Below are 115343 nucleotides of genomic sequence, written 5' to 3'. Positions count from 1 at the left end.
ACGTCGGGGTGGCCGAACAGCGTGAACACCCACAGCGCGTAGGCGGCCCACCAGTTGCTCTTGTCGCCGTAGATGACGACGGTGTCGTCACGCGCGATGCCCTTGCGGTCCATCAGCGCGGCGAATTGCTCGCCGGTGATGTAGTCGCGCACGTTCGGGTCGTTGAGGTCGGTGTGCCAGTCGATCTTGACCGCGCCGGGAATGTGGCCGGTGTCGTAGAGCAGCACGTCCTCGTCTGATTCGACGATGGCCAGCCCGGGCCGGCCGAGGTTGCCCGACAGCCAGTCGGCGGTGACCAGGCGTTCCGGGTGGGCGTAGGACTGCAGGGCGGGGCTGGGATCAGGCGGTAGCGGCACGTGATTCAGCCTACCGCTGCGGTGATGGCGTGCCCGCGTGTGTCGGCCCGCAGCAGACCGGCTGCGGGGCGGCTTTGTAGGCGTCGGGGCGGGCGGCGTAGGCGACCAGGCTGGCGGTGATGAGCAGCAGCGCGGCCACTCCGGCGACCTTGGTGGCGAACTCGACGTGGAACAGGCGGTGCTTGAAATCTCGGCGGGCCTGCCGGACGGCCGCGACGCTCGCATAGCGCACCGGGGTGTCGACGAAGTGGTGCAGCGCGATCGCGAGGCCGAACGCCAGCGCCAGCACGGCGGCGTCGTAGTAGACGCTCGCCGACATCACCGCCGCGAGGAGCACGATGACGGGCCAGTGCACCAAGTACAGCGAGTAGGAGATGTTGCCGACGTAGGTGAGGGCGCGGTTGCGCAACAGCGGCTGAAAGGCAGGCTCACGGCCGACGCCGGCGGCGATGACCAGCAGTGTGCCCGCGACGGGCAGCAGCGCCCACGGCGCCGGGAACGCGGTGGCGTCGCCGATCAGGGAAGCGCTTGCGGCCAGGGCCCCCACGCCGATCCACGAGAGCAGCGGCCGGAGCCAATCGGGCGTCCGGGATAGGACGCCGACGGGGGTGGCCAGCAGGGCGCCGGCGCCAAGCTCCCACAGACGGGTAAAGGTGCCGAAATACGCCCAAGTGGGGGAGACGCTGCTCAGGTGGAAAGCCCACACCAGCGAAGCCGCGGTAACACCGCCGATGACAATCGCCATAGCGACGGTGAAGCGTTCCTCGCGCCACTGCCAACGGACCGCGATCACGGTGATGGCCAGGATGATCAACGGCCAGAAAAACAGGAACTGTTCCTCGATCGACAACGGCCAGTAGTGCAGCAGCGGCGACAGGTCGGTCGCCGCCGAGGCGTTCGCCGCCTGGTCGGCGAAGTGCCAGTTGGCCAGGAACAGGAACGCGAAGGCCGCGTCGATTCCGACCTGGTCGGCTCGTGCGTCGGGGAACAGCAGCTCGGATGCAGCAAGCGTGCCGATCAGGACCAGCGACGCGGCGGGAATGATGCGCCGGGCCCGCTCAGCGTAGAACCGCAGGAGAAAGCCCGATCCGTCGGCAGCCGCGGTGGTCAGCAGCGTGCGCGTGGCGAAGAACCCGGCAACGACCAGGAAGATGTCGATGCCGATGAATCCGCCCCGCGGCCAGCCCTAGAGGTCATAGGCGAACACCGCCAGGACAGCAACACTCCGCAAACCAAGGATATCAAGACGATAGTTTGCTGTTTGTGCACGGCTCCGTCGTCGAATCGAACAATCCCGGTATCGACCCAGCGCAGTTATCACTGTGCAGCCCCCCGCTGATTACTTGGAAACTAAAAGCTCTTCGCCATTGTCGCGCATTTGGAACAAAGGGCAACCTGACACCGGGGGCGCTACATCCAGCCCGCCAACGGATTGGATGTGGCGGAGAAGTGTGCGCTTATGGTGGCGTTACCTTTGCGAACTGGTCACGCCGACGAGGGCCAATGGGCTATCGTAAAAGCGCATCGGCGGTTACTTAGGAGAGGTTGAGACGATTAGCAAGACGTTGCTGGCGTCCGTGGTGACGGCGGCTCTGCTAGCCGGCGGTTCGATCGGCTTCGCCGGTCCGACAAGCGCCCAGAATAGCCCGACTTGGCGCATGCCGGACGTGCGCGGAATGATCCTGCAAAGGGCGGTCAAGGACGTAGCCGAGGTCGCCGCACCAGCGGAACTCAACTTCGTCTTTCAGGACACCAAGGGCCCGCGCGAGGTCATCAACCTGACTAACTGGACGGTGTGTGCCACCTCGCCCAGTCGGAACGGTCGGATCAATCCGAAAACCAAGCAAGTGATCTTCGCGGTCAAGCGGGCAGCCGACGCGACCTGCCGTTGAGTTGTCCAACGGGGTTTGCACTTTAGATGAGAGAATTTCGGATGTTGGTCCGATTGGTTGCGGGCTGCTTCGATCCCGAGGACTGGTAATTCGTCGAGCTGAGACGACATTTCAGTGAACTCTTGTTGGCAACCGATCCCAAGATTCGGATTGGCATGCTGTGTTCCGATTGACATGTGACCAGTTAGCTGAGAGGCTTCTCAGCAGAAACTCAGGATGCTGAACCTTTTGGGGGGAACTAAATGAATGCCATCAAGACCAAACTCCAGGTGACCGCCGCCGCTGCGGCGATCGCAGCGGGCGCGGCCTTCGCTCCGGGCGCGGCCCACGCAGCGCCTGCGGTCCAAGCTCCTGCAGCGCCGGTGCAGCAGGTCGCCGGCGGTGTCTCGGAGGCGCCGGGCGATCTGCTCTTCTACTCGCGGGTGATTTCGCTGCAGATTGCCGCCGCTAACATTCGCTTTCGTTCCTTCATTCTGGAGAGCCGGGCCGAGCGTCTGCAGGCCTACGCAGACCGGTACCCCGGCACCGCCTTCGGCGAGTGGGCTGCCGCGGCCGCGCAGCGCACGCTCGAGCGTCGCGCAGCGTACGGCCAGCTGTCGTTCAGCGCCTGCCGAGGTGACAGCGGCATCCAGGTCGGGCCGTACGGAACGGTGACCCGTAGCTGCGTCACCAGCACCACCTAGTGGTCGTCTAACCCCCGGAAGCTTCATAAGTGAAGCCTGCTCGTCGTCAGTCGCGACGGGCAGGCTTCACTTATGCGTGAAGAAGATTTCAGGGCCAGAGGTCAGCTACGGACAGTTCGGCCGCGGCGAGCATGCTGCGCACGAGCGGCAGGCTGATACCGATGACGTTAGAGGGGTCACCGCTGATGCGATCGATGAACCAGCCGCCGAGCCCGTCCAGCGTGAACGCGCCGGCCACGTGGACCGGCTCCCCACTGACGACGTAGGCTGCGAGCTCATCGACAGTCGGCTTGGCGAAATGCATTGTCGTGCTGCCCGTTTCGCTGCCGGTATGGGTGATGACACCGGACGAGATGCGCAGTAGCGCATGTCCAGTGAGCAGATGTCCGGTAGAGCCCGCCATTGCGCGCCACTGGTGAAGTGCCGCGTCCGCGGTGCCGGGCTTCCCGCGTAGCTGGCCGTCGAGATAAAGCATGGTGTCGCAGCCCAAGACGACGCAGTCGGCGGTCACGTCAGCCGAAAGTTTCGCCGCGACGTCGACCGCCTTCGCGTTCGCGAGCTTGGCTACCACGGCTTCGGGCGGAGTGTCCGGGTCCATCGCGTCGATGATCGCCTCCTCGTCGACGTCGGAGACGACGACGAGAGGATCGATGCCGGCCTGTTGCAGGACCCGCAGCCGGCCGGCCGACGCCGACCCGAGAACAACTCGGGTCATCAGTGCCGCATGTGCATGCGTTCCCACAACGTGACGCGCTGCCAGCTGGTCGGGGAGTAGCGCAGCTTGTCGACGGGGTGGCCCCACATGTTGAGTTCCTGCGGACCGGGATCGTAAGGGGCGGCGCCGCCGGCGGATCCGAGCACGGCCACGAGCGCGGCGATCTCCTCGACCGACGGGTTGCCCTTGACCACCTGGAAGTGCGGTTCCGGCGGCGGCGGGTCGTCGATGGTCATGTCCCGCGGGTCGGAGACCTCGACGATGTCGGCGTCATGGTTCATCAGCGAAAGTCCTTGTCTGGCAGGCGGTGACGGCCGGATCTACAGCGGGATGTTGCCGTGCTTCTTCGGCGGGGTCTGGGTGACCTTGCGCTCGAGCAGCCGCAACGCGGTGCCGATGTAGCCGCGGGTATGCGAGGGCGGGATGACCGCGTCGACGTAGCCGCGCTCGGCGGCGATGTAGGGGTTGACCAGGGTGTCCTCGTACTGCTGCTGCAGCTGCAGACGCAGGGCGTCGACGTCCTCGCCGTTCTGCGCGGCTTCCTTGAGTTCCTTGCGGTAGACGAAACCCACCGCGCCGGAGGCGCCCATCACGGCGATCTGCGCGGTCGGCCACGCCACGTTGACGTCGCAGCCCATGTCCTTGGACCCCATCACGCAGTACGCGCCGCCGTAGGCCTTGCGGGTGATCACGGTGACCTTGGCGACCGTGGCCTCGCCGTAGGCGTAGAGCAGCTTGGCGCCGCGCCGGATGATGCCGTTGTATTCCTGGTCGGTGCCCGGCAGGAAGCCCGGCACGTCAACGAGCATCACGATGGGGACGTTGAAGCAGTCGCAGGTCCGCACGAAGCGGGCGGCTTTTTCCGACGCATCGATGTCCAGGCAGCCGGCGAACTGGGTGGGTTGGTTGGCCACGATGCCGACCGGGCGGCCGTCGATGCGGCCGAACCCGACGATGATGTTGCCCGCGTAGCCGGCCTGGATCTCCAGGAATTCGTCGTCGTCGAGGATGCGGGTGATGACCTCGTGCATGTCGTAGGGCTGGTTCGGCGAGTCCGGGATCAGCGTGTCGAGCTCGAGATCCTCGTCGGTGAGGTTCTCCTCGATCGGGCCGGGCTGCGGGGCCGGGTAGCGCGGCGGCTCGGCGTAGTTGTTGGGCGGCAGGTAGCTCAGCAGGTCGCGCACGTAGTCCAGGGCGTCCTGCTCACCGGAGGCGACGTAGTGCACGGTGCCCGATTTCGACATGTGGGTGTGGGCGCCGCCGAGTTCCTCCATGGTGACGTCCTCACCGGTGACGGTCTTGATCACGTCGGGGCCGGTGATGAACATCTGGGAGGTCTGGTCGACCATGATGACGAAGTCGGTCAGCGCGGGGGAGTACACGTGCCCGCCGGCGGCCGCACCCATGATCAGTGAGATCTGCGGGATCACCCCGGAGGCCTTGATGTTGTTGTGGAAGATCCGGCTGTACAAGCCGAGGGAGACCACGCCTTCCTGGATGCGGGCGCCGGCGCCGTCGTTGATGCCGATCAGCGGGCGGCCGGTCTTGATGGCCAGCTCTTGGACCTTGACGATCTTCTCGCCGTAGACCTCGCCGAGGCTGCCGCCGAACACGGTCGCGTCCTGGCTGAACACGCAGACATCGCGGCCGTCGATGGTGCCGTACCCGGTGACCACGCCGTCGCCGGTGGGCCGGTTCTTCTCCAGCCCGAAGTTCTTGCTGCGGTGCTTGGCCAGCGCGTCGAGCTCGACGAACGAGTCCTCGTCGAGCAGCGCGAGGATGCGCTCGCGGGCGGTGAGCTTGCCTTTGGCGTGCACCTTCTCCACGGCGGCCTCACCGACCGGGTGCTGGGCCTCCTCGGCGCGCTTGCGCAGGTCGGCCAGTTTCCCGGCGGTGGTGTGGATGTCGATGTCGTGCTCGGCGGCGGGCTCAGTCACGCTGGTCATGCGTCGATGCTAACGGCGGCGCCTCTGGCCGTCGCGACCGGCCCTTACTAGTCCCTTAAGAAGTGCTCGTGCTCCGACATGGGGGGCCAGTGCTGTGGCCTCTCGTGTTGGTAATCTGCGGTGACCGTGGTGACCGTCGGCGCGCTAGGGGAGGACAGGTTTATTACTCGCAGGCGCCGCGCGCGGCCCGGCCGGTTACGAACCGCACTTGCGGTGTTCACACTTGGCTACACCTTGCTCACCCTAGTACTGCGGACGCTGCCGTTGACCAACAACATCTCGCTGCTCATCGCGGTGAGCGCGCCGTATGCCGTGCTGGCTGCGCTGTCCGTGCTCGTGGTTGCCGTGCTGCGGCACAGGGTTGTGTTGTCGCTCGTCGCAGTGGTTGTGGTGGCCATCAGTGCTGGCGTTCAGCTGAATTGGTACTACGGGCGCCAGGGCTCGTCGTTAACTGAGGGTGTGAATATCCGGGTCCTGTCGGTGAATTTGCGCAAAGGTCGGGCCGATGTGCCGTCGGTTGTCGAATTGGCTCGCCACGGCGCCGATGTGCTCGCGTTGTCGGAACTGACTCCCAGTTGGGTCCGTCAGTTTTACGCCTCAGGTACGCGTGACGTTTTTCCCTATTCGCTACTCGTTCCCGCTCCCGACGCGGGCGGAATCGGAATCTGGAGCCGGTACCCACTCGACAGCATCACGCCGCTCAACGGTGGAAGCATGGTTGCCGCTCGTGCCGCCGTGCCAGGCCTGCCAGAGGGCGTGCTCGTGGCGGCCGTGCATGTGATGAACCCGCTGACCTTCTACGGGAAGGCGTTCGACGAGTGGCGGTCAGGCATCACCGCGGTCAACGAAAGGATGAGGAATCTCGCGGAAAAGGCCGGGGCCGCACCAGTCGTCCTGGCTGGCGATTTCAACAGCACCCCTGATATGCGTCAGTTCCGGGACCTCCTCGGCGACGGGTACCGTAATGCGACTTCCCAGACGGGCTCTGGGTGGTCGCCGACATTTCCATCGGCTCGCCGGATTCCGCCCCTCGTCACGATCGACCACATACTGGCTCGCAATGCGTATGCGAGGTCTATCCGCGCAGTAGAGATGCCGCGCACCGATCATCGCGCACTGCTAGCCACGATTGTGGTACCGCTCACGTAGGCTTCAGGCTGCGTAAACCGCAATTCCCTGCGCTAGAAGCAAACCCACAATCGCCGCGGACTTCTTTGAGTTCTGTGCGGATTGCCGCCCCCGCTGACGCGTTAAGTTGTTGACTCACCACTGCTATGGATCCGCAGGTGAAGGGCGCTTAGCGGGGTGCAAAATTCTGCGGGCGGGTTTGGCGATTCTGGTTGACAGCCTGCATGTGGTCTGGGAAGCTTCCAGCAACACAGAGGGATCGAACCTTTATGGGGGGACACAAATGAATGCCATTGCAACAAAATTTCAGGTGACCGCGGCTGCCGCAGCGATCGCTGCGACGACCGCTCTTGCACCGGTTGTCGCGAATGCCGCCCCGACTGTGCAGGTTCCTGCTGCACCGGTCAGCCAGGTGGTCGGTGAATTGCCGCAGGCGCCAGGAGATCTTCTATACTTCGGGCAGGTCGCCTCGCTGCAGTTCGTTGCTTCGCAGATTCGGTTCCGCTCGTTCGTCCTCGACAGCAGGGCACAGCGCCTCCGTGCATACGCCACCCTGCATCCTGATACCTTCTTCGGTCGGTGGGCCGCGGCGGCTGCTGTTCGTCTCGAGGAGCGTCGCAATGCATACGGTGACATTTCGTTCAGCGCGTGCCGGAATGGTACCGGGCTACAGGTTGGTCCATATGGAACGGTGACCGCCGGTCCCTGCTGAGAGTTGGTGGGGCGCTGGACGTAGTTTTATCCATTCATAGTGCCGAAGCCTGTATGTCGCTCCAAGTGACATACAGGCTTCAGCCATGCCTGAGGAAAAGCTGAGTGCGATTTCTTCCGCGACGCCATTCGGATCAAGATCCCGACGATCAAGGCGGCAGCACCGGGGTTGCTGATGAGGATCACCGATGGCTGTCCACTTATGTGCACCGACGTCAGTTCATCTGGGGCGCAACATTGTTGGTCGTTGTCCTCCTCGCATTGGCCGGCTGGGTAGCCGTAGGCGCCTTTCAGGCTAAGTCTGATCTCGACCAAGCGCGCAGCAAGGCCCAGGCCGCCAAAGACGCGCTGATAGAAGGCAATACGGAAGCAGCGTCGGCCTCAGCCGACGACGCACTTGCCCGCGCACAGTCGGCTCGCGACGCCACCCACTCCTTTGCATGGAACATCGCCGCTGGCATACCGTGGTTGGGCAGTCCGTTTGAGGCCGGGCAGCAGGTGACGGATGTGGTCCTCGGTCTCGCGTCAGATGTCCTACGCCCGGCGGCCGATGTGGGCCTTGCTATCTCGCCAAATCGTCTGTACAGCGACGGACGCGTAGACGTCGAACTACTTCGCAGCCAAGAATCTATGCTGTCCGAGCTTTCGGCCAATGCAAAGCGGCTCAACGGCGAGGCCGGCGCGATAACCAATCCGCGGTACGTGACGCTGTTGCGCAATGCGCGTTCGCAATTGCAGAATCAGATTTCCGCCGTCACATCGTTGATCGAAAACGCGGCGCTGGCCGCGCGTTTGGTACCTTCGATGATGGGCGCTGACGGCCCCCGCTCTTACTTCATGGCTTTCCAAACCAACGCTGAAGCACGCGGAACGGGCGGACTGCTCGGCGGTTACGGAATACTCCGCTTCGACGACGGGGTGCCTTCAGTCGACACCTTGGCTCCGAATACAGAGCTGCGCGATGCGGTGGGGCCAATCGACCTCGGGGTGGAATTTGACCAGCAGTATGCGTACGCACAACCCTTCACGGATTTTCGCAATAGCAACCTGAGTCCACACTTTCCGTATGCAGCGCAGATATGGAAAACCATGTGGGCCGAACAGACTGGCCAGGACGTGGACGGAGTGATCGCCATCGACCCGGTCGCGTTGAGCTACATTCTCGGTGCGGTCGGGCCGGTGACTATGTCAGATGGCGAGGTGATTTCACGCGAGAATGTCGTCGAGCTGACCGAATCGACCGCTTATCTCCGATTCCCGGAAGATCAAGTTGCGCGCAAACAGTACTTGCAGGACATTGCGAATGCGGTCGTAAAGAAGATGACGGGACCCGTGCGATCGCCCCGTCAACTGCTCGATGCTCTTGGGCAGGCTGTCAATGAACGGCGTATCGCTGTTTGGAGTTCTGTACCAGAAGAGCAGGAACTCCTGGAACAGACCCCGCTGGCCCACGCGCTTCCGGGCGACGAATCACCCTACGCTGCAGTTGTCATCAATAATCTCGGCGGGAACAAGCTGGACTATTACTTGAGAACACAGATCGAATATGCTGCGGATGAGTGTGAAGGCGAAACTCGAGCCTCCACGGTCACTGTGAAGCTAACTAACACGGTGCCAGATGAACCGCTGCCAGATTACGTAGCTGCTGCAGCTGGCCTTTCTCCTGAATTGCTCATTGAGGTGCCGAGGGGCACAAATATTGCATCCGTTCGTCTTTTTGCCACCAAAGGTGCCGAGTTGTCCAGTGCCATCCTCAATGGAGAACGTGTACCTGCGATCTTAAATACGGAGCGCGGCCACCCAGTTTTTGAAGTTCAGGTCATTATCCCGCCTGGGCAGTCCGCCGATGTCAGCTTTCAACTTTCGGAGCCGACTGCCACTGGTAAGCCAAGAGCACCTGCTCAACCGCTCGTTGAGACCGTAGTGCCAAAGGTATTGGTGCCTGAGTGCAGAGGATAATCGACCCGGTGTCGGCGCACGCCAGAGGTCGTTTGGGCGACCCACCACGGGCGCGGATTATTACGGCAGTAGAGGGGTGGCTTTGAACCTGCAGGACTTCGTAAAACTGCTCCGATCTCGGTGGCTCACAGTGTGTGTAACACTTGTTGCTGCAGTGCTTGGGGCCGTAACCATTAGTGTGCTCACGACGCCCCTTTACCAAGCCTCGACGAGGTTGTTCGTCTCCACTACCGCGGGTTCATCATTAGCTGACGCGTACCAAGGTAATCGGTTCTCGCAAGAGCGCGTTGTTTCGTACGCACAATTGCTGATGGGCCAGACGCTCGCTCAGCGCACTGTCGACAAGCTCGGTTTGAATATGAGCGCAGCGGAACTGCAAGAGAATGTTACGGCGAGCGCAAAGACCGACACCGTTCTTATTGATGTTCATGTTCTTGACGAGTCACCGGTCCGGGCGCGCGACATCGCGAACACGTTGTCAGATGAATTTGTTGCAATGGTGCGAGAGCTTGAAACGCCGGATAGCGGAGCGAGGCCCGACTCCCGTGTCGTAGTCGAGCAACGGGCCTCGATCCCGGGTGATCCCGTCGTCCCGAAAACTTTGCGCAACATAGCGGTTGGCCTGGCTCTAGGCATCGTTTTTGGCATTGGCCTGGCAGTGTTCCGGGACCTAATGGACAACACCGTCAAAGATAGCGGCACGCTTGAAGAAATAACAGGCACCGGAGTCGTCGGAAGTATTCCGCTCGACAAGGAGCGGCGAAGGCAACCCGCGATAGCCTTCGACGCAGACAACTCGGGAATAGCAGAGGCATTTCGAAAGCTTCGTACTAATCTCCAATTTCTCTCGGTAGACAACCCCCCACGCGTGATTGTCGTGACCAGTTCCATGCCCAGTGAAGGTAAATCAACTACTGCAATAAACATCGCTTTGGCATTGGCGGAAGCCGAACACAACGTAGTGCTCGTGGACGGAGATTTGCGTCGTCCGACGGCGCACAAGTATCTCGATCTAGTTGGCGCGGTTGGCTTCAGCACTGTCCTAAGCGGTGCAGCTACACTGGACGAGGCCCTGCAGAAGACGCGATTTGCAGGGTTGACCGTCCTTACGTCGGGAGCTGTCCCTCCGAATCCCAGCGAATTACTTGGCTCTCAATCTGCTAGGAAGCTGCTCCATGAATTGCGGGGTCGGTTTGACTATGTAATTGTGGACTCAGCACCGCTCCTCGCCGTGACGGACGCTGCAATCTTAGCGGCAGGTGCAGATGGGGTACTTTTAATGGCGCGCTTCGGTCATACAAGGCGGGAGCAACTTATACACGCCGTGGGAAGCCTGGAGAGTGTCGGTGCGCCATTACTGGGTGCCGTATTCACGTTGATGCCGACCCGGGGAAGTTTGTCTTACAGCTACGACTACAGCTATTACGGTCTTCCTGAGCCTAAGCGTTCCTCACGTGGAAAGACCCCTGTATCTGATCGATCTGACCCGGCCAAAATCAACGCGACTTCGGACGTGGACCGTTCGGGCGCCTCCTACGATAAGCGCAAATCTGCAGAGTAACGGTCTTATGAAACATGCTGCCTGCTGCGGAAGTAAGCGCCGATTCATTCGGCATAGCGGGTCGCCCACGCTGCACGCTTTTCGAAGGCTTCGAATCCTTGCGAGTTTAAGGCGGTCGGGCGTCCTTGTTGCAGTGCCGTAGAAACGGGTAGACCTCTTGAGTGTGACGCAAGGTGTCGATAAGCGGGCATTCTGGGGCCTATCGCTGGCTGCGGCATGCCATCGATCACCGGGCAATTTCGCGCTCGGCTTTGAATGATAATGTGACGTCGGCTATTAGGCCTCAGCGAGGCAGGGGGCAACGTGCGACTAAGTGTATTGGGTGCGGGCTATTTGGGCGCGATCCATGCGACATGCATGGCGCAAGTGGGGCACGAAGTAAGAGTTTTCGACATCGACGCTGCGAAACTCGCGATGTTGGCGAGGGGGATTCCGCCGTTCTACGAGCCTGGTTTTCAAGAGTTACTCCAGTCGACGCTCGCTAGCGGGAGACTCCTATTCACTGAGTCGCCGAAAGAAGCGATAGAAGGCGCGCAACTTCACTTTGTGTGCGTAGGTACGCCACAGCAGCAGGGCGCCGATGCAGCGGATTTAAGCTACGTAGAAGCTGCCTTCCAAGCAGTGGTCGAGCACGCCGATCGCCCAGGACTTGTGGTCGGCAAGTCAACAGTCCCCGTGGGAACCGCTGAGCGGTTATCTAATTCGCTTTCTCGGCCCGATAAGGTGTGCGAGCTCGAAGTCGCGTGGAATCCGGAGTTTCTAAGGGAAGGGTCCGCGATCGCGGATACTTTGAAGCCCGACCGATTGGTCTTCGGGGTAACGTCGGAGTCGGCAGAAGGGCTTCTCGTGGAGGTGTACAACGAGATACTCGAGGGCGGAATCCCGTACATCACAACGGATCTTGCTACGTCCGAGATGGTCAAAGTAGCTGCGAACTCCTTTCTTGCCACAAAGATTTCTTTCATCAACGCCATGGCGGAGATCTGCGAGGTTGCTGGCGCCGACGTTGTTACATTGAGCCGAGCACTAGGTTACGACGAAAGAATCGGTGCACGGTTCCTCCACGCCGGCCTAGGGTTCGGTGGTGGGTGCCTACCGAAGGATATTCGGGCTTTCAGCGCCCGTGCAGGCGAACTCGGTGCCGCCGATGCAGTGAGTTTTCTGCGCGAGATCGACAAGATTAATTTACGGCGGCGCGAGCGTCTAGTGTCGCTAGTTGGAAGCGCGTTCTCGGGGGACTTCCTCGGCAGGCATATTGCCGTGCTGGGCGCTGCGTTCAAACCGAACAGTGACGACGTGCGCGACTCTCCAGCGCTGAATGTCGCAGCGGCGATGCACCTCAAGGGAGCATCGGTGAGAGTTCATGACCCTCAGGCGATTTCGAACGCAAAGAAGATGTTTCCGACCCTGACGTATTGCGAGAGCATCGAAGATGCGTGCCGAGATGCGGACTTGGTAGTGCTGGCGACCGAGTGGAGCGACTACCGGGTCATTGACCCAAAGGAGTTCTCTGAGATCGTCCGTCGTCCGGTCCTCGTTGATGGCAGAAATGCGCTAGACCACAGCCTGTGGACACAAGCAGGTTGGAAGGTGTACGCGCTTGGGAGAGGCAAGCTGAACCGTTAGAGTTCATCATTTTTTGGTCCGGTAGGCGATATTGGGGTGCGGCCGCTCTGCGAGAGCTCGTAATACGTTTCGCAGTTCAGCTCTCTGTTGATCGGTTCTTTTAAGTCAGCCCGCCGCAGTAAGGGATTGGCGCGGTCGTGGCTGCAGCATCACCGGCGTCGGCCCGTTCGGGATGGGGAAGTGCGCCGGCTGATTGTGGCGGATATGATCGCCGAAATTCACCAGCGTTCCCGCGTCACCTACGGGCGCAAAAGGGTCCTGGTTGCGCTCACTGAATTCCCCACCCGTGAGTGTGGTTCCCGCCGAGCGCGGCGGGCCTCCCTCGAAGCTGCTGGTGTCCGACGACAGTTGCTTCACCGAAGGAGGCCCGCTTTCTCATGCGTCGGAAATCCTTTGCAGTCGCGTTTTGGACGCGGACACGGCTGCTTCGACAAGCTTTGTGAGCCGAACCGACTTCACACAGTCCGCTGACACAATCAGAGCTCCAGAGATTCCGGGGCGGGTCAACCTAAAGGCCCCTGAGAGCGTGCGCGTGCTTGCGGTACCAGACGATGGTGCGCTCGATGCCATCACGCAGAGTGATTCCCGAGGTCCAGCCAGCGGCGGCCAGCTTCGACACGTCGAGTAGTTTCTGCGGGGTTCCATCGGGCTTGGAGGTGTCCCAGTGAGTGTCGCCGGTGTAGCCGATGGCATCGGCGATGGTTTCGGCGACCTCACGGATAGTGACGTCCGTTCCCGTGCCTACGTTGACCTGCTCGGGCCCGTCGTAGTGTTCTAGCAGGTGAAGACATGCGTCGGCCATGTCATCGGCGTGGAGAAATTCGCGCCTCGGCGTGCCGGTGCCCCAATTAGTGACCGATGGCGCGCCAGATGCGGCGGCTTCGTCATAGCGGCGGATTAGGGCTGGCAGCACGTGCGCGACCGTCGGCGAGAAGTTATCGTTGGGTCCGTACAGGTTCGTCGGCATCGCCGAAATCCACGGGAGACCATACTGTCTCCGCACAGCCTGGACATGCAGTATTCCGGCGATCTTTGCGATTGCGTACGCATCGTTGGTCGGTTCAAGGTGACCAGTGAGAAGGGACTCCTCGTGGATCGGCTGGTCGGCGAATTTGGGATAGATGCACGAAGACCCGAGGAAGAGCAGCCGTTCGACCTCAGCCTCACGCGCTGCGTCCAAAACGTTGACCTGGATACGGATGTTGTCGCTGAGAAAGTCGACGGGATAGGTGTTGTTGGCGAGGATGCCTCCAACCCTTGCTGCCGCAAGGACCACGTACCGAGGCTGAAGCTCACGGATGTAATTGAAGACGGCGTCGCGGTCCCTCAAATCGAGTTCTGCCGACGTCCGGCCGACGACATTGCGGAAGCCCGCAGACTCGAGTTTGCGCTTGATCGCAGAACCGACTAAACCTCTGTGCCCGGCAACGTAGAAGGTCGAGTCGCGGTCCAATTCCACAGGAAGGTAACTGGCCTCCTCGTTCATCGCGCTATCCGTCCCCTGCCGCGAAGTCGTGCTCCCCACGACTCGAGCTCGACTTGGTCGATCCACGGTCGCCCTTCACATTCCAACGCCTCGATGTCGGCATCGACCATGAGCCGGGCTAGTGCGCGGCCATCTACCGTGGGCACCCAGTCGAGCTTCTTAGCAGCCTTCGATGGGTCACCGATTAGAGCGTCAACTTCAGTTGGGCGCAGGTATCGGTCGTCGAACAGAACGTGCTCTTCCCAGTCTAGGCCCGCGTGCTCGAAGGCGATCCGCAAGAAGTCGCGAACCGTAATGCCCACACCAGTTGCGAGAACGTAGTCGTCCGGCTCGTCTGACTGCAGCATCCGCCACATGCCCTCGACGTACTCAGGTGCATACCCCCAATCCCTGATCGCGTCCAGGTTGCCCATATAGAGGTTCTTTTGCTTGCCAGCTTTGATCGCAGCGACTGCGCGGGTGATCTTGCGTGTCACGAATGTCTCGCCACGACGGGGGGATTCATGGTTGAAAAGAATGCCGTTGGTCGCGAAGATCCCGTATGCCTCACGGTAATTCTTGGTAATCCAATAGCTGTACAACTTGGCCGCGGCGTAGGGCGAACGAGGATAGAACGGGGTGTCTTCGTTCTGCGGCGGCGGTGTAGCTCCGTATAGCTCGGATGAAGACGCTTGATAGAAGCGAGTTTTGATGCCGGAGAGCCGTACCGCCTCGAGCATGCGAATCGTTCCGGTGCCCGTAGTGTCCGCGGTGTGTTCCGGCTCATCGAATGACACACGCACGTGAGACTGCGCGGCGAGGTTGTACACCTCGTCTGGGTCAAGTCCTGCCAAAAGTGTTACTAGCCGAGCACCATCGCTTAAATCTGCATAGTGCAAGAAAAGCCGCGCATCGGGCGCGTGCGGGTCAACATAGAGGTGGTCGATACGCGATGTATTAAACGTCGACGCACGGCGGATCAACCCGTGAACCTCGTAGCCCTTGCTCAGCAGTAGCTCCGCCAGGTAGGAGCCATCCTGTCCCGTAATCCCGGTGATGAGTGCGCGCTTGGCCATAAAGAATCGTCCCCCATAGTAAATGCCCGACCGGTAAACCGCTCGGAGGTTGTCGATAAGACTACCCGGCCAATTACTGCAAGGGCGACGCTGCCGAGCAGGAGTCGCCAAGCCCTATGGATCGGGGTGTCCAGGTGACCATTTTCCTGGCTCGGTTATCGCCGCCTGAGCGCCGTTGCGGCCCGGATCGATGATGGTGCGGCGGTGAACCAGTCTGCTTCTTGAACGACCGCGCTAGCGTGCACGGTGTGACAGCGCCGTTGATTGTCATCTTCATCGCAGCGAGGCTTTGTCGCAGCTGGCCATCGCCCGCCAACGGCATCGCGCGTGACATCGTAGCCGGGGGGCTGGCCAGCGATGGTCCACCAAATGTACTAGCGGTCCACGAAGCCCTCGAAGCCCTCGGAGAGCAGCGAGGCGGCCCCGCGGGAGGGCGTTTCTCGGCTTGCCGGCCACGGCGCTTGCCGAGCGGGCCGGGTGTTTGGTTCCGAGAGCGGGTCCGAGCGATCCGCGCGAAGGGTCTCCCTGTTGATTCGGTCGACCGCCTTCGACCATCCCCGCGATGTTAGTAACTGCGTGCGATGTTACTAACTGCGTGCGATCTGTGGTTCCCGGCACCCAAGATCGCGCTCGTGTCCCGTGCTTTTCAGTTCATCCCTTCAGTGATGCTGCGCTCGCGCCAGACCATGGGCTTGGTGGCCGGGGTTGGCAACTGCTCTCGGGGAACGGTGCCGGACGAGTCGTGGTGGGCCAACGGAGCCGGGATCGGGCGCCGCGGCCGGTTGACCGATCCGGTAACCGCCCTGACGGGCGCGCTGGAGTGGCGGCTGGTGCAGCTCGGGCCACTATGACCCCGAATCCCAGAAGTCGTGTAGCGGGCCAATCGGTGTCTGGAAACGTCGTTCCTGCTCGGCCGGAGTTTTGACTCCCGGGCTTGTCAAGATATTTGTGCAAGTTGTTCCCGTGGACGTTTTGTGTGGGTTTGAAGGTGGGAGGTTGGTCGGGGGAGTTGGATGGCGACGGCGTTGAGCGTTTGGGTCCAGCGGCAGGGTCCCGTTCCTTCACCGACTGGCTCCCAGACGATAGACCGCCCGCCCGAGCGCGCTTTCCTAGCCAAGGCATTTAACGTTGTACTGCTCGGACTGTCCGCAACGACTTAATGTGTAGGTGCGGATACCGGCTGACGTGACGTCGGTCTCGGCGAGTTGAGTGTAATTCGGGAACCTTAATGAAAATCCCGTCGATTCCGCTCGCTGCATGCAGCGAGCGCCACCTGTGCGCATATCACCCGTGAATGCGGTGCCGCATGACGTATTGTCAGCTCTTGGCCGACGGCGCCGCCTCGGCTTCTCCGGCCGGTCCGTCGCAGGTCGCCAACCCAGCCTTGTATGATTCGACCCATTCCGCGAGACTACTTGCCCCCCCGGGCAAAAACAGCGCAAGAGATTTTATATTGGCTGGTCCAAAACCTATAGTTTTCTCTCAAAATCCTCATCTTGATGGGATCCCTAGCTCCGATGACGAGTTTAAGGTCCCGCCGGAGTAAACCGGGTCCGTGTCGAATCTTATCCTTATAATTGCCGCAATTTACGACCTGGCCCTTTCGCAATTCGAATCCTGGACCAAGTACGCGGGCGAGCTCCTCCAGATTGGGGCGAAACCCGTTGTCAATGGGATCCGGGTGAAACGGATACTCATGCGGCACCGAGACGAAAAGTAATCCATTCGGTGGGCAAATCTGGGCCAACGCAGCGCATACTCCGTCGATATCTGTGACATGTTCAAGCATATTGTTACACATGACTGAACGAACGCCAAGTTTTCGAATTTCCGCTTGCACCGCCGGGTCCAAAATGTCTCCGGCGATCTCTACGCCTTCTTGTTGTTTGAGGTCGGAATGAATAACTCTGATATTGCGCGCAGCTAGCGGCGCAAAAATTTCGCGGTGTATGTGAGGCTGGTCAATCGTCCTGAACTTGACGGTAGAACTACCAAGATTGAGAACCGGGGACAAGTCGGTTGCATCGACATCTCGCAGTGCATTCCCAATCCATGCGGCTTCAGTGGGCAACATGTGAAACTCCCATCCAAGGTGGCCCGTCGGACTGTATGATAAGCACAATGGAAGCTACCGCGTTGGGGGCGGGGCCTGCTGCACGAATAGTTGACAGATTGACCTGATCACCTTTCGGGTTCGATTCGTGGTGGCTAACTGGTCGCAGTGAGCGATTTCGTAGATGAAGCTTAATGTCGTATCTCAGCGGGGTGCGGGAGTCGTGCGCTAATGGCGGCGTTGGCCGTCAAGGAAGCATCCAATTTAGTCGAAGATCGCGTTGGCCCTCCACCCTGGTCCCTTATTCCTGGCAGTCGAGAAAATTCGACCTAGTGGAGCACCAGAAATTTGGATCGTGACACTTGTCCAATCCGTCATCGATCGTTCCGAAGGATGACGCCGCCCCCGGCGGAGGGGACTTTTCCCCAAAACCGTGGAGGTCAACCGCGGCTTTCGTGGTCGGCCCGCTCAATGCCGCTGCATGATGGGCTGCGGTTGCGGGTGGCAATGTTAAAAGCGCTAACCCCAACAAGGTGGCATCTGCCTTCGAATCCATCGACAGCCTACGATCCTTTGGCTGAATGCATCGAGCAGCAGTGTAACCATGCTGCGCGAGTGCCATGGGTCAAGTCCCGGGAAGTGGTGTAGTGCTGCGTGATCCGGTGGGCTAGCCCGATGAGTGGGGGCATGGCGTCGCCTCCTAGCGTTCGCGCGAGCTTGTCGATATTTCTGGTAGGTGGCCCGTTTTAGAGGTAAGGGTTGATTCGTTCGGCGCAGGTCAGGGCCAACGCGCCCAGCGCTTGCTTTCAGCCGTTGGTGCGTGCTCCCTCCTCCCGACCAGACTGCCTTTCTCATATCCCAGATACTCGGTCAGCTCAGCAGCCAACCCGCGCTTTTGGACCGCTCTGATCATCGCAGGCAGGAACCCGGCCTCGCCGGTCAACTGCAGCGGGCCTGCGTCGATCCTGGCCAACACTCGTCCAATACACCCGCAGACCTCAACGCCTCCATGGCGTCAGCACTCGACATCGGCTCGTCGGTGGTCATGTTATCGATACTGCTGCATTCGTAGGGCCCCAGTTACACAACCATCTGACACGCCCGTTCGCGATCGCCGTGCAGGCCGGCGTGAGCGTCGCTGGTGATTAGCCGCACGCCGGCGAGTCCGCGTGCAACCAGGTCGGCAAGAATCGTTCCACTCTGGGCCGGTTTCGCTCGTGACTACGCGGGCGCCCAACACTTCGCGGTGCACGTCGCCGTTGACGCCGGTGGCTAGCAGCACGACCCCGTTTGCCACTCGGCCGCCTTCACGGACCTTCATCGCGCCCTGTATGTTCTAATTGCCCAGGGGCACCTTAAGTGCGCCCTGGTCCGTCGATGAACCAGTAGCTGTGAACAGCGGCAATCAACCAGCGGTTCTCTGCGCAAGTAGTGGACACGACTGCGCTCAAAATCTGCAATCCCGGTGTACGCGTCGGCACCGCGGAATCTCTGGCCCTTTCGTTAAGATTAGCGCTAAGGTTTCCGGCAAACCCGGGAGGCCAAAACCTGGGGGATATCTGTAATATCGTGTCAGGCTGCGTGTGCCACACGAACATAAGGTCGACGGCGAATGTAGCTTCAGTCGCGGCCGTCGAGCGCTAGAAAGGCGGCTTGACCGATGAAGATAATGGTTGCAGCCCAAATATTCGCGCCGCAAGGTGAGGGCGGGGCCGAAATGTCCGCACGGATGGTGTCGCTTGAGTTGCAGGAACGTCACGAGGTCGTAGTGTTGTCGCTCGGACGTCCCGGCGACTCGATAGCTCCCGTAGGCGAGACTTTTTACGATGGCATTCGCATAATCCGCATCCCCTTCAATGCCGTGTATCTACCAGGTCCCGACCGTCCAAATTCAGGCCTGTTGACAAAAGCGCTATGGCATGCCCAAACGGCACTCGGCGCAGTGGACGAGCGCGAAGTGTCGCGAATATTGGAGAGAGAAAACCCAGACCTAATCTATGCACAAAATACCGCACGTATGCAGCCAGCACTCTGGCAGGCGGCTCACGCCATGGATGTCCCCGTCGTACAGCACCTTCGCGATTATGGTCTGCTATGCGCGAAGGGCACCATGTTCAGACGTGGCTCAAATTGCGTCCGGCGCTGCGCTGAATGTCGCTTGCTTACAAAAAGGATTGTACCGGCATCAAAAGATGTCGCTACAGTTATCGCAGTAAGTGACTTTGTTCGTCGCCGCTACGTCTCCTACGAAATGTTTGCTGCAGCAAAATGGCACACAATGCATAACACGAATACGCCTGCATCAAAATTCCATCCCGGGGCCGTTCATCGGATCTCCCACTTAGACGGCCGCGAAACTGACACGATCACGATAGGCTATCTGGGAACGCTCTCCAAAGCCAAGGGTGTGGAGGAGATTATCTCCTCGTTTGCGCGCCTACCAGGCAACAGAGCTCGCCTGGTCATCGGGGGTCGTGGGAGCGAAGACTACGTGCGCAAGCTCAAAGAGATGTCAGCACACTACCCAATCGAGTTTTTGGGACAGGTACCGGCTCATCATGTCTATGAGCGAGCAGATGTCATAGTTAGCGGGTCTCGATGGCACGAGCCACAGAGCCGTGTTCTCGTCGAAGCGGCTGTTTACGGCGTGCCAGTCATCGCTACTGACCGGGGTGGGTCACCGGAAATCGTGGTTGACAACCAAACTGGATGGGTTTATGACCCAGATTGTCCCGACGCCTTATACGAGGCCCTTAGGCGCATCGTCGACATGGGAAAGAGGGCTTGGTGTCAGGAGCGAAACCGACTCTTCCCGGGTCTGCGCGATTTTAAGGGCACTGCTGAGGATTCGAAGATTTACGAACGGCTCGAGTCAATATTCGCGGAAACCTTAGCCAGGCACACGCGAGGCTAGTGGTCCTCGTGCCATATACGAAATAATTTAGGAATGCTGCATGCAAAAGTCTTTGCGAATTCCAGTTCGCGAACTGCTCATTCTGCTGTCCGTAGCTGCAATTTGGTTCCCGTCGGTCCAGCTTCCGCTAGGGCCTGTTCGACTAAATTTCACTGAACTTTGCTTAGCGGCACTCGCTCCGATTGTCTTGGTCGCGAGAACCCACCGCCTGCAAGTCTCCAAGGGAACGCTCCTCTCGCTACTTGCATTCCTTTGGCTGGCGACGCTATCTATAATTCAACTTATGTACGTCGAGGACGTACGCGCTTCTTTGCGCATGGCTCTTTGGTTCGTTTTGTGCTTTGTGTTTATACTTACCGTCGTTGGAGCGCCCGACAGGCCAAGGCTGATAGCTAGATCTGTATATACGTTTATAATAGCTGGTTCAATTTCGATGTTAATCTCGAATCTCGACTATTTTGCCTCCATTTTAGGCGGAAGGACGATACTCGAGATCGGAAACCGGTCCGCGGGATTCTTCCAGCACCCTAACCAATATGCCATATGGATTGGGAGCTTTCTTCCTGTGGTACTACTGGTCGTAAAGAGACTGTCTGTCCTGGTGCTCCTGGCGTCCAACGCTTTAGTAGCGCTTCTTCTCACAGGTTCAAAGTTCAATATTTTCCTCGCAGCGCTCTTGCTATGTTTGTGTATCGCAGTCCGAATGCGCTCGGGTTTGCGGGCGTCAGTACTCAGCATCTTCGCCGTCGGAGTCTCCCTGGCTTTCTTTTCGTCCATTCTAGACTTCTTATTCCGGGCAATGGAAGCAGTCAACCCGAAGTATTCAGCGGCTTTTCGCGCGGTGATAGAAACTCCGACCGAGTCGCAAACATTTCTTGCCCGAATGAGTTTATGGCGCGAAGCGATGGACTATGGATTGGATAATCCTGTAACCGGGATCGGCGGTGGACAGGCGTATCTAGTACTGCAACGGGGGATTCCCCACGCACATAACCTGGAAATGCACTATTTTATGACATACGGCCTGCTCGGCTTGAGCGGTCTGCTCGTGATATTTCTCGTAACCTTCGTGTACGGTCTCAAGGGTAAGACGCATCAGAACTATGAGTACCGCTTAAAGTATGCGCTCCTAATTTCGATCGGGGCGATATTCATCTCAAACCAATCAAGCGACTCGCTGGCTGGACAGCAGATCCTCTTGCTGGGTATTTTGGTGGGCTTTGTGTTATCCGCGGCTGAGGTCAGACTTGACGCTTCGCGTGCGGATAAGCTCCCATCAACATCTGAACCAATGGTCGAGATGGACCACCCTTTGACCATGCGGTCGTGAGTCGTTCATCTGTGTGTACATAAAGTTGACGCCACGATGCTGGTCAAATGGCGCTCGATGGCTCACCTCCGGCTGGCCCCACCCGCACCTGGTTGTCCATCCTCCGCGTACTGCAGTTCTGGCCGTAGCCGGGTAGGGACGGCTGTTGGTGAAGATCCGGCGATAGGCCCATTCGGTCTGCAGGTTGCGGTTGAACCGCTCAGCCTTGCCGTTCTGCCACGCGCAATGGGGACGGATGAACACCTGGCGGGCTCCCAACGGGTCACTGCCGTGTGCATGTCTGCGCTGCGCCGGTAGGCCAACGTGTTGTCGGTCATGACGCGTTCGATGCGCTCGATGCCTGCCGCGGTGAAGGTAGGCCGCTGCGCGGGTGAGAAATCCGGCGCAGGTGCGGCCCTTCTCGTCGGGCAGGATCTCTCAGTAGGCCAGCCGGGAATGGTCGTGGATTGCTGAGTGCACGTAGTCATAGCCGACGCCGCGGCCGCGGACCTCTTCGCTGCGGCCGTGAGGAGCGGTCACGCGGTCCGGCCGGACCTTCGTCGAGGAACCGGCGCACCCACCGATAGGCGCATTGCCGCGACACCCCGAGTTCGGCGGCAACGTGAGCCGGCTTGCGACCGCCCTTGAGGATCCGATTAACCAACAGTTGCCGAATGTTGACGACGGTCGAAAAGTACGCCAGAAGCGACGGTGAAAAGTAGGCCACGTGGTCGGTGGCTATTGTGCCGTGTTGTCGGCTCTGGCGGAGGGCAGGGTGTCGATTCCGGTGTCCTTGAGCCGGTAGCTGGAGCCTTTGAGGGTCAGGACGTCGGCGTGGTGCACGATGCGGTCGATCATCGCCGCGGCCACCACTTGATCTCCGAATACGTCGCCCCAGCGGGCGAAGGGCAGGTTCGAGGTCAGGATCAGTGAGGCGTGTTCATAGCGGCTGGAGACCAGCTGGAAGAACAGATTGGCGGCGTCCTGCTCGAAGGGGATGTAGCCGACCTCGTCGACGACGAGCAGACTGATGCGGCGCAGCTTGGCCAGCTCGGCGGGCAGGCGCCCGGCGTTGTGAGCAGACTTGAGGCGGGCGACCCAGTCCACGGCGGTGGCGAACGCGATGCGGTGCCCGGTTTGGGCGGCCTTGATGGCCAATCCGATCGCGAGGTGAGTCTTGCCGGTGCCAGGCGGCCCGAGGAGAACCACGTTGGATGCCTTGGCCAAGAAGGCGCCGGTACCCAGGTGGGCGATCATGTCCCGGTTCAGCGCGGGTTGATGATCGAAGTTGAAGTCCTCCAACGACTTGCGGGTCGGGAACCCGGCCGAGCGGATTCGGGTAGCTGCACCGGAGGCTTCGCGGGCCGAGACCTCCCGTGACAGCACTGCCGCCAAGTACTCCTCATGGGTCCAGTTGGCGTCGCGGGCTTGCTCGGCCAGTCGGGCGGCGGAGTCACGGATGCGCGGCGCCTTGAGCGCTTGCGCGTAGTGCAGGACAGCCTTGAGGGGATCTTCAGCCATGCTCATGCCACCTCACCATCGGAAGGGACTGTGGCCGTGGTGAAGTCGACACCGAACGCGCGGTCGTAGTCGGCCAGGTCGCGGACCAGATGATCACCTGCCGCCGGTGGCGGACCGGTTTGAAACTGCTGACGCAACGCCGCGGCAGCCTGCACGTGGGCCGGATCAGTCAGGGATTGTCGCGCCGCCCAACAGCGGTCATGAGCCGCCAGCAGGCGTCCTGACCGGGTCACCCTCACCTGGGCCAGGGTGGTGCTCACCTCGACGAGTTGGCCGATCGCACCTGGGTCCACGGAGTAGTCGTTGCCAGCCACCCGCACGTAATAGTCGCGTCCCAGCCGCACCGAGCTCACCGACTCCACCATCGGCGGCACCGGCGGCAGCGCCAGCATTTGGGCCCGATCGGCCTCCAGGAAGTCGATCGGCCGACCGTCGAGGACCCGCACCCGACGACTGTTGGCCGTCGGCAGCCACTGCCTGAGTTGTTCATTGAAGTCGTGGGGGGAGGTAAAGCTGCGCCCAGGTAGGAACGAAGTTTCCAGATATCGGTTGGCTCGCTCCACCATCCCCTTGGATTCGGGGTCATAGGGCTTGAGCTGCACCAGCCGAGCGCCCAGCGTGCCCACCAGGGCGGTGACTGGCTCGGTCAGCCGGCCGCGACGTCCGATCCCGGCCTCGTTGTCCCACCACAGTTCGTGGGGCACCGCGGTGAAGTTCTGCGCCAGCAGCTGCCACATGCCGGCCACCAGATCCATGGTCTGGCGGGAGGGCAGCATCACTGCGGCGATGAACCGGGAGAACGCGGCGACCATCACCAGCACCGGCAGCATCATCTCCTGGCCGAAACCGACCGCAATCTTGGGCGCAGGGAACCACAGATCGCACTGGATCACCCGACCCGGCGGATGCTCGAGCCGATCGACCGGATCGGCGGGAAGGTACTCCGGGCGGACCGCCCGGACTCGCTCACGGAACCAGGAGATCGAGCCGCTCCAGCCGACCCGCTCGGCGATCACCGTCGCCGGCATCCGCGGGTACGCCGTCAACAACGCCCGGATCCGCGGCTCCACCTCGTTGATCGCCGACGGCATCGAGGCTCGCTGGTACTTCGGTGGACCGTCGCTGGCCAGCGCGCTGGCCACCGTATCCCGCGCAATGCCCAGCTGCCTCGCGATAGCCCGCTGCGACAAACCCTCGCTGCGGTGAAGATGCCGGATCAAGGCCCAGTCTTCCAAGGAGATCACCCATCCAATCTGATTGGGTGGCCTACTTTTCAGCCGTCGCGACTGGCCGGGTTCTCAACCGTCGTCAACACCGAACCACAAGTGGCATAGCGGCTTGACCACCAGACGGTCCCCATCACGATCTGCAGGCCTCCGCGATCTACCACCACCTGCACGATTCCATCGACGCCCGCCTGAGCACCGTGGTCGCCGAGATGGTCGTCAGCCACCACACCCAGACCGAAACCGACTAAGCATCAAGGAATTCGTGCGCAGCGCTCGCCGCTTCCGCACCGTGAACATCCAGGCAGGCGACCAGACGCTCACCGTCGCCGACCGCTACCCGACGACCTCCGCGCCGCTCTACTTCGAATCGCAGCGACAGTGCACACCAATTTGAGCCAAGTCGGGTCACAGGGGGGACTCGGGCCGGCCAGCGGTTTCCTGGAACGTTGCGATGCAAAATCAGGTCAAAAGGATGACCGGTGCCTCACCTATACGCTCCTTACGAGAGCGTCAGTCCCTCAAGTACGAGATCACGGATACATTCCGGCGCCACAATATGGCAGCCACGCACGCAATAACACCAAGCAGCTGAAGAGCTTGACTAGCGAAGAAAGCTATTCCCGCGCTTAAAGCCCCCATGGTAGGGGCGAGTGTAACCACTATTGCAAGTTGCGCACCAACCGAAGCCATTGAAATGGCGGCAGCAAAGTGATCGAAGCGCCTGGCCTGAAGCGCCGTAAGCATGGGCTGTACGAGAACATTTAGGATCATCGCCCCAGCCAACCACTTCAGCACCGACACCGAGCCCGCATAGGCGTCTCCGAGGAGCAGGGAGACCAGCCAGTCTGCTTCGAATATGAGCCAGACGCAGAGGATGAGCGGTATGGCAAGCATTGGGGTTGCGCGGAGCAGAGGCCGGCGTAAATTCCGAATATGTAATTCTTTGGCGAAGTAGGGGGCCGCTGCCGAAGAAAAAGCGCTAGTGGCCAGCATCAGAGGCTGTGTCCACCGATTTACACCACCGTAGATCCCGGCCGCCGAGGGCCCAGCCAGGAACCCAACAATCGGCAGGTCTAATTGTCTTGAATTTGACGCCAAAAAGATCATCAAATACCAGCGAGCGCCCCTCCACGGGTTACTCAGCAGTCGAGTACGCAAACGAACCTGCATGCTCGCGGGCGTTGCGATATATGTGAAAACCACTCGCAGCAAGTCTCCAAATGCTAAGGAGGACCACAAAGACACACTAGGGGCGATTTCTACGCTGAGTAGCCCAAAAAATGCAACTACCGACGCGCCTCGGCCTAGGAGCGTAAGCCAGCCCACATAATCGGCCTTGCATGCTGCCCTGAGAGGGACTAGGACAGTTATAGAAAGGCTTGTGGTGAATAGCATAACCCCGGTGGCGACGAATTGAGGCGCTAGCCAACCTGCGACTGCGATCTCAGCTGCAGCTATTATAGAAACAATATAAAGACGGGTCGATGCTCTTGAGTTCAGTTCCCCCTGCGTGAGTCGATCACTTGCCGACTCCCTAATCCAATACTGGGTCGCGCCAAGATCCATCAAGCCCGCTCCTACAATCCCAAGAGTGATTGCCGAAGCGACTGGACCAAATGCATCGGGACCTATCATCCGCGCAGTCACGATAAAGAGAACGGCAACAAGCAGCTGAGCAAATCCCAGGCCTATTGCGAGCGTAATTGCTTGTATCCCCAGCGACTGCTGGCGCCTCATCTTGCCTCCCCGTCACGGCTCATCGCCGAGGCATACGAACATACTTGTGTAGCCACAGTTGCGGCAAAAACACAGGTAACCCTCACTCTAAGTAGTAGTCGCGGTACCATCTAACGAAGCGTAAGACGCCCTCGGCTATTGGCGTCGAGGGCACTTGACCGATCATCTCGCGTAGTAAGGTGGGGTCAGCGTGAGTCTCCACAACATCGCCTGGTTGCATACCGCGCAGAACTTTTTTAGCGGTCCGGCCCATCGCGCTCTCAACCGCCGTTATAAACTCCATTAGCTCCACAGGGGTCCCGCCCGCGATATTTACCGTACGGAAAGGTGCGACCGGACTCAAAGAATCACTACTAGCAGCCCGCTTATCGCCGGGCGTTAGCCCACTTAGCGCAACGATGGCATCGATGAGATCATCGATATAAGTGAAGTCTCTCGCCATCTGTCCATGGCCGTAAACTTCAATCGGTTCGTCGCGGTTGATAGCTCTAACAAACTTGAACAGCGCCATGTCCGGACGCCCCCATGGGCCATACACAGTAAAGAACCGAAAAACAGTCGTCGGTATTCTGAATATGTGTGCATACGTGTGGCACATCGCTTCACCGGACTTTTTTGTTGCGGCGTATAGCGATACGGGAAAGTCGGTGCGGTCGATCTCGCTGAATGGCATCTTTTCGTTCCCGCCGTATACAGAACTCGTCGACGCAAACAATAGATGCTCGGGCATCCCTTGGCGGACAACTTCCAGCAGGTTGAAGGTTCCAATCATATTCGAACCTACGTAGGCGTCAGGGGCCTCCAGCGCATAGCGGACTCCCGCTTGCGCCGCCAAATGTATAACTATGTGTGGTTCGAACTCGGTGTACGCTAGCGCCAATGCGGATCGGTCTTCCAGCATGGCAGCCGTAAACTCGAAATTCTCAAATTCCTGAAGCTTCGCTAACCGCGCCTTCTTTAGTTTGACATCATAGTATGAGGTCATTCCGTCATAGCCTGCAACGGAATGGCCATCATTAAGCAGTCGTGCCGCTAGGTGAAAACCAATGAAGCCCGCCGCCCCGGTAATGAAGAATTTCACGCTTTGCGCCTCCCTCGACATACGATTAGTAAGAGTTTTCGTTTGGGTGGCGGACCCTCGCACCATAGTAGCGACATGCCTACACCGTGGGTCCGCCATCCGAAACTGTATGCTGCCTTCGGTTTACCTGCCTTGTCGGTCTATCGACTTTGGTTGCGGGCCGTGGGGATGACCCAAGCGACAGACGCTTGTGCTACCGCGGGAGGGCGGTGGCGCCGGCGGGCCCACCGGCGAACAACCCAATCAACCTGTGACGGGCCGTGCGGGCTGGGCCGCTGTAGGGCCTTGGATTCAAGCGATGGCTGCGGTGAGTGGGGAGTGACTGCGAAAGGGTCTCATGCATTGGCGGGTGTGCTGTCGGCCTCCCCGGGTGGATTCTAAACAATCCCGCAACGCTGACGGACCATACATGGTTACCAGCGCGGCTAATAAGTCCGCAGGTAAACGGTCTTGGAAGACCATCCAGGGCAGTTGTTGAGTGGTGACTTGTTCGCGCTATCCCGGGCAAAGGGGTTGCAGCGAGCGTCGTCTCGGCGGAGGGAGACCGATCAACGATGCCTGCTGCTATTCCGGAATTGTTGTGGCTCCTTAGACAGAGGTCAGAACGGATTCTAGCCATGAGACTAGACTGGCTCGCGGAAATTAATCTAAACAACTGCTGCGTGCCTCCTAGATCGCCCACGCTACCGAGGCGCCTGCCTAGATCATCTACCGATACGCGTCAATTTTCACAATCGGTGTTTGGGTGATGTATGCACCTGCTTCTGGGGAGATCTGAGCGCAATCGCGCCACGGCTAACACCTCGGATTTGAGCCCGCCACACGAGAGGGACAGAGCGCAGCGGGTCCATAAAGGACGCGCAACCCATCGCACCCGACACTGAACAACGTGATAGCTTTCTAGCATGAGGAGTGCTCCTGAGCTCGTGCGCGCCACGCGCCGAGTGATGATATTAAGGAAGACGGGCTGGCCTGTATACAAATTTTACCGCGCCATGACCGCCTCAGGGGTCTGTCGGCCCATACTGATAAATAGCATCCCAAAGGCTGGTACACATTTAGTTTCAAGTGTGCTAAATAGGGTTCCCGGAGTAAAGTTTTCAGGGCAGTTTATTGTCCATGACCATTTCGCGTCGACCCAAAGGCTTGAAGGGCAAATGCCCCTATATAATCAGCGCGATCTATCGCGTGCTATCCGAAAAGTTCCTCCGGGAACATTTGCAAATTGTCATTTATTCTTCGATGAATTCACTGAAAATATTGTTTCTTCTGCGGATGTGTCGCCGGTATTCATTGTGCGCGATCCGCGCGATATCGTCGTTTCGCAGTTGCACTATATCGAGGCATTCAAAGGTCACCATTCCCACCGTCACTTGACGTCTACGTATAGCACCCGGTCCGAACGTCTAGATTCTCTAATTTTTGGTTGGAAAACAAGCGACTCAGTTAGAGGGCTAGCGGATATCGGTACGCGTCTCCGATCGTTTAAGGGTTGGCCCAACGCCATTCCAACATTTAAGTTCGAAGAGTTTGCGCAAGCGTCAAGTCGAGAGAACCTGGAAGCTGCGCTGTTTCGCCTCCTGCAGGCCGTGGGATTGGAAGAGCGCTGCGACATCGAAACTGCGATGCGGGGCATCGGCGACAAGTGGAGTCCTACCCTCAACACGGCTGCCGCAGGCCGCTGGAGAGAGGTGCTAACGCCTAGGCAATCAGCTGCAATAGCGGACCTGGCTTCGGACTATCTTGCTGAGTACGGCTATGAGTCCAGCTAGTAACTCGCTGCATCATCTAGCGGTGAGGGCGCACAGGACGAAGCGTTCAACGCGCGGGGTGTTTGCGCAAGGGATTGCGGATCAGCGTGAGGGCGTCATTGGCGAACGGAACGGCGTAGCGGCCGGCCACCTTGGTGTGGTGATTGAGGTAGTCGGTTAAGCGCCGAAAGCTGTGCACGCGATGAAGCGCGACGGCCACAACGCCGTGGGGGATCAGGTGGACCGACTAATGGGCATGGCCCGCTCTGGGTCGAGCGCAGCAAGCGGTGCAACGTCACCACTAGTGCTGACCCGTCGCGGCCCGTCACCCCGATCGGATCGAGCTTCAGTGGAGCCTGCCGGCTGTCAATGGCCAGGTGTAAGTATCCGCTGGGCCGTATCGAAGTATCCGCTCCGTGCGGTAGTTCCTAGGCCGGCTTGGGACTCTCCTTCCTGTGTTGGGCGTCTTTCATGCGGTAGGGGTCGCCGTCGGTGATGACAATGGTGGCGTGGTGCGGCAGGCGGTCGAGGATGCAGACGGCGGTGGTCCGGTCGGGTTGAAAATCACCCCACTGTTCGAACAAGTGGACCAGCAACTGGGTGCCGGTGTCATCGAGCGCAGCAAACCCGAATTCGTCGAGCTATCCTGACTCGGGATAAGTCGACCTATGCCTATCCGGTGACTTGCCGAGTCGTACCGGGTGGAGGTGGTGAACACATCGTGGGGGTGTCGATCTCGGGGCTGGGGCTGCTGTTGTAGTCGGGATAGTTAAAGGCCTTCGAGGAAGGTGAGCAGCTTGTCACGCGGCGTTAGCAGCCGGGGTTGGTCGGCGGCGAGGTCATCGCATCGAGTGCCCCCTGCTTGATGGTGACATCGGTGGTCGGTGGGTAGGTGGATGCCGGTTGAACGGATGTCGGCGTGACCGAGCCACAAAGCCATGACCGCACTGTCGATTCCGGCTTGCAGCAACGACATTGTGCAGGTGTGCCGCAGCAAATTCGGGTGCAGTTCAGCCGCTCGGATCGTGGGACATGTTCGCGCAGCCGCAACCGCTTGAAGTCCAACGAGCCGTTCGACTGCGTCGGCGCTGAGCCGGCGCCCGGTCCGGATAGGAAGCAACGGCTGATCAGGCACGTCGCCACGCTCGGGGCGTCAGGTGCGGGGCACTGCTTGGGTTGTCGTCGTCAGGGGAACCGCGCCGGCTTCGGCCTTTCCCAGACAGCGAGCGCTCGATCCGTCGCCGAAGGTGATGTCGTCACTGTGGAGACTGGTCGGTTCTGAGACCCGCAGCACGGTCTGGATCGCCAGAAGCACTAGCGCGGTCTCTGTTGGCCTTCCCATCGATCGGTCTCGGGAGCGTCGATGTCGGCGTCGGGTGAACACTGACCCCTAATCGTCGGCCGAATTTGGACCCCTCGGTTGATTCTGAGGATGTGATGTCAGTGGAGGATTGGGCTGAGATCCGCCGGTTGCACCGGTCGGAGGGGATGCCGATCAAGGTGATCGCCCGGGTGCTGGGTGTGGGCCGCAATACCGTGCGGCGGGCGCTGGCGGCAGAGGGGCCGCCGAAGTATCAACGGGCGAGGACGGGCTCGAAGGTCGACGCGGTCGAGCCACAGATCCGGGAGCTGTTGCAGGCGTATCCGCGGATGCCGGCAACGGTGATCGCCGAGCGGATCGGCTGGGCGTACGGGATCACGATTCTCAAGGACCGGATCCGGGAGCTGCGTCCGCTGTATCTGCCACCGGATCCGTCGGGACGCACGCAGTATCTGGCCGGGGAGCTGGCCCAGTGTGATCTGTGGTTCCCACCGGTAGACGTGCCCTTGGGGCATGGCCAGACCGGTCGGCCTCCGGTGTTGGTGATGGTCACGGGGTACTCGCGGATGATCACCGCGATGATGCTGCCGAGCCGCCAGTCCCCGGATCTGTTGTGCGGCCATTGGGAACTGCTGCGTGGATGGGGTGTGGTTCCTCGGGCTTTGGTGTGGGACAACGAATCTGCAATCGGTAAGTGGCGGGCCGGTAAGCCGGAGCTGACCACGGCGATGAACGGCTTCCGCGGGATGCTGGGCATCAAGGTGGTGCTGTGCCGGCCTGCGGATCCCGAGGCCAAGGGTCTGGTCGAGCGGGCCAACGGGTACCTGGAGACCTCGTTTCTGCCGGGTCGGTCGTTCAGCTCACCCGCCGACTTCAACGAACAACTAGCCACGTGGTTAGTTGTCGCCAACGCGCGGACCCATCGCAGTCTGGGATGCCGGCCAACCGATCGCTGGGCCGCCGACTCGGCAGCGATGGTGGCGCTGCCACCTGCACCGCCGGCGGTCGGCTGGACGACCACGGTGCGGCTGGGCAGGGACCACTACGTGCGGTTGGACGCCAACGACTACTCGGTGCATCCCTCGGTGATCGGCCGCAAGGTTACCGTCACCGCCGACCTGCACACGGTGCTCATCCATTGCGACGCGGTCCTCGTCGGCGAGCACCAGCGTTGTTGGGCATCGCACCAAACGATCAGCGATCCCACCCACGTCACCGCCGCGGCACGGTTGCGCACTCAGCGCTGGCTGGCCACCGCAACACCGCCCGATGACAGCGGAGTGGATTATCGGGACCTGGCCGATTACGACCGCCTCCTCGGTCTCGACGGCGAGGTCGCGTCGTGACGACCAAGCGCACGGCGGCAATGAGCCGCGATGTCGGCGCGGAGTTGGCGTTCTTGACCCGTGCCCTCAAGGCGCCCTCGCTGGCTGATGCGATTCCCAGATTGGCCGAGCGGGCCCGCGCTGAGACCTGGACACACGAGGAGTTCTTGGCCGCGTGCCTGCAGCGCGAGGTCGCCGCCCGCGAGGCTCACGGCGGTGAGGGCCGCATCCGGGCAGCACGATTCCCGGCACGAAAGGCATTGGAAGAGTTCGACTTCGACTATCAACGCTCGCTCAGACGCGAGCAGATCGCCCACCTGGGCACATTGGACTTCATCGCCGCTAAGCAAAACGTCATCTTCCTCGGGCCACCGGGCACGGGAAAAACCCACCTCTCCATCGGGTTGGGCATCCGGGCATGCCAGGCCGGCCACCGCGTCGCGTTCGCCACCGCAGCCCAATGGGTCGACCGCCTCGCCGCTGCCCACCACGGTGACCGACTCCAAGAGGAACTGATCAAACTTGGTCGCATCCCACTGCTGATCATCGACGAAGTCGGCTACATCCCCTTCGAGGCCGAGGCGGCCAATCTGTTCTTCCAACTCATCTCCGCCCGCTACGAGCGGGCCAGTCTGATCGTCACCTCCAACAAGCCCTTCGGCCGATGGGGCGAAGTCTTCGGAGACGACGTTGTGGCCGCCGCCATGATCGACCGCCTCGTTCACCACGCCGACGTTCTCTCCATGAAAGGAGACAGCTACCGACTCAAAGACCGAGACCTCGGCCGCGTCCCCGCGGCCACAACCACCAAACAAACCTAGAACGGGGGTCCACTTTCAACCGACGAAAAGGGGTCCAGATTCACCCGACGTTGACAGTCGATAAGGGCCTCGATCCCAGTAGCCGGTGAGAAAGGTAATGAGCTGCTTGTCGAACCGTTCGGCCGGTCTCGCCAAGACCCGCTGGATCACCCCGGCGTGCTTGGGGGTGGCGCAGAGCGGCGAAGCCAAACAGGGAACGGATCGCAGCCAGCCGAAGATTGCGGGTGCGGGTGCTGTTTCGCCGGACGTGCTCGAGGTAACGAGGAACGCCGCGATTAGGTCGGCGTCGGGATCGGTCCACTCCGGCCGGGAGGGCGCCTTGCGGATGCGCTCCTGTGTGAACTCGACCAGCAGCCGAAGGGTGACGGTAGGACGCGTTGGTTCGTGGACTGACTTAACGTTCCTTGGGGTGAAACGTTCCTTCGGGTGAAGAATGCCTGCAGTGTTGGGGCAACAAGGCTCATCGGGTGCCGCTCGGAATGCTGGTTGCTTCCAGGCGTAAAGCCCCCAGCGGCAGCAGTTCTGGGGCAGCCCAAAGATACGAATAGGTCCATCGGTTCCCGATGGCCCAGGTAGATCGATAACACCGGTAGGCGTGCCTCGACGTCCTCTCCGGCTCAATACCAACTGATCTAATTGCCGAGATGAACCCGAGGTCAATCGGCTATCGAGCGCAAACCAAACCGGTATCCCTGGTCAGCGTGCGTTGGTCGCAACGCTTTACGCCGCCAGATACGAAGGCCACAGCTTTCCGAAGCGCTACAATCCGAACTGAGAGCGCCAAGCGTGACTAATCTCGTCGGTAACGTCTGACATTCGGGAAGCCGGGTTGCCCGTGGCGAGTAAGTGCCGTACGTTATGCTCATCGTTCGCCGTATGCCGACGCTGCGGGAGGGTCTCTGGGGGAGGAATTGCTAGCGTGCTGTACCGCCGCCTCTACAATTTCGACTTCGACACCATGCGCGAGGTAGCCGACAAAATGCGACGCAATTGCGGCAGCATCGTCGCGGTAAATTCTCGCGACGACGGACCAGGCTCAGACTATCGGTTGATGGCCGCCACGCTGACGTTTCGTTCTGGTGTGTTGGCCAGTGCTGTAATAAGTCGATTGGCATGAAGGCGCTCATCTGCGGCATTTCAGGCCAGGACGGCGCTTACTTGGCGCGTCTGCTGCTCGACAAAGGGTATGAGGTATTTGGGACTTCCCGTGACACCCAGGTTGGCCGATTCACAAATCTGTCTCGGCTAGGAATACTTCCGCACGTTCGTCTGGAGTCTATGGCGACAAATGATTTCCGTAGCGTGCTGAACGTCCTACGCCGAACAGATCCTCAAGAGGTCTATAATCTGGCGGGGCAAAGCTCGGTCGGTCTGTCATTTGAGCAGCCGGTCGAAACCCTCGAAAGTATGGCTTTGGGAACGGTCAACTTGCTTGAAGCTATACGCTTCCTAGAGAGACCGATTCGCTTCTATAGCGCTGGCTCGAGTGAATGTTTCGGCGACACTGGAGGATATGCGGCCAACGAACGAACGGCTTTCCATCCGCGAAGTCCATACGCCGTAGCGAAGAGTACGGCACACTGGCTCGTCGCGAATTATCGTGAAGCATACGGGTTGCACGCGAGCACCGGCATTCTCTTCAATCACGAATCGCCATTGCGTCCTGAGCGTTTTGTGACGAAGAAGATCGTCAAGGCAGCGGTTCGAATTGCCGCCGGTGATCGCACGAACCTCACGCTGGGCAACATTCAGATCAAACGAGACTGGGGATGGGCTCCCGAATATGTAGACGCGATGTGGCGAATGTTGCAACAACCCACCGGCTCCGACTTCGTCATCGCAACAGGGGAGAGCAACACACTTGAGTCGTTCGTGGAGGCGGCTTTCGCGTGTGTGGGACTCGATTGGCGTGAGCACACCGAGCTTTCAGAGATGTTGATGCGACCCTCTGACCTGAATCAAGGACTCGGTGATCCATCCAGGGCCCGCGAGATTCTTGGTTGGGCACCGACCTACCGGATGAAGGAGGTAGTTGAGGCGATGGTGGACGCTGAGCGCATCGAGTCTGCAGACCTTTGAAAGTCGCACTCGATCATCGGATATTTTCCATGCAGCGATATGGAGGCATCTCGCGGTATTTTTTTGAACTGACGAGCCGACTATCAAGTAACGAAGTGGCGGACGTTTCCATTGTATCCCCCCTCTACATCAACAATTATTTGAAATCTGAACCTCCGTACTCTTTCGTGCGCGGTCGGTACGTCCCATATGACTTCGCGGGCGTTCGACATATGGTGGGCCTTGCGAATCGATTCGCAGCGCCTTTCGCTTGGTCGAATATGGACGCAGATATTGTTCACGAGACATACTTCACAATGCTGCCCGTAGGCAAGGGTGGACGGCGGGTCGTGACGGTGTACGACATGATTCATGAGCTTTTTGCACCTAAGGTGAAACGTCTGCGCATGGGCATCACGAAGCGTGCTGCTATTGATCGGGCCGACCACATTATCTGCATATCGGAGACGACGAGGCGCGACCTAATTCGTCTCTACGAGATCGATCCGGCACGAACAAGTGTTGTACATCTCGGCTACTCACTAACTTCTGCAAGTGGTGGTGCAGAAGTGCAGCGAACCAAAAATAGGCCTTCACTCCTATATGTGGGCAACCGAGGAGGCTACAAAAATTTCCGCACGCTATTAGCGGCGTTCAGCAAGTCGCAGTTGTTACGCGAATTTGAACTGGTAGCATTTGGCGGTCCGCCCTTCGCCGCCTCCGAGCATAAAGAGATTGAACGACTGGGTCTGACTGGAAGAGTTCGGTACAAGTCAGGGTCTGATGCGGCGTTGGCGGAATGTTATCGGACGGCTGTCGCATTTGTATATCCGTCGATGTACGAGGGCTTCGGGATCCCGCCTCTTGAAGCGATGAGCCACGGATGCCCGGTGGTTTGCAGCAACGCGGGCGCAATTCCAGAAGTGGTGAGTGACGCGGGAGTGTATTTTGATCCCGAGAATGCCGAGGAATTATGCGGGACCCTGGAGCGAGTCGCAGCAGATGATGGATTACAGACGGATTTGCGTGCCCGCGGATATGAGCGAACTACCGCATTCTCCTGGGCCCGATGCGCCGAGGACACCGCGCGGATCTACCGCAAGATAGTTTGAACGACTTCGGACTTCCCGGGCCCCTATCTGGTGTGCGTAGGTGGTTCTGGAGGTGTGTGCTGCAGTGAGCGGTCAATGGGTTTGGCGCTGATGCCGCCTTAAGGCATCGCACAATCGTCCGGTGGTGCGTCTTCGGCGCGACGTCGAGCGGCAAAGACCGGGCCGCAGCGTGGCTGGGCATGCGGACAATGACCGCCTTCTTAAATACTTGGTTCAGACGTTGGTATCCAATGCGGGTTGAGTCGTTGCGCAGAGCGTTTTCCCAGGTAGCTACCTGCCAGGCGGCGGACGCCGCTTCGGAGCGCTGCGAGCCTGCGATATTTACGCCATGACGATGTTTGCATGCATCGCCGCGCGGAACGGATCAAGGTGCAGGTCTGCATCTGGGTCTGGCGAGCATTGATCGCCGCCAGCAGATGGGTCCCGGCGAGGCTTGCACGTCGCTGTGGATGAGGAGATCGGCGTCGTCGGTGTTGGTCTAGGAGTGAGCCACGAGCGAAGCTCTGCACGAATTGATGGGCGTGGCGCCACGGTTCTCGGCGACGTCGTTGTGGTGGCACGGTGATCGTCGTGCTGAAGCTATTTCAGTTTCATTGTTCTTTGATTAACTGTCCGCGATGCGGTCAACGGGCAGCCTCCCTGACACTTGAAGTTGCCCACGGCAGCTCCGGTGAGCAGTGCCTGAGGCGAGGTTGTTGACCGCTCCTGGGTGCCGGCGTGAGGCGTCGTCGATGAGGGCGGCGAGTCTGTTTGGATTGGGCGTTCGGATGAGCGTGACGGGTGACGGTGTGTACGGCACATCATCGAAACTGGTAACGGCGGTAGCGTATTGCGATGGTCTCGAGGACGAACGGTAGCGCACCTGCTCTACGTGGCGCGGCCAGGGTGTGGTCGGCCCAGAAGGTGTGGCGTGCTGCGACGCCGTGGCGGTGCTGCTAAATTATGTGAGCGGTTCCCGCGGTCGCATGAAGCCCAGGTTAGGCGGGGACGCCTACCAGGTCACGTTCCTCAACTGGGAGACTGCGCTGCATCTTCTCTTCGTTTGCACCGGTAACATCTGCAGATCGCCCACCGCGGAGCGTCTGGCGCTCCGCTCCGGCGCTGAACTATCGATTCCGAACTTTGCCGTGTCGAGCGCAGGCACTCGGGCGGTCATCGGCCATCCCATTCATGCCGACGCAGCGCGAGTTCTTGAACGATTGGGTGGCGATGCATCTGCCTTCGCTGCGAGGCAACTTACGGCCAGAATTGCCGCGCCCGCCGATCTCATTGTGACTATGACCAGAGCGCACAGGGACGCCGTCCTCGAACTGGCGCCGAGCAAACTTCACCATACGTTTATGCTCGCGGAGGTGGCTCGGCTCGTATCTGCATGCGGCGCCGTCACCATTGCGGACCTCTCGCGACTCCGCTCGCATCTGGTTGGATCGGATGTAGCCGACGTGCCAGATCCGATGGGGCACGGGGCAGAGGCCTACGAGATGGCCGGATCCTTGATAGTCGAGCTTCTACCGCCTGTCATGGCCCTCTTTGCTCGCACATCAAGGTGCGCTGGCGGTAACGAACGTTAGGTGCAGGTCGCGGGGCAGGTTTCGCAGGCCATTTCCGAGTCACCTAGCACGAGCATTTCGGGGCTTGCCCGTCACGGCGGATGTAGCGAAACCGTTATTTGTTCTTCATCGAGGTGTCGATCTCGCTAGGCGCTGAGCGAACAAGCCGAACTGTTGAGAACATCGCTCCTGTTGGGCTAAAGTCCCTAACCAAGGGGAGAGTGCGGGGGGATAGTGACAGCGCTAAACGAGCACGTATCGGCATCAGCTAACATGGTTGCGATACCAGGCAAGATTCCGACGTGGCAGCAGGCGTATGCGCTGCGACTTGTCGCAGTTGACTTGGTGGCAATCGTCCTCGCCGTCGGTCTCGCTCAATGCCTCCGTTTCGGTGCAACGTTGCAGGGGTTGGAACAGGCCGGGCTGGTCTGGAACTACACGGTGGTATCGGCGTTGATAGTCGCGACGTGGATGGCAGCGCTGTCGATCAACCGGTCGCGGTCCACGCGGGTGATTGGTTCCGGCGCGGAAGAATATCGCCGCGTCTGGCTAGCGACCATGTCCGTATTCGGGTTCGTTGCGATCGTCTCAATGCTGTTCAAGCTGGAAATCGCGCGTGGGTACCTGATGATCGCACTCCCTGTGGGTTTGCTGCTGCTCAGCTTGGGGCGTTGGGCAGCGCGGCAGATCGTCGCGGCTACCCGGCGGCGACATGGGCGATGCATCACTCGCGTTTTGGTTGTTGGCAATAGCGCGGCGGTGCGCGACCTGACCAAGTCCTTGGCCCGTGAGCCGGCCTCCGAGTATCAGGTCGTGGGTGCCTGTGTTCCAGGCCCGATCCAGCGCCACTCGGTGGAGGTGCCTGGTGTCGGCTCCGTCCCCACCTTTGGTGACGAGTCGAACGTGGTGGGCGCTGTCCTTGCGACTGGTAGTCACGCCGTCGCCGTCACGGCTACCGAGCGACTCGATGGTCGTGGGATGCGTGATTTATCGTGGGAGCTGGAGAAGCTGGACATCGATCTGCTGGTGTCACCGGGTGTCGTCGATGTAGCTGGTCCGCGCCTTCAAATGCGTCCGGTCTGTGGTCTTCCCCTTATTCATGTCGAGAAGCCGCAATACAGCGGGGCGAAGCGCTTCCAGAAGCGATTCTTCGATATCACTTTTGCGATCACAGTCCTACTGTGCGGACTTCCATTCCTTGTCTTAGTCGGTCTCGCGATCAAGCTAACCAGCCGAGGCCCAGTCTTCTACCGTGCTGAACGCATTGGGCTTGACGGTAAGCCGTTTGAGATGATCAAGTTTCGAACAATGTTCGACGGCGCCGACAAGATGGTTGAGAAGCTGGCCACACTCAACGAGAGCGAAGGGGGAGTGCTCTTCAAGATCCGGCAGGATCCTCGCGTCACGCCTGTGGGAAGGCTGCTGCGCAAGTTTAGTATTGACGAGCTGCCGCAATTCATCAATGTTCTAAAGCGTGACATGAGTGTCGTCGGTCCTCGTCCACCCCTCGGTAAGGAGGTCCAAACTTACGACGAGCGTGCGATGAAGCGACTGCTGGTTCGGCCCGGCATCACCGGGCTTTGGCAGGTCAGCGGGCGGTCCGACCTCTCCTGGGAAGACTCCGTGCGCCTTGATCTTTTCTACGTCGAGAATTGGTCGATGATCTCCGACCTTCTAATTGCTTTGAAGACCATCAAGGCCGTATTCAGTCACTCTGGTGCCTATTAAATCGCCTGGAAACCGACGTGACGGTGCCCACCGACCCAGGGCCAGCCAACTCAGATGTCACCTGTTGCTGCAGCAGGCCCGTGAGTAGAGTTTCCCCGTGGGTTACCCCGGGAACGTGCTGCGCACCGACGAGCGCGTCGTCTCGGACCGCCGCCTGCACTGGGAGCGCCGCAGATTGCGCGAGTTGCCGAGCGCCCACCCGCCCTCCCCCTAATTCAGCAGACTCCTAGGCTTTGTTGCTATGCCGTCTCGTCCTGACATCGCGATACTCGGGTTGAACTATCCACCGGAGCACACGGGCATCGCGCCGTATACAGGTGGCCTCGCCGTTGGGCTGCGACGCCGGGGGTTCCGCGTGGAGGCGCACGTGGCCCATCCTCACTATCCGCAATGGAAGATCCTTGACGGATACGGCAACTGGAGTTACACGGAAACCATTGACGGGGTCGACGTGCACCGCCGCCTTCACTACGTGCCACACCCACCCCGGGGGGTCCGCCGCTTGATTTCGGAACTAAGCTTTGGTATTCGGTTGGTGTTCGCACGCTGGGGTCGTCCAGGAGTGACAATCGCAGTGTCGCCTTCCTTATTCTCCACGGCTTTTGCCGTTTTTAAGAAGCGACTGAGCCCGCGGCGGACTCCTTTGATCATTTGGGTACAGGACATCTACTCACTTGGGATGGCCGAGACGAGTGAGGGTGGTCGAACCGCCCACCGCATCACCCAGTGGACGGAATCGAGAACGTTGCGCAGCGCAGACCGTGTTGTCGTCATCCACCAGCGGTTCGCGGATTTCTTGATTGAGCATCTTGGGATCGACAAGTCGAAAGTGGTCGTGGTGCGAAATTGGACGCATCTGCCGAAGACAGACCCAATGGACGCCACCGCGGCAAAAGCGGAGCTGGGTTGGCCGGCGGGCGAAGTGATAGCGGTCCACACCGGGAATATGGGCGCCAAGCAGGGCCTAGAAACGATTGTCGCCGCGGCGCGTGTCGCAGAGCAGCGCGGCGCACCCATCCACTTCTTTCTCGTCGGGGACGGTGGTGAGCGAGCCAAGCTGCAGGAGCTAGCCCGCGGTATCTCGCGACTAACCTTCGTCGATCCGCTGGACGACGCAGAGTATCGATTCGCCCTCTGCGCTGCCGATGTCCTCCTGGTCAACGAAAAGCCGGGCGTTGCTGCGATGGCGGTGCCGAGCAAGCTCACGTCCTATTTCGATGCCGGGCGCCCCATCGTCGCCGCCACCGCGGCCGAGGGTATAACCGCCTCAGAAGTCCTGGCGGCCGACGCCGGGATCGTGGTGCGCGCTGGTGCTCCTGACGAACTTGTTGACGCAGTACTCGCCGTGACCGCCGATGCGAAGGCGGCCGAACAATTCGGTCGCAACGGGCGTCGATATCGCGAATCGGTGCTCGACGAAGATGCGGCCGTTGAGCAGTGGATAAACTTGATCAGATCGTTGGCGCCGAATGATCAGTCGGAAGAGGTTGAGCGCAGTTCCCGTTCGACGCGGTCGCTTCAGTAAGATCACGCCTTTCATTGTCAAGTAGGCGCGTTGACGTCGTTAATTAGTGGGCGGTAGACGGTTTCAGACCGCGTCGAGGCGGCGCATTGCTTCGGTAGGTCAGCGCCCGGTCTGGTCGGACCTGTCATGGGAAGACACGGTGCGCCTCGACCTGTTCTACGTCGAGAACTGGTCGATGATCTCCGACCTGCTCATCGCCCTTAAAACGGTTAAGGCGATGTTCAACCACTCCGGCGCCTACTAGGCGGAGAATCGGATAGTCGCTAGAGCCCGAGGGCGCGACTCACCCAATGCTTTACTCGATCCCGGAAATCCATTCCGGCCAATCGGAACCGCACGCACTCACACACAGAACAGTCCGTTCCCGCTCGATAGTGTTCGTGAGCCGCCCGGTCGTGTCCGCACCGGCAATCCCCCTGAGGCACAAGGAAGAATCTACGCTTCCGCTGTCTACTTCCTGGCAAATTCCTGAAGTCCGGCAGCGGCCTGTGTTGCGGAGCTGTAGCAATGACCGCGACCAACGGCCCGCTTCTCAGTAAAGTGCACGCGTGGGCTATCCCGAGAACGTGCTGGCCAGAGACGAACATGTGGTGCTGCATCGCCATCCGCACTGGGGGCGGCTGGTCCCGGCAGCACTCATCCTGATCATCGCGACCGCGGCCGCGTCGCTGCTGGCCGGCTACGTCAACACACTGGCGTGGGAGCCGACGGCAAAGAACGTGGTGTTCCTGGTCATCGCCGCCGTCTGGTTCGTCCTGATCGGCTGGCTGGCCATCTGGCCGTTCCTGAGCTGGTGGACCACCCACTTCGTGATCACCGACCGACGGGTGATGTTCCGCCACGGGCTGCTCACCCGGTCGGGCATCGACATCCCGCTGGCGCGCATCAACAGCGTCGAGTTCACCCACGGCCTGATCGACCGGATGTTCCGTAAGGGCACGCTGATCATCGAGTCGGCATCGCAGGATCCGTTGGAGTTCACCGACATTCCGCAGGTGGAACGCGTGCACTCACTGCTGTATCACGAGGTCTTCGACACGCTCGGCTCGGAGGAATCACCGAGCTAACCTCGAACCGACACACGAGGGGGAGCATTGGGCACACCGGGGGAGCGCGTCGATCTGCTGTTCGATGCCCGCCACATCGACCAGAGCGGCATCGGCACCTACATCACCGTGCAGATTCCGGCGCTCGAAGATGTCTTCGCACGCCACGGCCGCACCCTGGCCGTGCTCGCCGACCGGGACTACGCCCCAGACGTCGGCGCCACCACCAGCGTCGTCTACTCCGACCCGACCAACGCGCCGATGTACTCCCTGCACGAACAGCGGGCCTGGGACCACGCCCTGGACGCCGTCCGCCCCAGGGCGTTCTGGACGCCGCACTACCCGTTCCCGTTCACGCTGCTGCGCCCGCGCCACCGCGACGTGCTGGCCTTCATCACCGTGCACGATGACAACCACCTGCTGCCGACCGAGATCAGCGGCCAGAGCAATCTGCGGCGCGCCTACGCCCGCGCGATGCTGGGCCTCGACGCCCGCCGCGCCCGCATCCTGTTCAGCCCGTCGCAGGCCGCCGCCGATGCGCTGGCCGCCTACGTGCCGTCCGCGCGGTTCGTCGTCACTCCGATCCCGGTCGGGCCGCAGTGGCTCCAGCCCGCCGACCCCGGCCGATCACCGGTGCAGGACAAGTTTCTGCTCTACCTCGGCAACGTCAAGCGCCACAAGAACCTGCCGCTGCTGCTCGAGGCGTACGCCCAGGTGCAGCACGACATCCCGCATCGGCTGGTGATCGCGGGCAGCGGCGCCTCGGTGAAGATGCTCGACGAGCGCGTCCACGAACTGGCCACCACGCTGGGGGAGCGCGTGCAGATGATCGGCCGGCTGGACTTCGACGCCCTGCACGCCCTGGTCGCCGCCGCCGACCTGCTGGTGATGCCGTCGCTGAACGAAGGGGCCGGGCTGCCGCCGCTGGAAGCGATGGCGTCGGGCACCGCGGTGCTGTCCTCCCGCATCCCGCCGCTGCGGGAGACCTGCGGCGACGGCGCCGACTACTTCGACCCGTACGACCCGCAGGAACTCGCGGCGCTGCTGCGCCGCTATTGCCTCGACGACGCGGCCCGCGCCGGCCTGCAGGCCCGCGGCCACACCCACGTCCACCGACGGCAAGCCGAAATCCCGACCCACGCCGCGGCCGAGGCGATCTGCGCCGAACTGCCGCGCCGCTGACGCGTCAGGCGTCCCGGTCGGTGGAGCGCCGACGCGACCACGCCCAGAGCCCGAGCGTCGCGACCGCCGCAACGACCAGCACCGCGAGCGCGATCCACAGCCACGGCACCCGCGACTCCCCGGCGGTTTCGTCATCCACCGGGGCGTCGGCGCCGCGGATCGACAGGTCGGTCGGCACTCCGGCGGTCCCGGCGGCCAGCACGTCCCCCGACAGTGCCGACCAGCCGCCGTCGAGCCCGGCCAGATACCCGAACAGCGGATCCACCAGCGTCCACGCACCCGTCGTGGTCACCAGCACCACCGACCGGTCGCGGGCCGGGTCGGCGAACGCCTGGATCGACCCGAGCCCGTTGTCGACCTCGGCGCGCAGCGCCCCCGGCAGGTCGGCGCTGACCGAGGAGCCGTTGCCGCTCAGCGGCGGGTTCAGCGGAGTCTGTTCCAGCGCCGCCGAATTCGCCACCAGCAGCGCGCCGGACTCGCTGTCCACCGCCGACCGGAAGTCCACCACCTTCGGCGTCAACTCCGCCGTCGTCAGCCGGGCCAGCGCGGCCACCACCGCGGCGGCGTGCACCAACTGGTTGGGGCCGCTGCCGTCCAGACCGACATAGAAGTCGCCGGCGAACTCCGACGGGAACGCGCCGAAACCGTGCAGCGGGCCGCCGCCGCGGCGCACCGTCAGCGTCGACTCCGGATCGACCTGAAACGACAGCGGCGCGACGAACGGCCCGCACTCCTGGCCCGGGGTGTAGGTCACCGTGAAGTCCAGGCCGACGCGCTGCGGCAGGGCGGCGCCGGCCAGCTCGAACGTCGTGTCCAGCCGACCGGACTCGTCGAGCATCCCGGTGTAGACCACCTCGTCGCCGGAGCGCACCGTCACCGTCGCCGAATCCTTCGGCGCCACCGGCGTGTAGTCGGCCAGCAGATGCACCCGCAGCGACTCGATCCGGCCGGAACCCAGCGCCGCCCGGTCGACGCCGGCGTTGAAGCTGGCGCTGCGCAGCACATCGGCGCGGGCCTGGATACCCAGCTGCGCGAACGCCACGGTGTCGCCGACGGCGTCGTCACGCGCGCCGGGTTGGTCGACCCGGGCAGCGGTGACCTGCGCCAGCGACTGCAACCCGGTGTCGAGCAGCGAGGTCTGAGCGGTCAGTTCGTCACCGCGGCCCGAGATCCGCAGGAACGCCTCCGGCCCGCCGGGGTTGTCCACGCGCAGGCCGGCCTGTCCGCGTTCCACCACGACGGCCCGCTCCAGCGGCGCGGCCGGCGGCGGCAGCGCGCCGCGCGGCAGGGTGGCGACCCGCACCTCCAGCGGAATCGGTTGATAGCGCCGGCTCAGCGTCGACGTCAACGCCAACACCGCCTGCTGCTCGGCGGCGTCGGCGTCGACGGGCGCATACACCGCCACCTGCTCGAGCACCGGCGGGAAGAAGTTCGCCACCGTCGTCGGTGGGGGATCGGCGCCGACGTAGAGCATGCTCAGCTCGCTGATCGCGAGTTGCTGTACCGGGCCGCAGATTTGGTCGGCGCGGTCGGTCGGCCGCACCGTGAACGACAATCCGATCGAGGAGTCCTGCACCTGCGCGGCGGCGACGTCGATGTCCAACGGCACCGCCGCCTGCGCGGCCGCCATCGCCGGCAGGTCCACCGCCGCCAGCAGCCGGCCGCTGCGATCGCTGACCTCGAGGAAACCGGCGCCGATGTTGGTCGGAGCGCGCATCACGCCGCGCAACCGCACCGCGTTAAGCCCCGCCGGCACCGGAACGGTGAACTCCGTGGCGGTGTTGGTGCCCAACAGCATGTCCGGCGCCAGACCGAGATCGCGCCACCCCAGGCTGATTTCGGCGGGGCCTGCCTCGGGCTGGGCGAGCGCCGGGCCGGCGCCGGGCAGCATCGCCCACAGCAGGGCCGCCGTCGCGACCAACACCCGAAGGATCGCCGACGGCGGAGTGGCAGGGTGCACGCGAGTTACTTTCGGGTGGTGAAGTTTCCAAGTCCCAACAGGGGCTGGACTATACCGCCCGACCCAGGTGGGGAAGGCCGATACCGCGCATCCGGCGCGGCGGTGTCGCGCGTGGCTGAGCAACACCGAATGCCAGGTCCTGGCTTGGCCCCTCGACGGTATCGCCGCCGCTACTATCGCAGGGAATGGCGACCTGTGAGGACGGAGCACCGTGATCGTGTCAGCCAGTGCGGGGGGCGCGTCCGAGGCGTCGCTGTCGACGATCTCTGCCCTGGAAACCCGCGAGTGGCGCGCGCGGCTGTTCCTGGCCGCGGCGGTCGGCATCCTGGTCGGGGCGCTGCTCGGCGCGCTGATCTTCAGCGCGTCGACCTCCGACACCACCGCCACCAGCTACCTGCGGCTGACCCAGCAGGCCGACCTGGTCGCCGTCGCCGGCGGCGCCAGCCAGACCACCCCCACCACCCAGGAGATCCAAGAGGGCTACGTGGCCGGCGAGGTGGCCTTCCTGTCCGGGGAGGGTTTCGCCCAAGCGGTCGGCGACAAGCTCGGCAAGTCCGAGCCCGCGACCTTCGAGGTCACCCAGAACGGCAACACCGCGGTGGTGTCGATCAGCAGCACCGCGCCATCGGCCAGCGAGGCGATCCGCACCGTCGGCACCGCGGTCGACCTGTATCGCCAGCACCTGGCCCAGCGGGCTGACGAGCAGCTGCGCGCGGTGCTGCCGGTGCTGGCGCAGTGGACCCGCGACGAGCCCGGCGTCGAGCGCCGCGAGCAGCTCCGGTGGCTGCGGGAACGCCTTGAGCTGCAGGCGAACCCGTCGAGCATGCTGTCGGTGCTGCAGCCGCCCACCGCCAACGACCCCAGCACCAACCAGTGGCTGGTCGGCGCGGTGCTCGGGGCGCTGTTTCTGGGCTCGCTGTTCCCGTCGATCCTGATGCGCCGTCGCCGCCGGGCCGGCCGGCTGTCCTCGGATCCCGAGATCGTCGACGCGATCGACGCGGTGCTGGTCCCGGCCGTGCCGTTGCGCCAACCGCCGCGCCACTCCTGGGGTCGCCCGCAGGCGACGCTGGCCCGCACGTTGTGGGCGCAGCTGCCCGCCTCGGCGGCCGCGCCGCGGGTCGTGGTCGTGCTGGGCGCCTCGGAGTCCTCGGGCAGCGCGACGGTAGCCGCGCTGCTCGGTTTCGCCGCCGCCGAGGAGGGCCCGGCCCGGACGATCACGCTGGCCGAACTGGACGGTGACGAACTGACTCTGCCCAACCACGGCGCCACCGCGGTCATCGACGTCGGCGTTCTCGGCGAGTCCCGGCTGGTCTCCCAGGCGATTGCGTCGGCCACCGACCTGCTGGTGGCCGCGCGGCTGGGCGTCGACACCGTCGCGCAGACCCTCGCGGTTCGGTCGGCCGCCGAGAACGCCACCCTGGTCGCCGTGTTTACCCACCGCCCGTGGTGGAGTCGCGCAACCAAGCCCAAGAAGCGAACCCCACCGGAACCCGCCCCGGCGGAGGCGTAGTGGCGCTGCGGCTGGCGCCCGCGGCCCGGACCGGTGCCGCCGGCCCGGTCGACGGGGATCATCTGGCCGTGCCGCCGCCGTGGTGGTTCACTCCGGCGTTCTTCATCCTGGTACCGGTCATCGCGTCGTTCACCGCGTGGCTCCTCCTGGTCGGCTGGCGCTCCCGCGGCAGCATCCCGGCGTCCTGGGCCAAGCTGTCCGGGTTCGCGATCCCCGAGACGCCGTCGCTGGCGGGCACGCTGCTGCTGGTGGTGTGGTACGCCGCGGTGGTGTCGGTGGCCACCTGGGGGTGGCGGGTCGGACTGGAGAAGCGCCCCCCGGCCGCGACCGTGGCGCGGCTGATGACAGCGAGCTTCGAGCGGCGGTACTTCGCGCTGATCATGATCACCTCGATCATCGGAATCGCTTACTCCTACTACAAGATCGGCAGCGCACAGTCGATCATCGGGTCGCTGACCACGCAGGAGGACCAGTTCACCAACGCGCTGCCGGGCTACGCCGGCGTGCAGACGCTGCGGTCGGCGACCATCCTGGCCGCGCCCATCGGGTTCTACCTGTGGCGCAAGAAGGTCATCGCGTGGCCGTTCATGGTCTTCGCCCTGCTGCTGCTGGTGCTCAACGCGGCCATCGCGTCCCGGCTCTCGCTGTTCATGGCCGCGGTCGTCTACCTGGTCATCTGGGTCAAGACCCGCACGCCGTCGGCCCACACCGGCTCCGCGGTGGCCCGACGCTGGATCGCGGCGGTGGTGCTGGTCGGCGTCGGGATGAGCTTGCTGGCCGGGCTGAACTATGTCCGAAACGCGCTGTACTACAAGGACGTCGGCGTCACCAACCCGTACGTGATGAACCTGTACCAGATGGGCGCCTACCTCGGGGTGCCGGCGCAGGTGTCCATCGGCGTCGCCGACGCGGTGATGACCGCCACGTGGGAGAACCCCGGCCACATCGTCACCTCCTCGGACGCCGCCCGGCCGACCTTCCTGCAGTTTCAGAAGGTGGCCAAGAGCGACGGTCTCAAAGATGCCGAGGCCTACGCGTATTCGGTGGAGCTGGAGTCGAACTTCACCACCAACTCGGTGTTCGCCGACACCTACGCGGTCTACGGCATGTGGGGCTGGGTGTACACCATCGGCCTGTACGCCTTCGCCGGGTGGGCGTTCGCGCGGCTGTTCCGGTACGGCGTGGTGGTCGGCGCGTCGGCCGGGGTGATGGCGCACTGTCTGTCGGAGGTGTGGCGCACCCAGAACGTCAACTTCGGGTTCGTCATCTTCCTGCTGCTGTTGACCGTGGCCAGTGCGGTGGCGGCGAACCTGTGGTGCCGGCGTGACGAAGCGCGCGACGCCGAGTTCAGCAGTCGCCGATCCGGGTCGTCACCGATGCCGGCTCAACGGTGAGATCAGCGATGCGCACCGTCGGATCGAGGGTCGGCGCGCCGCACACCGCGTCTGCGCTGCGCACCAGCACCGGGGTCCAGGAGTCCGGTGCGGCCGGCCACCGCACGCTCATCTGCGCGACGGTGCCGTCGCAGTCCTCGAACACCGCGCACGGCGCGGGAGGTTGACCGTCAGGTGCGCCGCTGCCGTCGATGGCCAGCTGCAGCGCGCCGATCTGCAGATTCGCGCTGTCGCCGGCGAAGAACGTGGTGACCGGCACCGCGTGGGTGACCGTCAGGTCGTCGAGCACGATGTCGCGGGTGTTGCCGAGGCCGACCCCGCCGTCACCGCCCTCGGTCGCGGTGGCCTCCACCTGGCAGCCGGTGAGCCGGAGGCCGGTGATGCGCTGCTCGGTCAGCGACTCCACGCGCACTCCCCAGTTGGTGCAGCCGGAGGAGCGGGCGTCGGTGACCTCGACGTCGAAGTCGGTGAAGCGCGGGTCCACCGCGGTTGCGGGCGGGCGGGCGAGCAGGTGGATGCCGATCGAACAGTCTTGGGCCGCAATGTCGTTGAGCTTGATCTCGCGGGAGGCGACGTAGTGCCAGATGGGGTCGGACTCCACCGTCGCCGAGTCGACGATCACCCCGGACCCGGACTGTTTGCCGGTGACGGTGATGCCGTTGAGCGAGACGCGCTGGGCGCCGGCGATGCGGACGCCGTTGGCCATTCCGCCGGTGACGCGCACATTGGTGGCGGTGACGTCGGCGTTCGACCAGTCGGTCAGCGTCGGGAACGCGAACGTCTCCGCCGGGGCGTCGAAGAAGAACTCTTCGTTGAAATAGGTGACCAGCGCCAGGCCGTCGTCGCCGTTGTCGCCGGCAACGTAGTCGTCGACGGTCACGCGGCGGCACGCGTTGAAGTGCAGTCCGTCGGCTGCGGTGTCGTGCACCCGCAGCCGCCGCACGGTGATGTCGGAGACTCCGATCAGGATCACCCCGGACTGGGCGGCCGAGCGGATGTCGCAGTCGGTGATCTCGACACCGGTGATCGGGGCCGGCGGGCCGTCCCAGCCGACCGGGGTCTCGTCGTTGTCGGTGGGGCAGCCCACGATCCGGATGCCGTCACCCATTGATCTCGTGGCCCGCGTGGTCCAGCGGATCCGGACGTTGCGCAGTCTGATGTTCGACGCCGGTCCGCGCACCAGGATGCCGTGGCTGGTGCCCAGATCGGTGGCCGGGTCGACGGTGTCCATCACCAGTTCGGCGCCGGACTCGAACTCGACGGTGACGTCGGAGCGGCCGTCGAAGCGAATGGCCGCGCCTTCAGAGGGATTGAGCTCGGCGAACAGATAGCTGCCCGCGGGGAAGAGCAGGGTGCCGCCCGGCTCGACGGCTGCGGCGGCGGCGCGGATGGCCGCGGCATCGTTGGCGGCGCCGTCACCGACGGCGCCGTGGTCGCGAACGTTGACCACCCGGTTCTGCGGGCGCGCGCACGCGGCCAGCGCGATCAGGGGGATCGCGGGGATCGCGGCCAGCAGGCGTCGCCTGGACAGCGGGAGCGTCACCCGGCCTGTCTACCAGTCTGGACGCGGGTGCGGGTGAAACCGTAGTAGTACAGCGCGAAGCTGAGCACCTCGGCGAGCAGGAACGCCGCGAACGCCGCGGTGTAGGAGCGGAAGATCAGCAGGAACGAGACACCGAAGATCAGGTAGATCAGCGTGCTGCCACAGCGGATCCAGAACACCAGCGCGGTGCGGCCGGCGCGGCGCAGCGCCGCGAACGGCACCGTGGACACCAGCATCGAGCCCTTCCACAGGCACGCCAGCAGCAGCGCGACGATCACGACGTCGTCCCACGCCGGACCGAACACCGCACTCCACACCCCGAGGAACTCGGCGCCGAAGATCACCGCGACCCCGGTCACGAATGTCCCTGCCACCAGGACGATTTCGTTCCTGCTGCCGTGCGCCAGCAACCGCATGCGACCGTAGGCCAGGATCGGCTCCAACGCGCCCGACACCGTCGAGATCACCCGGAACCCCACCGACGCCGCCGGCCCGAGCAGCACCAGCACGATGGCCTGCAGCGCCGGCTGCACCACGCCCACCGCCGCAGTCTCACCGGTGACCCACGCCGCGCGCCGCAAGTCCGGAGGCATCCCGGAGCCGGCGTACCGCGGCGCCCTCCACAGCCGCGCGACGATCGCCGCCGTCGCGCCCAGCGCCAGCACGCGCACACTGTTGTCGTCCTGCGCGCGGGCCAGAAGCAGCGCGGCGCCGCACGCGGTCAGCAACAGCGCCGCCGCGCCCGCCTCCAGCTGCCACCGGCCCGTCACCACCCCGACCGAGCGGCCCATCAGCAGGCCCGACATCAACCCGACCACCCCGATCAGCAGCACCGGCGCCGGCGGCACGGCGGGCCCGATGATCAACAGTGCTCCCGACGCGACGCTGATCAGCGTCATCCACCAGGGCAACGCGACCCGGTGATCGGCATCGGGAGTGGCCAGCCGGGACTCCACCACCCACGCGCTGAGCATCGCCGCGACGTAGGCGCCGATCGCCAGGCTCAGCGCCAGGAAGCCCTGCCGCTCGATGGGCGCGATCCGCGCGAACACCGCCAGGTAGAACGCCGGAAACGCGGCCAGCGCCAGACCCGCGGCGATCTGGGCGGCGGTCTCGACGAGCCGCGCCGGTACGTTCACCGCGACACTGCCCGGTAGTCGCTGTCGCCGCCCAGGGTGCGGCCCAGCACCCCTTCGGTGCGGCCCAGCAGCAGCGCCCAGGAGTCGCGCACGGTGAACTTGCCGGGGTTGCGCAGCGGCATCAGCGCTGCGGCCAGCAGATGGGCCAACCGGTACCACAACGGATATCGCCACGTGCGCAGCAGATGCCCGGCGCCGCGGCCGTACCGCCGCAGCTTGCGGCGGCGCTCGGCGGCGGGCAGGTGGGCGAACTCGGTGTGGGCATGTACGACGACGTCGGGCACCCACTGGATCAAGAAGTCCGGCTGCGCGCTCATCCGCAGCAGCAGGTCGGTGCCCTCGCCGGCCTGCCAGGGACTGTCCGCGCCGGAACCCAGTGCCGTGTCGAATCCGCCGGCGGCCAGGAAGGCCTCGCGCCGGATCAGTGTCGCCGGTTCGATGGCGCCCCAGACGTTGCGTCGGGTCAGCGCCGTGCCGGGTGCCGGCAGCGGGTTGCGGGAGCCCTCGTCGTCGACCATCTGGACGGCGCACACCGTGGCCGGCGGAACACAGTGCGGTGCCAGCTTTTCGAAGAAGTCCGGGTCGATGCGGGTGGTGTCGTTGGGGAAGTGCAGCCACTCCACGGTGTCGGGTAGTGCGGCGGCTGCGGTGTTGCGGCCGTGCGACACCCCGCGCGGGCTCACCACGGTGCGAATCGGCAGGGTGTCGGCGAACCGATGCACCAGTGCGGCGAGTTCGGGTGGGGTCTCGTTGTCGTCGGCGTGAAACGCCACCGCCACCGCGCGCGGGCGCAGAGTTTGGGCGGCCACGTCGTCGAGCAGGTTGGCCAACTCCTGCCACCGGCCCACGGTGGTGATCGCGACGCCGAACGCGGTTGTCACACCGCGCGTCCACGCAGGTTCGCCGCCAGGTCCGGGGTGGCCCAGGTGCGCTGCAGCGTCTCGTCGAGCGTCTGCTGCGGCGCCCACCCGAACACGTCGCGGATGTGGGCGATGTCGGCCCCGAGATACGGACGGTCCACCGCCCGCATCCGCGCCGGGTCCTGGCGGACCTCGAACGTCAGTCCCAGCGCCGCCCGCATGCGGTCGAGGATGTCGTCGACCGAATACTGGTGTCCGCTACCGAGGTTGACCACCTCACAGTCGACCCCGTCCGGGTTGGTGCCCAGCGCCGCGGCGGCGAAACCCGCTGCCGCGTCGAGCACGTCGATGTAGTCGCGTTTGGGGTGGGTGTTGCCCAGGTTGATCGTCTCCGCGCCGGCCTTGAGCTGCGACACGATTGCGGGCAGCAGATGCGGGTTGGTCTCGCCGGGGCCGATCACGTTGAACAACCGCACGATGCACGCACTCAGCCCGCGATCGCGGGCGAACGCGCGCACGTACTCCTCACCCTGCAGCTTGGTGATGCCGTAGATATCGGCCGGCCCCAGCGCGGATTCGAACTCGCGGTGCGGCGCGTCGTCGGGCTGGTAGACCGCGCCGCTGCTGGCGAACACGAACCGGGTGCCCGGCGCGCACGCCGCCATCACGTTGACCGTGCCGGCCACATTGGTCGCGACCGCGTTGGCCGGGTCTGCGTCGCATTCGGGGATGTAGTGGATGGCCGCCAGGTGCACCACCACGTCGGGTCTGAATCCGTCGACCACCCGCCGCGTGGCCTCGGCGTCCCGGATGTCGAGCTGGTGGAACTCGATGCTGTCGAGATCGTCGTCGAACCAGTCCGGCCGGCCGTAGCGCAGCAGGTCGGCCAGCAGCACGTCGGCCCGGGGTCGCAGGTTGCGGATCAGTTCATGCCCGACGAATCCCGCGCCCCCGGTGACGATGACCCGTGGCCGCCGCGCCTCATCTGCCATGTCCGACAACCTCCCCCGCCCGCCGTTCCAGGTCCGCGGCGATGCCCGACCAGTCCAGCGATTGTGCTCCGGCGAGACCCGCCTTCGAGTACTCGTCCCAGTCCGTCTGTGTCGCCAGCAGCGCCTCGGCGAACGCGTCGGGCGTGGTGTCGCAGACGACCCCTGAACCGTACTGTGCGACTACCTCTTTGGCGCCGTTCTCCGGGAATCGTGCGGTGACTATGGGCAGACCGCTGGCCATCGCCTCGGTGATCACCCGGGGAAAGCCCTCGCGCTTACTGGGCATCCCCAGCACCGCGGCCCGCGACATCAGGTCGATCTTCTGCTCCTCGCTGACCGAACCCGGCATCCGGACCCGATCGGCGATCGGGCTGCGCGCCACGTGTGCTTCGATCTCGGCGCGGGCCGGGCCGTCGCCGGCGATCACCAGCTCACCCGGGAGCCCTTTGGCGGCGGCGATCGCGAACGCGTCGACCAGCAGCGGCAGATTCTTGTGCTCGAACAGTCGCCCCAGATACAAGGCCCCCGACCGCTGCGCACGCTCCGCGCTGCGGTAGCGCGCCACCTCGATGCCGCTGGGCAGCACCGCGAACGGTCGACCGGACTGGGCTGCGATGGTTTCCGCCACGGCGGTGCTCACCGCGAAGTTGGAGCCGACCATCTTCGGCAGCCGCGCCTGCAGCACGCGGAACAGCGCGCTCTCGCGCACCTCGCACCAATGCACCGCGCTGCGCGGTCGCACCCGCCCCGGCAACGCCAGCACGTGCATCAGTGGCCACTGGTTGAGCAGATAGAAGTCGTGGCCCCCGGTTTCGGCGACCTTACGAATGTGCGCGCTGTAGCGGGTGATCTGCGACCAGCTGCGCCGCAGCGCGGGGATGAGCGGCTTCTGGTATCCGCCGTCGCTCGGATACCGGTGCACCCGCACACCGTTCACCGTCTCCTCGGCCGCCAGGCTGGGTTCGTGGCCGATGCAATAGACGTCGACCGCATGGCCGCGGCGCACCATCGCCTCGGCGAGTTCCTGGAAGAACACCTCCTGGCCCCCGATGTGGGGGTGGTACAGCTCGGTGAGGAATGCGAATCGCAAGTGCGCCTGCAAATCTCCGTCAGGTTCGGAGGACCGCTCAGTCATCGCGACGGATCGTATCCCGCCCGTCGACCCCGGCAGCGGCATTTGCCCGGCTACCCGCGGCGACAATTTTTTACGAGTGTCAATTAGAGGGGTCTTCGATTACCGTGCGTGGTGTGAACGCTTCGGTGCGTAAGTTCGACGACTGGCTCAACCGTGCCCTCGAGGACATGGCGAGGGATGCCGGCGAGGACGTCGAAACCTACATCTTCCGGGCGGTCGGCGCGCGGATGCTGATGGAGCTCAAGCACGCCGGAAGCCCCGATCTGGAGACTGCCCGCGCCCACCTTCTCGATCGTGGCGTGTTTGCCAGCGACGCGATGCCGGACATCTCTGCTGTGATCAACGACCCCGACCGACTGCACGCTCTGTATGCCACCGAACTGCTCGACAGTCCGCCCGAGGAGGCCTACGACCGGATCACCCGGGCGGCCGCCGAAGCTCTGGATGCCCCGCACGCCGCCGTGTCGCTGGTCGATGTCGACCGGCAGTTCTTCAAGAGCACCGCGGGAATGGGCAGCGACACCGACGAGGAAAGACAGACGCCACTGTCGCAGTCGGTGTGTCAGTACGCTGTGGCAAACGGGACTGCGCTGGTTCTCGACGATGCCCGCGTCGACCCCGTCTTTCGGAACCACCCCGCGGTGCTCGACGGCTCCGTGGTGTCCTACCTCGGCATCCCGTTGATGGACAACGCCCAGAACGCGGTCGGCACGCTGTGCGTCTACGACACCAAGCCGCGGCAGTGGCGGCCCGGACATGTGCAGGTGCTCAGTGATCTCGCAGCATTGGCCACCGAGCGCATCTTCGGTCACTGACCTGGAACAAATACCGGTGTGCGGTCGCATGGCAAATTTTTGGGCGTTCGATGCGGGAACGGCGTCAGCAAAATATTTCTGCCGCGTTCTCATTTAACGATAATTTTGGCGCAACCCGCCGCGAAGCCCCCTTACAGTGACAGCCAACAGGGTCGCTCAGGGGTGGTTCATGGTGGTGGAAGCGCAGCCGTCGGTCGACAGGCCGTCGCAGCGGCCAACCGTGCCGCAGCTGAAGGCTGTGCCGCCGATCCACGAGAACCTCACCCGGAAACCCCGATGGTTTGAGGCTTTGCGGAGTGAACGCGGCTACATCCCGCTGACGATCGGCCTCGACATCTGGGCCGCGTTCTGGGCGGTGATGCTCGCGCTGGACTTGACCAACGCGCGTCAGGACCCCCGACCGGTGGCGCTGCTGACCTATCTGTTCATCCCGGTCGTCATCTTCGTGCTCTACACCCGCGGGATGTACAAGCGAAAGCTCAGCCACAGCTTCCTCGACGACTTCGAACCGGTGATGACCAGCGTCGCCGTCTCGTCGCTGGCGGTACTCACCACGATGATGGTGTTGATACCGCCCCTGGCGCCCGGCACCGTCATCGAGAATCAGGTGCGGACCGCCGAGGTGGTGGTGCGGCTGTGGCTGTGGGCTGCAGTGTTTTTCACCGCGGTTCGGCTGATCCGGTCGCTATGTCAGCGCTATCTGCGGCGCAAATATCAGTTCGGGTCGTCAGCGCTGATCGTCGGCTCCAGTCCGGTCGCCGGTCAGCTCATCACCCGCATGCGGCAGATCCCGGATTACGGGCTGCACCCCGTCGGCGTGCTCGCCGAAGACAAGCCCGCTGATCTGGACGCGCTCGGCGTGCCCTACCTCGGCTCTCCGGCTGACGTGGAGATCGCCGCGCGCACAACGGGCGCCGTCGAACTGCTCATCGCGCCGTCATCGGAGTCCGACGAGGAGCTCTCCCGGACCGCCCAGGTCGCCCAGAACCTGGGCATGCGGGTGCGGGTGGTGCCCCGGCTGATGGACGCGGTCGGGGGCGGCGCATATATCGAGCACCTCGGCGGCGTGCCGCTGATGGTGATGTGCCACACCGACCCCAAAGGGTGGCAGTTCGCGTTCAAGCACGCGCTGGGCCGCTTCCTGGCTGCCCTGGGCCTCCTGCTGATCTCGCCGCTGTTCCTCGGCCTGATGCTGGCGGTCAAGCTCAGCTCACCCGGGCCGATCTTCTTCCGCCAACCCCGCATCGGCCGCGACGGGAAAGTGTTCGACTGCCTCAAGTTCCGCAGCATGCGTCCCGAAGACCCGAATGCGGCCAAGTTCGAGTTGAAGGACGGCGCGGCACCGGGCGGTGTCGAGGGCGAGGACAGGCGCACCTGGATCGGCAAGATCATGCGCAAGACCTCGCTGGACGAATTACCCCAGCTGCTCAACGTCGTCAAAGGGGAGATGACGCTGGTGGGCCCGCGTCCCGAGCGACCGGAGTTCGTCGAGCTGTTCGAGATGCAGATCCGCCGCTACGGCGAGCGGCACCGCGTCAAGGCCGGCATCACCGGGTGGGCGCAGGTGCACGGATTGCGTGGGCAGACCTCGATCGCCGACCGCGCCGAATTCGACAACTACTACATCCAGAACTGGTCGCTGATGCTCGATTTCAAGATCCTGCTGTTGACCGTGCTGGCGGTCCTGCGCCCCACCGAAGACTGACGCGATGACCGATCAACCGGCCCACGTCGGGCTGATCCCCGACGGGCTGCGGCGCTGGGCACAGGCCAACGACACCACGCTCGCCGAGGCCTACCTGCGCGGAGCGCAGAAGGTCACGCAGATCCTGCTGGTGCTGCAGCGCCTCGGGGTGCAGACGGTGTCGGTGTACAACCTCAGCCGGGCCAACCTCGGCCGCAGCGCCGACGAACTCGCTGCCGTCTACGCGGCCTCCGAACGGTTCTTCCGCGAGATGATCCCCGCGCACTTCGACCCGGCGGCGTGTGGCGTGCATGTGCACGGTGACCTCGAGCTGCTGCCGCAGCACTATGTGGACGCCGCGGGAGAGGTCGAAAAGGCGATGAGCGGCAACGGGTTTCGGGTCAACATCCTGGCCGCCTACGACGCTGTCGACGAGCTGCGGTCGGCTTGCGCACGTTCGGCGGCCGACGGGTGTGACATCGCCGACGCGTTCGAGATCGGCGAGGTCGATCTGGTGATCCGCAGCACGCCGGAACCGTTGCTCAGCGGGTTCCTGCCGCTGCAGAGCCAGTACGCGCAGCTGCGGTTCCTGTCCACCCCGCTCAACGACCTGACCGAGCAGGACATCGAGGACCTGATCGCCGACTACCGCTGCTTTCCACAGTTGCGGGGACGCTGATGGCGCCGCGCTACCCGATCATCATCGGCGCCGGCCCGGCCGGTCTGACCGCCGCACTGGAGCTGACCCGGCGCGGCGTCACCCCCCGCATCTATGAGGCCTCCGACACCGTCGGCGGCCTGGCCCGCACCCCGTCCGACGGTGACTGGCGCATCGACCCGGGCGGGCACCGCTTCTTCACCCGCAGCGAGGAGATCTCCGATCTGTGGCGCTCGCTGCTGCCCGCCGACCAGTGGGTCGCGGTGCCGCGGAGTTCGGCGATGCTGGTCGACGGTCACCTCGTCCGCTACCCGCTGATCGGGCGGGACTTGATCCGGCAGATGGGGATTCGCAGCGGGGCACGCGGGCTGAGCAGCCTGGCCTGGTCGCGGGTGCGCCGACGCGTGCGCCTCACCGACCGCCTCGACAACTTCCGGGACTGGGGCGTCGAGGAGTTCGGCCGCTACTGGTACCAGATGTTCTTCGACGGCTACGTCCGCAAGACCTGGCTGACCGAGCCGCGCGAACTGTCTAGTGACTGGGCGTTGCAGCGCATCAAACCGATCGGCTGGCGCCGCCGCGCCGAACGGGCCTTCCTCGAGCAGGACGTGTTCCGGTACCCGCGGCGTGGACCGGGCCAGCTGTGGGAGGCGGTCGCCGCGCAGCTGGCCCAGGCCGGCGTGGTCACCGCAGTGAACTCACCCGTCGAGACGCTGCACTACGACGGGCAGACCTGGACCGCGGGCCTGGCCGGCGCACAGACCGTCATCGGCGATGCGGTGTTCTCCAGCATGCCGCTGGGACAGCTGGTGGGCGCGCTGGACCCGCAGCCGCCGAAGTACATCCGCAGCGTGGCCGCGTCCTTGAAGCACCGGTCGCTGATCACGGTGGCCGTCGCGCTGAGCAAGGCCTACGACATTCCGTACAACTGGGTCTACACCCCGGCGCCGGGCGTCCACGCCGGCCGGGTGCAGAACTACCGACGTTGGTCGGAGGGCTTGACGCCGGACGGCTGGAACGGCACGTTCCTCGGCTTCGAGTACTTCATCGGACCCGGCGGTGCGCTGTGGGACGCCGGCGACGAGCACCTGACCGCGCTGGTCACCGAGGACCTACGCACCCTCGGCCTGAACCCGGCGACTATCGAGAAGGTGATGGTCGTCCGGTCCAAGTACGCCTACCCGATCCACGACCCGACGCGCGACCGCGGCGTGGTCCGTCTGCGCGACTACCTGCGTGCGCATTACCCGTCGCTGCACCCGATGGGTCGCAACGGCATGCACCGCTACGACAACCAGGATCACGCCATGCTCAGCGCGCTGCACAGCGTCGGGCGCTACTTCGGCGAATTGGTCACCGATCCGTGGCACGTCAACACCGAGCGCGCCTACCACGAGATGGGGCTCAAGCCCTAGGACGTCTTCGACACCTTGGTGTCGTCGTCGAGGCGGGGGCGGACCCGGCGTCGCCGGGGCGGCCGCATCGGGGTGACGTTGTCGGAGCCGTGCGGGTGGCGAAGCTCGTACTCGTCCTCGAGCGCCTCGGCGATCCCGCCGGTGGTCAGCGCGGACTCCAGCGCCTTGTCCGGGTTGCGGGCGAACTCGTCGGGGAACACGAAGCGGCGGAACGCCCAGAACCGGAACGCCATCTGCAGCAGGTTGCCGATGATGTAGGCCGAGATGAAGTCGGCGATGTTCTCGGTGGCCAGCGACACCATCGGCGCGCGCAGCATGAACACATAGCTCGACACCCACAGCGGAGCCATGCTCAGCAGCACGCCCACGCCGCTGACCCCGAAGAACAACAACGCCTCGTGATGACGCTCACGCCCGCCCCGGTCCCGGAAGCTCCACTCCCGATTCAGGATGTAGGACGCGATGACCGCGACGATGCCGGCGATGATCTTGGCCGTGACCGGCTTGGGCTCCAGGATCGTCAGCTTCAGCGTGAAGAAGATCGCCGAGTCGATGACGAACGTGGTCGCGCCGACGATGGCGAATTTGATCAGCTCGTGGTGCCGCTCGGCGTAGGGACGGATCGGCCCCGGAAGGCGGCGGATCGTCGCATCGGCAAAGGACACAAGGAGCCAGTTTACGGAAACGGCGGCCCTAATGTCGCATCGCTGCAGTTACCGCAGGTCAACGGTGCGGTATCGGCCATGACACCATATGCGGCGTGCCAAGAACCTCAGCGTCGCCTCCTGTCGTCGCCATGATCGGTGGCGGACAACTCGCCCGCATGACCCACCAGGCCGCTATCCCGCTGGGCCAGACTCTGCGCGTGCTGGCGCTGCGCGCCGACGAATCCGCAGCTCAGGTCACCCCGGACGTGGTCATCGGCTCGCACACCGACCTCGACGCGCTGCGCCGGGCCGCAGACGGCGCCACCGCGCTGACGTTCGACCACGAGCACGTGCCCGGGGAGTTGCTGGAGGCGCTGGTGGCCGACGGGGTGGCCGTCTATCCGCCGCCGTCGGCGCTGGTGCACGCGCAGGACAAGCTGGTGATGCGGCAGAAACTGGCGGCACTGGGCGCCCCGGTGCCGCGGTTCGCTGCGGTCTCGTCGGTGGCTGACGTCGACGCGTTCTGCGCCGAGGTCGGCGAGGCTGTCGTCATCAAGACCGTGCGCGGCGGCTACGACGGCCGCGGCGTGGTGCTGACGTCTGGGGTTGCTGAAGCACGGGCGGCGGTCGAGCAGTATCTGTCCGACGGTGTCGAGGTGCTGATCGAGGAGCGGATCGCGATGCGCCGCGAGCTGGCCGCGCTGGTGGCCCGCTCGCCGTTCGGGCAGGGTGCGGCCTGGCCGGTCGTCGAGACGGTGCAGCGCGACGGCATCTGCGTCACCGTCGTCGCGCCCGCTCCCGGGCTGGACCCCACGGTCGGGGCGGAGGCCTCGGAGCTGGCGCTGGGGATCGCGTCGTCGCTGGGGGTGGTCGGGGTGCTGGCCGTCGAGCTGTTCGAGACCGACTCCGGCGGGCTGATGGTCAACGAGCTGGCGATGCGCCCGCACAACTCCGGGCACTGGACCATGGACGGGTCGCGCACCTCGCAGTTCGAGCAGCATCTGCGCGCGGTGCTGGACTATCCGCTGGGTGACACTGCCGCGCTGGCGCCGTACACGGTGATGGGCAACGTGCTGGGGGCACCGTCGACCCCGGACATGTCGATGGACGAGCGCGTGCATCACCTGTTCGCGCGGATGCCCGACGCCCGGGTGCACCTGTACGGCAAGGCCGAGCGGCCGGGCCGCAAGATCGGGCACGTCAACCTCGTCGGCTCCGAGGTGGAGGGGCTGCGGGAGCGCGCCGAGCGGGCGGCACACTGGTTGTCGCACGCAGTCTGGACCGACGGATGGGATCCGCACGCATGACACCTCGGGTAGGCCTGATCATGGGCAGCGACAGCGACTGGCCGGTGATGTCCGACGCCGCCAACGCGCTGGCCGAGTTCGATGTGCCGTTCGAGGTCGGCGTGGTCTCGGCGCACCGCACGCCCGCGCGGATGCTGTCCTATGCCGGCGAGGCCGCCGGGCGCGGTATCGAGGTGATCATCGCCGGGGCCGGCGGCGCGGCGCACCTGCCGGGCATGGTGGCCTCGGCGACCCCGCTGCCGGTGATCGGGGTGCCGGTGCCCTTGGCGCGGTTGGACGGCCTGGACTCGCTGCTGTCGATCGTGCAGATGCCGGCCGGTGTGCCGGTGGCCACGGTGTCGATCGGCGGCGCGCGCAATGCCGGGCTGCTCGCGGTGCGGATCCTCGGAGCGTCTGATTCTGCGTTGCAGTCGCGGATGGCTGACTATCAGAAGTCTCTGGAGCAGATGGTGCTGGAGAAGGACGCCGCACTGCGTCGGGAGTTGCTGGGGGAGTAGTCCCGTTGCGTTGAGTCTGCGCTGCGTTGAGTCTGCGCTCAGGGCGGAAGAGAGCGAGTAGGGTCCGCCGCCACTGCAGTCTCAATCGGGACCGTGCGTTGAGTCTGCGCTCCGGGCGGAAGAGAGCGAGTAGGGTCCGCCGCTACTGCAGTTTCACTGCACTGTGGAATCTCGGCGCCGCCTGTGGATAGCTCGCCAGGACCATCGTCGGCAGTGCCACGCTTCCTGTGTGGGGGTTTTCGTCGGCAGTGAGGCACTGCGCCAGGGCCTGCTCACGCGCCACCAGTTGCGCACCCACTACCGTCGGGTCTTCCCTGACGTCTACGCGCCCAAATTCAGCACGCTGAGCCTCGACGACCGAACGACAGCGGCATGGCTGTGGTCGCACCGCCAAGGCGTCGTCACCGGGCTCGCGGCGTCCGCGCTGCACGGCGCGAGATGGATAGATGACGATATCGCCATCGAATTGAACTGGCCGAACCATCGGGCGCCGACAGGGATCGTGACGCGCAACGATTCGCTGCTGGACAACGAAATAGTCTGCGTGCGGGGGCTGCCGGTGACGTCGCCGGTTCGGACAGCGTTCGATCTGGCGCGGCGCGGTCCGGTCGATGCAGCCGTCGCCCGGCTCGATGCTCTGGCGCGGACAACGCATTTCAAGGCCGACGACGTCCGCGATCTCGCCGCACTCCATCGCCACAACAGAGGAGTTCGACGCCTGGACGCCGTGCTCGATCTGGTCGATGCCGGAGCGGAATCACCGCAAGAGACTCGCCTGCGCCTCCTGCTCATGCGCAAATTCCCTCGGCCGTCCACCCAGATTCCCATCCTGCGTCCGGACGGCTATCGCCGGTACTACCTCGACATGGGCTGGGACGACATCAATGTCGGCGTCGAGTACGACGGCGAACAGCATCGCACCGATCAGGAGAGCTATCGCCGGGACATCAAGCGGATGGAGTACATCCAATCGGCGGGCTGGCTCGTCGTCAGGGTGGTCGCGGGCGATCGGCCGAAGGAGATCGTGGCTCGGGTGGGAGCCGCCCGGGCGTCGCGCGCCTATCGCAAATAGGGCAGCGGATCGATCCGTCCCGAGTAGCCGTTGCTGAAGTTCGGCGTCCTCGGAAGCACCTCGAAGTGCAGGTGCGGGCCGGTCGAATTGCCGGTGGAGCCGGCGTACCCAATCAATTGGCCGCGAGAGACGTTCTGCCCGTTGTTGATCACCGTGCTGCTCAGATGTGCGTAACCCGAGTAGACGTTTAGCCCCGGATGCCAGACCAGCACGCAGATGCCCGCCGCCCAGGTCATCCAGGAATGATTCTGCCCGTAGCCTTCGAACGAGATCACACCGTCAGCTGCGGCGTAGACCGGCGTCCGCGGGTTCATCGTCACATGCAGGTCGATGCCGTTGTGGCCGTTGCCGCCGAAGTAGCGGTTGACCTGGACCGAGCCCAACGGCCAGCGCATGCGAGTGCTCGGCGGCGGAGGCGGTGGCGGCGGCGCCTTGGGGCTGATGACAGCGGTGACTTCGACTGTGGCGGTGGAGAGCCCGTCTCTGCCGGCGATGGTGAAGCGGACGGTGTCTTCGCCGGGGGTGCCGTGGGCGTGCTCGCGGGCGCCGACGGTCGGGGTGAAGGTGAAGTTGCCTGAGGCGGCGTTGACGGCCAGCGATCCGGTGCCGGCGGCGACACCTGCGGCGATGGAGTACGTCAATCCGAAGCCGTCGGGGTCGGCCATGTTGACGTAGCCGGTGACGGTGCCGTCGGCGCCGTTGACTCCGGTGATGCTGTAGCTGGGGTTGCCGACGGTGGGGGCGGCGTTCTTGCTGGGCGGGACGATGCCGACGCGCACGCCGACCGTCTTTATGCCGCCGTGGCCGTCGTTCACGGTGACGGTGAAGCGGTCACTTCGGCGAAAGATGCTGCTGGCGGCTTCGCGCGCCGCGGCGGTGGGGGTGTAGACGAAGGTGCCGTCCGCGTTGACGACCACGGTGCCGCGCGAGGTGGATCCGCTGCCGGTGTAAGTCACGGCGTCGCCGTCGCGGTCGGTGACGTTGATCCTGCCGGTGACGATGCCGTTGGCCGGATTACCTTTGGCCACCGTGGCTCTCGCGCTGGGCCGGTAGTTCTTCGGCCGGATCACCACGTCGATGTAGGTGGTGGCGACGCCGCCATATCCGTCGGTGACGGTCACATTGACCCGGTCCGAGAGCCAGGTGGCGGAGGCGGCGGATGCGTGGCGGATTTCCGCTGTCGGAGTGTAGGTGTAGAGCCCCCACGAGTTGATTGTCACCGTGCCATGAGCCGCGGTCGCGGAGTAGGAAAGCTTGTCGCGGTCCGGGTCGGTGGCGCGGACGCGGCCCCGCACCTTTGCGGTGAACAGTCCTGGCGTTCTAGCGGATATGGACGTGACGGTCGGGTTGGTGTTCGGCACCGCGCCAACGAGTTCGGTGGCTTGAATGCCCGCCACCTGACGGAACTCGGTGGTGGACGGTCGCCGGGCGGCGGCGAGCATGGCGAGCAGAATCGTTGACTCGCCAGGGATCTCGGGCGACGCGGGTGCTGAGAGCGGTTCCGGCGCGATCGTCAGCGTTCGGGCTTCGGTCTCGGGCTCCTCGGCTGTCTCCGGTGCGGGTGTCACCTCGATGGCGAGCTGGACCGGCGACACAGGCTGTGGCTCGGGGCGCTCCGATGGACTGCGGGTCGGGACCTCCTGAGTGACTTCGATGGGTTCGTCGGTGTCCTCGTTCTCATGCAGCCCGGCGAAGGAGTTTTCGTTGGAACGCTCGTCGGGGGCGATATCAGTGCCGCGTTGGCGCTTCACCTCGACGGTGGCTGCGTTGGCGACTTTCTCGCTTTGTCGTGTCTGAGTGCGGCGCGACTGCCGGTCGGATTCGGTGCGGTCGTCGTCGCGGCTGGCGGACGGCGCGGTGGCGTCGGTGTCGGCCCATGCCACCGCCGGTGAGGACGCCACCGCCAACCCGATTCCCAACGCGGCGGCCAACGTGCCGACCCGCCCGACGAAGCGTCCGTAGCCCATCACGACCCCCTGACCGGGCGGGCTTGCCGAAACATGCAATTACGGACTTCCAGCCCCGCCCTGGGGCAGGCCACCATTCCGAATCGGTACGAACGCATTCCCGCGAGAAGTTTGCTGAAGCGGCTCTGAGTAAATCACCGCATGCGTAAATAAGGCCTGTCATTAGGCGCGTCGTCCGAAGATTCGTACGAACGGATGACACAAATCGGCGTCTGCGCGACGCACGCGACGCTGGAAATCTCCGGTGCAGGTCAGTCGCGGGCGCACAATGGGTGTAGGTCGGGCCAATCGGAGGGGGCGACGATGGCTTTCCGGGCTATCGCCATCGCAATGATGGCCGCCGCAGCCGTCGTCATCGGCACGGGGTGGGCTGCCGGATCTGCGCACGCTCAGCCGGCGAAGACGCCGTCGACGTTCGCGGGGGGATGCGGTGTCGTCGCCTACCCGGGCACCGGAGTGCGGGGGACCGTCAAGGTGGTTTCGGGACCCACCTCATGCGGCGACGCCATGGAGATCGTCGACCGCTACCTGCACGACCCAGTGTTGGTGCACAGCGGCAACACATGGACGGCGGAGTTCGACGGCTGGCTGTGTGTCACGCCGACCGCTGCGACCGCTGACGAGTACGGCTACCTGAGCACGTGCCGTGACGAGTTCGGCGGCGAGATTCGGGTGCTCCCGGAACAGGCCAGCCCTGAACCCACCTGGATTCCGTGCGAGGCGTCGGTGATCGCTGACGACATCGGCGAGCCGGTAACCGTCGAGCGCTGCTACGGCAATTGGGCGTTTGTCACCACCGGAGAGGTTGACACGCAGTCGCTGATTCGGCTCGTCAACGGGACCTGGGAACGCTACGTGGAGTTCCCGGCTGAGATCTGCACCTGGCAGGCCATCCTGGACGGAGTGCCCGCGCCAGAATTGCGCAGCTTTACCTGCTGATCCCTTGAGCTGCGCGTGCGGCATTGCGCAACGTCGCGCGTGATGCTCCTACGACGCGCGCAGGACGACCAGCGGCTCGGCCGTCGGCACGGGCACGGCACCCGCGATGTGGCCGGTCTCCGCAGCATGCATGCCCGCGTCCACGACTGCTGATGCCCGCATCCAGCGAGGAGTACCGTTCCAACCACAGTCGCAGTGCGCGGTACGGCGGAATGCCGAGCCATCGATGTACGTCTGCATGTTGTGGAAAGTACCCATCGAAGGTGAGAGGCAACCCAGTCTCCCGCTGAGGTTTACCTGAGAAGCGGGGCGGGACCGGACTTCGCGTCACAGCGCATACAGGCTAAAGTTACCGGCGAGTAGCAAGGAGATGACAATGGCCAGTTGGGCTGGAAATCCGTCGTTCGATCTGTTCCAGCTGCCTGAGGAACATCAGGAGCTGCGAGAGGCGATCCGCGCGCTGTGTGAGAAGGAGATCGCGCCGCACGCCGCCGACGTCGACGAGAACTCGCGCTTCCCCCAGGAGGCGCTCGACGCGCTGGTGTCCTCGGGCTTCAACGCCGTCCACGTACCCGAGGAGTACGGCGGTCAGGGCGCGGACTCGGTCGCGGCGTGCATCGTGATCGAAGAGGTCGCCCGAGTGGACGCGTCGGCCTCGCTGATCCCGGCGGTCAACAAGCTGGGCACGATGGGGCTGATCCTGCGCGGCTCCGACGAGCTGAAGCAGAAGGTGCTGCCCGGCATCGCATCCGGTGAGGCGATGGCGTCCTACGCGCTCTCCGAGCGGGAGGCCGGCAGCGACGCAGCCGCCATGCGCACCCGCGCCAAGGCCGACGGCGACGACTGGATCCTCAACGGCGCCAAGTGCTGGATCACGAACGGCGGCAAGTCGTCGTGGTACACGGTGATGGCGGTCACCGACCCGGACAAGGGCGCCAACGGCATCTCGGCGTTCATGGTGCACATCGACGACGAGGGCTTCTCGATCGGGCCCAAGGAGAAGAAGCTCGGCATCAAGGGCTCACCGACCACCGAGCTGTACTTCGAGAACTGCCGCATCCCGGGCGACCGGATCATCGGCGACCCGGGCACCGGCTTCAAGACCGCGCTGGCGACGCTGGACCACACCCGCCCGACCATCGGCGCGCAGGCCGTCGGCATCGCGCAGGGCGCGCTGGACGCGGCTATCGAATACACCAAGGACCGCAAGCAGTTCGGCCGGCCGGTCGCCGACAACCAGGCCGTGCAGTTCATGCTCGCCGACATGGCGATGAAGGTCGAGTCCGCCCGGCTGATGGTCTACAGCGCGGCCGCACGCGCCGAGCGGGGCGAGGGCAATCTCGGCTTCATCTCCGCGGCGTCGAAGTGCCTGGCCTCGGATGTGGCCATGGAGGTCACCACCGACGCGGTGCAGCTGTTCGGCGGTGCCGGCTACACGGTCGACTTCCCGGTCGAGCGGATGATGCGCGACGCCAAGATCACCCAGATCTACGAGGGCACCAACCAGATTCAGCGCGTGGTGATGAGCCGCGCCCTGCTGAAGTAGGCGGGGGTTCGCGAGAGTGCACCCACGGTAGTCGCCGTTCATGGCTGACTACCGTGGGTGCACCTTCGCGCGGCCAAAATTCGCGCTCTGCCGGCGCGCCGGCCCGGATCGACCGCGAGAGTGAGCTCATGGTCGCTGCGAGCGACGAATCACGACCGGGAGTGCTATTCCGCGGGGCACTTTCGCGGGCAGAAAGAGTCAGCGCAGATGGGTGATGTCGCCGGCTGAGACCGTCGCCGTCGTCTCGTCGGAGTCGATCAGCAGTCGGCCACTCGCGTCGATTCCCGTTGCGGTACCGACGATGTCGGAGTCGCCGGGCAGATGTGCCCGCACCTGCGAGCCGATGGTCGTGCTGACCCGGCGGTAGTCGTCGGCCAGGGCAGGGTCCGAGCGCCGCCAGCGCTGCACCAGCCGGTCCAGCGCCACGAGCAGACGCCCGGTGAGCACGGTGCGGTCCACCGAGACCCCGAGCATCGTCAGCGACACCGCCCGCGGGTCGGGCAGCGCATCCTCGGTGAGGCTGACGTTGAGCCCCACGCCGACCACCACCACGGTGCCGGCCACCTCAGCCAGGATGCCGGCCAGCTTGCCGTCACCGACCAGCACATCGTTGGGCCACTTCAGCCCCGCGTCGACACCTAGCTCACGCACCGACTCGACAACGGCCAGACCGGTGATCAGCGGCAGCCAGCCCCACGCATCCGGGGACACCCCGGCGGTGTCGACGCCGAACGACATCGCGATCTGCGACCGCGGCGGCGCCGACCAGCTGCGGCCATGGCGTCCGCGTCCCGCGCGCTGGTGTTCGGCCAGCAGCACCGCCCCGGCGATGTCCTCCGACGCAGCGCGCGCCACCAAGTCGGCGTTGGTCGACCCGGTCTCCTCGACAACGTCGACGCGGCGCCATCCTGTCCCAGAGACCGACGCGCGCAACTGATCGACATCCAGCGGTGCAGACACGCCTAGAGGTTAGTGGTCGACCCTTCGAGGGATTCCAGCAGCTGAGCCGAGAGGGCGTGCTCTGCCGTCACCCGGTTCAGCGCGCCGAACCCGGTGACGAACGCCAGCATCGCGCCCAGCGCCCACAGATTGCCGACGGCCCATTCCCAGCCGGTCGCCGTAGGAGCGGTGTGCAGCCAGTACGTCGCGATCGCGACCAGCGCATAGCCGCAGTAGATGTTGAATCGACCGTCGGAGCTGGCCCGCCAGCCGGGGTGGCGGCGGTTATGGGCGTGCCAGACAGCAAGGACGATGACGACGGCGACTGCCGTGATGGTCGAATCCATCAGCGCCCTCCTCGCAGGCGTGGCCCTCTGCGTCTCTCAAAGGGTCCAGCTTTGCCAAAACTGCACAAACCGGCATGTACGAGTGTGGGCGTCGATCCTGAGAACAGTGTGTGGCTACGGAAACGATAAGGTCACGGTAACGTTTTAGTCAATCTTTCCGTTTCGCGCCGACGCTCCAGCAACGAGGTGTCAGAGTTCGCCACTTGCACGAGTGACGCACCAATTATGTATACCGCGAGTAGCCGTTCGACGATGTCGTCGGCGCTGTCCCAGGCCCGGGTCGACAGCACCCGGTCGCTCGCCGTGAAGCCCTGCGCGTCCGCCGACGCCCGCGCCGCGGCAAGGACGTCGTCGGCCGAGCGGCCCTCCAACGCCGGACCCGGCACTGTCTCCGGCACGATCTGATCCCCGTGCACCCGCACCGCCGTCGCGTAATCGGTCACGCCGACCGGCAGATCCGGCGCCGGCTTGCCGAACGGGTCCAGCGACAACACCGCGACCTCGCCCATGCCGACCGCCGCGTCCGCCTCGCCGAGCCGGTCCGCCGTGCACAGCGCCACGTCGGCATCGCCGCTCAACACGACCTCGGCGCCGATCCACCACACCCCGAACAGCACCGCCGCGGTCTGCCAGTGCGCCGGCAGCAGTACGGCGACCCGGCTGCCGGCCCCGGCGCCCAGCTCGTCGCGCAGCAAATTGGCGGTCTTGGCCGCCCAGTTGGCCAGCGTCGCCGTCGAGCACTCGATGCGCTCACCGGTCGCGTCGTCGTAGTAGGTGATCCGCGGGCCCGCGGGGTTGGTGGCCAGCAGCGGATCGAGAATGGCCGAACTGACGTTGGTCACGTCAGTTCACGCACTCGGGATCGTCGGAGCCGGCGGTGATGATCGGCGACGCCGCCGGCAGCGCCTCGCCGCCGGCCTGCGCGGTCACCGGCGCCGAGAGCATCACGTCGGTGCCGTCCAGACCCGAGCCGGGACCGGTGTAGTCGTCGGCCAGGATCACCCGCACCGCGCCCTCGGGCACCGCGCTGTTCTCGACGATCTTGAGGCCGCCGAGTTCGGTGGCGACCGCCTGCGCGCCCAGGTCGTCGGCCTTGGCGGCCTGCACCTGTGTCGTCATCACCTTGTCGCCCTCGTTGTTGCCGACCGGTCCGGGCTTGAAGCCCTTGCTGGTCACCACATGCGACACCGCAGCGGCCAGGCCGTTGATGTCGGTGTCGTTGAGCACCTCGACGGTGGTCTTGTCGGGGCTGTAGGTGACCTCTTCGGTGTTGCCCTGCTCCTGCTCGTGCAGCAGGCCGTCGACCCAGGAGCGCACCTCGCTGGGGTCGACGCGCACCACGCTCTGCATGCCGTCGTCGCTCCAGCCTGCTTCCTCGACGATCGGAATGGTCGCGAACGCCACGTTGCCGCCGGCGAGCTTCTGCAGCTGCTCGGCGAAATCCATGATGTCCCAACCGTCGGAGAGCACCACCGAGCGCTGCACCGCGTCCTCGAGCCGGTTCAGCGTCGCCGGACTGGACAGCGTCTTGCTCGAAATCACCTCGTGGGCAAGCGAAGCCATGAACGCCTGCTGACGCGTCACCCGGTCCAGGTCGCCGCGCGGCAGGTCGTGGCGCTGCCGCACGAAACTCAGCGCCTGCGGCCCGTTCAGCTTCTGCCACCCGGCCGGGAAGTCCGCCCCCGAAAGCGGTTCGTAGACCGCATCTTTGAGGCACACATTGACCCCGCCGAGCGCGTCGGTGATCAACGCGAAGCCGAGCAGCCCGATCTCGGCGTAGTGGTCGACGGTCACCCCGGTCAGGTTGGCGACAGTCTTGATCAGCTCCTCGCGGCCGGCTTCGGCGGCCTCCTGCTGCGCGACCGTTGGGTCCTCGCCCTGCTGCTCGACGAGCTCCTTCATCGTGGCCAGATGCACATCGCCGTACACGCCGTTGATCTTCATCTTGCCCAGCCCGGGCGCCTCGACATAGGAGTCGCGCGGGATCGAGATGGCTGTGGCCGAGCGCCCGTTGTTCGGGATGCGCACCAGGATGATGGTGTCGGTGCTGGTCGAGACGTCGTTGCCGGCGCGCAGCGTGGCCAGTTCTTCCTGGCTGAGCGGGTTGCCGTGCGCGTCGGTGCGGCTGTCCATGCCGACCAGCAGCACGTCGACCGCGCCGTCCTCGCCGCCGTCGCCCAGCGCGACCGAACTGATGTGGTTGATACCGGACTCGAAGGAGCGGACTTTGCTCCACGCCACCCCGGTGCCGATCACCACCGTCAACGCCACCACCGCCGAGACGACACGGGTCAGGGGAGCAGCAGGCATTAGTTCAGGCTATCTGCGAACGGCCTCGATGCGGGGGAGCTGAGACCGGCGTGCCAATATCGTGACGTGAGCGCCCGAATCGTGATCACCGGCGCGGCCGGCCTGGTAGGACGCGTGTTGGCAGGTCAGGCCGCACAGCAGGGCCGCGATGTGGTGACGCTCACCTCTGCGCAGTGGGACATCACCGACCCGGCCGCGGGCGAGTCCGTGGTGCGGGCCGGCGACGTCGTCGTCAACTGCGCCGCCTACACCAAGGTCGACGCCGCCGAAGCCGACCCCGACCGCGCACACCTGGTCAATGCCGTCGGCGCCGGCAACGTCGCGCAGGTGTGTGCCCGCGCCGGCGCGGCGCTGATCCACTTGTCCACCGACTACGTGTTCGACGGCGCGCTGCGGCGCCCCTACGACATCGATGACGCCACCGGGCCGCTCAGCGTCTACGGCCGCACCAAGCTCGCCGGCGAACAGGCCGTGCACGCCGCGCTGCCCGACGCGACCGTGGTGCGCACCGCCTGGATCTACGAAGGCCACGACGGCAGCGACTTCGCCGCCGCGATGCGCCGCGCCGCGCTCGGGGACGGCACCGTCGACGTCGTCGCCGACCAGATCGGCTCACCCACCTACGTCGGTGACCTGTGCGCGGCGCTGCTGCAGATCGCCGACGGTGTCCGCGCGCCGCTGCTGCACGCCGCCAACGTCGGCGCCGTCAGCCGCTTCGACCAGGCACAGGCGGTGTTCGCCGAGCTCGGTGCCGATCCGGCGCGGGTGCGGCCCGTCGGCAGCGACGCGCATCCGCGGCCCGCGCCGCGCCCGGCGTACTCGGCGCTGGCAGCCGAGAAGTCCGCCGCGGCGGGGCTGACCCCGCTGCGGCCATGGCGCGAGGCGTTGACCGCCGCGCTGGCCGCTACCCTCTAGGCCGTGAGATGGGCAGCGCGCCGGTGAGCGACGAACTCTTTGTCGTGACGGTGACGTATTCGCCCGGACCGCATCTGGATCGGTTCCTGGCGTCGCTGTCGCATGCCACCGAGCGGCCGGTGACGGTGATCATGGCCGACAACGGGTCGACCGACGGCGCGCCGGAGGAAGCCGTCACGCGCTACGACAACGTGCGGCTGCTGCGCACCGGCGCGAACCTGGGCTACGGCTCGGCGATCAACCGGGCCGTCGCCGAGTACGACCTGACCGCGCAGGACATGTTCGTCGTCGCTAACCCCGACGTGCAGTGGGGGCCGCACAGCATCGACCAATTGCTGGAGGCCGCGGCCCGCTGGCCGAGGGCCGGCTCGCTGGGCCCGTTGATCCGCGACCCGGACGGCTCGGTGTACCCCTCGGCGCGGCATCTGCCGTCGATCATCCGCGGCGGGATGCACGCCGTCGTCGGGCCGGTGTGGCCGTCCAACCCGTGGACCGCGGTGTACCGGCAGGAGCGCGAGGACCCCAGCGAACGCGCCGTGGGCTGGCTGTCCGGGTCGTGCCTGTTGGTGCGCGGCGGCGCGTTCTCCGAGATCGGCGGATTCGACGAGCGCTACTTCATGTACATGGAGGACGTCGACCTCGGCGACCGGCTGGGCAAGGCCGGCTGGCAGAACGTCTACGTGCCCTCGGCGGAGGTGTTGCACGCCAAGGGGCACTCCACCGGCCGCGATCCGGCCCGCAACCTGGCCGCCCACCACGTCAGCACCTACACTTTTCTGGCCGATCGGTACCCGCGACGGTGGCAGGCCCCGTTACGGTGGGCTTTTCGGGGGGCCTTGGGGGCGCGGTCGCGCTTGGTGGTGCGCAGTTCGTTGAAGTCCCGGCGATCGCAACGGAAAGGGCGGCGGTGATGGTCAATCCAGCCGAAGTCGATGCAGTCATCCTCGTCGGTGGCATGGGCACCCGATTGCGGCCGTTGACGTTGTCGGCGCCCAAGCCGATGCTGCCGACGGCCGGGCTGCCGTTCCTGACCCATCTGCTGTCGCGGATCGCCGACGCCGGCATCGAGCACGTCATCCTGGGCACGTCCTACAAGGCCGAGGTGTTCGAGTCCGCGTTCGGGGACGGCTCCAAGTTCGGGCTGCAGATCGAGTACGTCGTCGAGGACGAGCCGCTGGGCACCGGCGGCGGCATCGCCAACGTCTCCTCCCGGTTGCGCTACGACACCGCGGTGGTGTTCAACGGCGACGTGCTGTCCGGCTGCGACCTCTCGGAGTTGCTGTCGTCGCATTTCGAGCGCGACGCCGATGTGACCCTGCACCTGGTGCGCGTCGGCGATCCGCGCGCATTCGGTTGTGTGCCCACCGATTCCGAGGGCCGGGTGACGGCGTTCCTGGAGAAGACGCAGGATCCGCCGACCGATCAGATCAACGCCGGCTGCTATGTGTTCAAGCGCTCGGTGATCGAGGACATCCCGAAGGGGCGGGCGCTGTCGGTGGAGCGCGAGGTGTTCCCGCGGCTGCTCACCGAGGGGCTCAAGGTGTGCGGCTACGTCGACGCCACCTACTGGCGGGACATGGGCACGCCCGAGGACTTCGTGCGCGGCTCCGCGGATCTGGTGCGCGGCATCGCGCCCTCGCCGGCGCTGACGCATCAGCGCGGCGAGAAGCTGGTGCACGACGGCGCGTCGGTGGCACCCGGTGCGCTGCTGATCGGCGGGACCGTCGTCGGCCGCGGCGCCGAGATCTCCGGCGGCGCACGGCTGGACGGCGCGGTGATCTTCGACGGCGTGACGGTGGCGGCCGGCGCGGTGATCGAGCGCTCGATCATCGGCTTCGGTGCGCGCATCGGGCCGCGGGCGTTGATTCGCGACGGTGTGATCGGCGACGGCGCGGAGATCGGCGCCCGCTGTGAGCTGCTGCGTGGGGCCCGCGTCTGGCCCGGCGTGGTGATCCCCGACGGCGGTATCCGCTTCTCGACCGACGTCTAGCTTTCTTCGCGGAATAGCATTCCTGGTCGCTACGCGGGCATTTTTACGACCATGCCTTCACTCTGGCGGAGCTGCCACGCGTCGTCGACACGGCTGCAGATCTCTTTTCGGCGATCGCCGGTGATCACCCGGATGTGGATCCAGCCCTGCGCGAGAATCTTTCGCAGCCGGCGGGCATCCGAGCGGTATTGCTCGGTATCGGTGCGATGGTGTTCACCGTCGTACTCGACAGCGATCTTGAGCTCGGGCCACCCCATATCGAGATAGGCGAACTTATATCCGGTGTGATCAATGAGCGGGATCTGAGTGACGGGTCGCGGAAAGCCGTCATCGATCAACAACAGGCGCAGCCAGGTCTCTTTGGGCGACTGGGCTCCGGCGTCCATCAGGTCTACCGACTCGCGGCACTTGCGCACGCCGTTGGTGCCCTTGTATCGCTCGGCGAGCGCCAGGATCTCGGTTGCCGTGACGCCGGTGGCATTGGAGAGTGCATCGAGGTGAGCGACGGCGTTGTCGCCCCTCAGTTTCCGCCCCAGATCGAGGGCCGCGCGCGCGGGCGTGGCCACGGGTATGCCGGCTCGATAGGTGATCTCGCCAGGCGCGATGCGTTCCCTGCGGGTGATGATGCCGTCGGGTGGGCGATTGTTGGACCAGAGCATCTCGATGGGGCAGGCAGCATCGACCCATTTCGCGCCATGTATCGCGGCTGCCGCACGGCCGGTGATCACACCGCGGCGGTTGGACCACAGCCATGCACCTCTGGCACGGACCGCAAGCGTCGGCTCGACATCCTTGGCTATGTATACGTCCGGATAGAGCTGACGGTAGTTCCAGCGCAGCTGACCGCGCGTGAGAATTCCCGCTGAAACCGCATCCGAGCCGACGATGACTTCCCCCATACGGAGAGCATGCCGCGATTCTCGGCGCTCACCGCGAGTGAGCAGTGAGGGCTGTGGATAACTAGGAATTCGCAGCCAGGAATGCTATTCCGCGGCCAAGGCGCAGGCGGCGCGGGCCAGCTGGGCCAGGCCGAAATCCGTTTCGCCGGGCAGCGCGTCGAGCGGCCACCAGCGCAGGTCCAACGACTCGTCGCTGCGCTCGAACTGCGCGCCGGCCGGGGCATAGGCGACGAACTGCACATCGAGGTGACGCGTCGGCACGCCCAGCGAGCAGGTCACCGGATGCACATGCACGGCGGCCGGCAGCGGCGAGATCGTCAGACCCGCAATCCCGGACTCCTCGGTGGCTTCGCGCAGCGCCGCGGCCACCAGGGTCTCGTCGGACGGCTCGCAGTGGCCGCCGAGTTGCAGCCAGCGCCCGATCCGCGGGTGCAGCGTCAGCAGCGCATGCCGACGGCCGTGGTCGAGCACCAGCGCCGACGCGGTGATGTGGCCGGGCACGCATGACCGCAGGCACGCGTCCGGGCGCGCATCGAGAAACGCCAGCAGCGCATACCGCGTCGAATCCAGCGCCGGGTCAGCGGGTTCCCACGCGCTCAGCACCTCGACTGCCGACTCGTGCAGCGTCATCGCCGCACCAGCAGATCACCGACGGCCGCCGGGTCGCGCGGCGCCAGCGGCTCAGCAGGATGTCCGATCGCGATGGCGCCCAACGGCTCCCAGTTCTCGGGCAGATCCAGCACCGACCGCACCAGCTCCGGCGCGAAGATCGTCGACCCGATCCAGCAGCTGCCCACCCCGCGCACCGCCAGCGCCACCAGCAGCCCCTGTACCGCGGCGCCGACGGCGACGGTGAACATGGTGTGTTCGGCCGCGGTGCGCCGCGCATCGGGATAGGAGTGCGCCCCGTCGGGCACCAGGAACGGGATCACCAACTCCGGTGCGTCGTAGAGAATCTGCCCGCGCGACACCCGGCGCGACACGGCGTCGGGATCGCGGCCGTCGCCGAGCAGGTCCGAACGCCACTGCTCCTTCATCCGATCGAGCAGCTCCACGCGTAACGCGGAGTCCTGCACCCACACCAACCGCACCGGCCGGGTGTGGTGCGGTGCCGGGGCCGTCAGCGCCTCGGCCACCGCATCTTCGATCACGCTTGCGGCGACCGGTTCGGCGCTGAACGCCCGCACCGACCGGCGCATCAGCAGCGCCTGCGAACGGCCCAGCGCGAGCGCCTCTTCGGTGCCCAGCCAGAACAGGTCCTCCTCGCCGGCGCGCACCAGCGACCGCGCCGAGGATCCGTCGTCGTGCAGCGTCAGCCCGCGCACCACCGCCACCGGCACCGCGGTCAGCTTGCCCTTGACCAGATCAGCGGCCGCGGCGATCTCGTCGGCCACCGCGATCTCGGTGACGATCAACTCGTTGCCGTGCTGGTCGTGTTCGCCGGCGTAGCCGTGCAGCACGGTCAGCCCGGACGCGCCGATCGCCACGTCGGTCTGGCCGGTGCGCCAGGCCCGGCCCATCGTGTCGGTGACCACCACGCCGACCCGTACGCCCAGTCGCTCACGAAGAGACGACACCAACGCCGCCGCGCTGCCGTCGGGATCGACCGGCAGCAGCGCCAATTCGTTGGCGTCGACGTTGGATCCGTCCACCCCGGCGGCGGCCTGCACCAGACCCAGCGCGTTCTCGGTGATCAGCGTGCGCCCCTTGCGGGCCAGCACACGGACCGCCTCGCTGTCGATCAATCTGCGCCGCAGCGCATCCCGCTCTTCGGGGTCCGACGGCGCGACGACCATCCGGCCCTCGCACTTGGACAGCACCTTGCTGGTGACGACGACGACGTCGTGATCGCGCAGCCACGGCGCGGCCCCGGCGATGGCCGACGCCAGGTCGTCACCGGGCCGGAACTCCGGCAGTCCCTCGACCGGCAGAATCTCCAACCGGGCCGATGTGCCGTGATCGGTCACCACGAGACCCCGGCCAGCTCCAGTCCGGCGCGCACCATGTGCGCGGTGACCGCCGGCTCGGTCATCAACAGCGGCGCCGACCGCACCGAGATCCCGTCGACGGCAGCGGTGTCGCCGGTGTGCACCAGCCAGCCGTCGAGGATGCCGGTGGCCGACCGGGCGCCGTAGTGCGCGGCCACCGCTTCGGAGGTGCTGGCCACCCCCATGATCGACAGGCAGGTATCGGCCATGCCGCGCAACGGCTTCCCGCCGACGATGGGGGAGTAGCCGATCACCGGCGCGGACGTGGCCCGCAGCGCGGCCCGGATGCCGCCGACGGCCAGGATGGTGCCGATACTGACCACCGGGTTCGACGGAGCGATCAGCACCACGTCGGCGTCCTCGATCGCCTCGGTCACCCCGGGCGCCGCCTTGGCCTGATCGGCGCCGATGAACGCGAAGCTCTCCGTCGGCACCTGGGCCCGATAACGCACCCACCACTCCTGGAAGTGGATGGCCTTCTTCTCACCGGTCTCCGGATCGCTGATCACGACATGCGTTTCACTGCGGTCGTCGCTGGCGGGCAACAGCCGGGCGCCGGGATTCCAGCGCCGGCACAGCGCCTCGGTGACCGCCGAGAGCGGATAGCCGGCGCGCAGCATCTGGGTGCGCACCAGATGGGTGGCCAGATCGCGATCACCCAGACCGAACCAGTCGGGCTGCACCCCGTAGGCGGCGAGCTCCTCCTTGGCGTGCCAGGTCTCGTTGCGATGACCCCAGCCGCGCTCGTCGTCGATGCCGCCGCCGAGGGTGTACATGCAGGTGTCGAGGTCCGGGCAGATCCGCACCCCGAACATCCACGCGTCGTCGCCGACGTTGACGACGGCGGTCAGTTCGTGGTCGCTAGCATTGTCGCCGAACTGGCCGAGGCCGAGGAGATGCTGCACGCCGAGCAGGAATCGTGCGCCCCCGACGCCGCCGACCAGAACCGTCACCTTCACAGGGAACGAGACTAGGCCGTGCGGTCCGGACCCGTGTCGGGTGGGGAGTGACAGACACACCACAGCGCGACGCGCCGAATTGTCATCACGAAATGGTATGAATTCCTGTTCTAGCGCTTGACCGAGGTAGTGATCGCGTGTGTAATCACACCAGTGTCATTCGCGGTTTCCCACCGGATTCGGTGTCGCAGACCGAGATTCGATCACTTGTTCGAATTGGGTGGCCACACAGAGCAATAGTGTCGGCTGGCAGCAACCGGATCTACGAGACTGTACGAGACTGTGAGGAGGGGAAACATGGCATTTGAACAGGCCGATTTCGGCGAATCGGACCATTTCGACATCAGGCTCCTCGGCTCGGTGGGAAGTGCGACGCACATCCAGACCGGACCGACACCTGCAACCAACGGACGCCCGCAACTGAGCGTGGTGCCCGACCGGATCGAGGATTTCACCGAAGATTCGGATCTCACCGAAGATCAATGGCAAGAGCGTGCGCTGTGCGCGCAGACCGACCCCGAGGCGTTCTTCCCCGAGAAGGGCGGCTCCACCCGCGAGGCCAAGCGCATCTGCCAGGGCTGCGAGGTGCGCGACGAATGCCTCGAGTACGCCCTGGCGAACGACGAGCGCTTCGGCATCTGGGGCGGCCTGTCCGAACGCGAGCGCCGTCGCCTCAAGCGCGGGATCATCTGACCGCGCGCCGGCCTCGCCGGCGACACTGACCCAACAGATCGTCTAGTCGTCACCGATCGTCGGATCGATGACCGACGGCTCCACTCCCAGATAGGTGGCCACCTGAGCCACCAGTAGTTCGTGCAACAGATCGGTCAGCTCGACGGTGTCTTTGGCCCGTCGCTCGATCGGCTTGCGGAACAACACAATTCGAGCCCGCGTCGAGTTGCCGCGGACGTCCACCCCGGCCGGGATGAGACGCGCGAGCGCAATCGGACCGTCAGCGACCACCTCCGGTGGCCACTGCACGCTGTCCGGGTCCTTCGGGGCGATCCGCGGAATCTCGTCGACGGCGACATCGAGCGCCGAGACCCGGTCGTGCCAGCGCCGCTCGATCGGCTCGTAGGCCTCCAGCACCGCCATGTCGAAGCGTTCGGCGCGGCTGCGCCAGCCCGGAACGGTCGGCGGAAGCAGTGGTCCCCGCATCTCCCGGCCCCGCCGCGAGCCCCGATGCCTGCGCACGGTCACGAAAAAGATCGTAACGGTTGGGCTTCGGCGGCCTGCCGGCTGCGCGTGTCCGGCGCGACCCCGGCGACGAGCCACGATAACCTTCCGAGCGTGAATGTTCCCCGTCGCTGCTGCCGGCCAGGGTGCCCTCACTATGCGGTCGCGACGCTCACCTTCGTCTATTCCGACTCGACTGCGGTTGTGGGCCCGCTCGCCACCGTGTCTGAGCCGCACTCCTGGGACCTGTGCGTCATGCACGCCGGCCGGATCACCGCCCCGCGCGGGTGGGAGCTGGTGCGCCACGCCGGCCCGCTGCCGTCGCACCCCGACGACGACGACCTGGTCGCGCTGGCCGACGCGGTGCGCGAGGGCCGCGACGGGGTGGCACCCGCGCACGGCTTCACCGCCGGGTTCAGCGACCCGGTCAGCGGAGCGCACGGCGGCGCGTTGATGGCCCCGCCGGCCCGCCGGCCGGAGACCAACGGGCGCCGGCGCGGACATCTGCGGGTGCTGCCCGACCCGACCGACTGAGTCGCCGGTGTAGTAGCCGTACCCGAGGCTCACGACGGCTAGGCTGGACGTAACCACGTCCGGAGTCCAAGGAGCACTATGTCCCGGCCCGCTGAGGCTGTACAGCGCGTCATCAAGGCCTACGACGTGCGTGGACTCGTTGGCACCGAGCTCGACGAGCAGTTCGTCAGCGAAGTCGGCGCCGCATTCGCCCGGCTGGTCCGCGCAGACGCGACCCAGGTGGTCGTCGGCCACGACATGCGGTCGAGCTCGCCGGGGCTGGCCAACGCGTTCGCCGACGGCGTGCTGACCCAGGGCCTCGACGTGGTGCGCATCGGATTGGCCTCGACCGACCAGCTGTACTTCGCCTCCGGACTGCTGGACTGCCCGGGCGCGATGTTCACCGCCAGCCACAACCCGTCGGCCTACAACGGCATCAAGCTGTGCCGCGCCGGGGCCAAACCCGTCGGCAAGGACACCGGGCTGACCACCATCAGCGACGAGATCATCGCCGGCGTCCCCGGCTACGACGGCCCGCGCGGCAGCATCTCCGACCGCGACGTGCTCGACGACTACGGCCGGTTCCTGCGCTCGCTGGTCGACATCGGCGCGGCCCGCCCGCTGACGGTGGCCGTCGACGCCGGCAACGGCATGGCCGGCCACACCGCGCCGGCCGTCCTGGGCGCGATCGGCTCGATCACCCTCAAACCGCTCTACTTCGAACTCGACGGCACCTTCCCCAACCACGAGGCCAACCCGCTGGACCCGGCCAACCTCGTCGATCTGCAGTCCTACGTGCTCGAGACCGGAGCTGATATAGGCCTGGCCTTCGACGGCGACGCCGACCGCTGCTTCGTCGTCGACGAGAAGGGTCAGGCGGTGTCCCCGTCGGCGGTCACCGCGCTGGTGGCCGCCCGCGAACTCGGCCGCGAGATCGGCGCGACCGTCATCCACAACCTGATCACCTCGCGCGCGGTGCCCGAGCTGGTGACCGAACGCGGGGGCACCCCGGTGCGCTCGCGGGTGGGCCACTCCTACATCAAGGGGCTGATGGCCGAGACGGGCGCGATCTTCGGCGGCGAGCACTCCGCGCACTACTACTTCCGCGACTTCTGGGGTGCGGACTCCGGGATGCTCGCCGCGCTGCACGTGCTGGCCGCGCTCGGCGAACAGCACCGGCCGCTGTCGGACATGATGAGCGACTACCAGCGCTACGAGGCCTCCGGGGAGGTCAACTTCACCGTCACCGACGCGCCCGCGATCGTCGACTCCGTGCTGCAGGCCTTCAGCAGCCGTGTGCAGGGCATCGACCACCTCGACGGGGTGACCGTGGACCTCGGCGACGGCAGCTGGTTCAACCTGCGGATGTCGAACACCGAACCCCTGCTGCGGCTCAACGTCGAGGCCCGCACCACCGAGGACGTCGCCGCGCTCGTCGATGAGATCGGCACCCAGATCACCTCGGGGACAAAGGAACTGACGTGAACGCCGGGTCGCTGTCGGCTGCCGTGGTGGATCTCGACGACACCGCCGGCCTGCTCGACGCCGACCGTGACGGCCTGCTGCGCGCCGCGTCGATGGCCGGGGCGCAGGTCCGCGCCACCGCCGCCGCGCTCGACGAGGGCGTTCTCGAGCCGCTGCGCGCCGACGGCCCGCCCCGCACCGTGGTGTGGGTGGCCGGGCGCGGCAACGCCGAGACCGCTGCGACGATGCTGGCCGCGCTGCTGGGCGGCACCGTCGGCGCGCCGATGGTGGTCGCCGCCGAGGCGCCGCCGTGGCTGGGCGCGCTCGACGTGCTGATCATCGCCGGCGACGACCCCGCCGACCCGGCGCTGGTGGCGGCCGCCGCCACCGGGGTGCGCCGCGGCGCGCGCGTCGCCGTCGTCGCGCCCTACGAGGGCCCGCTGCGCGACGCGACCGCGGGACGCTCGGTGGCGCTGCCGCCCCGGGTGCCGGTGCCCGACGACTTCACGTTGGTGCGCTACCTGGCCGCGGGGCTGGCGGTGCTGGCCACCGTCGCGCCCGGGTTCACCGCCGACCTCGCGGTGCTGGCCGACGAACTCGACGACGAGGCGATGCGAAACAGCGCTGCCCGAGACACTTTCACCAACCCGGCCAAGGAACTGGCCCAGCGGATGATCGGCCGCGACGTGGTGTTCGCCGGCGACAGCGCACCGATGCGGGCGGTGGCCCGGCACGGCGGCGGGGTGATGCTGCGGCTGGCCCACCGCGCGGTCGGCGCGGCCGGGCTGGCCGACGTGCTGGTGGCCCTGGCCGGCGGCTGGGGCCGGGTCGGCGGACAAGCGCCGTCGATCTTCCACGACGAAGAACTCGACGGGCCGCTGCCGGCCCGCACCCGCACGGTGGTGCTGACGTCGGATGCCGACCGGCCGACGGTGTCGGCGCAATTGCGCGGGTTCGACGACGTCGACGTGATCAACGCCTACGACGTGCCCGATGACGTCGCGGCGACGAGGGGGAGTCAAGAAGCGCCGGCTTCAGCAACGAGGCCCACCAATGCGCGTCTTGAGCAACAGATTGCGCTGTTGGCCGTACGCCTGGAGATGGCGGCGGTCTATCAGCGGTTGATTCGAGGTTGAAACGAGTGCATCTGCTGAGGGGAGCGCTGCGGACCTATGCCTGGGGTTCGCGGACCGCGATTGCCGAATTCACCGGGGCGCCCAGCCCGACCGCCCACCCGGAGGCCGAACTGTGGTTCGGCGCGCATCCGCAGGATCCGGCCTACCTGCAGACCGACGACGGGGAGCGGTCCCTGCTCGACGCGCTGCGCGACGACCCCGCCGGGGAACTGGGTCCCGCGCTGCGCGGCCGGTTCGGTGACGGGCTGCCGTTCCTGGTCAAGGTGCTGGCCGCCGACGAACCGCTGTCGCTTCAGGCCCACCCGAGCACCGAGCAGGCGATCGAGGGCTTCGAACGTGAGGACCGGCTGGGAATCCCGGTGTCGGCACCCAACCGCAACTACCGCGACCGCAGCCACAAGCCCGAGATCATCGTCGCGCTGAGCCAGTTCGAGGCGCTGGCCGGCTTCGCCCCGGCGGAACGCTCGGTGCAGCTGATGCGCGCCCTCGAGGTCGCCGAACTCGACGGCTACATCAACCTGCTGTGTGGACAGTCCGACGCCGACGGGCTGCGCGCGCTGTTCACCACCTGGATCACCTGCCCGCAGCCTGACCTGAACGTGCTGGTGGCTCGGGTGATCGACGGCGCGATCAACTATGTCCGCTCCGGGGCAACCGAATTCGCCGCCGAGGCCAAGACCGTGCTCGAGCTCGGCGAGCGCTACCCGGGCGACGCCGGGGTGCTGGCGTCGCTGTTGCTCAACCGGCTCTCGCTGCGCCCCGGGGAGGCGATCTACCTGCCCGCCGGCAACCTGCACGCCTACCTGCACGGCATCGGCGTCGAGGTGATGGCCAACTCGGACAACGTGTTACGTGGCGGGCTGACCCCCAAGCACGTCGACGTGCCGGAGCTGCTGCGGGTGCTGGATTTCGAGCCGGCCCGCGAGCTGCTGGTCCCGACCGAGACGCTGCGCGACGGCGCCGAGATCGTTTACCGCACACCGGCACCCGAGTTCGCCGTGTCGGTGCTGACGGTCGACGGTGCGCACCTGGGCCACGAGATCGACGCACCCACCACCCACGACGGCCCCCAGATCCTGCTGTGCGCGCAGGGGTCGGCGACGGTGTTCGCCAAGAGCGACTCGGTCACCCTGCAGCGCGGCGCGGCGGCGTGGGTGGCCGACGACGAGGGCCCGATCCGGCTCTCGGCGAGCGAACCTACGCGGCTGTTCCGCGTGACCGTCGGTTTCTAGGCGTCTGCTCGGCGGCCCACAGCCGCATGTTGTGGGCCACGGTGCGCCCGATCAGCCGCGCCGACGGCACCATGTAGAGGCTGTCGAGCAGGCTGAACCGGCGCAAAAACCATTCCGCGAGAACGGGATCGGTTTCGGCGGCGCCGAGGAACTGGTCGAACAGCGAGCCGACCGGCCGGTACCACCACGGCATCCGGCCGGTGGCGCCGTGCAGTGTGAAGTCGCCGATCGCGTTCATCATCCACACCGGAAACGTCGTCTTGGCGGTGTCCCGGAAGAAGGTGGCCGCGAGGTCCCCGTCGGGTGCCTCCAGGGCGCGGCGCAGATGGCCGGCCTGCAGCGACGTCATCGTCATTCCCTGCCCGTAGGTCGGATTGAAACTCGCCACGGCATCGCCGAGCGGCAGGATGCCCTCCGGGAACCGGTCCAGCTTGTCGTAGCGGCGCCATCTGCTGGTCGGATACTTGTGGAAGGCCACGTCGCCGATCGGCTCACCCTGGCGCAGCGCGCCACTGACATGCTCGGGCAGGATCCGGTCAGCCAGCGTGCACATGCCCTCGAAATCCTTCGGGGGAGGCACTTTCCCGACCCCGAACGTCGTCAAGCCCCAGGTGCCGTCCTCGTAGAACAACATGCCCAGCCCCACCGGCTCCTCCCGGGAAGCCCCGGCCACCACGACCTTTTCGGGGATCAGGCCGTCCGGGATCCGCACCTGGTGGGTGGCGTACCCGATGCCGACGTCGACGGTGTCCTCGCGGGGCCGATCGAACCCCCACTGCTGCAGCCACACCGGCAGCCGGGTGCCGCGGCCCGTCGCGTCGACGACGAGGTCGGCCTCGAGGGTGTCGCCGTCGGCGGTTCGCACACCGGTCACGCGGTCGCCGTCGAACACCGGCTCCTCGACACCGGCCGGAACCAGCGTCACGTTGGGGATCTGCAGTGCCCGCCTGCGGATCTGCCACTCCAGGTGCGGGCGGCTCGGCACGTAGGCGGTGAACTCGTCCTGCAGGCGGTGCTGGGTGCCGAGCACATGGCCGGCCGCGCCGAAGTGGATGCAGTCGGGCCGGTTCTCCAGGATCGGCACCCCGGCGGCGACCATGTCGTCGAGCAGCCCGGGAAACAGCGACTCGAACTCCTGGGCGCCGCGCGCCATCAACAGATGCACGTGCCGGCCCTGCGGCACCGCGGTCCGGTTGCCCGGCTGCTCGGGCAGCACGTCGCGCTCGAGCACGGTGACCCGCTCGGCGAACTCGGAGAGCACACGAGACGCGCACAAGCCGCCGAGGCTGGCACCGATGACGATTGCGTGTTTAAGACTCCGCCCCATGGGGTCACGGTAGTCGGATACATTCCGCTGAAACCATGACGAAATGAGGACGGCCGATGACCGCGGAGCCGACGGCGCCGACAAACGGCAGGTGGCGGACCAAATCGGTGGAGCAGTCGATCGCCGACACCGACGAGCCCGACACCAAGCTGCGCAAGAACCTCAGCTGGTGGGATCTCACGGTCTTCGGGGTCTCGGTCGTCATCGGCGCGGGCATCTTCACGATCACCGCCTCGACCGCGGCCAACATCACCGGCCCGGCGATCTCGGTGTCGTTCATCCTGGCCGCGATCGCCTGCGGGCTGGCCGCGCTGTGCTACGCCGAGTTCGCCTCCACCGTGCCGGTCGCCGGTAGCGCCTACACGTTCTCCTACGCGACGTTCGGCGAGTTCGTCGCGTGGATCATCGGCTGGGACCTGATCCTGGAGTTCGCCGTCGCGGCCGCGGTGGTGGCCAAGGGATGGTCCAGTTACCTGGGCACGGTGTTCGGCTTCGGTGGCGGCATCACCGAAGTGGGTGGGATGCAACTGGATTGGGGTGCGCTGGTCATCATCGCGTTCGTCACCGCGATCCTGGCCTTCGGCACCAAGCTGTCGGCGGGGGTGAGCCTGGCGATCACCGTCATCAAGGTCGCGGTGGTGCTGCTGGTGGTGATCGTCGGCGCGTTCTACGTCAAGGCCGCCAACTTCAGCCCGTTCGTCCCGCCGGCCGAGGCGGGGGAGAGCGGCCGCGGCAGCGGCGGCGTGGAACAGTCCCTGTTCTCACTGTTGACCGGCGCCGAAGGCAGCAACTACGGCTGGTACGGCCTGCTGGCGGGCGCGTCGATCGTGTTCTTCGCCTTCATCGGGTTCGACATCGTGGCCACCACCGCCGAGGAGACCAAGGACCCGCAGCGCAATGTGCCCCGCGGCATCCTGGCCTCCCTGGGCATCGTCACCGTCCTCTACGTCGCCGTCGCGGTGGTGCTGACCGGCATGGTCAGCTACCGCGACCTGCGGGAGGAAGAGACCCAGAACCTGGCCACCGCCTTCGCGATGAACGGGGTGGACTGGGCGGCCAAGGTGATTTCGATCGGCGCGCTGGCCGGCCTGACCACCGTGGTGATCGTGCTGGTGCTCGGTCAGACCCGGGTGCTGTTCGCGATGTCGCGCGACGGGCTGCTGCCGCGCCAGCTGGCACGCACCGGCACCCGGGGCACCCCGGTGCGGATCACCTTGCTGGTGGGATTCGTCGTCGCGGTGACCGCGACCGTGTTCCCGATCGGGAACCTCGAGGAGATGGTCAACATCGGAACGCTGTTCGCGTTCGTCATGGTCTCGGCCGGTGTGATCGTGCTGCGGCGCACCCGGCCCGATCTGCAACGCGGCTTCCGCGCGCCGGGGGTGCCGCTGCTGCCGATCATGGCGATCATCGCGTGCGTGTGGCTGATGCTGAACCTGACCGGCCTGACCTGGATCCGGTTCGGCATCTGGATGGTCATCGGCGTGGTCGTCTACTACTTCTACGGCCGCCGGCATTCGCAGCTGGCCAAGCGCGGGCAGCTACAGCGCTAAGCCGCTGCCGCCGCCCGCAGCGGCGCCGCGCGTGTCGCCCAGCGGCATGACGGTGCTCAACTGCGCTGCGAACGGCCCGCACGCGTGGCACAGGCTCGCGTTCAACGTCGGATATCCGCAGGCCGGACAACACGAGGTGCGCGCGGGGTCCGGGGTGAACACCGGCATGTGCTGCTCCTTTCGTCGATGCTGATTTGTTACCCGCGCTGCCGGTATTTACTCCTCCAACAATTCGGCGATGTACGTTTCTTTACAAAACAACTGTCTGTGTCTAGACAGCCGACAAAATGCGTCGTATAGTCAACCGCGACGAGTGATCGCACTCACAGCGAGGAGGCAATCCGGTGACGATGCAAGACACACCGCAGATGGACGTCGAACAGTGGCGCGACAAGAAGCGCTACCTGTGGTTGATGGGGCTCATCGCCCCCACGGCCCTGTTCGTGATGATGCCGCTGGTGTACGCGTTCAATCAGTGGGGTTGGCACGGGGCCGCGCAGGTGCCGTTCTGGATCGGTCCGATCCTGCTCTACATCCTGCTGCCGGCGCTGGATCTGAAGTTCGGCCCGGACGGGCAGAACCCGCCCGACGAGGTGATGGAGCGGCTGGAGAACGACAAGTACTACCGCTACTGCACCTACCTGTACATCCCGTTCCAGTACGCCAGTGTGGTGTTCGGCGCCTACCTGTTCACCGCGTCGGACCTGAGCTGGCTCGGCTTCGACGGCGCGCTGGGCTGGCCGGCCAAGATCGGTCTGGCGCTGTCGGTGGGTCTACTCGGTGGCGTGGGCATCAACACCGCCCACGAAATGGGCCACAAGAAGGAGACGCTGGAGCGCTGGCTGGCCAAGATCACGCTGGCGCAGACGTTCTACGGCCACTTCTACATCGAGCACAACCGCGGCCATCACGTGCGGGTCGCCACCCCCGAGGATCCGGCGTCGGCACGCTTCGGTGAGACGTTCTGGGAGTTCCTGCCGCGCAGCGTCTTCGGCGCGTTCAAGTCGGCCTGGGAGCTCGAGGCCAAGCGGCTCGAGCGGGCCGGCAAGAGCAAGTGGCATCCGTCCAACGACGTGCTCAACGCGTGGGCGATGTCGGTGGTGCTCTACGGCACGCTGATCGCGGTGTTCGGTCCGGCGCTGATCCCGTACATCCTGATCTCGGCGGTCTTCGGGTTCTCGCTGCTGGAGACGGTGAACTATCTCGAGCACTACGGCCTGCTGCGGCAGAAACTGGAGAGTGGTCGCTACGAGCGCTGCGCCCCGGTGCACAGCTGGAACTCCGACCACATCGTGACCAACCTGTTCCTGTATCACCTGCAGCGGCACAGTGATCACCACGCCAACCCGACGCGGCGCTACCAGACGCTGCGCAGTATGGAGGGCGCACCGAACCTGCCCAGCGGGTACGCGTCGATGATCGCGCTGACCTACTTCCCGCCGCTGTGGCGCAAGGTGATGGACCACCGGGTGCTCGACCACTACGACGGCGACATCACCCGGGTCAACATCCACCCGCGGGTGCGCGACCGGGTGCTGGCCCAGTACGGGGGTCGGGCGTGAGCTCCTACCGCTGCCCGGGCTGCGGCTACGTCTACGACGAGGCCAAAGGAGCTCCGCGGGAAGGCTTTCCGGCCGGAACAGCGTGGGACGCAGTACCCGAGGACTGGACCTGCCCGGACTGCGCGGTCCGCGAGAAGGTCGACTTCGAACCGGTGTGAACTTTCTCGATCCCGACGACCAAGAGAGGACGAACCATGGACTACAAGCTCTACGTGTGCGTGCAATGCGGTTTCGAGTACGACGAAGCCAAGGGGTGGCCCGAGGACGGCATCGCGCCGGGCACCCGCTGGGACGACATCCCCGAGGACTGGAGCTGTCCGGACTGCGGGGCGGCCAAGTCGGACTTCGACATGGTCGAGATCGCCCGGCCGTGACCGCGGCCCAGGCGAGCGCGGCGGCGGGAAAGACTAATCTCGCGGCTGTGAGCAATCCCGCCGCGCAGCGCATTTCCTACGCCGAGGCCTCGCGCGTGCTGTTGCGCGACTCGATCCTCGACGGCATGCGCGAGATGCTGCTCACCCGCGACTGGTCGGCGATCACGCTGTCCGACGTCGCCAAGGCCGCCGGCATCAGCCGGCAGACGATCTACAACGAGTTCGGCTCCCGGCAGGGCCTGGCGCAGGGCTACGCGCTGCGCCTGGCCGACCGTCTGGTTGACCAGATCAACGGCGCGATCGCCAGCAACGCCGGCGACGTCTACGCCGCGTTCCTGCAGGGCTTCCGCGACTTCTTCGCCGAGTCGGCCGCCGACCCGCTGGTGATCTCGCTGCTGACCGGAACCTCCAAGCCGGACCTGCTGCAGCTGATCACCACCGACAGCGCGCCGATCATCACCCGCTGCTCGGCACGGCTGACCGAGTCCTTCATGAACAGCTGGGTGCGGTGCAGCGAAGAGGACGCCGGGGTGCTGGCCCGGGCCATCGTGCGGCTGGCGATGAGCTACATCTCGATGCCGCCGGAAGCCAACCACGACGTAGCCCGGGACCTGGCCAGATTGATGACGCCGTTCGCCGAACGCTACGGTGTTATCGATACCCCGTAGCTGTCAGTGCGCCGCCGCTGCCGAAAACGCATGAGCGCCTGTCCCGCGAGCCCGCAGGCTACCGGTGTCCCACGCACATCCGTGCGCCCACTGGCAATGACGAACGACAAATAAGGGGCTCTCCATGACTGGACCCACACTGACCGCCGACAGCCGCAACGGCATCGACTACAAGGTCGCCGACCTGTCGCAGGCCGAGTACGGCCGCAAGGAAATCGGCCTGGCTGAGCACGAAATGCCGGGCCTGATGGCGCTGCGTCACGAGTACGCCGAGGTACAGCCGCTCAAGGGCGCGCGGATCTCGGGCTCGCTGCACATGACCGTGCAGACCGCGGTGCTCATCGAGACCCTGACCGCGCTCGGCGCCGAGGTGCGCTGGGCGAGCTGCAACATCTTCTCCACCCAGGACCACGCCGCCGCGGCCGTCGTCGTCGGCCCGCACGGCACCCCCGAGGAGCCCAAGGGCACCCCGGTGTTCGCGTGGAAGGGCGAGACGCTCGAGGAGTACTGGTGGGCCGCCGAGCAGATGCTCACCTGGCCCGGCGAGCCGGCCAACATGATCCTCGACGACGGCGGCGACGCCACCATGCTGGTGCTGCGCGGCGCGCAGTTCGAGAAGGCCGGCGTGGTCCCGCCCGCCGACGAGGACGACTCCGCCGAGTACAAGGTGTTCCTCAACCTGCTGCGCGAGCGGTTCGAGACCGACAAGAACAAGTGGACCAAGATCGCCGAGTCGGTCAAGGGCGTCACCGAGGAGACCACCACCGGCGTGCTGCGGCTCTACCAGTTCGCCGCGGCCGGTGAGCTGGCGTTCCCGGCGATCAACGTCAACGACTCGGTCACCAAGAGCAAGTTCGACAACAAGTACGGCACCCGGCACTCGCTGATCGACGGCATCAACCGCGGCACCGACGTGCTGATCGGCGGCAAGAAGGTGCTGATCTGCGGTTACGGCGACGTCGGCAAGGGCTGCGCGGAGTCGCTGGCCGGTCAGGGTGCCCGCGTGGCGGTCACCGAGATCGACCCGATCAACGCGCTGCAGGCGCTGATGGACGGCTTCGACGTGCGCACCGTCGAGGAGGCGATCGGCGAGGCCGACATCGTCATCACCTCGACCGGCAACAAGGACATCATCACCCTCGAGCACATGAAGGCGATGAAGCACCAGGCAATCCTGGGCAACATCGGCCACTTCGACAACGAGATCGACATGGCCGCCCTCGAGCGTTCGGGCGCCAAGCGGATCAACATCAAGCCGCAGGTCGATCAGTGGATCTTCGACAGCGGCAAGTCGATCATCGTGCTGTCGGAGGGCCGCCTGCTCAACCTGGGCAACGCGACCGGGCACCCGTCGTTCGTGATGAGCAACAGCTTCTCCAACCAGGTGATCGCCCAGATCGAGCTGTGGACCAAGAACGACGAGTACGACAACGAGGTCTACCGGCTGGCCAAGCACCTCGACGAGAAGGTCGCCAAGATCCACGTCGAGGCGCTCGGCGGCTCGCTGACCAAGCTCACCAAGGAGCAGGCCGAGTACATCGGCGTCGACGTCGAGGGCCCGTACAAGCCGGAGCACTACCGCTACTGACGTGGGCAACTGGTTGAGGGCGGTGGCGCTCGGTGTCCTGCTGACGTTGACGGCATGCCAACAGCAGCAGCAGACCGACACCGAGACCACCGCCACTCGGCCGGCCCTGCAGGTGCGCCACGACACCGAGGAACTGGTGCGGATCTTCCCGCCGCTGGGCGAGCCGCTGTCAGCGTCCTGGATCACCTGGGACAACAGCGATCTGGCCGAGGATTCCAAGGTGCGCGTGGTCTGGATCGACGCCGTCGTCGAGATCACCCCGCAACGGATGACCGACCTCGTCGAATCCAATTACACCGAGCGCTCCGATCAGCGGCCCGCCGTGCAGAAGGTGCTCGAACCCTTCCTGCCGCCGGGGCCGTTCCGCACCGGGGTGGACCTCAACATCATCTTCGGCGCCAACGAGAACAGCACCCGGGTGTTCCTCGACGAGCAGGCCCACACCGTGGTGCTGCAGTCCTACCGGATGGACCGGGCTTAAGCTCGCCCGGTGCTCATCGTCATCGAGGGAGTCGACGGGGCGGGCAAGCGCACGCTGACCGACGGGCTGCGCGCCGGCTTCCACGCCGCCGGCCAGTCGGTGGCCAGCCTGGCTTTTCCCCGCTACGGGGTGTCGGTGCACGCCGACCTGGCCGCCGAGGCGCTGCACGGCGCCCACGGCGACCTGGCCGAATCCGTCTACGCGATGGCGGTGCTGTTCGCGCTGGACCGCTCCGGTGCCCGCGACCACATCGACCGTCTGCGCGCCGACAACGACGTCGTCATCCTCGACCGCTATGTCGCATCCAACGCCGCCTACAGCGCGGCGCGGCTGCATCAGGGCGTCGACGGCGACGTGGTGGCCTGGGTGCACGACCTCGAGTACGGGCGGCTGCGGTTGCCCGTCCCGGACTGGCAGGTGCTGCTCGACGTGCCGGCCGAGCTGGCCGCCCAGCGTGCGGTGAGCCGGGCCGAGCAGGACGCCGACCGGGCCCGTGACGCCTACGAACGGGACGACGGACTGCAGCGGCGCACCGGCGAGGTCTACGCCCAGCTCGCCGCGGCGCACTGGGGCGGCCGGTGGGCCGTGGTGCCACCCGAGGTCGAGGCGTCCGCGCTGGCCCGCCGGCTACTTGTCGAGGCGTTCTGAGCGCGCGATCGGCTCACACCCCCTATGCTCCGGTGCCAAGGGGAGTCGCTTCGGCGACACAGGCAACGGGGGTTTGTGCATGGCTGTTCGCGTCGGATCATCGGCAGTGCTCGACGACGAGGTCGACCAGCTGCGTGCAGCGGGGGAGCGATTCGATCAGGGGCGGCTCGACGAGGCCACGACGATGGCCGCGCACATCCGCAGGTTGGTGCACCGCACCGACGACTCACCGGCGCTGATCGACGGGCTCGGGCTGGGCGGCCGTCTGACCTGGGTCGACACCGCCGGCGTACCCAGCCCCAAGACCGCGTGCGCCACGGCCTGCCTGACGCTGACCAAGGTCAGTCCCCGGGCGCGCAACCACCGCGAGTTCGTGCCGAAGATGGGGCTCTATCCGCCCGCCCCGATCCGCACCCGCGACGGCGGGCAGATCGACCGCGGCTCCCGGATCCCGTTCGAGCACTGGTGGACCAACCCCGTCATCCGCGACGTCGACGGCACCGAGTACACCCGCAAGCAGCTCGTGCTCGCGTTGGCGAGCCGGCCGGGCAGCGCCCGTGATCCCGAGACGTGGGCGGCCTCCAACGCGCTGCGCGCCAGCGCCACCTTGAGCGCGCCCGTGGCGAGCAACCCGGTGCTGGCCAGCATCCGGCAGATCGCCTACGAGGTGGTGCAGTCGATCACCCAGCAGCGCACGCTCATCGACGACGCCGCCACCCCGCTAGCCGGCTGACGCGGCCTCGAACAACCACGACACCACCAGCGCACCCGGGTCGATGGCCTCTTTACCGGCCTCGCCGACGTAGCTGGCCCGCCCTTTGCGGGCCACCCGGTCCTTGGTCGATTCGGCGCCGTCGGTGGCCGCGTGGGCGGCCTGCCGCAGCGAGTCGCCGCGCTGCAGCGCCTCGTTGGCCGGGTGCAGCGCGTCGACGACGGTGTTGTCGCCGACCTGGGCGCCGCCGAGCTCGACAATGGCCTCCAGCGCCTCTTTCGTTCCGGCGGCCAGCGCCGTGGTGAGGTCGTCGCTGTCGGCGAAGGCCTTCGACAGCTCCCGGAACAGGGTGCCGAACACCGCCCCGGAGGTTCCGCCGGCCCGCACGAAGTAGGACTGGGCGAGTGCATCGAGGACCTCGGCGTCGCTGCCGCGCAACGGCAGCGAGAAGTGTTGCAGCGCCGCGGACATGTTGACCCCGAAGTCGCCGTCCCCGACCTGGCGGTCCAGCGCGGTGAGATCGTCGATCGCGTCCTGCACCCGGCCCACGAACGCCGACAGCCAGCCGCACTCGGCGCCCGAGTCGGCCGCGTCGTGCGGGGCGGCGAAAGTGGTGTCGGACAACGCCGACGGCGGCGCGGCGACCAGCCGGGGCCAGGCCGGGGCGTCGGTCGGCGCGTCCCACTGTCCGACCATCTCGTCGTCGGCGCGCACCACGGTCACCGACGCGCCGCGCATGTCCATCGCGGTGACCATCGTCCCGACCAGGCTGCGGACCACCCGCACCCCGAGGGCGGCCAGCTCGTCGAGCACATGGCCGAAGAGCAGATGCAGCTCCAGCGGATGGCTGCCGCCGAGGCCGTTGACGACGACGATCACGTCGTCACCCGAGGCCAGGTGCAGCGAGCCGTTGATGCGCTCCAGCAGGCTCTGCACGATCTCACCGGCCGGACGCCAGGCCGTCCGGTCCGCGCCGGACTCGCCGTGGATGCCGACGCCGAGTTCCATCTCGTCGCCGCCGAGGTCGAACGAGGGCTCGTCGGAGCCCGGCACGGTGCACGGGGTAAGGGCCACCGACATGCTGCGTGCGTTGTCGGCGACGCGCCGACCCAGCGCGGCGACTTCGGCCAGCGTGGCGCCTTGCGCCGCCGCGGCGCCGCAGATCTTCTCCACGACGATGGTGGCGCCGGTGCCGCGCCGACCGGGGGCGTCGTCGTCGGATTCGGTGGCCACATCGTCGGCGACGACGACGTAGTCGGTCTCGATCCCGTCGTCACCGACCATGTCGCGCGCGATCCGGAAGTTCATCATGTCGCCGGTGTAGTTCTTGACGATGTGCAGTACGCCGGCGTCGGAGTGCACATGCCTGGTGGCCGCGGCGATCTGCAGCGCGTTCGGCGAGGTGAAGATCAGGCCCGGACATACCGCGTCGAGCAGACCGTCGCCCAGCAGCCCGCTGTGCATCGGCTCGTGGCCGGACCCGCCGCCCGACACCAGCGCGACGCGACCGGCCGGCGTCGGCGTCTCCCGCGCCAGGAAGCCCGGGTCGCGGTGCCAGGTGATCCCGGGGTTGGCCGCCACGAAGCCGCGCAGTGCGTCGGTGAGGAACGAATCGACCGAATTGAAGAAGTATCGGTGCTCCATGCCCGCACACTAGTGGGCGCCCGGGAGGGGCCGGCGGCGGCGTTTGCCCAAGATTCTGCGTCTGCCACGTGAAACGCCCGGTGTGGTAGCACCGGTTTATCGCAATTCGGTGCCACCATGGACACCATGAGGCAAAGGATCCTGGTCGTCGACGACGACCCTTCGCTCGCCGAGATGCTGACCATTGTGTTGCGCGGTGAGGGCTTCGACACGGCGGTCGTCGGCGACGGCACCCAGGCTTTGACGGCCGTGCGCGAGCTGCGGCCCGATCTGGTGTTGCTGGATCTGATGTTGCCCGGCATGAACGGCATCGACGTCTGTCGGGTGCTGCGCGCCGATTCCGGTGTGCCGATCGTGATGCTGACCGCCAAGACCGACACCGTCGACGTGGTGCTCGGGCTGGAGTCGGGCGCCGACGACTACGTGATGAAGCCGTTCAAGCCCAAAGAGTTGGTGGCCCGAGTGCGGGCCCGGCTGCGCCGCAACGAGGACGAGCCCGCCGAGATGCTGTCCATCGCCGACGTCGACATCGACGTGCCGGCGCACAAGGTGACCCGCAACGGGGAGCAGATCTCGCTGACGCCGCTGGAGTTCGATCTGCTGGTGGCGCTGGCACGCAAACCGCGCCAGGTGTTTACTCGTGATGTGCTGCTCGAACAGGTGTGGGGCTACCGCCACCCCGCGGACACCCGTTTGGTGAACGTGCATGTCCAGCGCCTGCGGGCCAAGGTCGAGAAGGACCCGGAGAACCCGCAGGTGGTGTTGACCGTTCGAGGAGTGGGATACAAGGCCGGACCGCCGTGACTTTGACCGCTCGGCGGTCGCCGTGAGTTTTCGAGGATCGTCGTGATCTTCGGGTCACGGCGGCGGATTCACCGCCGGTCGGCGCCGCTGATCCGAGGGCTGGGCGCGCTCGGCCGCGCCCTGAGCCTGGCCTGGCGGCGGTCCCTGCAGCTGCGGGTGGTGACGCTGACCCTGGGGCTGTCGCTGGCCGTCATCCTGGTGCTCGGCTTCGTGCTGACCAGCCAGATCACCGACCGCATCCTGGAAGTCAAGGTCGGTGCCGCGACCGAGGAGATCGAGCGGGCCCGCACGACGGTCAGCGGGATTGTCGGCGGCGAGGAAACGCGCTCGCTCAACAGCAGCCTGCAGCTGGCCCGCAACACGTTGATCGACCGCAAGGCAGACACCGGGGCCGGGTTGGCCGGCACGTTCGACGCCGTGCTGATCGTGCCCGGGGACGGGCCGCGGGCGGCCACCGCGGCCGGCCCGATCGACCAGATCCCGGAGACACTGCGCGAATTCGTCAAGGCCGGGCAGGTCAGCTACCAGTACTCGACGGTGTTCACCGACGGGTTCTCCGGCCCGGCGCTGATCGTCGGCAGCCCCACGTCGTCGAGTGTCACCAATCTCGAGCTGTACCTGATCTTCCCGCTCAACAGCGAGGAGTCGACGATCGCGCTGGTGCGCGGCACCATGGCCACCGGCGGCGTGGTGCTGCTGGGGCTGCTCGCCGCGATCGCGCTGCTGGTGGCCCGCCAGATCGTGCTGCCGGTGCGGTCGGCGTCGCGCATCGCCGAGCGGTTCGCCGAGGGGCATCTCTCCGAGCGGATGCCGGTACGCGGCGAGGACGACATGGCGCGGCTGGCGGTGTCCTTCAACGACATGGCCGAAAGCCTGCAGCGCCAGATCACCCAACTCGAAGAGTTCGGAAACCTGCAGCGGCGCTTCACCTCTGACGTCAGCCACGAGCTGCGCACCCCGCTGACCACGGTGCGGATGGCCGCGGACCTGATCCACGACCACGCCGAAGATCTCGACCCGGCGCTGCGTCGGTCGATCGAACTGATGGTCAACGAACTCGACCGCTTCGAGTCGCTGCTCAACGATCTGCTCGAGATCTCGCGCCACGACGCCGGTGTCGCCGAACTGGCCGTCGAGGCCGTCGATCTGCGCAGTATCGTGCAGAGCGCGCTGGACAACGTCGGGCACCTGGCCGAGAGCGCGGGTGTGGAGCTGGTGTTCGACCTGCCGTCCGACGAGGTGATCGCCGAGGTCGACCCGCGGCGCGTGGAGCGGATCCTGCGCAACCTGATCGCCAACGCGATCGACCATGCCGAACACAAGCCGGTGCGCATCCGGATGGCCGCGGACGAGGACACCGTCGCGATGACGGTGCGCGACCACGGCGTCGGCCTGCGGCCCGGGGAGGAGAAGCTGGTGTTCTCCCGGTTCTGGCGGGCCGACCCGTCGCGGGTGCGTCGCTCCGGTGGCACCGGGCTGGGCCTGGCGATCAGCATCGAGGATGCGCGGCTGCACCAAGGCCGTTTGGAGGCGTGGGGCGAGCCCGGCAACGGCGCCTGCTTCCGGCTGACGTTGCCGTTGGTGCGCGGCCACAAGGTGACCAGCAGTCCGTTGCCGGTCAAACCGATCGACGAACCCGCTGCTGCGGTGCCGGTGCAGGAGTCGGTGTGAGGCGCCTGCTGACCGCGGTGTGGCTGGTGGCGACGCTGGCGGTGCTGACCGGCTGCGCCGGGGTGCCCACGTCGTCGTCGCCGCAGGCCATCGGCACGGTGGAGCGGCCCCCGCCGCCGAGCCTGCCCGAACCCACGCCGGGGATGGACCCGGACGTGCTCTTGCGCGAATTCCTCAAGGCGACAGCCGATCCCGCGAACCGGCATCTGGCGGCGCGGCAGTTCCTCACCGAGTCGGCATCTCAAGGCTGGGACGACGCCGGTAGCGCGCTGCTGATCGACAACGTGGTGTTCGTCGAAAACCGGACCCCGCAACGTGTTTCGGTGACGATGAAAGCCGACATCCTGGGCTCGCTGTCGGACATGGGGGTGTTCGAGACCGGCGAGGGCGCGCTGCCCGACCCGGGACCCATCGAGCTGGTCAAGACCCCCGACGGGTGGCGCATCGATCGACTGCCCAACGGAGTGTTCCTGGACTGGCAGCAGTTTCAGGCCACCTACAAGCGGCACACGCTGTACTTCGTCGACCCGACCGGCAAGACCGTGGTGCCCGACCCGCGCTACGTGGCGGTGTCGGATGCCGATCAGTTGGCCACCGAACTGGTGAGCAAGCTGATCGCCGGGCCGCGGCCCGAGATGGACAAGACCGTGCGGAATCTGCTGGGTCCGCCGCTGCGGCTGCGCGGGCCGGTGACCCGCGCCGACGGTGGTCGCACCGGCGTGGGCCGAGGCTACGGCGGTGCGCGCATCGAACTGGAGAATCTGTCCACCACCGATCCGGTCAGCAGGCAACTGCTTGCCGCGCAGGTGATCTGGACGTTGTCGCGCTCGGGCATCAACGGGCCCTACGTGATCAACGCCGACGGTGCTGCGCTCGACGACCGGTTCGCCGACGGCTGGGACACCGTCGACGTCGCCGCGACCGATCCCGGGGCCGCCGATGGCGCCGCAGCCGGATTGCATGCGCTGGTCGGCGGGTCGCTGGTGTCCCTCGATGGGTCGCGGGCGCCGCGGGTGCCGGGCTCGTTCGGGCAGATCCCGGGACAGACCGCGGCGTCGCTGTCCCGCAGCGGGCAGGAGGTGGCGTCAGTGGTGACGCTGCGCCCCGGGACGCCGGAGGTGGCGTCGTCGCTGTGGGTGGGGCCGTTGGGCGGCAACGCCGCTCAGGTGCTCGACGGCCGCACGTTGAGCCGGCCGTCGTGGGCGCTCGACGATGCGATCTGGGTGGTGGTCGACGGTCTCAACATCGTGCGCGTCATCCAGGACGCGTCGGGGGCTCCCGCCCGGATACCGGTGGACTCCTCGCAGGTGTCGACGCGCTTCCCCGGGGTGATCGGCGACATCCAGCTGTCCCGCGACGGCACCCGGGTGGCGTTGGTGATCGAGGGGCGCGTGGTCCTGGCCGGGGTCGAGCAGACGCCCCACGGCGGTTATGTGCTGACCTATCCGCGGCGGCTGGGCTACGGGATGGGCAACAGCGTGGTGTCGTTGTCGTGGCGCACCGGCGACGACATCGTCGTCACCCGCACCGACCCGCAGAGCCCGGTGTCCTACGTCAACCTCGACGGGGTGAATTCCGATGGGCCCAGCCGCAACCTGCTGATGCCGGTGAAGACGGTCGCGGCCAATCCGTCGGCGGTGTACGTGGCCGATCAGCGTGGTGTGCTGCAGCTGTCCGGGTCCGGTGCCGACGGTGAGCCCGGCTGGGTGGAGGTGCGGCCGCTGATGGCCGCGGGCGCGCTGCCGGTGTTGCCCGGATGAGGCGGGTGTTCCGCCGGCGGACGCTGCTGGCTGGTGCCGGGGCGGCGCCGCTGGTGGTGGCGGCCTGCGCGGACGAGTCACCGCCTCCCGAGAGCGAGCCGGGGGAGCTGATCGTCGGCGCGGCCTATGTGCCGGTGGGGTCCGGCGTCATCGCCGGCGAAGTCGTGGTGACCCAACCCGTCGTGGGGAACTACCAGGGATTTTCGGCGATCTGCACCCATGCCGGCTGCCTGTTGAACGAGGTGGTCGAGCAGACCATCTACTGCCCCTGCCACGGCAGCCGGTTCGATCTCGACGGCGCCGTGGTGTCCGGCCCGGCCGAGCGGCCCCTGCGCCCCATTGCCGTTCGTCTGCAGGGTGATTCAATCGTGCGTGGTTGATTTTGGTGTCGGGGCGGGGTTCGGAGGGCCGGTAACATGGCCGGTCATGGGGTGTGATCCTAGGGCTGGCCAGGTCGGATAGCGCATGTCCATGCCACCGATGCCGCCGGGGGGCGGTCCCGGTCTACCGGGCTCGGGCCGACGTCCCTGGATGTTGATTGGGGTCGTCTTCGCGGCCGTGGTGGTGCTGGTTGTCGGGCTGCTGGTCTGGCAGGCGCGGTCCGGAGATGCTTCTGAATCTGCCGACGCCGGTCTGGACCGGACGGTCGGCCTGCTGACTGAGAAGGATCCGGTGTGCGATGACTGGATTCGCTATGCCGATGAGTTGGCGGAAGAGACGCAGGAGTGGAGCGCGATCGATAAAACGATTTCGGCCGGACGATGGACGCCCGAACAACGCGCCGTTGTTGAGCGCGCTTCAGAGGCAATGACGTCTGCGGCGGATCGATTCGAGTCGATCCTGCCTAAGGCTGAAAACGTAGTCTTGCAGGAACTAATCACTCAATCGATCGTTTTCTGGCGCAAGTACGTTGAGCGGCTACCCACGTATGTGTACACAGACTCCATGATTGCTGGGGTTGCAGGCAATTTTGGCTCTGCAACGACATTCATGTGCACAGCTGTACCGATCGTCGTGGCCGGAAACTACACCGCCAATCCGGTGACGTCGTCGGCAGAGGATCCTGACGAGCTGACGCCCTTTATTTTCGCTTCTGATGACAGCTGTGAAGGAATAATTTCGCTGCTGGATCGCCAAAATAGGGTGTTAAGAGGTTGGGCATCCGGTGACCCGTCTGTCCCAGCCGCTGAATGGACGGCCAATGAACGGAAACTTAATGAGGCCGCAATCCCAGTGCTGGAAGCGGACGCATGGCAGGCGCAGAAGCTGGCCGAGGCGACCAGCAATTCGATCCTCTCCGACATCTTGACCACCTATGGTTCGTACCTGCGTGCCTATACGCAAGCCCTACCGGACTACGAACCGGACGACGGTCAGTTATGGAAGATTGCCACTTTCCTAGGCGGCGGTCTCGGGGCCGCGTGTAAGGCGCCACTGTGAGTTGGTGGCAAACCGATCGGCACACCGGTGCGTACGGAGGTCGGACTGTCGTTCCGCCGGCATGGCCCGAAGTCGACGAAGAGGTACTTGGCCAAGCAGCTGTCGAATTCGAGGCTCTAAGAGATGAAATTCGTTCATCGGTGATCCCTAATCTGAGAACTCGAATGATGTCGATTGCCGACGCTTGGGAGGGGAGCGGGTCTGAAGCTGCTCTCCGTGAAGTTAGCGCGATCATCAGCCAACACGAGCAGAACGCGAATCTTGCCGACGGCATATCGAAGAAGCTCCGGAGTATGGAGAATTCCGTCGTTAAGACGAAAATCGCGGCTAATGGTAACGCCGAGTCGACTCAATCCGATTGTGAAGAAACCAATCGCACCTCCGCGGATCCGTCGATCGCAGAGACGTTGAATGAAGCGAGAGTCGCCGTTGGATTGGGCGAAAATGTCCAACTGGTGTCCTCGAACGCGGCAGAGCTTGCCGGAAACATCGGGGCTCCGCCAGGAACTCCAGGGGCCGACGGAAAGGTGCCCGGCGAGGGGGTTCCGCCGACGACCGGTGATCAGGAAACGCAGGCGCAAAATCAGTACAGTTCAGGGCAATCAAGTGCCCCGCGCTATTTTGACGCCGGATACGCGAAGGGCAGTCCCGGTACCCGCGGAGGCGGCGGCAGTGGGACTGGTTCGACAGGCAGCGGGTCACTGCCCTCGAGCCCACGGGAGGCTCCGGCCGCGCCGCCACCTGCGCCGGCAGCATCTCCGAGTCAACAGGTCCCCCAGAGCGGTTCGAGCGGTCTCGGATCTTCTCCCAGCGGCAGCGTTTCTTCCGGCTCGAGTGGCTCCTCCGGCGGTATGGGCGGGGGCAGTGGCGGTTCGGCCGGGTCGGCGATGGGGTCCTCGTCGGGTTCGTCCTCCGGCGGGGGCTCGGGCGCGAAGTCGGGCTCCGGCTCGGGAGTGAAAGCAGACGCGGGCACCGCCACCGGAGCATCGCCAGCTTCCTCAGCTGCGACAGGCGCAGGCAGCGATAAGTCGGCAGCAGGCGGTGGCCGAACCGCGGGCGCAGGGATGCCGTCTGCGCAGCCCGTCGCGCAGTCTCCGTCGGCGCCGTTGAGTGCCCCCGCTCCAGCCGCGCAGCCCACGCCACCGCCAGCACCGACTCAGCCGTCGGCACCGGCCGCGACGACGCCGGCGGCGGCGTCACCGGGTGTCGCCGGCGCATCAGGGGGCGGGTTCGGTGGTGCCCCAGCGAGCGCCGCCCCCACCGGGGGCGCGCCTGTGTCGCCTCCGGTGCCGCTCGGGCCGCCAACCACGCCAGGTCCTCCCGGGCCTGTTCCTCCCGGAGGGGCTGCCGCCCCGGCGGTTCCAACCGCCGGACCCGGCGTCGCCCCGGCGTCCACGAGCGCGGCCTCGTCGGCCGGGCCTGCGCCGGTGCCGGTTTCGGCCGCCCGTGCCGAACGCGAGGCCGTGGCGAGCGCGGCGACTGCCGGTGCGCTCCGTCGCCAGCACCGGGGCAAGGACCCCGCCCAGCTCGCGCGTCGCATCGCGGCCGCACTGAACGCGAACATCTTTGACTTCGGCTTCTACTGGGTCGTCGGGCTCACGACTGACGGCACCATCGTCGTCGCCAACAGCTACGGCATCGGCTACATCCCTGCGGGCGTCCACCTGCCGCAGGGGATTCAGATGGCGACCGCCGACGAATCGATACCTGTGGTCGAGCGGGCCTGCTGGGCCACCTATCCGATTCTGGCTGTGCAGGGTTGGGTCCAGCACCACAACCAACGGCTACGCGTCGTGATTGCCACCGAGGAGCAGTTCCAAGGGTTCGACCCCGGCGTCGCCAAGATCGTGTTGCAGCCCGAAGACATGCCGATCGACGGCACGATGCAGGGCCGGACCCGGCTCGAGGTCCTCGCGTCGGCCGCCGCGGCCACTTTGAGCGCCACGAAGGACGACGACCTCTCGAAACTGTTGCCTCCGGCCCAAACTGACGACACATCACCAGAGGACAGGTCAGCCGCGCTGTGGTTCGAGGTGTGCAAGCCGCTGATGAGTACGTCCACCGCGCGCGTTGAGGTGCATCTGGCAGCCATGCGCACCTATTGCGACCATGCGATGCACCTGGCGCTCCACAAGGCGCAAACAGCCACCGACGTCGCCGAGCAGCGAGCCGCGATCGCCGACTGGGTCTACTGGCAGCACGAAAGCAGCATCATCAGCGAAGCGCTCGAGGCTGCACCGGTAACTGGTTGAGCCTCAGTCGATCACAGATCGATCGGATCGACGCGATCGGTGTGGCGGGCCTCGTCCTGCGCCGGATCGGGGGCACGCTCGGCAGCCGACGGGCCGGCCTCTGCGCCCTCGTCAGCGGGGGGCTGCTCCTCGGGTCGCTCGCTCTGTTCGACAAACTGCTCCGCCGGTGGCGCCGAGCCCTTGTCGGCGTCCGACTTTTCGACTTGGCCGGCGACTTGGGAGATCTGCTGCACCGCGCCCTGCGCACCCTGCATCACGCCCTGGGGCGCGGACGTGACCATGCCGGCCAGCTGCGCCGGCGCCTGGACCGCCTGACCGCCCATCTGCATGGCCGTGCTCATGAACTGACCGAACTGGCCGCCCGCACCACCTGCGCCTGCTGCGCTACCCGCCGTCGAGGCAGCAGTCGGTGGGGCCAGCTGTGTGTCGGCCACCGTCCGGATCTCCTCGCCGCCACCCTGATCGGTTGACTGGTACGCAGCGCGGGCACCGGCGAGGTTCGCTGCGAACTGCTGTTCCCGCGCATGGGTCTCGGCGACCGCCGCGGTCAGTTCGGCGGCGATTCCCGGCATGACCGCCGAGATCAGCGCGCTCATCGGGTCGCCGCCGGCTGGGATGACCGGCACCGGCGGCACGTTGACGACCGCGGGATCCCAGGTCAGCGCAGGGGGGTCGACCTTCAAGGGTGGCGGATCGCCCATGGGTCCCCTTTCCTGGCGGCAGTCAGCGTCGAGATTACCGGAGCTGCCAAGGGCCCGGCGGCACTGATTTCTGCTGCCTGTCAGTGTCGGTCGTGCCCCACAGACTTCGATCATGACTGAGCCGTTCCTGGGTAGCGAGGCCCTCAGAGCCGGTCGCCTGACGCGCCACCGGTTGCGCTCCGAATTCCGTTCCATCTATCCCGACGTGTATCTGCGCCTCACCGACCCTTTCACCGCCGTTACTCGGGCGAAGGCCGCCTGGCTGTGGACGCATCGCCGCGGCGTCGTCGCTGGCCGGTCGGCGGCGGCACTACACGGCGCGAAATGGATAGACCGGCGTTGGCCGGCCGAAGTCGTATGGGCCAATCGCCGCCCGCCGCCAGGTCTGCGGGTGTGGTCGGATGTTCTGGCCGACGACGAGGTCCAGATTTTGGACGGGATCACGGTGACCACCCCGGAGCGCACAGCGCTGGACATCGCGTGTCGCTACCCGCTGGAGCGGGCTCTGCCGACGCTCGACGCGCTGGCGCACGCAACACAATTCAAGATCGCTGAAGTTGAGTTGCTGGCCGAGCGGCACAAGGGCCGGCGCGGCATCCGGCGGGCCCGCCAGACGCTCGACCTTGTCGACGGGGGTGCCGAGTCTCCGCAGGAGACGCGCATCCGACTCCTGGTCATCAAGAAGGGATATCCCCGCCCGCGTACGCAGATCCCCGTTCATGACGACTACGGGGGGTTGATCGCCGAATTGGACATGGGCTGGGAAGAACCCAAGATCGCCATCGACTACGAGGGCGATCACCATCGGCGGACGCGCAAGGAGTTCAACAAGGGCATCCGCCGCCATGATGCGATCACCGAACAGGGCTGGGACGACATCCGGGTGACCGCCTTGGACACCGACGGCGGGGTGCTTGCTCGGCTGGCGGAGAGTTGGCGTCGGCGAGTGTGCGGTGGGGGCGGTCGCGAGGGCCTTGGATTCAAGCGGTCGTTGCAACAAATGTGGACGGGTCTGAGAGTAGCCGGTTAAGTTCCTCGGCGGGGGTGCGCCAGTTGTGGCGTTTGCGGGGTCGGGCGTTGAGTTCGGCGGCGACCTCGTCTAGCCAGCCGGGGCCGTAAAAGGACAGGTCGGTGCCTTTGGGAAAGTACTGCCGCAAGAGTCCGTTGGTGTTTTCGTTGGTGCCGCGCTGCCAGGGGCTGTGCGGGTCGCAGAAGTAGATCGGCAGGCCGGTGGCTTCGGTGATCTTGGTGTGCAATGCCATCTCGCTGCCTTGGTCCCAGGTCAGTGAGCGGCGCAGGATTTCGGGGATTTCGGGGATCTTGGCCGACATGGCCTCGGCCAGGGTGGCTGCGGTGCGATCGGCGGGCAGATGCAGCAGCACCACGAACCCGGTGGTGCGTTCGACCATGGTGCCGATCGCTGAGCCCGAGGCGGTACTGCCCAGGATCAGATCGCCTTCCCAATGACCCGGGATCGCGCGGTCGTCAGCTTCAGCAGGTCGCTGGCTGATGTTGACCATGCCCTTGAGCTTTCCGGTGCCAGTAGGGTGCGGCCCTGTGGTTTTCGTTGAGTGCGGCCGGTGCGTAGCGCGGTCTTGACCAGCCGGGCAAGCCCCGCGAGGCTGGACATACATGGACTGATAAATCGTTTCGTGCGACACCCACATCTCCGGGTCGTCGGGGAACTCTTCGCGCAGCCGGCCCGCGATCTGCTCGGGGCTGTGCCGATGCTTCAAGCGTTGCACAACCTGGTCGAGCAGGACGGGGTTGGTGTCGAGTTTGCGTGGCTTGGGACGTTTGGCGTGGGCCTCAACGCTGCCCTGCCCGACGCGCGCCCGGTATCCCGAGGCGGTCTGCCCGCGACGGGTCTCACGACTGATCGTGGACCGATGTCGCCCCAGCAATGCTGCGGCCCGAGCCGGTGAATGCCCCGTCTCCAGCAGTTCTTCTAACCGACAGCGTTCAAGAAACGACATCGGCCCTGCCGGTGATGACGCGGTGTCGAGATCGCTAACCACAGCAAGAGGTGTTCTGGGCACGTAACCAGCCTGTTGGACCCACCGCAGGGCCGTGTGCTCCGACACGCCGGCGAACACCGCGGCCTGCGTCGGCGAGGACCCCGACCGCAACGCGGTCCAAAACGCGTCCCGAGCCTCTTGCGAATACCGTGTGCCGTAATGCTTCTTAGTGGTCTGATAACCGGCGTCTCTGGCCCATTTGCGACCCGTGGCACCAGCCACCCCGGCCACTGTCGCCGCCGCCGTCGGCGACACCCCCGACCTCAACGTTGCGAAGAACACCTCGCGGACAGACTCTGGCACTTGTTTGCAGCCATGCATCCGAAACCCCATCGAGCAACAACCCTCCATAAGCTCAGGTGTTGCAGCGACCACTTGAGATCAAGGGCGTTTTTCCGCCGTGAGTTCACGCTCGGTGGTGGCGTTCGCCGTGAGTGCACGCTCGGCGAAGGCCGAGCCCGAAGGCCGAGCCCGAAAGCCGAGCCCGAAGGCCAAGCCCGAAAGCCGAGCCTGTCGGAGCCGAACCCCACACTGAGCCCATGCTCGATCTGGTCCTGCCGCTGCAGTGCGGCGGCTGCGGCGCCGCGGGCACGCGATGGTGCCCGATCTGCGCCCGGGAGCTCGCGGTCAGGCCGGACGAACCCCACGTCGTGACGCCGCGGGTGGACCCGGGCGTCCCGGTGCTGTCGCTGGGCCGCTACGCCGGGTCCCGCAGACGAGCCATCGTCGCGCTGAAGGAGCACGGCCGCGCCGACCTCGCCGCCCCGCTGGCGGAAGCGCTGACAACGGCCTTGAGCAACCTGCTGACCTGGAACGTCCTCGACACGCCGCTGACCGTGGTGCCCGCACCGACCCGCCGCAGCGCGGCCCGTCGCCGCGGCGGTGACCCGATCACGAGGATCGCCGACAAGGCCGCCACGGGTCTGCCCGGGCTCACCGTCCGCCCGGCGCTGCACCTGAAAGCGTTCACCCGCGACTCGGTGGGGCTGTCCAGCGCCGATCGCCAGCGCAACATCGCCGGACGCATTCGCGTCAGCACGCCGGTCGGCGGCGCCGTCATCGTCGTCGACGACGTCGTCACCACCGGTGCCACCGCCGCGGAGTCGGTCCGCGCCCTGCAAACCCGCGGCGCGGACGTCCTCGCCGTCTTGGCATTGGCACACGCCTGACAGATCAACCCTGCGTGAAGAACTGAAAACAGGTGTGTCGAATCAGTGGCCGAGTGGGTAACTACGGACTACCGTCGGCACCAACAGTCCGTGAACATCTCACGGCGGCGTTCAAAACGCGTGACGCCGGTATCGCGCCAGCGATAGGAGGTGAGTAGTCGACACCTTGCACCGGCGAGCGACGAGACCAGGCATGCCCCGTCGGTGCGATTTCGTATTCACATCAGAATGCACGCCCCGCCGTGCACGGGTGAAAGAGGATCGAGTTGCCAAGCATGTCAAGGTATTCCGTGGAGTCCGCAAACACGATGGTGGCTGACGACGAATCGTCGCAGCCTTCTCCAAACGCCGAAGTGGTGGTGAAGGGCCGCAACGTCGAGATCCCCGACCACTTCCGCGTGTACGTGTCCGAGAAGTTGTCCCGCCTGGAACGATTCGACCGCACGATCTACCTGTTCGACGTCGAGCTCGACCACGAGAAGAACCGGCGCCAACGCAAGAACTGTCAGCACGTCGAGATCACCGCGCGCGGCCGTGGACCCGTCGTACGCGGCGAAGCCTGCGCCGACAGCTTCTACGGCGCCTTCGAAGCCGCCGTGAGCAAACTCGAGTCCCGGCTGCGGAAGAGCAAGGACCGCCGCAAGATCCACTACGGCGACAAGACCCCGGTCTCGTTGGCCGAAGCCACCTCGCCCGAACACCTCGAGCGCGCTTTCGCCATGCCGGCTCAGGACACCGCGCCGGCCGAAGGCCAAGTCGACCTCGACGACCACACCCCGGGCCGCATCGTCCGGGTTAAGGAGCATCCCGCGACCCCGATGACCGTCGATGACGCGCTCTACGAGATGGAACTCGTCGGCCACGACTTCTTCCTCTTCCACGACAAAGAGCACGACAAGCCGACGGTGGTGTACCGCCGGCACGCCTTCGACTACGGCCTGATCCGCCTGGCCTGATCCGGCCCGATCCGCCCAACACGAGTCCCCCGGAAACCCAATCCGGGGGACTCGTGCCGTGCATGACCAGGGTTTTCGCGTAGTCCCCTACGATGGGGTCGGTCTGAAACCGCACATCGCCCGAAGTAAAGAGGATCAAGCACGTGCTTCTCGACAAGTTGCTCCGACTCGGCGAAGGCCGCATGGTCAAGCGCCTCAAGGGCGTGGCTGATTACGTCAACACCCTGGCCGACGACGTCGAGAAGCTCTCCGACGCCGAACTGCGCGGAAAAACCGACGAGTTCAAAACTCGCATCGAAAACGGCGAAAGCCTCGATGACCTGCTGCCCGAGGCGTTCGCCGTAGCCCGTGAGGCGGCCTGGCGGGTGCTCAACCAGCGCCACTTCGACGTCCAGGTGATGGGCGGGGCGGCGCTGCACTTCGGGAACGTCGCCGAGATGAAGACCGGTGAGGGCAAGACCCTGACCGCGGTGCTGCCTGCCTACCTCAACGCGCTGGCCGGCAAGGGCATGCACATCGTCACGGTCAACGACTACCTGGCCAAACGCGACGCCGAGCAGATGGGTCGCGTGCACCGCTTCCTGGGCCTCGAGGTCGGCGTGATCCTGTCCCAGATGACCCCCGACGAGCGGCGCGCCGCGTACAACGCCGACATCACCTACGGCACCAACAACGAATTCGGCTTCGACTACCTGCGCGACAACATGGCGCTGCGGCTCGAAGACTGCGTGCAACGCGGCCACACCTTCGCGATCGTCGACGAGGTCGACTCCATCCTCATCGACGAGGCGCGCACCCCGCTGATCATCTCCGGCCCGGCCGACGGCGGCTCCAGCTGGTACACCGAGTTCGCCCGGCTCGCGCCGATGATGGAGAAAGACGTCCACTACGAGGTCGACATCAAGAAGCGCGTGGTGGGTGTCCACGAGCTGGGCGTCGAGTTCGTCGAGGACCAGCTCGGTATCGACAACCTCTACGAAGCCGCCAACTCGCCGCTGATCAGCTACCTCAACAACGCGATCAAGGCCAAGGAGCTCTTCGAACGCGACAAGCACTACATCGTCCGCAACGGCGAGGTGCTCATCGTCGACGACTTCACCGGCCGTGTGCTGGTGGGGCGCCGCTACAACGAGGGCCTGCATCAGGCCATCGAGGCCAAGGAGCAGGTCGAGATCAAGGCCGAGAACCAGACGGTCGCCACGATCACGCTGCAGAACTACTTCCGGCTCTACGACAAGCTCGCCGGCATGACCGGCACCGCCGAGACCGAGGCCGCCGAGCTGCACGAGATCTACAAGCTGGGTGTGGTCACGATCCCGACCAACAAGCCGATGATCCGTACCGACCAGTCCGACCTGATCTACAAGACCGAAGAGGCCAAGTTCATGGCGGTCGTCGACGACGTCGTCGAACGCTATGAGAAGGGCCAGCCGGTGCTGATCGGCACCACCAGCGTCGAGCGCTCGGAGTTCCTGTCGCGCCAGTTCCAGAAGCGGCGCATCCCGCACAACGTGCTCAACGCCAAGTACCACGAGCAGGAGGCCGGCATCATCGCCGAGGCCGGCCGGCTCGGCGCGATCACCGTGGCCACCAACATGGCCGGCCGCGGCACCGACATCGTGCTCGGCGGCAACGTCGACTATCTGCTGGACCGCCGGCTGCGTCAGCGCGGGCTGGACCCGATCGACACGCCCGAGGATTACGAGACGGCGTGGCACGACGAACTTCCACACGTCCGCGAAGAGGTGGCCGCCGAGGCCAAGGACGTCGTCGCCGCCGGCGGCCTGTACGTGCTGGGCACCGAACGCCACGAGTCGCGCCGCATCGACAACCAGCTGCGCGGCCGCTCAGGCCGCCAGGGTGACCCCGGCGAGTCCCGGTTCTATCTGTCGCTGGCCGACGAGCTGATGCGCCGCTTCAACGGTGCGACGCTGGAGACGCTGCTGACGCGGCTGAACCTGCCCGACGACGTGCCGATCGAGGCCAAGATGGTCTCGCGGGCGATCAAGAGCGCCCAGACCCAGGTCGAGCAGCAGAACTTCGACATCCGCAAGGAAGTCCTCAAGTACGACGAGGTGATGAACCAGCAGCGCAAGGTCATCTACGCCGAGCGCCGCCGCATCCTGGAGGGCGAGAACCTCGCCGAGCAGGCACACCAGATCCTGCGCGACGTCGTCACCGCCTACGTCGACGGCGCCACCGCCGAGGGCTACTCCGAGGACTGGGACCTGGAGAAGCTGTGGGAGGGCCTCAAGCAGCTCTACCCGGTGGGCATCGACCACCACGATCTGCTCGACACCGACGCCGTCGGCGAACCCGGTGAGCTGACCCGCGACGAGCTGTTCGACGCGCTGATGGCCGACGCCGAGCGTGCCTACGCCGAGCGGGAACGCCAGATCGACGAGATCGCCGGCGACGGCGCGATGCGGCAGCTGGAACGCAACGTGCTGCTCAATGTGCTCGACCGCAAGTGGCGCGAACACCTCTACGAGATGGACTACCTGCGCGAGGGCATCGGCCTGCGCGGTCTGGCCCAGCAGCGTCCCGAGGTGGAGTACGCCCGCGAGGGCTACGACATGTTCATCGGCATGCTCGACGCGATGAAAGAGGAGTCGGTCGGCTTCCTGTTCAACGTCCAGGTAGAGGCCGCACCGGCACCGGCCGTCGCGCCGGTGGCACCGCCGTCCGGGCTCGCCGAGTTCGCCGAGGCGGCTTCCCGGCAACGCGGCGGCGTCGCCACCAAGCCCCGTCCCGTCGCTCCGGGATTGCGCGCCAAGGGTATCGACGACAGCCAGCAGCAGCTGACCTACTCCGGCCCGTCCGAGGACGGCGGGGTGGAGGTCAAGCGGACCGGCGGCGCCAAGCCCGCCGGCGGCTCGCGCCGGGAACGCCGGGAGGCCGCGCGGCAGCAGAAGGCGGGCGGCAAGCACGCCAAGCGGCGCTGACGCGGGCTCACCCGATCTGCAGCGCGACGATGCGCCAGCTGTCGCGGTGACGTTCGATGCGCGCGGCGATCGCGTGCACCCGTCCGGCACGCCGAAACGAGCCGAACACCTCCGCAGCGCCGATGCCGGCGCCGTCAGTGCCGGCGTCGACCGCGCGGGTGCGGACCCGCAGCATCGACGCACTGCCGCTGCGGGTGGCCTTCGCCCGCGCGATCACCCGCTCGACCAGCACCGGCGTCATCAGCGGGCGTAGCTGCGCGACCGGCCGACGCCGGTCGATGACCTCCAGCAGTTGACGCAGCGCGGTCTCGGCGAACACCACCGCAGTCTTCGGCGGGGCGGGCTCGCCGCGTCGGGGGCCGCGCGCCGGCCGGGGTGTGGAGCGGTGCAGCGCGGTCGGCGCCAGGCAGGATCGGTCCGACGGCAGCGGCGCCGGTTCGTAATCGATGACCGGGGCGACGGTGAACTGCTCGGTGGCAATCGAAGAAGCGGGCATGAACTCTCCAGCGAGGTCGGGTCGAACAGGAAATCTGCTGGAGAGTGGCAGACCATCTCATGATGACATGGGTATCCGACCCCTTTGAGCACCCGTTATGGCACGGGCACCACCGGTGCCCGTAACGTGTCAGCGTCTTGTCAGGGGCGATCGGGAGGGAGACGGCGAGCGCGATGGTGACCAGATTGTCGGCGTCGGATGCGTCGTTCTTCCGGTTGGAGAACTCGTCGACGCCGATGTACGTCGGAACGCTGCAGATCGTGCGCAAACCGCGCAACGGCCTGAGCTACGAGACGCTGCTGCACACCGTCGAACAGCGATTGCCGCAGATCCCGCGCTACCGCCAGAAGGTGCGCGAGGTGAGGTTCGGGCTGGCCCGGCCGGTCTGGGTCGACGACCGCGACTTCGACATCACCTACCACATCCGGCGCTCGGCGCTGCCTTCGCCGGGAAGCGACGCCCAACTGCACGAACTCATCGCCCGGCTGGCTGCCCGCCCGCTGGACAAGTCGCGCCCGCTGTGGGAGATGTACCTGGTCGAGGGTCTGGCCAAGAATCGGTTGGCGATCTACACCAAGTCCCACCAGGCCCTGGTCAACGGCATGACCGCGCTCGAGATCTGCCACGTCATCGCCGACCGCACCCAGAAGCCGCCGCAGTTCGGTGAGGACATCTGGATTCCGGCGCGCGAGCCCAGCGACAACCAACTGCTCCTCGGCGCGGTGGGGGAGTGGATCACCCGACCCACCGCGCAGGCCGCTGCGCTGCGCTCGGCGGTCACCGAAACCGTCACCAACACCGGCGAGCTGCTCGACTTGGGCCGGCGCGTGGCCGACGTCGCGCGCACCGTCGCCCGCGGCACCGCGCCCAGCAGCCCCCTGAACGCCACCGTGTCACGCAACCGCCGCTTCTCGGTGGCCTCGGCCGACCTCGACCACTTCCGGCTGGTCAAGACCCGCTACGACTGCGACATCAACGACGTGGTGCTGGCCGTGGTGGCTGGAGCGCTGCGCAACTGGCTGCTCTCGCGCGCCGAGCCGGTGACCGCGACGTCGCGGGTGCGCGCGATGGCGCCGATGTCGGTCTACGCCGAAGACCTCGATTCCTCGGCCGGGCAGGCGGTCAACGACGTCGCGCCGTTCCTGGTCGATCTGCCCGTCGGCGAGGCGAACCCGGTGGTGCGGCTGTCACAGATCGCGCACGCCACCGAATCGCACCCCACCGCGTCGAGCCTGGTGGACGCCCGCTCGATCGTGACGCTGTCGGGCTTCGCGCCGCCCACCCTGCACGCGATGGGCATCCGGGTGGCGACCAGCTTCTCGGCGCGGCTGTTCAACCTGCTGATCACCAACGCGCCCGGCGCCCAGAAGCAGATGTACATCGCCGGCACCAAGCTGCTCGAGACCTACGCGGTGCCACCGCTGCTGCACAACCAGGCGCTGGCCATCGGCGTCACGTCCTACAACGGCATGCTGTACTTCGGCATCAACGCCGACCGCGACGCGATGAGCGACGTCGAGATGGTCCCGAGCCTGATGCAGGAGGCACTCGACGAGCTGGTCGACGCGGCGCGAAGCTAGTCTCACGTGGTGCGCGTCTACGTCCCCGCCACCCTGGCGATGCTGCAACAGCTGGTCGCCGACGGGTCGGTGCACCCGGTCGGCGGCACCGCGTTCGCGGTGACCCCCACCCTGCGCGAGGCCTACGCAGAAGGCGACGACGACGAACTGGCCGAGGTGGCGCTGCGCGAGGCCGCGTTGGCGTCGCTGCGGTTGCTCGACGACCAGGCCGACGCGGCACTGCCGCCGCGGCGTGCGGTGCTCGAGGCCGACGCCGCCGACGCCGACGTCACGCTGCGCGCCGACCTCGACGACGCCGTGGTGCGGTTGTCCGGTGACATTCCGCTGAGCACGGTGATCGCCGCCTACGTCGACAACGCCGCCGCCGAGGACGCGGTGCGCGCGGCGGTCGCGGTCATCGACGAGGCCGACCTGGGGGACGAGGATGCCGAGCTGACCGTGGGCGACGCCCAGGATCACGACCTCGCGTGGTACGCGCCGCAGGAGCTGCCGTTCCTGCTCGACCTGCTCTGAGGCCTGCATACGGTACCGTAAGTTACGGTACCGTAGGTAGGCATCTGCGGGTATTGAGTTCGCACGCAAACCGGGCAGGAGCCGTCATGGCCAAGAACACCGTCAAGACCTCGGCCAGAGTCGCCGACACCGTCCGGCCGACCATCGCCGGCGCCAAGGACAGACCTGGTCTGCACCTGTTGCGGACCGTCGTCGGCCGCGTCACCACCCCGCTGCTTCCCGACGACTACCTCAAGCTGGCCAACCCGCTGTGGTCGGCGCGCGAGCTGCGCGGCAAGGTCGTCGAGGTCCGACGCGAAACCCACGACTCCGCGACCCTGGTGATCAAACCCGGATGGGGTTTCTCCTTCGACTACCAGCCCGGCCAGTACATCGGCATCGGCCTGCTCGTCGAGGGCCGGTGGCGCTGGCGGTCATACTCGCTGACCTCCCCGCCGGAACGTCGCCATGGTCGTAGCAAGGGGTCGCGCACCATCACGATCACCGTCAAAGCCATGCCCGAGGGGTTTCTGTCGACCCACCTGGTCGGCGGGGTGGCGCCCGGGACGATCGTGCGATTGGCGGCGCCGCAGGGCAACTTCGTGATGCCCGACCCGGCGCCACCGTCGGTGCTGTTCCTCACCGCCGGATCGGGGATCACGCCTGTGATGTCGATGCTGCGCACGCTGGTGCGGCGCGGGCAGCTCGGCGACGTCGTGCACGTGCATTCGGCGCCCACCGCGGCCGATGTGCTGTTCGCCGCGGAGCTGGCCGAACTTCAGCAGCAGCAGAAGGGTTTCCGGCTGACGCTTCGGGCTACCCGTTCGGAGGGCCGGCTCGACCTGTCCCGTCTCGACGAGGTGGTGCCGGACTGGCGCGGGCGCCAGACCTGGGCGTGCGGGCCGGCGGCGATGCTGGAGGCCGCTGAGCGCACGTGGTCGGCGGCCGGGCTGACCGACCAGCTGCACCTGGAGCGGTTCGCGGCGTCGCGTGCCGCGGCGCACGGCAGCGGCGGCACGGTGGAGTTCGCACGCTCGGACAAGACCGCCGTGATCGACGGCGCGACATCGCTCCTCGAGGCAGGTGAGGCGGCCGGGGTGCCGATGCCCTTCGGCTGCCGGATGGGGATCTGCCAGTCGTGTGTGGTGGGTCTGCTCGACGGGCACGTCCGCGACCTGCGCACGGGCGTGGAGCACGAGCCGGGGGCGCGGGTGCAGACCTGCGTGTCGGCGGCGTCGGGTGATTGCACACTCGACGTATGAGGTTTACTGGGTAGTAACCTACGGATTCGTAGGTTACGGTAGCGTAGGTAGCCGGAAGGAGGGCTGAACCCATGGCGGTCACCGACGTACCCGAGTTCGCGCATCTGACCGATGCCGACATCGAGAGCCTTGCGCACGAACTCGACGCGATCAGGCAGGACATCGAAGACTCCCGCGGCGAGCGCGACGCGCGCTACATCCGTCGCACCATCGCCGCGCAACGTGCGCTGGAGGTCACCGGCCGGCTCCTGCTGGCCGGAAGCTCCAAGCGGGCCTTCTGGTGGGCGGGCGCCACGACGCTGGGCGTGGCCAAGATCGTCGAGAACATGGAGATCGGGCATAACGTCATGCACGGTCAGTGGGATTGGATGAACGATCCCGAGATCCACTCCTCGACGTGGGAATGGGACATGAGCGGGGCGTCGAAGCACTGGCGCTTCACCCACAACTTCATGCACCACAAGTACACGAACATCCTCGGCATGGACGACGACGTGGGCTACGGCCTGCTGCGCGTCACCCGCGACCAGAAGTGGACGCCGGCCAACCTGCTCAACATCCCGTTCAACGCGATGCTGGCGACCTTCTTCGAATGGGGCGTCGGGTTGCAGCACTTGGAGATCGGCAAGGTCTTCAAGGGCCGCGACGATCGCCGTGCCACGCTGGTGCGCATCCGGGAGTTCCTGGCCAAGGCCGGTGGACAGGTGTTCAAGGACTACGCGGCGTGGCCGGCGTTGACCTCGCTGTCCCCGGGCGCGACCTTCGCGTCGACCGCCAAAGCCAACGCGCTGGCCAACATCATCCGCAACGTCTGGTCCAACGCGGTGATCTTCTGCGGCCATTTCCCCGATGGCGCAGAGAAATTCACCAAGACCGACATGGTCGGTGAGACCAAGGGCGAGTGGTACCTGCGGCAGATGCTGGGCAGTGCCAACTTCGACAACGGCCCGGTGCTGCGGTTCATGAGCGGCAACCTGTGCCATCAGATCGAGCACCACCTGTACCCGGATCTGCCGAGCAACCGCTTGCACGAGGTGTCGCTGCGGGTGCGCGAACTGTGCGACAAGTACGACCTGCCCTACACCACGGGATCCTTCCTGGTCCAGTACGGCAAGTCATGGCGCACCATCGCCAAACTGTCGCTGCCCGACCGTTTTCTGCGCGACACCGCAGACGACGCGCCGGAGACGCGCAGCGAGGCGATGTTCGCCGAGCTTCCCGCTGCCGAGCGGCGCGGGCTGAAGTCAGCCATCGCCGCGGTGCGGGATCGGCGCCGCGCCAAGCGCACCGAGAAAGCTGCGCTGCGACCAGCGGCCTGACCATACGAGGCTGCGTTGAGGACGGGATCCGCTCTTCCGCCCTCGACGCAGCCTCGTGTCAGGTTCAGGGCACGTAATCGAACGTGTCCGGATTCGGGCCGATACGCCCGTCCTCACCGTTGTCCAGCGCCGAGACCGCGTCGAAATCGGCGTCGCTGAGCTCGAAGTCGAACAGCGCGAAGTTGTCCCGGATACGCTGCTCGGTCACCGATTTCGGGAAGACGATGTCGCCGCGCTGAATGTGCCAGCGCAGCACCACCTGAGCTGGGGTCTTGCCGACCGACTCGGCGATGCGGGTGATCGCCGGATCGTCGAGCACCTTGCCCTGCGCGATCGGTGACCACGCCTCGGTGGCGATGCCGTGTTCTTGGCCGTAGGCGCGGACCTCGTCGTTGAGGAAGTACGGGTGCACCTCGATTTGGTTGACCGCCGGCACCGTCCCGGTCTCGTCGGCCAGCCGCTGCAGGTGTGCCACCTGGAAGTTCGAGACCCCGATGCTGCGGGCCCGGCCGTCTTTCTTGAACTCCTCCAACGTCTTCCACGTCGAGACGAAGTCGCCGTCATACAGGGTGGGCAGCGGCCAGTGGATCAGGAACAGGTCGACATGATCGAACCCCAGCTCCTGCAAGGTCTTGTCGAACGCGCGGCGGGCGTCGTCGGGCCGATGGAAGCCGTTGTTGAGCTTGCTGGTGATGAACACCTCGGAGCGGTCGACGCCGGCGGCTCGGATGCCCTCGCCGACGCCCTTCTCGTTCTGGTACATCTCGGCGGTGTCGATGTGGCGGTAGCCGATGTCGAGCGCGGTGCGCACCGCCGCGGCGGTTTCCTCCGGTGGGATCTGATAGACCCCGAACCCGAGTTGGGGGATGCGCGCGCCGTCGTTGAGTTCGATCACAGGTACTTCAGACATAGAGATTCACAGTCCTTCCTTGTTTCGCCGACAGCGTGCCCCGCATATGGGGGTGACAAACACATCGTCACCGGTCGCGCGATCACGTTTCGCGCAGCGCGGTGAGCAGGCGCCGAGCCGCGGCGACCCGCGCGGCGGCGGGGCCGGTCAGCGCGTCGAGAGCGCATTCCGGGTCGGCCGGCGGGCCCATGTGTCCGCAGCCGCGCGGGCACGCGTCGATGGCCTCGGCGAGGTCGGAGAACGCCAACACGACGTCGTCGGGTGCGATGTGGGCCAACCCGAACGACCGGATGCCCGGCGTGTCGATCACCCAGCCGCCGGACTGCAGCGGCAGCGCCACCGACTGCGTCGAGGTGTGCCGGCCGCGGCCGATGTCGGTCACCGCGCCGATCGCGCGCTCCGCCTCGGGCACAAGGCGATTGACCAACGTGGACTTGCCGACCCCGGAGTGGCCGAGCAGCGCGGTGACCTTGCCGGTCAGCAGCGACTCCACGGTTTCCAGCGGATCGTCGCGGCCGGCGGTGGTGATCACCAGGTCCAGATCGGCGAACTGCGCGGCGAACTCCTGCGCCGGGGCCAGGTCGGTCTTGGTCAGGCACAGGATCGGCGCCAGCCCGCCGGCGTACGCCGCGATCAGTGCGCGCTCCACCAGGCCGGCGCGCGGCGGCGGGTCGGCCAGCGCCACCACGATCAGCAGCTGATCGGCGTTGGCGACCACCACCCGCTCGGTGGGATCGGTGTCATCGGCGGTGCGGCGCAACACCGTTCGCCGTTCGCCGCGGCGCACGATGCGGGCCAGGGTGTCGGTGCGCCCGGACAGGTCGCCGACGACGTCGACGTCGTCACCGACCACGATCGGGGTGCGGCCCAGTTCACGGGCCCGCATCGCGGTGACCCGCCGGGCCGGGTCGCGGCCCAGCACACAACCCCACCGGCCGCGGTCGACGGTGACGACCATGGCCTGCTCGGCGTCGGCGTGCTCGGGACGGGTCTTGGTGCGCGGCCGGGTGCCGCGGCCCGGGCGCACCCGGACGTCGGACTCGTCGTACTCGCGCCGACCCAACGATCAGTCCCCGATGTCGTCGGTCTGACCGGCCAGCATGTCCGCCCACAGCTCGGTGAAACGCGGCAGCGTCTTGGCGGTGGTGCCGATGTCCTCGACCTCGATGCCCGGCACCCGCAGCCCGACGATGGCTCCGGCGGTGGCCATCCGGTGGTCGGCGTAGGTCCGCCACACCCCGCCGTGCAGCAGCTGCGCGGTGATGGTCAGGCCGTCCTCGGTCTCCTCGCACTGCCCGCCGACACGGTTGATCTCGGTGCGGAGCGCGGCAAGGCGGTCCGTCTCGTGCCCGCGCAGATGCGCGATGCCCCGCAGCCGCGACACCGACCCCGGCGCGGCCAGCGCCGCCAGCGCGGCGACCGACGGCGCGAGTTCGCCGACGTCGCGCAGGTCGATGTCGATGCCGGCGTACTCGGCGCTGCCCTGGACCTCCAGGTGCGAACTGCCGGTGCGCACCACGGCGCCGAGTTTCTTGAGGATGCGCAGGATCGCGTCGGCGGGCTGGGTGCTGACCGTCGGCCAGCCGGTGAGCCGGATCAGACCCCCGCTGACCACCGCGGCGGCCAGGAACGGCACCGCGTTGGACAGGTCGGGTTCGATGGCCCAGTCCCGGGCCGCGATC

At 65.6% G+C, this 115343-nt stretch carries 103 protein-coding genes and 6 pseudogenes (2 of these 109 running past the window's edge); 64 read left to right on the top strand and 45 right to left on the bottom strand.

The genetic code is table 11. The features are described 5' to 3' along the window. Both G6N31_RS14200 and G6N31_RS14195 read right to left on the bottom strand, forming a co-directional pair. A protein-coding gene (locus G6N31_RS14200; protein WP_098003831.1) for a sulfurtransferase crosses the window boundary here: on the bottom strand, window positions 1–356 show its 5' portion. Its footprint begins 532 nt before the window's first position; the window shows 356 of its 888 coding nt (coding positions 1–356); its start codon is at window positions 354–356; the stop codon falls past the left edge of the window. Between the two features lie 10 nt (window positions 357–366). Continuing rightward, window positions 367–1467 (bottom strand): acyltransferase family protein, encoded by a 1101-nt coding sequence (locus G6N31_RS14195; protein WP_234815333.1) that lies wholly within the window; start codon window positions 1465–1467, stop codon window positions 367–369. A 547-nt stretch (window positions 1468–2014) separates the two neighbouring features. Here G6N31_RS14195 and G6N31_RS14190 point away from each other — a divergent pair. Together G6N31_RS14190 and G6N31_RS14185 are read left to right on the top strand one after the other, a co-directional pair. Then, on the top strand, window positions 2015–2248 hold the full coding sequence (locus G6N31_RS14190) for a hypothetical protein (RefSeq protein ID WP_098003832.1): 234 nt from the start codon (window positions 2015–2017) through the stop codon (window positions 2246–2248). 242 nt (window positions 2249–2490) lie between these two features. Beyond that, window positions 2491–2931, top strand: coding sequence for a hypothetical protein (locus G6N31_RS14185; protein ID WP_098003833.1), 441 nt, complete (start codon window positions 2491–2493; stop codon window positions 2929–2931). Window positions 2932–3019: 88 nt separating this feature from the next. Here G6N31_RS14185 and G6N31_RS14180 read toward each other — a convergent pair whose 3' ends face one another. From G6N31_RS14180 to G6N31_RS14170, 3 genes are read right to left on the bottom strand one after another with little or no spacing between them, the layout of a single operon-like run. Next, window positions 3020–3646 (bottom strand): Maf family protein, encoded by a 627-nt coding sequence (locus tag G6N31_RS14180; protein WP_098003834.1) that lies wholly within the window; start codon window positions 3644–3646, stop codon window positions 3020–3022. After that, window positions 3646–3927, bottom strand: a complete 282-nt coding sequence (locus G6N31_RS14175) for an acyl-CoA carboxylase subunit epsilon (RefSeq protein WP_098003835.1) — start codon at window positions 3925–3927, stop codon at window positions 3646–3648. Before G6N31_RS14175 ends, G6N31_RS14180 begins: the two co-directional genes overlap by 1 nt. A 39-nt stretch (window positions 3928–3966) precedes the next feature. After that, complete coding sequence (locus G6N31_RS14170) at window positions 3967–5592, bottom strand: acyl-CoA carboxylase subunit beta (RefSeq protein ID WP_098003836.1); 1626 nt, start codon at window positions 5590–5592, stop codon at window positions 3967–3969. A 120-nt stretch (window positions 5593–5712) separates the two neighbouring features. On the opposite strand from G6N31_RS14170, the gene G6N31_RS14165 reads away from it, so the two are divergent. The 5 genes from G6N31_RS14165 to G6N31_RS14145 all read left to right on the top strand — a co-directional run bounded on the left by G6N31_RS14165 (window position 5713) and on the right by G6N31_RS14145 (window position 12577). Beyond that, complete coding sequence (locus G6N31_RS14165; RefSeq protein ID WP_234815329.1) at window positions 5713–6741, top strand: endonuclease/exonuclease/phosphatase family protein; 1029 nt, start codon at window positions 5713–5715, stop codon at window positions 6739–6741. A 178-nt stretch (window positions 6742–6919) separates the two neighbouring features. Continuing rightward, window positions 6920–7432, top strand: coding sequence for a hypothetical protein (locus G6N31_RS14160; RefSeq protein WP_133117693.1), 513 nt, complete (start codon window positions 6920–6922; stop codon window positions 7430–7432). A gap of 104 nt (window positions 7433–7536) precedes the next feature. Beyond that, on the top strand, window positions 7537–9390 hold the full coding sequence (locus G6N31_RS14155; protein WP_165776247.1) for a DUF4012 domain-containing protein: 1854 nt from the start codon (window positions 7537–7539) through the stop codon (window positions 9388–9390). 82 nt (window positions 9391–9472) lie between these two features. Then, the gene (locus tag G6N31_RS14150; RefSeq protein ID WP_098003866.1) at window positions 9473–10951 is read left to right on the top strand and encodes a tyrosine-protein kinase domain-containing protein; all 1479 of its coding nucleotides are present in this window, start codon (window positions 9473–9475) and stop codon (window positions 10949–10951) included. 357 nt (window positions 10952–11308) lie between these two features. After that, entirely contained in the window at window positions 11309–12577 is a 1269-nt protein-coding gene (locus tag G6N31_RS14145; RefSeq protein WP_234815330.1) for a UDP-glucose dehydrogenase family protein, read from the top strand. A 508-nt stretch (window positions 12578–13085) separates the two neighbouring features. Here the strand turns inward: G6N31_RS14145 and G6N31_RS14140 are convergent. Then, on the bottom strand, window positions 13086–14063 hold the full coding sequence (locus G6N31_RS14140) for a GDP-L-fucose synthase family protein (protein ID WP_098003867.1): 978 nt from the start codon (window positions 14061–14063) through the stop codon (window positions 13086–13088). Continuing rightward, window positions 14060–15118 (bottom strand): GDP-mannose 4,6-dehydratase, encoded by a 1059-nt coding sequence (gene gmd, locus G6N31_RS14135; RefSeq protein WP_098003840.1) that lies wholly within the window; start codon window positions 15116–15118, stop codon window positions 14060–14062. The genes G6N31_RS14140 and gmd overlap by 4 nt, the downstream gene beginning before the upstream one ends. 632 nt (window positions 15119–15750) lie before the next feature. Here gmd and G6N31_RS14130 point away from each other — a divergent pair. After that, window positions 15751–15969 carry a hypothetical protein gene (locus G6N31_RS14130; RefSeq protein ID WP_133117694.1) on the top strand — a complete coding sequence of 73 codons (219 nt, stop codon included), beginning with the start codon at window positions 15751–15753 and terminating at the stop codon, window positions 15967–15969. A gap of 560 nt (window positions 15970–16529) precedes the next feature. Here G6N31_RS14130 and G6N31_RS14125 read toward each other — a convergent pair. The 3 genes and pseudogenes from G6N31_RS14125 to G6N31_RS14120 form a co-directional block, all read right to left on the bottom strand. Then, window positions 16530–17192, bottom strand: coding sequence for a class I SAM-dependent methyltransferase (locus G6N31_RS14125; RefSeq protein WP_133117695.1), 663 nt, complete (start codon window positions 17190–17192; stop codon window positions 16530–16532). An 808-nt stretch (window positions 17193–18000) separates the two neighbouring features. After that, a pseudogene (locus tag G6N31_RS27850) lies at window positions 18001–18218 on the bottom strand (IS256 family transposase); the annotation flags it as partial. Window positions 18219–18290: 72 nt separating this feature from the next. Next, window positions 18291–18495: pseudogene (locus tag G6N31_RS14120) on the bottom strand (transposase); the annotation flags it as partial. Window positions 18496–18831: 336 nt separating this feature from the next. Here G6N31_RS14120 and G6N31_RS14115 point away from each other — a divergent pair. Then, complete coding sequence (locus G6N31_RS14115; protein WP_098003843.1) at window positions 18832–20085, top strand: glycosyltransferase; 1254 nt, start codon at window positions 18832–18834, stop codon at window positions 20083–20085. Window positions 20086–20125: 40 nt separating this feature from the next. Further along, window positions 20126–21415 (top strand): O-antigen ligase family protein, encoded by a 1290-nt coding sequence (locus tag G6N31_RS14110; protein ID WP_098003844.1) that lies wholly within the window; start codon window positions 20126–20128, stop codon window positions 21413–21415. Between the two features lie 141 nt (window positions 21416–21556). On the opposite strand, the pseudogene G6N31_RS27440 reads toward G6N31_RS14110, so the two are convergent. The 4 genes and pseudogenes from G6N31_RS27440 to istA (G6N31_RS14095) form a co-directional block, all read right to left on the bottom strand. After that, window positions 21557–21901 (bottom strand): annotated as a pseudogene (locus G6N31_RS27440) (integrase core domain-containing protein); the annotation flags it as partial. Next, window positions 21879–22121 carry a helix-turn-helix domain-containing protein gene (locus G6N31_RS27845; protein ID WP_170310807.1) on the bottom strand — a complete coding sequence of 81 codons (243 nt, stop codon included), beginning with the start codon at window positions 22119–22121 and terminating at the stop codon, window positions 21879–21881. The pseudogene G6N31_RS27440 and the gene G6N31_RS27845, both read right to left, overlap by 23 nt. A gap of 11 nt (window positions 22122–22132) precedes the next feature. Then, the gene (gene istB, locus G6N31_RS14100; protein ID WP_435404812.1) at window positions 22133–22915 is read right to left on the bottom strand and encodes an IS21-like element helper ATPase IstB; all 783 of its coding nucleotides are present in this window, start codon (window positions 22913–22915) and stop codon (window positions 22133–22135) included. Between the two features lie 2 nt (window positions 22916–22917). Next, on the bottom strand, window positions 22918–24159 hold the full coding sequence (istA, locus tag G6N31_RS14095) for an IS21 family transposase (protein WP_098003846.1): 1242 nt from the start codon (window positions 24157–24159) through the stop codon (window positions 22918–22920). Between the two features lie 116 nt (window positions 24160–24275). Here istA (G6N31_RS14095) and G6N31_RS27435 point away from each other — a divergent pair. Beyond that, window positions 24276–24519 (top strand): annotated as a pseudogene (locus tag G6N31_RS27435) (IS1634 family transposase); the annotation flags it as partial. Window positions 24520–25963: 1444 nt separating this feature from the next. On the opposite strand, the gene G6N31_RS14085 reads toward G6N31_RS27435, so the two are convergent. Then, window positions 25964–26962: an NAD-dependent epimerase/dehydratase family protein gene (locus G6N31_RS14085; protein ID WP_098003868.1), complete on the bottom strand. Its 999-nt coding sequence runs from the start codon at window positions 26960–26962 to the stop codon at window positions 25964–25966. Between the two features lie 905 nt (window positions 26963–27867). Here G6N31_RS14085 and G6N31_RS14080 point away from each other — a divergent pair. Then, window positions 27868–28734: a sulfotransferase domain-containing protein gene (locus G6N31_RS14080; RefSeq protein ID WP_109790838.1), complete on the top strand. Its 867-nt coding sequence runs from the start codon at window positions 27868–27870 to the stop codon at window positions 28732–28734. Between the two features lie 46 nt (window positions 28735–28780). Here the strand turns inward: G6N31_RS14080 and G6N31_RS14075 are convergent, their stop codons facing one another. The 3 genes and pseudogenes from G6N31_RS14075 to G6N31_RS27430 all read right to left on the bottom strand — a co-directional run bounded on the left by G6N31_RS14075 (window position 28781) and on the right by G6N31_RS27430 (window position 29848). Continuing rightward, window positions 28781–28933 carry a hypothetical protein gene (locus G6N31_RS14075; protein ID WP_163722171.1) on the bottom strand — a complete coding sequence of 51 codons (153 nt, stop codon included), beginning with the start codon at window positions 28931–28933 and terminating at the stop codon, window positions 28781–28783. 208 nt (window positions 28934–29141) lie between these two features. After that, window positions 29142–29354 (bottom strand): annotated as a pseudogene (locus G6N31_RS27240) (ATP-binding protein); the annotation flags it as partial. 128 nt (window positions 29355–29482) lie between these two features. After that, the gene (locus G6N31_RS27430; RefSeq protein WP_234815331.1) at window positions 29483–29848 is read right to left on the bottom strand and encodes a tyrosine-type recombinase/integrase; all 366 of its coding nucleotides are present in this window, start codon (window positions 29846–29848) and stop codon (window positions 29483–29485) included. A 299-nt stretch (window positions 29849–30147) separates the two neighbouring features. Here G6N31_RS27430 and istA (G6N31_RS14060) point away from each other — a divergent pair, with 299 nt between their 5' ends. The 10 genes and pseudogenes from istA (G6N31_RS14060) (at window position 30148) to G6N31_RS14005 (ending at window position 42381) form a co-directional block, all read left to right on the top strand. Continuing rightward, the gene (gene istA / locus G6N31_RS14060) at window positions 30148–31380 is read left to right on the top strand and encodes an IS21 family transposase (RefSeq protein ID WP_098003848.1); all 1233 of its coding nucleotides are present in this window, start codon (window positions 30148–30150) and stop codon (window positions 31378–31380) included. Window positions 31381–31400: 20 nt separating this feature from the next. Then, window positions 31401–32180 (top strand): IS21-like element helper ATPase IstB, encoded by a 780-nt coding sequence (istB, locus tag G6N31_RS14055; protein ID WP_098003869.1) that lies wholly within the window; start codon window positions 31401–31403, stop codon window positions 32178–32180. 1113 nt (window positions 32181–33293) lie between these two features. Further along, window positions 33294–34259, top strand: coding sequence for a GDP-mannose 4,6-dehydratase (locus G6N31_RS14040; RefSeq protein WP_098003849.1), 966 nt, complete (start codon window positions 33294–33296; stop codon window positions 34257–34259). After that, entirely contained in the window at window positions 34256–35350 is a 1095-nt protein-coding gene (locus tag G6N31_RS14035) for a glycosyltransferase family 4 protein (protein WP_098003850.1), read from the top strand. The genes G6N31_RS14040 and G6N31_RS14035 overlap by 4 nt, the downstream gene beginning before the upstream one ends. Window positions 35351–36315: 965 nt before the next feature. Further along, the gene (locus G6N31_RS14030) at window positions 36316–36921 is read left to right on the top strand and encodes an arsenate reductase/protein-tyrosine-phosphatase family protein (protein WP_098003870.1); all 606 of its coding nucleotides are present in this window, start codon (window positions 36316–36318) and stop codon (window positions 36919–36921) included. A gap of 252 nt (window positions 36922–37173) precedes the next feature. Further along, the gene (locus G6N31_RS14025; protein ID WP_276058130.1) at window positions 37174–38628 is read left to right on the top strand and encodes a sugar transferase; all 1455 of its coding nucleotides are present in this window, start codon (window positions 37174–37176) and stop codon (window positions 38626–38628) included. A gap of 241 nt (window positions 38629–38869) precedes the next feature. Beyond that, window positions 38870–40153: a glycosyltransferase family 4 protein gene (locus G6N31_RS14020; protein WP_098005114.1), complete on the top strand. Its 1284-nt coding sequence runs from the start codon at window positions 38870–38872 to the stop codon at window positions 40151–40153. Between the two features lie 115 nt (window positions 40154–40268). Next, window positions 40269–40397, top strand: a pseudogene (locus G6N31_RS14015) (sugar transferase); the annotation flags it as partial. A 304-nt stretch (window positions 40398–40701) separates the two neighbouring features. Then, complete coding sequence (locus tag G6N31_RS14010; RefSeq protein WP_098005115.1) at window positions 40702–41220, top strand: PH domain-containing protein; 519 nt, start codon at window positions 40702–40704, stop codon at window positions 41218–41220. A gap of 27 nt (window positions 41221–41247) precedes the next feature. Further along, window positions 41248–42381 (top strand): glycosyltransferase family 4 protein, encoded by a 1134-nt coding sequence (locus G6N31_RS14005; protein ID WP_098005116.1) that lies wholly within the window; start codon window positions 41248–41250, stop codon window positions 42379–42381. 4 nt (window positions 42382–42385) lie between these two features. Here the strand turns inward: G6N31_RS14005 and G6N31_RS14000 are convergent, their stop codons facing one another. Beyond that, window positions 42386–44341: a hypothetical protein gene (locus G6N31_RS14000; RefSeq protein WP_234815441.1), complete on the bottom strand. Its 1956-nt coding sequence runs from the start codon at window positions 44339–44341 to the stop codon at window positions 42386–42388. 217 nt (window positions 44342–44558) lie between these two features. Between G6N31_RS14000 and G6N31_RS13995 the strand changes: the two genes are divergently transcribed. Both G6N31_RS13995 and G6N31_RS13990 read left to right on the top strand, forming a co-directional pair. Then, window positions 44559–45851 carry a hypothetical protein gene (locus tag G6N31_RS13995; RefSeq protein WP_133117713.1) on the top strand — a complete coding sequence of 431 codons (1293 nt, stop codon included), beginning with the start codon at window positions 44559–44561 and terminating at the stop codon, window positions 45849–45851. Continuing rightward, window positions 45785–47245 (top strand): hypothetical protein, encoded by a 1461-nt coding sequence (locus tag G6N31_RS13990; RefSeq protein ID WP_179964182.1) that lies wholly within the window; start codon window positions 45785–45787, stop codon window positions 47243–47245. The genes G6N31_RS13995 and G6N31_RS13990 overlap by 67 nt, the downstream gene beginning before the upstream one ends. Here G6N31_RS13990 and G6N31_RS13985 read toward each other — a convergent pair. From G6N31_RS13985 to G6N31_RS13965, 5 genes are read right to left on the bottom strand one after another with little or no spacing between them, the layout of a single operon-like run. Continuing rightward, window positions 47199–48788 (bottom strand): right-handed parallel beta-helix repeat-containing protein, encoded by a 1590-nt coding sequence (locus G6N31_RS13985; RefSeq protein ID WP_098005118.1) that lies wholly within the window; start codon window positions 48786–48788, stop codon window positions 47199–47201. The two genes, G6N31_RS13990 and G6N31_RS13985, sit on opposite strands and share 47 nt — an antisense overlap. Continuing rightward, the gene (locus tag G6N31_RS13980) at window positions 48785–49927 is read right to left on the bottom strand and encodes a hypothetical protein (protein ID WP_098005119.1); all 1143 of its coding nucleotides are present in this window, start codon (window positions 49925–49927) and stop codon (window positions 48785–48787) included. Before G6N31_RS13980 ends, G6N31_RS13985 begins: the two co-directional genes overlap by 4 nt. Beyond that, a complete protein-coding gene (locus G6N31_RS13975) occupies window positions 49924–50808 on the bottom strand; it encodes a glycosyltransferase family 2 protein (protein WP_098005120.1) in 885 nt (294 codons plus the stop codon). Before G6N31_RS13975 ends, G6N31_RS13980 begins: the two co-directional genes overlap by 4 nt. Then, a complete protein-coding gene (locus G6N31_RS13970) occupies window positions 50805–51779 on the bottom strand; it encodes an NAD-dependent epimerase/dehydratase family protein (RefSeq protein ID WP_098005121.1) in 975 nt (324 codons plus the stop codon). The genes G6N31_RS13975 and G6N31_RS13970 overlap by 4 nt, the downstream gene beginning before the upstream one ends. Continuing rightward, a complete protein-coding gene (locus G6N31_RS13965; protein ID WP_234815442.1) occupies window positions 51769–52914 on the bottom strand; it encodes a glycosyltransferase family 4 protein in 1146 nt (381 codons plus the stop codon). The genes G6N31_RS13970 and G6N31_RS13965 overlap by 11 nt, the downstream gene beginning before the upstream one ends. Before the next feature lie 125 nt (window positions 52915–53039). Here G6N31_RS13965 and G6N31_RS13960 point away from each other — a divergent pair, with 125 nt between their 5' ends. The 4 genes from G6N31_RS13960 to G6N31_RS13945 all read left to right on the top strand — a co-directional run bounded on the left by G6N31_RS13960 (window position 53040) and on the right by G6N31_RS13945 (window position 57486). Beyond that, window positions 53040–53729: a GAF domain-containing protein gene (locus G6N31_RS13960; protein WP_098005164.1), complete on the top strand. Its 690-nt coding sequence runs from the start codon at window positions 53040–53042 to the stop codon at window positions 53727–53729. A gap of 169 nt (window positions 53730–53898) precedes the next feature. After that, window positions 53899–55434, top strand: a complete 1536-nt coding sequence (locus tag G6N31_RS13955) for a sugar transferase (RefSeq protein ID WP_098005122.1) — start codon at window positions 53899–53901, stop codon at window positions 55432–55434. A gap of 4 nt (window positions 55435–55438) precedes the next feature. After that, on the top strand, window positions 55439–56092 hold the full coding sequence (locus tag G6N31_RS13950) for an undecaprenyl diphosphate synthase family protein (RefSeq protein ID WP_098005123.1): 654 nt from the start codon (window positions 55439–55441) through the stop codon (window positions 56090–56092). Then, complete coding sequence (locus G6N31_RS13945; protein WP_098005124.1) at window positions 56092–57486, top strand: NAD(P)/FAD-dependent oxidoreductase; 1395 nt, start codon at window positions 56092–56094, stop codon at window positions 57484–57486. Before G6N31_RS13950 ends, G6N31_RS13945 begins: the two co-directional genes overlap by 1 nt. Here G6N31_RS13945 and G6N31_RS13940 read toward each other — a convergent pair. Continuing rightward, complete coding sequence (locus G6N31_RS13940) at window positions 57483–58151, bottom strand: GtrA family protein (RefSeq protein ID WP_098005125.1); 669 nt, start codon at window positions 58149–58151, stop codon at window positions 57483–57485. The two genes, G6N31_RS13945 and G6N31_RS13940, sit on opposite strands and share 4 nt — an antisense overlap. A gap of 131 nt (window positions 58152–58282) precedes the next feature. Between G6N31_RS13940 and G6N31_RS13935 the strand changes: the two genes are divergently transcribed. The 3 genes from G6N31_RS13935 (at window position 58283) to G6N31_RS13925 (ending at window position 61009) form a co-directional block, all read left to right on the top strand. Then, window positions 58283–59440, top strand: a complete 1158-nt coding sequence (locus G6N31_RS13935) for a 5-(carboxyamino)imidazole ribonucleotide synthase (protein WP_234815444.1) — start codon at window positions 58283–58285, stop codon at window positions 59438–59440. Continuing rightward, window positions 59437–59937, top strand: coding sequence for a 5-(carboxyamino)imidazole ribonucleotide mutase (purE, locus tag G6N31_RS13930; protein WP_098005127.1), 501 nt, complete (start codon window positions 59437–59439; stop codon window positions 59935–59937). The genes G6N31_RS13935 and purE overlap by 4 nt, the downstream gene beginning before the upstream one ends. A gap of 229 nt (window positions 59938–60166) precedes the next feature. Beyond that, complete coding sequence (locus G6N31_RS13925) at window positions 60167–61009, top strand: type IV toxin-antitoxin system AbiEi family antitoxin (RefSeq protein WP_098005128.1); 843 nt, start codon at window positions 60167–60169, stop codon at window positions 61007–61009. Here G6N31_RS13925 and G6N31_RS13920 read toward each other — a convergent pair. Beyond that, window positions 60997–62976, bottom strand: a complete 1980-nt coding sequence (locus G6N31_RS13920; protein ID WP_098005129.1) for a cadherin-like domain-containing protein — start codon at window positions 62974–62976, stop codon at window positions 60997–60999. The genes G6N31_RS13925 and G6N31_RS13920 overlap by 13 nt on opposite strands. Before the next feature lie 303 nt (window positions 62977–63279). On the opposite strand from G6N31_RS13920, the gene G6N31_RS13915 reads away from it, so the two are divergent. Together G6N31_RS13915 and G6N31_RS13910 are read left to right on the top strand one after the other, a co-directional pair. Further along, window positions 63280–63915 (top strand): hypothetical protein, encoded by a 636-nt coding sequence (locus G6N31_RS13915; protein WP_133117714.1) that lies wholly within the window; start codon window positions 63280–63282, stop codon window positions 63913–63915. Window positions 63916–64291: 376 nt separating this feature from the next. After that, on the top strand, window positions 64292–65461 hold the full coding sequence (locus G6N31_RS13910; RefSeq protein ID WP_098005131.1) for an acyl-CoA dehydrogenase: 1170 nt from the start codon (window positions 64292–64294) through the stop codon (window positions 65459–65461). A gap of 198 nt (window positions 65462–65659) precedes the next feature. Here G6N31_RS13910 and G6N31_RS13905 read toward each other — a convergent pair whose 3' ends face one another. The 4 genes from G6N31_RS13905 to G6N31_RS13890 all read right to left on the bottom strand — a co-directional run bounded on the left by G6N31_RS13905 (window position 65660) and on the right by G6N31_RS13890 (window position 69057). Beyond that, the gene (locus tag G6N31_RS13905; protein WP_098005132.1) at window positions 65660–66421 is read right to left on the bottom strand and encodes a biotin--[acetyl-CoA-carboxylase] ligase; all 762 of its coding nucleotides are present in this window, start codon (window positions 66419–66421) and stop codon (window positions 65660–65662) included. Window positions 66422–66423: 2 nt separating this feature from the next. Then, a complete protein-coding gene (locus G6N31_RS13900) occupies window positions 66424–66747 on the bottom strand; it encodes a hypothetical protein (RefSeq protein WP_098005133.1) in 324 nt (107 codons plus the stop codon). 131 nt (window positions 66748–66878) lie between these two features. Then, window positions 66879–67589, bottom strand: coding sequence for a TIGR03089 family protein (locus tag G6N31_RS13895; protein ID WP_098005134.1), 711 nt, complete (start codon window positions 67587–67589; stop codon window positions 66879–66881). Window position 67590: 1 nt separating this feature from the next. Then, window positions 67591–69057, bottom strand: coding sequence for an LCP family protein (locus G6N31_RS13890; protein WP_098005135.1), 1467 nt, complete (start codon window positions 69055–69057; stop codon window positions 67591–67593). Window positions 69058–69123: 66 nt separating this feature from the next. Here G6N31_RS13890 and rfbD point away from each other — a divergent pair, with 66 nt between their 5' ends. The 3 genes from rfbD to manB are packed head-to-tail and all read left to right on the top strand — an operon-like array spanning window position 69124 to window position 71962. Beyond that, on the top strand, window positions 69124–69972 hold the full coding sequence (gene rfbD, locus G6N31_RS13885) for a dTDP-4-dehydrorhamnose reductase (RefSeq protein WP_098005136.1): 849 nt from the start codon (window positions 69124–69126) through the stop codon (window positions 69970–69972). A 23-nt stretch (window positions 69973–69995) separates the two neighbouring features. Next, window positions 69996–70883, top strand: a complete 888-nt coding sequence (locus tag G6N31_RS13880) for a glycosyltransferase family 2 protein (protein WP_098005165.1) — start codon at window positions 69996–69998, stop codon at window positions 70881–70883. Beyond that, the gene (gene manB, locus G6N31_RS13875; protein ID WP_098005137.1) at window positions 70883–71962 is read left to right on the top strand and encodes a mannose-1-phosphate guanylyltransferase ManB; all 1080 of its coding nucleotides are present in this window, start codon (window positions 70883–70885) and stop codon (window positions 71960–71962) included. Before G6N31_RS13880 ends, manB begins: the two co-directional genes overlap by 1 nt. A gap of 29 nt (window positions 71963–71991) precedes the next feature. On the opposite strand, the gene G6N31_RS13870 is transcribed toward manB, so the two are convergent. From G6N31_RS13870 to cofD, 4 genes are all read right to left on the bottom strand, one after another. After that, a complete protein-coding gene (locus G6N31_RS13870) occupies window positions 71992–72861 on the bottom strand; it encodes a type IV toxin-antitoxin system AbiEi family antitoxin (protein ID WP_098005138.1) in 870 nt (289 codons plus the stop codon). An 84-nt stretch (window positions 72862–72945) separates the two neighbouring features. Further along, entirely contained in the window at window positions 72946–73491 is a 546-nt protein-coding gene (locus G6N31_RS13865; protein ID WP_098005139.1) for an NUDIX hydrolase, read from the bottom strand. Further along, the gene (locus G6N31_RS13860; RefSeq protein WP_098005166.1) at window positions 73488–74828 is read right to left on the bottom strand and encodes a coenzyme F420-0:L-glutamate ligase; all 1341 of its coding nucleotides are present in this window, start codon (window positions 74826–74828) and stop codon (window positions 73488–73490) included. The genes G6N31_RS13865 and G6N31_RS13860 overlap by 4 nt, the downstream gene beginning before the upstream one ends. Further along, entirely contained in the window at window positions 74825–75808 is a 984-nt protein-coding gene (gene cofD / locus G6N31_RS13855) for a 2-phospho-L-lactate transferase (protein ID WP_098005140.1), read from the bottom strand. The genes G6N31_RS13860 and cofD overlap by 4 nt, the downstream gene beginning before the upstream one ends. A 426-nt stretch (window positions 75809–76234) precedes the next feature. On the opposite strand from cofD, the gene G6N31_RS13850 reads away from it, so the two are divergent. Then, window positions 76235–76501: a WhiB family transcriptional regulator gene (locus G6N31_RS13850; RefSeq protein ID WP_179964339.1), complete on the top strand. Its 267-nt coding sequence runs from the start codon at window positions 76235–76237 to the stop codon at window positions 76499–76501. A 42-nt stretch (window positions 76502–76543) separates the two neighbouring features. On the opposite strand, the gene G6N31_RS13845 is transcribed toward G6N31_RS13850, so the two are convergent. Continuing rightward, the gene (locus G6N31_RS13845; protein ID WP_098005142.1) at window positions 76544–76966 is read right to left on the bottom strand and encodes a metallopeptidase family protein; all 423 of its coding nucleotides are present in this window, start codon (window positions 76964–76966) and stop codon (window positions 76544–76546) included. Between the two features lie 132 nt (window positions 76967–77098). On the opposite strand from G6N31_RS13845, the gene G6N31_RS13840 reads away from it, so the two are divergent. From G6N31_RS13840 to manA, 4 genes are all read left to right on the top strand, one after another. After that, window positions 77099–77518, top strand: coding sequence for a DUF3499 domain-containing protein (locus tag G6N31_RS13840; RefSeq protein ID WP_098005167.1), 420 nt, complete (start codon window positions 77099–77101; stop codon window positions 77516–77518). Between the two features lie 78 nt (window positions 77519–77596). Then, entirely contained in the window at window positions 77597–78982 is a 1386-nt protein-coding gene (locus G6N31_RS13835) for a phosphomannomutase/phosphoglucomutase (protein ID WP_098005143.1), read from the top strand. Next, window positions 78979–80097, top strand: coding sequence for a TobH protein (locus tag G6N31_RS13830; RefSeq protein ID WP_179964181.1), 1119 nt, complete (start codon window positions 78979–78981; stop codon window positions 80095–80097). Before G6N31_RS13835 ends, G6N31_RS13830 begins: the two co-directional genes overlap by 4 nt. 5 nt (window positions 80098–80102) lie before the next feature. Continuing rightward, the gene (gene manA, locus G6N31_RS13825) at window positions 80103–81329 is read left to right on the top strand and encodes a mannose-6-phosphate isomerase, class I (protein WP_098005144.1); all 1227 of its coding nucleotides are present in this window, start codon (window positions 80103–80105) and stop codon (window positions 81327–81329) included. Here manA and G6N31_RS13820 read toward each other — a convergent pair. Then, complete coding sequence (locus tag G6N31_RS13820; RefSeq protein ID WP_098005145.1) at window positions 81295–82656, bottom strand: FAD-dependent oxidoreductase; 1362 nt, start codon at window positions 82654–82656, stop codon at window positions 81295–81297. The two genes, manA and G6N31_RS13820, sit on opposite strands and share 35 nt — an antisense overlap. Window positions 82657–82712: 56 nt before the next feature. Between G6N31_RS13820 and G6N31_RS13815 the strand changes: the two genes are divergently transcribed. Beyond that, a complete protein-coding gene (locus G6N31_RS13815; RefSeq protein WP_098005146.1) occupies window positions 82713–84209 on the top strand; it encodes an APC family permease in 1497 nt (498 codons plus the stop codon). Here the strand turns inward: G6N31_RS13815 and G6N31_RS13810 are convergent. Beyond that, complete coding sequence (locus tag G6N31_RS13810; RefSeq protein ID WP_098005147.1) at window positions 84198–84377, bottom strand: hypothetical protein; 180 nt, start codon at window positions 84375–84377, stop codon at window positions 84198–84200. The genes G6N31_RS13815 and G6N31_RS13810 overlap by 12 nt on opposite strands. A gap of 182 nt (window positions 84378–84559) precedes the next feature. On the opposite strand from G6N31_RS13810, the gene G6N31_RS13805 reads away from it, so the two are divergent. From G6N31_RS13805 to G6N31_RS13770, 8 genes are all read left to right on the top strand, one after another. Further along, window positions 84560–85771, top strand: coding sequence for an alkane 1-monooxygenase (locus G6N31_RS13805; RefSeq protein WP_098005169.1), 1212 nt, complete (start codon window positions 84560–84562; stop codon window positions 85769–85771). Next, entirely contained in the window at window positions 85768–85929 is a 162-nt protein-coding gene (locus G6N31_RS13800) for a rubredoxin (protein ID WP_098005148.1), read from the top strand. The genes G6N31_RS13805 and G6N31_RS13800 overlap by 4 nt, the downstream gene beginning before the upstream one ends. Window positions 85930–85965: 36 nt before the next feature. Next, on the top strand, window positions 85966–86145 hold the full coding sequence (locus G6N31_RS13795) for a rubredoxin (protein ID WP_098005149.1): 180 nt from the start codon (window positions 85966–85968) through the stop codon (window positions 86143–86145). 47 nt (window positions 86146–86192) lie between these two features. Continuing rightward, entirely contained in the window at window positions 86193–86813 is a 621-nt protein-coding gene (gene alkX / locus G6N31_RS13790; protein ID WP_098005170.1) for a TetR family transcriptional regulator AlkX, read from the top strand. A gap of 124 nt (window positions 86814–86937) precedes the next feature. After that, window positions 86938–88401, top strand: a complete 1464-nt coding sequence (gene ahcY / locus G6N31_RS13785; RefSeq protein WP_098005150.1) for an adenosylhomocysteinase — start codon at window positions 86938–86940, stop codon at window positions 88399–88401. 1 nt (window position 88402) lies between these two features. After that, window positions 88403–88882 (top strand): hypothetical protein, encoded by a 480-nt coding sequence (locus tag G6N31_RS13780; protein ID WP_098005151.1) that lies wholly within the window; start codon window positions 88403–88405, stop codon window positions 88880–88882. Between the two features lie 9 nt (window positions 88883–88891). Next, a complete protein-coding gene (locus G6N31_RS13775; protein ID WP_098005152.1) occupies window positions 88892–89530 on the top strand; it encodes a dTMP kinase in 639 nt (212 codons plus the stop codon). A 79-nt stretch (window positions 89531–89609) separates the two neighbouring features. Beyond that, window positions 89610–90263: a hypothetical protein gene (locus tag G6N31_RS13770; RefSeq protein ID WP_179964180.1), complete on the top strand. Its 654-nt coding sequence runs from the start codon at window positions 89610–89612 to the stop codon at window positions 90261–90263. Here the strand turns inward: G6N31_RS13770 and G6N31_RS13765 are convergent. Continuing rightward, window positions 90252–91886, bottom strand: coding sequence for a dihydroxyacetone kinase family protein (locus tag G6N31_RS13765; protein ID WP_098005154.1), 1635 nt, complete (start codon window positions 91884–91886; stop codon window positions 90252–90254). The genes G6N31_RS13770 and G6N31_RS13765 overlap by 12 nt on opposite strands. Before the next feature lie 117 nt (window positions 91887–92003). On the opposite strand from G6N31_RS13765, the gene mtrA reads away from it, so the two are divergent. The 5 genes from mtrA to G6N31_RS13740 all read left to right on the top strand — a co-directional run bounded on the left by mtrA (window position 92004) and on the right by G6N31_RS13740 (window position 97561). Further along, window positions 92004–92690, top strand: a complete 687-nt coding sequence (mtrA, locus tag G6N31_RS13760; protein ID WP_098005155.1) for a two-component system response regulator MtrA — start codon at window positions 92004–92006, stop codon at window positions 92688–92690. A 42-nt stretch (window positions 92691–92732) separates the two neighbouring features. Beyond that, the gene (gene mtrB / locus G6N31_RS13755; RefSeq protein ID WP_098005156.1) at window positions 92733–94361 is read left to right on the top strand and encodes an MtrAB system histidine kinase MtrB; all 1629 of its coding nucleotides are present in this window, start codon (window positions 92733–92735) and stop codon (window positions 94359–94361) included. Beyond that, entirely contained in the window at window positions 94358–96121 is a 1764-nt protein-coding gene (gene lpqB / locus G6N31_RS13750; protein WP_098005157.1) for an MtrAB system accessory lipoprotein LpqB, read from the top strand. The genes mtrB and lpqB overlap by 4 nt, the downstream gene beginning before the upstream one ends. Beyond that, the gene (locus G6N31_RS13745; protein ID WP_098005158.1) at window positions 96118–96501 is read left to right on the top strand and encodes a QcrA and Rieske domain-containing protein; all 384 of its coding nucleotides are present in this window, start codon (window positions 96118–96120) and stop codon (window positions 96499–96501) included. The genes lpqB and G6N31_RS13745 overlap by 4 nt, the downstream gene beginning before the upstream one ends. A gap of 151 nt (window positions 96502–96652) precedes the next feature. Continuing rightward, window positions 96653–97561 (top strand): ESX-1 system-associated protein, encoded by a 909-nt coding sequence (locus tag G6N31_RS13740; protein WP_098005159.1) that lies wholly within the window; start codon window positions 96653–96655, stop codon window positions 97559–97561. Between the two features lie 763 nt (window positions 97562–98324). Here G6N31_RS13740 and G6N31_RS13735 read toward each other — a convergent pair. Continuing rightward, the gene (locus G6N31_RS13735) at window positions 98325–98534 is read right to left on the bottom strand and encodes a hypothetical protein (RefSeq protein ID WP_133117715.1); all 210 of its coding nucleotides are present in this window, start codon (window positions 98532–98534) and stop codon (window positions 98325–98327) included. Window positions 98535–98988: 454 nt separating this feature from the next. Here G6N31_RS13735 and G6N31_RS13730 point away from each other — a divergent pair, with 454 nt between their 5' ends. Beyond that, window positions 98989–99813 carry an EspK C-terminal domain-containing protein gene (locus G6N31_RS13730; protein ID WP_098005160.1) on the top strand — a complete coding sequence of 275 codons (825 nt, stop codon included), beginning with the start codon at window positions 98989–98991 and terminating at the stop codon, window positions 99811–99813. Window positions 99814–99824: 11 nt separating this feature from the next. Here G6N31_RS13730 and G6N31_RS13725 read toward each other — a convergent pair whose 3' ends face one another. Further along, window positions 99825–100514: a PE domain-containing protein gene (locus tag G6N31_RS13725; RefSeq protein ID WP_163722168.1), complete on the bottom strand. Its 690-nt coding sequence runs from the start codon at window positions 100512–100514 to the stop codon at window positions 99825–99827. Between the two features lie 112 nt (window positions 100515–100626). Here G6N31_RS13725 and G6N31_RS13720 point away from each other — a divergent pair, with 112 nt between their 5' ends. Then, the gene (locus G6N31_RS13720; protein WP_098005161.1) at window positions 100627–101544 is read left to right on the top strand and encodes a type IV toxin-antitoxin system AbiEi family antitoxin; all 918 of its coding nucleotides are present in this window, start codon (window positions 100627–100629) and stop codon (window positions 101542–101544) included. On the opposite strand, the gene G6N31_RS13715 is transcribed toward G6N31_RS13720, so the two are convergent. Continuing rightward, window positions 101495–102754: an IS30 family transposase gene (locus G6N31_RS13715; protein ID WP_244962231.1), complete on the bottom strand. Its 1260-nt coding sequence runs from the start codon at window positions 102752–102754 to the stop codon at window positions 101495–101497. The genes G6N31_RS13720 and G6N31_RS13715 overlap by 50 nt on opposite strands. 317 nt (window positions 102755–103071) lie before the next feature. On the opposite strand from G6N31_RS13715, the gene G6N31_RS13710 reads away from it, so the two are divergent. The 3 genes from G6N31_RS13710 (at window position 103072) to secA (ending at window position 107602) form a co-directional block, all read left to right on the top strand. Further along, window positions 103072–103701 carry a ComF family protein gene (locus G6N31_RS13710; RefSeq protein WP_098004042.1) on the top strand — a complete coding sequence of 210 codons (630 nt, stop codon included), beginning with the start codon at window positions 103072–103074 and terminating at the stop codon, window positions 103699–103701. Window positions 103702–104009: 308 nt separating this feature from the next. Beyond that, the gene (gene hpf, locus G6N31_RS13705; RefSeq protein WP_420090831.1) at window positions 104010–104657 is read left to right on the top strand and encodes a ribosome hibernation-promoting factor, HPF/YfiA family; all 648 of its coding nucleotides are present in this window, start codon (window positions 104010–104012) and stop codon (window positions 104655–104657) included. A 182-nt stretch (window positions 104658–104839) separates the two neighbouring features. Continuing rightward, complete coding sequence (secA, locus tag G6N31_RS13700; RefSeq protein WP_098004126.1) at window positions 104840–107602, top strand: preprotein translocase subunit SecA; 2763 nt, start codon at window positions 104840–104842, stop codon at window positions 107600–107602. Between the two features lie 7 nt (window positions 107603–107609). On the opposite strand, the gene G6N31_RS13695 is transcribed toward secA, so the two are convergent. Then, complete coding sequence (locus G6N31_RS13695) at window positions 107610–108098, bottom strand: Rv3235 family protein (protein ID WP_098004044.1); 489 nt, start codon at window positions 108096–108098, stop codon at window positions 107610–107612. A gap of 173 nt (window positions 108099–108271) precedes the next feature. Between G6N31_RS13695 and G6N31_RS13690 the strand changes: the two genes are divergently transcribed. From G6N31_RS13690 to G6N31_RS13675, 4 genes are all read left to right on the top strand, one after another. After that, window positions 108272–109678: a WS/DGAT/MGAT family O-acyltransferase gene (locus G6N31_RS13690; RefSeq protein WP_098004045.1), complete on the top strand. Its 1407-nt coding sequence runs from the start codon at window positions 108272–108274 to the stop codon at window positions 109676–109678. A gap of 6 nt (window positions 109679–109684) precedes the next feature. After that, window positions 109685–110191, top strand: coding sequence for a DUF6912 family protein (locus G6N31_RS13685; RefSeq protein ID WP_098004046.1), 507 nt, complete (start codon window positions 109685–109687; stop codon window positions 110189–110191). An 86-nt stretch (window positions 110192–110277) separates the two neighbouring features. Next, entirely contained in the window at window positions 110278–111432 is a 1155-nt protein-coding gene (locus G6N31_RS13680; protein ID WP_098004047.1) for a ferredoxin reductase, read from the top strand. Between the two features lie 71 nt (window positions 111433–111503). Continuing rightward, window positions 111504–112751 carry a fatty acid desaturase family protein gene (locus G6N31_RS13675; protein WP_098004048.1) on the top strand — a complete coding sequence of 416 codons (1248 nt, stop codon included), beginning with the start codon at window positions 111504–111506 and terminating at the stop codon, window positions 112749–112751. Window positions 112752–112815: 64 nt separating this feature from the next. On the opposite strand, the gene G6N31_RS13670 is transcribed toward G6N31_RS13675, so the two are convergent. The 3 genes from G6N31_RS13670 to aroA all read right to left on the bottom strand — a co-directional run. Continuing rightward, window positions 112816–113661, bottom strand: a complete 846-nt coding sequence (locus G6N31_RS13670) for an aldo/keto reductase (protein ID WP_098004049.1) — start codon at window positions 113659–113661, stop codon at window positions 112816–112818. A gap of 82 nt (window positions 113662–113743) precedes the next feature. After that, the gene (rsgA, locus tag G6N31_RS13665; protein ID WP_098004050.1) at window positions 113744–114724 is read right to left on the bottom strand and encodes a ribosome small subunit-dependent GTPase A; all 981 of its coding nucleotides are present in this window, start codon (window positions 114722–114724) and stop codon (window positions 113744–113746) included. A gap of 3 nt (window positions 114725–114727) precedes the next feature. Continuing rightward, a protein-coding gene (gene aroA, locus G6N31_RS13660) for a 3-phosphoshikimate 1-carboxyvinyltransferase (protein ID WP_098004051.1) crosses the window boundary here: on the bottom strand, window positions 114728–115343 show its final stretch. The gene runs 686 nt beyond the window's last position; the window shows 616 of its 1302 coding nt (coding positions 687–1302); its start codon lies beyond the right edge, outside the window; the stop codon is at window positions 114728–114730.

The organism is Mycolicibacterium duvalii (assembly GCF_010726645.1).
GTDB classification, from domain to species: Bacteria; Actinomycetota; Actinomycetes; order Mycobacteriales; family Mycobacteriaceae; genus Mycobacterium; species Mycobacterium duvalii.
Note: the sequence above shows the minus strand (reverse complement) of the source record. Positions and strands in the feature narration are given on the sequence as shown.

Coding starts and splice junctions, on each gene's coding strand:
- G6N31_RS13935 (WP_234815444.1), top strand. CDS start 58,283: ATGATCGGTGGCGGACAACTCGCCCGCATGACCCACCAGGCCGCTATC.
- G6N31_RS13795 (WP_098005149.1), top strand. CDS start 85,966: ATGGACTACAAGCTCTACGTGTGCGTGCAATGCGGTTTCGAGTACGAC.
- G6N31_RS13805 (WP_098005169.1), top strand. CDS start 84,560: ATGCAAGACACACCGCAGATGGACGTCGAACAGTGGCGCGACAAGAAG.
- G6N31_RS13710 (WP_098004042.1), top strand. CDS start 103,072: ATGCTCGATCTGGTCCTGCCGCTGCAGTGCGGCGGCTGCGGCGCCGCG.
- G6N31_RS13690 (WP_098004045.1), top strand. CDS start 108,272: ATGGTGACCAGATTGTCGGCGTCGGATGCGTCGTTCTTCCGGTTGGAG.
- G6N31_RS13890 (WP_098005135.1), bottom strand. CDS start 69,057: ATGCCTGCTGCTCCCCTGACCCGTGTCGTCTCGGCGGTGGTGGCGTTG.
- G6N31_RS13810 (WP_098005147.1), bottom strand. CDS start 84,377: ATGCCGGTGTTCACCCCGGACCCCGCGCGCACCTCGTGTTGTCCGGCC.
- G6N31_RS13945 (WP_098005124.1), top strand. CDS start 56,092: ATGGCGCCGCGCTACCCGATCATCATCGGCGCCGGCCCGGCCGGTCTG.
- G6N31_RS13770 (WP_179964180.1), top strand. CDS start 89,610: ATGGCTGTTCGCGTCGGATCATCGGCAGTGCTCGACGACGAGGTCGAC.
- G6N31_RS13970 (WP_098005121.1), bottom strand. CDS start 51,779: ATGGCAGATGAGGCGCGGCGGCCACGGGTCATCGTCACCGGGGGCGCG.
- G6N31_RS13725 (WP_163722168.1), bottom strand. CDS start 100,514: ATGGGCGATCCGCCACCCTTGAAGGTCGACCCCCCTGCGCTGACCTGG.
- gmd (WP_098003840.1), bottom strand. CDS start 15,118: ATGGCCAAGCGCGCACTCATCACCGGGATTACGGGACAGGATGGCTCC.
- G6N31_RS13815 (WP_098005146.1), top strand. CDS start 82,713: ATGACCGCGGAGCCGACGGCGCCGACAAACGGCAGGTGGCGGACCAAA.
- mtrA (WP_098005155.1), top strand. CDS start 92,004: ATGGACACCATGAGGCAAAGGATCCTGGTCGTCGACGACGACCCTTCG.
- G6N31_RS13820 (WP_098005145.1), bottom strand. CDS start 82,656: ATGGGGCGGAGTCTTAAACACGCAATCGTCATCGGTGCCAGCCTCGGC.
- G6N31_RS14180 (WP_098003834.1), bottom strand. CDS start 3,646: ATGACCCGAGTTGTTCTCGGGTCGGCGTCGGCCGGCCGGCTGCGGGTC.
- G6N31_RS14170 (WP_098003836.1), bottom strand. CDS start 5,592: ATGACCAGCGTGACTGAGCCCGCCGCCGAGCACGACATCGACATCCAC.
- G6N31_RS13955 (WP_098005122.1), top strand. CDS start 53,899: ATGGTGGTGGAAGCGCAGCCGTCGGTCGACAGGCCGTCGCAGCGGCCA.
- G6N31_RS13675 (WP_098004048.1), top strand. CDS start 111,504: ATGGCGGTCACCGACGTACCCGAGTTCGCGCATCTGACCGATGCCGAC.
- manB (WP_098005137.1), top strand. CDS start 70,883: ATGGTCAATCCAGCCGAAGTCGATGCAGTCATCCTCGTCGGTGGCATG.
- G6N31_RS13900 (WP_098005133.1), bottom strand. CDS start 66,747: ATGGATTCGACCATCACGGCAGTCGCCGTCGTCATCGTCCTTGCTGTC.
- purE (WP_098005127.1), top strand. CDS start 59,437: ATGACACCTCGGGTAGGCCTGATCATGGGCAGCGACAGCGACTGGCCG.
- G6N31_RS13745 (WP_098005158.1), top strand. CDS start 96,118: ATGAGGCGGGTGTTCCGCCGGCGGACGCTGCTGGCTGGTGCCGGGGCG.
- G6N31_RS14040 (WP_098003849.1), top strand. CDS start 33,294: ATGAAGGCGCTCATCTGCGGCATTTCAGGCCAGGACGGCGCTTACTTG.
- G6N31_RS14025 (WP_276058130.1), top strand. CDS start 37,174: ATGGTTGCGATACCAGGCAAGATTCCGACGTGGCAGCAGGCGTATGCG.
- G6N31_RS13910 (WP_098005131.1), top strand. CDS start 64,292: ATGGCCAGTTGGGCTGGAAATCCGTCGTTCGATCTGTTCCAGCTGCCT.
- G6N31_RS13740 (WP_098005159.1), top strand. CDS start 96,653: ATGTTGATTGGGGTCGTCTTCGCGGCCGTGGTGGTGCTGGTTGTCGGG.
- G6N31_RS13765 (WP_098005154.1), bottom strand. CDS start 91,886: ATGGAGCACCGATACTTCTTCAATTCGGTCGATTCGTTCCTCACCGAC.
- G6N31_RS13835 (WP_098005143.1), top strand. CDS start 77,597: ATGTCCCGGCCCGCTGAGGCTGTACAGCGCGTCATCAAGGCCTACGAC.
- G6N31_RS14175 (WP_098003835.1), bottom strand. CDS start 3,927: ATGAACCATGACGCCGACATCGTCGAGGTCTCCGACCCGCGGGACATG.
- G6N31_RS13695 (WP_098004044.1), bottom strand. CDS start 108,098: ATGCCCGCTTCTTCGATTGCCACCGAGCAGTTCACCGTCGCCCCGGTC.
- G6N31_RS14080 (WP_109790838.1), top strand. CDS start 27,868: ATGAGGAGTGCTCCTGAGCTCGTGCGCGCCACGCGCCGAGTGATGATA.
- G6N31_RS13965 (WP_234815442.1), bottom strand. CDS start 52,914: ATGACTGAGCGGTCCTCCGAACCTGACGGAGATTTGCAGGCGCACTTG.
- G6N31_RS14020 (WP_098005114.1), top strand. CDS start 38,870: ATGCCGTCTCGTCCTGACATCGCGATACTCGGGTTGAACTATCCACCG.
- G6N31_RS13720 (WP_098005161.1), top strand. CDS start 100,627: ATGACTGAGCCGTTCCTGGGTAGCGAGGCCCTCAGAGCCGGTCGCCTG.
- G6N31_RS13870 (WP_098005138.1), bottom strand. CDS start 72,861: ATGGGGGAAGTCATCGTCGGCTCGGATGCGGTTTCAGCGGGAATTCTC.
- ahcY (WP_098005150.1), top strand. CDS start 86,938: ATGACTGGACCCACACTGACCGCCGACAGCCGCAACGGCATCGACTAC.
- G6N31_RS14115 (WP_098003843.1), top strand. CDS start 18,832: ATGAAGATAATGGTTGCAGCCCAAATATTCGCGCCGCAAGGTGAGGGC.
- secA (WP_098004126.1), top strand. CDS start 104,840: ATGGTCAAGCGCCTCAAGGGCGTGGCTGATTACGTCAACACCCTGGCC.
- G6N31_RS14140 (WP_098003867.1), bottom strand. CDS start 14,063: ATGAACGAGGAGGCCAGTTACCTTCCTGTGGAATTGGACCGCGACTCG.
- G6N31_RS14185 (WP_098003833.1), top strand. CDS start 2,491: ATGAATGCCATCAAGACCAAACTCCAGGTGACCGCCGCCGCTGCGGCG.
- G6N31_RS13865 (WP_098005139.1), bottom strand. CDS start 73,491: ATGACGCTGCACGAGTCGGCAGTCGAGGTGCTGAGCGCGTGGGAACCC.
- G6N31_RS13680 (WP_098004047.1), top strand. CDS start 110,278: ATGGCCAAGAACACCGTCAAGACCTCGGCCAGAGTCGCCGACACCGTC.
- istB (WP_435404812.1), bottom strand. CDS start 22,915: ATGGCTGAAGATCCCCTCAAGGCTGTCCTGCACTACGCGCAAGCGCTC.
- G6N31_RS13920 (WP_098005129.1), bottom strand. CDS start 62,976: ATGGGCTACGGACGCTTCGTCGGGCGGGTCGGCACGTTGGCCGCCGCG.
- G6N31_RS14110 (WP_098003844.1), top strand. CDS start 20,126: ATGCAAAAGTCTTTGCGAATTCCAGTTCGCGAACTGCTCATTCTGCTG.
- G6N31_RS14125 (WP_133117695.1), bottom strand. CDS start 17,192: ATGTTGCCCACTGAAGCCGCATGGATTGGGAATGCACTGCGAGATGTC.
- istB (WP_098003869.1), top strand. CDS start 31,401: ATGAGCCGCGATGTCGGCGCGGAGTTGGCGTTCTTGACCCGTGCCCTC.
- G6N31_RS14190 (WP_098003832.1), top strand. CDS start 2,015: ATGCCGGACGTGCGCGGAATGATCCTGCAAAGGGCGGTCAAGGACGTA.
- G6N31_RS14030 (WP_098003870.1), top strand. CDS start 36,316: ATGAAGCCCAGGTTAGGCGGGGACGCCTACCAGGTCACGTTCCTCAAC.
- G6N31_RS14145 (WP_234815330.1), top strand. CDS start 11,309: ATGGCGCAAGTGGGGCACGAAGTAAGAGTTTTCGACATCGACGCTGCG.
- G6N31_RS13670 (WP_098004049.1), bottom strand. CDS start 113,661: ATGTCTGAAGTACCTGTGATCGAACTCAACGACGGCGCGCGCATCCCC.
- G6N31_RS13950 (WP_098005123.1), top strand. CDS start 55,439: ATGACCGATCAACCGGCCCACGTCGGGCTGATCCCCGACGGGCTGCGG.
- G6N31_RS13845 (WP_098005142.1), bottom strand. CDS start 76,966: ATGCGGGGACCACTGCTTCCGCCGACCGTTCCGGGCTGGCGCAGCCGC.
- G6N31_RS13915 (WP_133117714.1), top strand. CDS start 63,280: ATGGCTTTCCGGGCTATCGCCATCGCAATGATGGCCGCCGCAGCCGTC.
- hpf (WP_420090831.1), top strand. CDS start 104,010: ATGGTGGCTGACGACGAATCGTCGCAGCCTTCTCCAAACGCCGAAGTG.